This window comes from Herminiimonas sp. GW821-FHT09C12, from assembly GCF_059416385.1.
The window spans coordinates 978,072-1,093,414 of record NZ_JBWKPC010000002.1; the positions used below are offsets into that span (position 1 = coordinate 978,072).

At 51.2% G+C, this 115,343-nt stretch carries 101 protein-coding genes (2 of these 101 cut by a window edge); 46 read left to right on the forward strand and 55 right to left on the reverse strand.

The annotated features are described in order from the left end of the window. On the forward strand, positions 1-1,967 hold the 3' portion of the coding sequence (locus AC07N2_RS14475; protein WP_494778877.1) for a TonB-dependent siderophore receptor. The gene continues 145 nt to the left of window position 1, outside the view; 1,967 of the gene's 2,112 nt are visible here — the last part of the coding sequence; the start codon falls outside the window, past its left edge; the stop codon is at positions 1,965-1,967. Between the two features lie 263 nt (positions 1,968-2,230). Here the strand turns inward: AC07N2_RS14475 and AC07N2_RS14480 are convergent, their stop codons facing one another. Together AC07N2_RS14480 and AC07N2_RS14485 are read right to left on the reverse strand one after the other, a co-directional pair. After that, positions 2,231-3,541, reverse strand: coding sequence for an MFS transporter (locus tag AC07N2_RS14480; RefSeq protein ID WP_494778878.1), 1,311 nt, complete (start codon positions 3,539-3,541; stop codon positions 2,231-2,233). A gap of 326 nt (positions 3,542-3,867) precedes the next feature. Then, positions 3,868-4,770 (reverse strand): LysR family transcriptional regulator, encoded by a 903-nt coding sequence (locus AC07N2_RS14485; RefSeq protein ID WP_494778879.1) that lies wholly within the window; start codon positions 4,768-4,770, stop codon positions 3,868-3,870. Between the two features lie 103 nt (positions 4,771-4,873). On the opposite strand from AC07N2_RS14485, the gene AC07N2_RS14490 reads away from it, so the two are divergent. After that, positions 4,874-5,488, forward strand: a complete 615-nt coding sequence (locus tag AC07N2_RS14490) for an NAD(P)-dependent oxidoreductase (protein WP_494778880.1) — start codon at positions 4,874-4,876, stop codon at positions 5,486-5,488. 99 nt (positions 5,489-5,587) lie between these two features. On the opposite strand, the gene AC07N2_RS14495 is transcribed toward AC07N2_RS14490, so the two are convergent. Continuing rightward, on the reverse strand, positions 5,588-6,085 hold the full coding sequence (locus tag AC07N2_RS14495) for a hypothetical protein (RefSeq protein WP_494778881.1): 498 nt from the start codon (positions 6,083-6,085) through the stop codon (positions 5,588-5,590). A 152-nt stretch (positions 6,086-6,237) separates the two neighbouring features. Beyond that, complete coding sequence (locus AC07N2_RS14500) at positions 6,238-6,738, reverse strand: DUF1269 domain-containing protein (RefSeq protein ID WP_494778882.1); 501 nt, start codon at positions 6,736-6,738, stop codon at positions 6,238-6,240. Between the two features lie 288 nt (positions 6,739-7,026). On the opposite strand from AC07N2_RS14500, the gene folE reads away from it, so the two are divergent. Both folE and AC07N2_RS14510 read left to right on the forward strand, forming a co-directional pair. Further along, the gene (folE, locus tag AC07N2_RS14505; RefSeq protein ID WP_494778883.1) at positions 7,027-7,665 is read left to right on the forward strand and encodes a GTP cyclohydrolase I FolE; all 639 of its coding nucleotides are present in this window, start codon (positions 7,027-7,029) and stop codon (positions 7,663-7,665) included. 262 nt (positions 7,666-7,927) lie between these two features. Then, on the forward strand, positions 7,928-10,036 hold the full coding sequence (locus tag AC07N2_RS14510) for a TonB-dependent siderophore receptor (protein ID WP_494778884.1): 2,109 nt from the start codon (positions 7,928-7,930) through the stop codon (positions 10,034-10,036). 46 nt (positions 10,037-10,082) lie between these two features. Here AC07N2_RS14510 and AC07N2_RS14515 read toward each other — a convergent pair whose 3' ends face one another. Next, positions 10,083-10,838: a 3-oxoacyl-ACP reductase family protein gene (locus AC07N2_RS14515; RefSeq protein WP_494778885.1), complete on the reverse strand. Its 756-nt coding sequence runs from the start codon at positions 10,836-10,838 to the stop codon at positions 10,083-10,085. A gap of 122 nt (positions 10,839-10,960) precedes the next feature. Between AC07N2_RS14515 and AC07N2_RS14520 the strand changes: the two genes are divergently transcribed. The 4 genes from AC07N2_RS14520 to AC07N2_RS14535 all read left to right on the forward strand — a co-directional run bounded on the left by AC07N2_RS14520 (position 10,961) and on the right by AC07N2_RS14535 (position 13,617). Beyond that, on the forward strand, positions 10,961-11,884 hold the full coding sequence (locus tag AC07N2_RS14520) for a LysR family transcriptional regulator (protein ID WP_494778886.1): 924 nt from the start codon (positions 10,961-10,963) through the stop codon (positions 11,882-11,884). A gap of 1 nt (position 11,885) precedes the next feature. Continuing rightward, on the forward strand, positions 11,886-12,551 hold the full coding sequence (locus tag AC07N2_RS14525; protein ID WP_494778887.1) for a tRNA-uridine aminocarboxypropyltransferase: 666 nt from the start codon (positions 11,886-11,888) through the stop codon (positions 12,549-12,551). 57 nt (positions 12,552-12,608) lie between these two features. After that, positions 12,609-13,118: a DUF1993 domain-containing protein gene (locus tag AC07N2_RS14530; protein WP_494778888.1), complete on the forward strand. Its 510-nt coding sequence runs from the start codon at positions 12,609-12,611 to the stop codon at positions 13,116-13,118. Positions 13,119-13,371: 253 nt separating this feature from the next. After that, positions 13,372-13,617, forward strand: coding sequence for a hypothetical protein (locus AC07N2_RS14535; protein WP_494778889.1), 246 nt, complete (start codon positions 13,372-13,374; stop codon positions 13,615-13,617). A 20-nt stretch (positions 13,618-13,637) separates the two neighbouring features. On the opposite strand, the gene AC07N2_RS14540 is transcribed toward AC07N2_RS14535, so the two are convergent. Then, complete coding sequence (locus AC07N2_RS14540; RefSeq protein WP_494779260.1) at positions 13,638-14,195, reverse strand: flavin reductase family protein; 558 nt, start codon at positions 14,193-14,195, stop codon at positions 13,638-13,640. Positions 14,196-14,410: 215 nt separating this feature from the next. Between AC07N2_RS14540 and AC07N2_RS14545 the strand changes: the two genes are divergently transcribed. The 4 genes from AC07N2_RS14545 to AC07N2_RS14560 all read left to right on the forward strand — a co-directional run bounded on the left by AC07N2_RS14545 (position 14,411) and on the right by AC07N2_RS14560 (position 18,058). After that, entirely contained in the window at positions 14,411-15,310 is a 900-nt protein-coding gene (locus AC07N2_RS14545; protein WP_494778890.1) for an RNA polymerase sigma-70 factor, read from the forward strand. Between the two features lie 119 nt (positions 15,311-15,429). After that, complete coding sequence (locus AC07N2_RS14550) at positions 15,430-15,879, forward strand: carboxymuconolactone decarboxylase family protein (RefSeq protein ID WP_494778891.1); 450 nt, start codon at positions 15,430-15,432, stop codon at positions 15,877-15,879. A gap of 261 nt (positions 15,880-16,140) precedes the next feature. Beyond that, positions 16,141-16,734, forward strand: a complete 594-nt coding sequence (locus AC07N2_RS14555; RefSeq protein ID WP_494778892.1) for a TetR/AcrR family transcriptional regulator — start codon at positions 16,141-16,143, stop codon at positions 16,732-16,734. 46 nt (positions 16,735-16,780) lie between these two features. Then, positions 16,781-18,058 (forward strand): MFS transporter, encoded by a 1,278-nt coding sequence (locus AC07N2_RS14560; RefSeq protein WP_494778893.1) that lies wholly within the window; start codon positions 16,781-16,783, stop codon positions 18,056-18,058. Positions 18,059-18,069: 11 nt separating this feature from the next. On the opposite strand, the gene AC07N2_RS14565 is transcribed toward AC07N2_RS14560, so the two are convergent. The 3 genes from AC07N2_RS14565 to smpB form a co-directional block, all read right to left on the reverse strand. Continuing rightward, a complete protein-coding gene (locus AC07N2_RS14565) occupies positions 18,070-18,702 on the reverse strand; it encodes a class I SAM-dependent methyltransferase (protein ID WP_494779261.1) in 633 nt (210 codons plus the stop codon). 56 nt (positions 18,703-18,758) lie between these two features. After that, on the reverse strand, positions 18,759-19,313 hold the full coding sequence (locus AC07N2_RS14570; RefSeq protein ID WP_494778894.1) for a YdeI/OmpD-associated family protein: 555 nt from the start codon (positions 19,311-19,313) through the stop codon (positions 18,759-18,761). Between the two features lie 79 nt (positions 19,314-19,392). Further along, positions 19,393-19,842, reverse strand: a complete 450-nt coding sequence (smpB, locus tag AC07N2_RS14575) for an SsrA-binding protein SmpB (protein WP_494778895.1) — start codon at positions 19,840-19,842, stop codon at positions 19,393-19,395. 150 nt (positions 19,843-19,992) lie between these two features. Between smpB and AC07N2_RS14580 the strand changes: the two genes are divergently transcribed. The 3 genes from AC07N2_RS14580 (at position 19,993) to AC07N2_RS14590 (ending at position 21,753) form a co-directional block, all read left to right on the forward strand. Then, positions 19,993-20,718 (forward strand): sulfite exporter TauE/SafE family protein, encoded by a 726-nt coding sequence (locus AC07N2_RS14580; protein WP_494778896.1) that lies wholly within the window; start codon positions 19,993-19,995, stop codon positions 20,716-20,718. 475 nt (positions 20,719-21,193) lie between these two features. After that, positions 21,194-21,616: a GreA/GreB family elongation factor gene (locus AC07N2_RS14585; protein ID WP_494778897.1), complete on the forward strand. Its 423-nt coding sequence runs from the start codon at positions 21,194-21,196 to the stop codon at positions 21,614-21,616. Then, positions 21,613-21,753, forward strand: coding sequence for a hypothetical protein (locus AC07N2_RS14590; RefSeq protein ID WP_494778898.1), 141 nt, complete (start codon positions 21,613-21,615; stop codon positions 21,751-21,753). The genes AC07N2_RS14585 and AC07N2_RS14590 overlap by 4 nt, the downstream gene beginning before the upstream one ends. An 83-nt stretch (positions 21,754-21,836) precedes the next feature. On the opposite strand, the gene AC07N2_RS14595 is transcribed toward AC07N2_RS14590, so the two are convergent. Together AC07N2_RS14595 and AC07N2_RS14600 are read right to left on the reverse strand one after the other, a co-directional pair. Continuing rightward, positions 21,837-22,784, reverse strand: coding sequence for a response regulator (locus AC07N2_RS14595; RefSeq protein ID WP_494778899.1), 948 nt, complete (start codon positions 22,782-22,784; stop codon positions 21,837-21,839). After that, positions 22,759-26,133: a hybrid sensor histidine kinase/response regulator gene (locus AC07N2_RS14600; RefSeq protein ID WP_494778900.1), complete on the reverse strand. Its 3,375-nt coding sequence runs from the start codon at positions 26,131-26,133 to the stop codon at positions 22,759-22,761. The genes AC07N2_RS14595 and AC07N2_RS14600 overlap by 26 nt, the downstream gene beginning before the upstream one ends. A gap of 357 nt (positions 26,134-26,490) precedes the next feature. On the opposite strand from AC07N2_RS14600, the gene fmdA reads away from it, so the two are divergent. The 5 genes from fmdA to AC07N2_RS14625 all read left to right on the forward strand — a co-directional run bounded on the left by fmdA (position 26,491) and on the right by AC07N2_RS14625 (position 29,782). Further along, a complete protein-coding gene (gene fmdA / locus AC07N2_RS14605) occupies positions 26,491-27,723 on the forward strand; it encodes a formamidase (protein ID WP_494778901.1) in 1,233 nt (410 codons plus the stop codon). A 12-nt stretch (positions 27,724-27,735) separates the two neighbouring features. Beyond that, positions 27,736-28,083, forward strand: a complete 348-nt coding sequence (locus AC07N2_RS14610; protein WP_494778902.1) for an FmdB family zinc ribbon protein — start codon at positions 27,736-27,738, stop codon at positions 28,081-28,083. A 166-nt stretch (positions 28,084-28,249) separates the two neighbouring features. Further along, entirely contained in the window at positions 28,250-28,765 is a 516-nt protein-coding gene (locus tag AC07N2_RS14615; RefSeq protein ID WP_494778903.1) for an AmiS/UreI family transporter, read from the forward strand. A 136-nt stretch (positions 28,766-28,901) separates the two neighbouring features. Beyond that, entirely contained in the window at positions 28,902-29,246 is a 345-nt protein-coding gene (locus AC07N2_RS14620; protein WP_494778904.1) for an ArsR/SmtB family transcription factor, read from the forward strand. After that, positions 29,246-29,782 (forward strand): SRPBCC family protein, encoded by a 537-nt coding sequence (locus AC07N2_RS14625; protein ID WP_494778905.1) that lies wholly within the window; start codon positions 29,246-29,248, stop codon positions 29,780-29,782. The genes AC07N2_RS14620 and AC07N2_RS14625 overlap by 1 nt, the downstream gene beginning before the upstream one ends. A gap of 68 nt (positions 29,783-29,850) precedes the next feature. Here AC07N2_RS14625 and AC07N2_RS14630 read toward each other — a convergent pair whose 3' ends face one another. Together AC07N2_RS14630 and AC07N2_RS14635 are read right to left on the reverse strand one after the other, a co-directional pair. After that, positions 29,851-30,531, reverse strand: a complete 681-nt coding sequence (locus tag AC07N2_RS14630; protein WP_494778906.1) for a MarC family protein — start codon at positions 30,529-30,531, stop codon at positions 29,851-29,853. 20 nt (positions 30,532-30,551) lie between these two features. Next, positions 30,552-31,484, reverse strand: coding sequence for a DedA family protein/thiosulfate sulfurtransferase GlpE (locus tag AC07N2_RS14635; RefSeq protein WP_494778907.1), 933 nt, complete (start codon positions 31,482-31,484; stop codon positions 30,552-30,554). A 148-nt stretch (positions 31,485-31,632) separates the two neighbouring features. Here AC07N2_RS14635 and AC07N2_RS14640 point away from each other — a divergent pair, with 148 nt between their 5' ends. Continuing rightward, the gene (locus AC07N2_RS14640; RefSeq protein ID WP_494778908.1) at positions 31,633-31,830 is read left to right on the forward strand and encodes a hypothetical protein; all 198 of its coding nucleotides are present in this window, start codon (positions 31,633-31,635) and stop codon (positions 31,828-31,830) included. 31 nt (positions 31,831-31,861) lie between these two features. On the opposite strand, the gene asd is transcribed toward AC07N2_RS14640, so the two are convergent. The 4 genes from asd to AC07N2_RS14660 all read right to left on the reverse strand — a co-directional run bounded on the left by asd (position 31,862) and on the right by AC07N2_RS14660 (position 36,333). Next, positions 31,862-32,713 carry an archaetidylserine decarboxylase gene (gene asd / locus AC07N2_RS14645; protein WP_494778909.1) on the reverse strand — a complete coding sequence of 284 codons (852 nt, stop codon included), beginning with the start codon at positions 32,711-32,713 and terminating at the stop codon, positions 31,862-31,864. 50 nt (positions 32,714-32,763) lie between these two features. Then, a complete protein-coding gene (locus AC07N2_RS14650; RefSeq protein WP_494778910.1) occupies positions 32,764-33,057 on the reverse strand; it encodes a hypothetical protein in 294 nt (97 codons plus the stop codon). A gap of 44 nt (positions 33,058-33,101) precedes the next feature. After that, complete coding sequence (locus tag AC07N2_RS14655) at positions 33,102-35,030, reverse strand: AsmA family protein (RefSeq protein WP_494778911.1); 1,929 nt, start codon at positions 35,028-35,030, stop codon at positions 33,102-33,104. Positions 35,031-35,166: 136 nt separating this feature from the next. Continuing rightward, entirely contained in the window at positions 35,167-36,333 is a 1,167-nt protein-coding gene (locus AC07N2_RS14660; protein ID WP_494778912.1) for an NAD(P)H-dependent flavin oxidoreductase, read from the reverse strand. Positions 36,334-36,528: 195 nt separating this feature from the next. Here AC07N2_RS14660 and AC07N2_RS14665 point away from each other — a divergent pair, with 195 nt between their 5' ends. From AC07N2_RS14665 to AC07N2_RS14675, 3 genes are read left to right on the forward strand one after another with little or no spacing between them, the layout of a single operon-like run. Then, on the forward strand, positions 36,529-37,224 hold the full coding sequence (locus AC07N2_RS14665; RefSeq protein ID WP_494778913.1) for a VIT1/CCC1 transporter family protein: 696 nt from the start codon (positions 36,529-36,531) through the stop codon (positions 37,222-37,224). Positions 37,225-37,267: 43 nt separating this feature from the next. Beyond that, positions 37,268-38,212: a DnaJ C-terminal domain-containing protein gene (locus tag AC07N2_RS14670; RefSeq protein WP_494778914.1), complete on the forward strand. Its 945-nt coding sequence runs from the start codon at positions 37,268-37,270 to the stop codon at positions 38,210-38,212. A gap of 12 nt (positions 38,213-38,224) precedes the next feature. Then, complete coding sequence (locus tag AC07N2_RS14675) at positions 38,225-38,533, forward strand: chaperone modulator CbpM (RefSeq protein ID WP_494778915.1); 309 nt, start codon at positions 38,225-38,227, stop codon at positions 38,531-38,533. A 147-nt stretch (positions 38,534-38,680) separates the two neighbouring features. Here the strand turns inward: AC07N2_RS14675 and AC07N2_RS14680 are convergent, their stop codons facing one another. Beyond that, positions 38,681-39,577, reverse strand: coding sequence for an AraC family transcriptional regulator (locus tag AC07N2_RS14680; protein WP_494778916.1), 897 nt, complete (start codon positions 39,575-39,577; stop codon positions 38,681-38,683). 100 nt (positions 39,578-39,677) lie between these two features. Between AC07N2_RS14680 and AC07N2_RS14685 the strand changes: the two genes are divergently transcribed. Next, positions 39,678-40,427: an SDR family oxidoreductase gene (locus AC07N2_RS14685; RefSeq protein ID WP_494778917.1), complete on the forward strand. Its 750-nt coding sequence runs from the start codon at positions 39,678-39,680 to the stop codon at positions 40,425-40,427. Between the two features lie 401 nt (positions 40,428-40,828). On the opposite strand, the gene AC07N2_RS14690 is transcribed toward AC07N2_RS14685, so the two are convergent. Then, on the reverse strand, positions 40,829-41,782 hold the full coding sequence (locus AC07N2_RS14690) for a TAXI family TRAP transporter solute-binding subunit (RefSeq protein ID WP_494778918.1): 954 nt from the start codon (positions 41,780-41,782) through the stop codon (positions 40,829-40,831). Positions 41,783-41,938: 156 nt separating this feature from the next. Here AC07N2_RS14690 and AC07N2_RS14695 point away from each other — a divergent pair, with 156 nt between their 5' ends. Beyond that, positions 41,939-42,559: a TetR/AcrR family transcriptional regulator gene (locus AC07N2_RS14695; RefSeq protein WP_494778919.1), complete on the forward strand. Its 621-nt coding sequence runs from the start codon at positions 41,939-41,941 to the stop codon at positions 42,557-42,559. Positions 42,560-42,775: 216 nt separating this feature from the next. Further along, complete coding sequence (locus AC07N2_RS14700; RefSeq protein ID WP_494778920.1) at positions 42,776-43,837, forward strand: glycosyltransferase; 1,062 nt, start codon at positions 42,776-42,778, stop codon at positions 43,835-43,837. Positions 43,838-43,889: 52 nt separating this feature from the next. Here AC07N2_RS14700 and AC07N2_RS14705 read toward each other — a convergent pair whose 3' ends face one another. After that, complete coding sequence (locus AC07N2_RS14705; protein ID WP_494778921.1) at positions 43,890-44,876, reverse strand: formylglycine-generating enzyme family protein; 987 nt, start codon at positions 44,874-44,876, stop codon at positions 43,890-43,892. Between the two features lie 292 nt (positions 44,877-45,168). On the opposite strand from AC07N2_RS14705, the gene AC07N2_RS14710 reads away from it, so the two are divergent. Continuing rightward, entirely contained in the window at positions 45,169-45,915 is a 747-nt protein-coding gene (locus AC07N2_RS14710) for a sulfite exporter TauE/SafE family protein (RefSeq protein ID WP_494778922.1), read from the forward strand. Positions 45,916-45,920: 5 nt separating this feature from the next. On the opposite strand, the gene AC07N2_RS14715 is transcribed toward AC07N2_RS14710, so the two are convergent. Both AC07N2_RS14715 and soxR read right to left on the reverse strand, forming a co-directional pair. After that, positions 45,921-46,520 carry a GNAT family N-acetyltransferase gene (locus tag AC07N2_RS14715; protein WP_494778923.1) on the reverse strand — a complete coding sequence of 200 codons (600 nt, stop codon included), beginning with the start codon at positions 46,518-46,520 and terminating at the stop codon, positions 45,921-45,923. 370 nt (positions 46,521-46,890) lie between these two features. Further along, on the reverse strand, positions 46,891-47,352 hold the full coding sequence (gene soxR / locus AC07N2_RS14720; protein WP_076591174.1) for a redox-sensitive transcriptional activator SoxR: 462 nt from the start codon (positions 47,350-47,352) through the stop codon (positions 46,891-46,893). A 189-nt stretch (positions 47,353-47,541) separates the two neighbouring features. Here soxR and AC07N2_RS14725 point away from each other — a divergent pair, with 189 nt between their 5' ends. Then, positions 47,542-48,165, forward strand: coding sequence for an NADPH-dependent FMN reductase (locus AC07N2_RS14725; protein WP_494778924.1), 624 nt, complete (start codon positions 47,542-47,544; stop codon positions 48,163-48,165). Positions 48,166-48,208: 43 nt separating this feature from the next. Here AC07N2_RS14725 and AC07N2_RS14730 read toward each other — a convergent pair whose 3' ends face one another. The 6 genes from AC07N2_RS14730 to AC07N2_RS14755 form a co-directional block, all read right to left on the reverse strand. Next, positions 48,209-49,078: an efflux RND transporter periplasmic adaptor subunit gene (locus AC07N2_RS14730; RefSeq protein WP_494778925.1), complete on the reverse strand. Its 870-nt coding sequence runs from the start codon at positions 49,076-49,078 to the stop codon at positions 48,209-48,211. Positions 49,079-49,095: 17 nt separating this feature from the next. After that, on the reverse strand, positions 49,096-49,293 hold the full coding sequence (locus tag AC07N2_RS14735) for a DUF1656 domain-containing protein (protein ID WP_494778926.1): 198 nt from the start codon (positions 49,291-49,293) through the stop codon (positions 49,096-49,098). Next, complete coding sequence (locus tag AC07N2_RS14740) at positions 49,283-51,505, reverse strand: FUSC family protein (protein WP_494778927.1); 2,223 nt, start codon at positions 51,503-51,505, stop codon at positions 49,283-49,285. The genes AC07N2_RS14735 and AC07N2_RS14740 overlap by 11 nt, the downstream gene beginning before the upstream one ends. Beyond that, positions 51,502-52,005, reverse strand: coding sequence for a MarR family winged helix-turn-helix transcriptional regulator (locus AC07N2_RS14745; RefSeq protein WP_494778928.1), 504 nt, complete (start codon positions 52,003-52,005; stop codon positions 51,502-51,504). Before AC07N2_RS14745 ends, AC07N2_RS14740 begins: the two co-directional genes overlap by 4 nt. Beyond that, positions 52,002-53,495 carry an efflux transporter outer membrane subunit gene (locus tag AC07N2_RS14750; protein ID WP_494778929.1) on the reverse strand — a complete coding sequence of 498 codons (1,494 nt, stop codon included), beginning with the start codon at positions 53,493-53,495 and terminating at the stop codon, positions 52,002-52,004. Before AC07N2_RS14750 ends, AC07N2_RS14745 begins: the two co-directional genes overlap by 4 nt. Positions 53,496-53,762: 267 nt before the next feature. Beyond that, the gene (locus AC07N2_RS14755; RefSeq protein WP_494778930.1) at positions 53,763-55,166 is read right to left on the reverse strand and encodes an MFS transporter; all 1,404 of its coding nucleotides are present in this window, start codon (positions 55,164-55,166) and stop codon (positions 53,763-53,765) included. Positions 55,167-55,287: 121 nt separating this feature from the next. Here AC07N2_RS14755 and AC07N2_RS14760 point away from each other — a divergent pair, with 121 nt between their 5' ends. After that, the gene (locus AC07N2_RS14760) at positions 55,288-56,154 is read left to right on the forward strand and encodes a LysR family transcriptional regulator (RefSeq protein ID WP_494778931.1); all 867 of its coding nucleotides are present in this window, start codon (positions 55,288-55,290) and stop codon (positions 56,152-56,154) included. 9 nt (positions 56,155-56,163) lie between these two features. Here the strand turns inward: AC07N2_RS14760 and AC07N2_RS14765 are convergent, their stop codons facing one another. From AC07N2_RS14765 to AC07N2_RS14780, 4 genes are all read right to left on the reverse strand, one after another. Next, positions 56,164-57,069, reverse strand: coding sequence for a DMT family transporter (locus tag AC07N2_RS14765; RefSeq protein ID WP_494778932.1), 906 nt, complete (start codon positions 57,067-57,069; stop codon positions 56,164-56,166). Between the two features lie 200 nt (positions 57,070-57,269). Then, entirely contained in the window at positions 57,270-57,656 is a 387-nt protein-coding gene (locus tag AC07N2_RS14770) for a VOC family protein (RefSeq protein WP_494778933.1), read from the reverse strand. A gap of 106 nt (positions 57,657-57,762) precedes the next feature. After that, complete coding sequence (locus AC07N2_RS14775) at positions 57,763-58,152, reverse strand: tautomerase family protein (protein ID WP_494778934.1); 390 nt, start codon at positions 58,150-58,152, stop codon at positions 57,763-57,765. A gap of 47 nt (positions 58,153-58,199) precedes the next feature. Next, positions 58,200-58,616, reverse strand: a complete 417-nt coding sequence (locus AC07N2_RS14780; RefSeq protein ID WP_494778935.1) for a MarR family winged helix-turn-helix transcriptional regulator — start codon at positions 58,614-58,616, stop codon at positions 58,200-58,202. Between the two features lie 157 nt (positions 58,617-58,773). Between AC07N2_RS14780 and AC07N2_RS14785 the strand changes: the two genes are divergently transcribed. Continuing rightward, entirely contained in the window at positions 58,774-59,706 is a 933-nt protein-coding gene (locus tag AC07N2_RS14785; RefSeq protein WP_494778936.1) for a chromate resistance protein ChrB domain-containing protein, read from the forward strand. Next, positions 59,703-61,073 carry a chromate efflux transporter gene (gene chrA, locus AC07N2_RS14790; protein ID WP_494778937.1) on the forward strand — a complete coding sequence of 457 codons (1,371 nt, stop codon included), beginning with the start codon at positions 59,703-59,705 and terminating at the stop codon, positions 61,071-61,073. Before AC07N2_RS14785 ends, chrA begins: the two co-directional genes overlap by 4 nt. A 91-nt stretch (positions 61,074-61,164) precedes the next feature. Here chrA and aceB read toward each other — a convergent pair whose 3' ends face one another. Both aceB and aceA read right to left on the reverse strand, forming a co-directional pair. After that, positions 61,165-62,763: a malate synthase A gene (gene aceB / locus AC07N2_RS14795; RefSeq protein ID WP_494778938.1), complete on the reverse strand. Its 1,599-nt coding sequence runs from the start codon at positions 62,761-62,763 to the stop codon at positions 61,165-61,167. A gap of 96 nt (positions 62,764-62,859) precedes the next feature. Next, entirely contained in the window at positions 62,860-64,188 is a 1,329-nt protein-coding gene (aceA, locus tag AC07N2_RS14800) for an isocitrate lyase (RefSeq protein WP_494778939.1), read from the reverse strand. Positions 64,189-64,693: 505 nt separating this feature from the next. On the opposite strand from aceA, the gene dbpA reads away from it, so the two are divergent. Continuing rightward, the gene (gene dbpA / locus AC07N2_RS14805) at positions 64,694-66,088 is read left to right on the forward strand and encodes an ATP-dependent RNA helicase DbpA (RefSeq protein WP_494778940.1); all 1,395 of its coding nucleotides are present in this window, start codon (positions 64,694-64,696) and stop codon (positions 66,086-66,088) included. A 24-nt stretch (positions 66,089-66,112) separates the two neighbouring features. On the opposite strand, the gene AC07N2_RS14810 is transcribed toward dbpA, so the two are convergent. The 3 genes from AC07N2_RS14810 to AC07N2_RS14820 form a co-directional block, all read right to left on the reverse strand. Continuing rightward, positions 66,113-66,331, reverse strand: a complete 219-nt coding sequence (locus AC07N2_RS14810) for a hypothetical protein (RefSeq protein WP_041296516.1) — start codon at positions 66,329-66,331, stop codon at positions 66,113-66,115. Positions 66,332-66,392: 61 nt separating this feature from the next. Further along, complete coding sequence (locus tag AC07N2_RS14815; RefSeq protein ID WP_494778941.1) at positions 66,393-67,517, reverse strand: methyltransferase; 1,125 nt, start codon at positions 67,515-67,517, stop codon at positions 66,393-66,395. A 165-nt stretch (positions 67,518-67,682) separates the two neighbouring features. Beyond that, entirely contained in the window at positions 67,683-67,907 is a 225-nt protein-coding gene (locus AC07N2_RS14820) for a hypothetical protein (protein WP_076591160.1), read from the reverse strand. 308 nt (positions 67,908-68,215) lie between these two features. Between AC07N2_RS14820 and AC07N2_RS14825 the strand changes: the two genes are divergently transcribed. Next, positions 68,216-69,166 carry a DnaJ C-terminal domain-containing protein gene (locus AC07N2_RS14825; RefSeq protein ID WP_494778942.1) on the forward strand — a complete coding sequence of 317 codons (951 nt, stop codon included), beginning with the start codon at positions 68,216-68,218 and terminating at the stop codon, positions 69,164-69,166. Positions 69,167-69,225: 59 nt separating this feature from the next. On the opposite strand, the gene AC07N2_RS14830 is transcribed toward AC07N2_RS14825, so the two are convergent. Then, a complete protein-coding gene (locus tag AC07N2_RS14830; RefSeq protein WP_494778943.1) occupies positions 69,226-70,749 on the reverse strand; it encodes an ArnT family glycosyltransferase in 1,524 nt (507 codons plus the stop codon). Positions 70,750-71,033: 284 nt separating this feature from the next. Here AC07N2_RS14830 and ppnN point away from each other — a divergent pair, with 284 nt between their 5' ends. Further along, on the forward strand, positions 71,034-72,404 hold the full coding sequence (gene ppnN, locus AC07N2_RS14835; protein ID WP_494778944.1) for a nucleotide 5'-monophosphate nucleosidase PpnN: 1,371 nt from the start codon (positions 71,034-71,036) through the stop codon (positions 72,402-72,404). An 8-nt stretch (positions 72,405-72,412) separates the two neighbouring features. On the opposite strand, the gene AC07N2_RS14840 is transcribed toward ppnN, so the two are convergent. Together AC07N2_RS14840 and AC07N2_RS14845 are read right to left on the reverse strand one after the other, a co-directional pair. Next, the gene (locus AC07N2_RS14840) at positions 72,413-74,785 is read right to left on the reverse strand and encodes a DUF1631 family protein (RefSeq protein ID WP_494778945.1); all 2,373 of its coding nucleotides are present in this window, start codon (positions 74,783-74,785) and stop codon (positions 72,413-72,415) included. Between the two features lie 363 nt (positions 74,786-75,148). Then, positions 75,149-75,868, reverse strand: a complete 720-nt coding sequence (locus tag AC07N2_RS14845) for a pseudouridine synthase (RefSeq protein ID WP_494778946.1) — start codon at positions 75,866-75,868, stop codon at positions 75,149-75,151. A 189-nt stretch (positions 75,869-76,057) separates the two neighbouring features. Between AC07N2_RS14845 and hisC the strand changes: the two genes are divergently transcribed. From hisC to AC07N2_RS14865, 4 genes are all read left to right on the forward strand, one after another. After that, positions 76,058-77,125, forward strand: a complete 1,068-nt coding sequence (gene hisC / locus AC07N2_RS14850; protein ID WP_494778947.1) for a histidinol-phosphate transaminase — start codon at positions 76,058-76,060, stop codon at positions 77,123-77,125. Positions 77,126-77,236: 111 nt separating this feature from the next. Next, on the forward strand, positions 77,237-77,449 hold the full coding sequence (locus AC07N2_RS14855) for a DUF2970 domain-containing protein (protein WP_494778948.1): 213 nt from the start codon (positions 77,237-77,239) through the stop codon (positions 77,447-77,449). Positions 77,450-77,790: 341 nt separating this feature from the next. Beyond that, positions 77,791-80,787 (forward strand): autotransporter outer membrane beta-barrel domain-containing protein, encoded by a 2,997-nt coding sequence (locus AC07N2_RS14860; RefSeq protein WP_494778949.1) that lies wholly within the window; start codon positions 77,791-77,793, stop codon positions 80,785-80,787. Between the two features lie 317 nt (positions 80,788-81,104). Beyond that, on the forward strand, positions 81,105-83,492 hold the full coding sequence (locus AC07N2_RS14865) for an autotransporter outer membrane beta-barrel domain-containing protein (RefSeq protein WP_494778950.1): 2,388 nt from the start codon (positions 81,105-81,107) through the stop codon (positions 83,490-83,492). Positions 83,493-83,555: 63 nt separating this feature from the next. Here AC07N2_RS14865 and AC07N2_RS14870 read toward each other — a convergent pair whose 3' ends face one another. Beyond that, positions 83,556-86,582, reverse strand: coding sequence for an ATP-binding protein (locus AC07N2_RS14870; RefSeq protein ID WP_494778951.1), 3,027 nt, complete (start codon positions 86,580-86,582; stop codon positions 83,556-83,558). Positions 86,583-86,844: 262 nt separating this feature from the next. Here AC07N2_RS14870 and AC07N2_RS14875 point away from each other — a divergent pair, with 262 nt between their 5' ends. Next, positions 86,845-87,525, forward strand: a complete 681-nt coding sequence (locus tag AC07N2_RS14875) for a response regulator (protein ID WP_494778952.1) — start codon at positions 86,845-86,847, stop codon at positions 87,523-87,525. A gap of 72 nt (positions 87,526-87,597) precedes the next feature. Here the strand turns inward: AC07N2_RS14875 and AC07N2_RS14880 are convergent, their stop codons facing one another. From AC07N2_RS14880 to AC07N2_RS14890, 3 genes are all read right to left on the reverse strand, one after another. Then, a complete protein-coding gene (locus tag AC07N2_RS14880) occupies positions 87,598-88,530 on the reverse strand; it encodes a class I SAM-dependent methyltransferase (RefSeq protein WP_494778953.1) in 933 nt (310 codons plus the stop codon). 219 nt (positions 88,531-88,749) lie between these two features. Continuing rightward, positions 88,750-97,533, reverse strand: a complete 8,784-nt coding sequence (locus tag AC07N2_RS14885; protein ID WP_494778954.1) for a GH36-type glycosyl hydrolase domain-containing protein — start codon at positions 97,531-97,533, stop codon at positions 88,750-88,752. Positions 97,534-98,027: 494 nt separating this feature from the next. Then, positions 98,028-98,786 carry a spermine/spermidine synthase domain-containing protein gene (locus AC07N2_RS14890; RefSeq protein WP_494778955.1) on the reverse strand — a complete coding sequence of 253 codons (759 nt, stop codon included), beginning with the start codon at positions 98,784-98,786 and terminating at the stop codon, positions 98,028-98,030. 193 nt (positions 98,787-98,979) lie between these two features. On the opposite strand from AC07N2_RS14890, the gene AC07N2_RS14895 reads away from it, so the two are divergent. The 6 genes from AC07N2_RS14895 to AC07N2_RS14920 all read left to right on the forward strand — a co-directional run bounded on the left by AC07N2_RS14895 (position 98,980) and on the right by AC07N2_RS14920 (position 104,767). Further along, complete coding sequence (locus AC07N2_RS14895) at positions 98,980-99,795, forward strand: MlaE family ABC transporter permease (protein WP_494778956.1); 816 nt, start codon at positions 98,980-98,982, stop codon at positions 99,793-99,795. Between the two features lie 27 nt (positions 99,796-99,822). Beyond that, positions 99,823-100,803, forward strand: coding sequence for an MlaD family protein (locus AC07N2_RS14900; protein ID WP_076591148.1), 981 nt, complete (start codon positions 99,823-99,825; stop codon positions 100,801-100,803). Further along, a complete protein-coding gene (locus tag AC07N2_RS14905; protein WP_494778957.1) occupies positions 100,800-101,471 on the forward strand; it encodes a hypothetical protein in 672 nt (223 codons plus the stop codon). Before AC07N2_RS14900 ends, AC07N2_RS14905 begins: the two co-directional genes overlap by 4 nt. A 131-nt stretch (positions 101,472-101,602) precedes the next feature. Further along, complete coding sequence (gene imuA, locus AC07N2_RS14910) at positions 101,603-102,382, forward strand: translesion DNA synthesis-associated protein ImuA (protein ID WP_494778958.1); 780 nt, start codon at positions 101,603-101,605, stop codon at positions 102,380-102,382. 148 nt (positions 102,383-102,530) lie between these two features. Further along, entirely contained in the window at positions 102,531-104,159 is a 1,629-nt protein-coding gene (locus AC07N2_RS14915) for a tetratricopeptide repeat protein (protein ID WP_494778959.1), read from the forward strand. A 2-nt stretch (positions 104,160-104,161) separates the two neighbouring features. Further along, positions 104,162-104,767 (forward strand): sensor histidine kinase, encoded by a 606-nt coding sequence (locus tag AC07N2_RS14920; protein ID WP_494778960.1) that lies wholly within the window; start codon positions 104,162-104,164, stop codon positions 104,765-104,767. Positions 104,768-104,793: 26 nt separating this feature from the next. Here AC07N2_RS14920 and AC07N2_RS14925 read toward each other — a convergent pair whose 3' ends face one another. The 11 genes from AC07N2_RS14925 to AC07N2_RS14975 all read right to left on the reverse strand — a co-directional run. Continuing rightward, entirely contained in the window at positions 104,794-105,468 is a 675-nt protein-coding gene (locus AC07N2_RS14925) for an energy-coupling factor ABC transporter ATP-binding protein (protein ID WP_494778961.1), read from the reverse strand. After that, complete coding sequence (locus AC07N2_RS14930) at positions 105,468-106,172, reverse strand: ABC transporter permease (RefSeq protein WP_076591142.1); 705 nt, start codon at positions 106,170-106,172, stop codon at positions 105,468-105,470. Before AC07N2_RS14930 ends, AC07N2_RS14925 begins: the two co-directional genes overlap by 1 nt. 109 nt (positions 106,173-106,281) lie before the next feature. Beyond that, positions 106,282-107,127 (reverse strand): formate dehydrogenase accessory sulfurtransferase FdhD, encoded by an 846-nt coding sequence (locus AC07N2_RS14935; protein WP_494779262.1) that lies wholly within the window; start codon positions 107,125-107,127, stop codon positions 106,282-106,284. 240 nt (positions 107,128-107,367) lie between these two features. Beyond that, a complete protein-coding gene (locus AC07N2_RS14940) occupies positions 107,368-107,694 on the reverse strand; it encodes a hypothetical protein (protein WP_494778962.1) in 327 nt (108 codons plus the stop codon). A 12-nt stretch (positions 107,695-107,706) separates the two neighbouring features. Then, a complete protein-coding gene (locus AC07N2_RS14945) occupies positions 107,707-108,858 on the reverse strand; it encodes a formate dehydrogenase subunit gamma (RefSeq protein ID WP_494778963.1) in 1,152 nt (383 codons plus the stop codon). Between the two features lie 22 nt (positions 108,859-108,880). Beyond that, positions 108,881-109,108 (reverse strand): hypothetical protein, encoded by a 228-nt coding sequence (locus tag AC07N2_RS14950; RefSeq protein WP_494778964.1) that lies wholly within the window; start codon positions 109,106-109,108, stop codon positions 108,881-108,883. Further along, positions 109,105-109,734, reverse strand: coding sequence for a formate dehydrogenase FDH3 subunit beta (fdh3B, locus tag AC07N2_RS14955; RefSeq protein ID WP_076591137.1), 630 nt, complete (start codon positions 109,732-109,734; stop codon positions 109,105-109,107). Before fdh3B ends, AC07N2_RS14950 begins: the two co-directional genes overlap by 4 nt. A 65-nt stretch (positions 109,735-109,799) precedes the next feature. Then, positions 109,800-112,763 (reverse strand): formate dehydrogenase subunit alpha, encoded by a 2,964-nt coding sequence (locus AC07N2_RS14960; RefSeq protein WP_494778965.1) that lies wholly within the window; start codon positions 112,761-112,763, stop codon positions 109,800-109,802. 15 nt (positions 112,764-112,778) lie between these two features. Then, positions 112,779-112,979 carry a hypothetical protein gene (locus AC07N2_RS14965; RefSeq protein WP_494778966.1) on the reverse strand — a complete coding sequence of 67 codons (201 nt, stop codon included), beginning with the start codon at positions 112,977-112,979 and terminating at the stop codon, positions 112,779-112,781. A gap of 197 nt (positions 112,980-113,176) precedes the next feature. Continuing rightward, positions 113,177-113,791, reverse strand: coding sequence for a TorD/DmsD family molecular chaperone (locus tag AC07N2_RS14970; RefSeq protein WP_494778967.1), 615 nt, complete (start codon positions 113,789-113,791; stop codon positions 113,177-113,179). 56 nt (positions 113,792-113,847) lie between these two features. After that, on the reverse strand, positions 113,848-115,343 hold the 3' portion of the coding sequence (locus AC07N2_RS14975) for a 4Fe-4S binding protein (protein ID WP_494778968.1). It continues 604 nt past the right edge of the window; the window shows 1,496 of its 2,100 coding nt (coding positions 605-2,100); the start codon falls outside the window, past its right edge; it ends in the stop codon at positions 113,848-113,850.

A 115,343-nucleotide genomic window follows, 5' to 3' on the forward strand; every position in this document is an offset into this window, starting at 1 on the left:
CCGCTGATGCACATCATCCAGCAACCGGTGGTGAAGCAGCAGACTCTGGTTCATTACCGATGACCAAGAGCGTGGTGTCCAGCCAAGATATGGAGGATACGCAAGAAGGTTATGCAGAAGCAGTCAAAAACGTGGCTGGTGTCACCAGCAACAATGCCCGCGGCACTGCCAATGACAGCATCAGGATACGCGGCATTCAGTTAAATCTGTTTACCAGCTATCGCCTTAATGGTGGTTTGCCTACGGCTGGCGTGATTTCGTCACCGACTGAAAACAAAGAACGTATCGAAGCACTGAAAGGTGCAAATGCACTGATGTTCGGGATCGCCAGTCCGGGCGGCATCATCAATCTGATCACCAAGCGTGCCGGCGAAAAGGATGTTACTGCCGCCACGCTATCCGGCAACTCGTTCGGCCAGATCGGTACCTCGGTGGATGTCGGACGACGTTTCGGCGATGAAAAGCAATTCGGCATGCGCGCCAATGCATCGGTCACACATTATGAAAACGGCGTGCATGGCGCATCCGGGCGTGGACAGTTCGCCAGTCTAGCCGCCGACTGGCGTGTCAATCGTGATCTGACACTGAAAATCGATTATGAAAACTATACTCGCGACGTTGTCGAACAAGCTCTGATTGCAGTATTGAAACCAGTTAACGGTGTAATTCAGGTCCCAGCAGTCCCAGATCCGACTCGTTTATTGTCTGGACCATGGGCACTGTATACACCTCGAACCGAGAACATCCAGGTCCGTGCTGATTACAAACTCAATAGAAACTGGAACTTGATGCTGGAGGCCTCGCAATCATCATCATCACGTTCACGCTTTACTACCCGTATCCGTGATTACAGTGTGACTACCGGCGATGGCCGTGTCGATACCACAATCATTCGTGACCAACGTTACGTCAATAAATTTGCCCGTGCGGAAGTGGATGGTCGTTTCTCTACCGGCAGCTTCAAACATGATTTGACGATAGGCGTGGCGTCCAGTGAGCGCAATGCTAACCAACCTAGTGTGGTGACCGTCACGGGTTTTCAGAATATTTTCAATCCCGTCAGACTGCCGGCGCCGACCATGCCGACTCAAAGCCCGACTTACCTGCCGCAGAATAGCAAGGATCTTGGTGTTTACGCTTACGATGCAATTCAGTTGAATCGTCAGTGGAAATTGCTAGCCGGTTTGCGCGAAACATTTTACGAAGCTAAAAACGCCACTGCCGGAGGTTTTGTGACAAGCAAAAGTCGGGTTCTGTCACCGGCACTGGGTATGCTGTATGACGTCTTTACGCACACCACCTTGTACGCCAGCTACATGAAGGGACTGGAAGAAACCGGCAGTGCGCCAGTTGGTGCTGCCAATCAGTTCCAGATCTTGCCACCAGCCTCTGCCCAACAAATCGAAATCGGCATTCGAAATAACTTTGGCAACATCAATACCAGTGTGGCCTATTTCGATATTTCACGGGCTAATGCAGTCACTGATCCTGTCTCGAATGTATTTCTGATCGATGGTACCAATAAGTTTCAAGGTATCGAAGCTACGGCCGGGATCGACTTTAATCGTCACTGGTCGCTGAATGCTGCCGGTCAATATCTGAAGGCGGAACAAAACCCGAATCTCAATCAGGCACTGCGCGGCCTAGTACCGGAAAACACACCCAAACTAACTGGCAACATCACGCTCACGCACAAACCTGCTTCGATTGTCGGATTAAGTCTGAATACCGGCGTTAGCTACATCAGCTCGCGTTTTGTGAATGTGCTGAATCAGGCAGAAATTCCGGCCGTAGCTTTGTTTAATGCAGGCGCCAGCTACGCAACATCAATTGCAGGTCGCAAAACTTCATTCCAGTTCAGCATCGATAACCTGACCAACAAGCGCTACTGGAATTCTGTATCTAGTGGCACCTACGGCGCCGGCATGGAACGCAGCCTGCGTTTCAATTCCAAAGTCGAGTTTTGATTCGATGAACTGCGCATCGTCACCATGTTGCGAAAAAGGATGCTGGATGTGATTGTCGGCAGTCTGATTTTCTGTAACTAATTACCGTGTGTACCCCATAGGTCGTTTAATTTTCGACGGCCTTTTCGGCTACTTGTTGGCAACAACAAGTAGCTTTTTTTATATCGACGTTAAAAATCCAATCGTCCTCTTAGAAAAATCTCAGACAATAAAAAAGCCCGCATAAGCGGGCTTTTTTTTCAACTAGTAACAAGCAGCGATGCTTACTTGTTCACCAGCGAACGTGGTTGCAACAGAGCCAGGCATGCGCCCAGTATCAAAGCGCCAGCCACGAAGTACATACCAGCGTTGGTGCTGCCAGTGACGTCTTTCAACCAGCCAACGATAGTTGGGCTGACGAAACCTGCCAGGTTACCGACCGAGTTGATCAAGCCGATACCAGCTGCAGCAGCTGCACCACCCAGGATTGCACTTGGATAGGTCCAGAACACTGGCATGGTCGACAGCATACCGGCAGTACCCAAGGACAATGCCATCAACGCCAACACTACGTTGTCGCCATAGATCGTGCTCAGGAACAAGCCGATACCACCCAATGCACTTGCAATCGCAAAGTGCCAACGACGCTCACGCATACGGTCAGCGCTGCGTGCAACCAGCAAGGTAGCGATCACGCCGCAGGTGTATGGAATCGCGGTCAAGAGGCCGACGTCCAATGCATCTTTAACGCCTGAAGCTTTTACCAAAGTTGGCAAGTAGAAGCTGATGCCATACAGACCCATCATGCAGCAGAAGTAGATTGCAGCCATCAACCAGACTTTTGGATTGGTGAAGACGCTCGCTACCGAGTGCGATTTGCTACCGACAGCATTGTCTTTGGCGATGTTTTCTTCGAGGATTGCTTTTTCGCTGTCCGACAACCAGGAAGACAAACGGATGCTGTTAGGCAGGTAGAACAAAGTCATGATGCCGAGTGCCAGCGAAGGAATCGCTTCCAGCAGGAACAGCCATTGCCAGCCGTGCCAGCCATTAACACCAGCGAAGGCATTCATGATCCAGCCCGACAAAGGACCGCCGACCACACCAGCGATAGGAATACCAATCATGAACAAAGCGTTCATGCGGCCGCGACGCGAAGTCGGGAACCAGTAGGTCAGGTACAGCACGATGCCTGGGAAGAAACCGGCTTCTGCTACACCCAGCAGGAAGCGGATCACATAGAACATGGTCGGCGTAGTGACGAACATGGTCGCAGCAGACAGGATGGACCAGGTGATCATGATGCGGGCGATCCAGCGGCGCGCACCAACCTTATGCATGATGATGTTACTTGGTACTTCAAACAGGAAGTAACCGATGAAGAAGATACCAGCGCCGAGGCCGTAAATTGTTTCGCTGAACTGCAAGTCGTTCAACATACTGAGCTTGGCAAAGCCCACGTTGACGCGATCGAGATAAGCCGCAACGTAACAAAGGAACAAGAAAGGCAGCAACCGCAAGGTTACTTTGGCATAAATACTATCTTCCAGCTTTTCGCGCGCGCTGGAGGTACTGCTAAGAGGAATGGAGCTCATATTTAATGTGTTAATTCAGAATTGTCAGGCCGAAAGCACAGAAAGCGAAATTTCGCCTTCTGCTCATGCCGGATGGTGCAGTGCCTCCAAAGGAGACAATACTCATACTAAATTGCTACATGTGCTGGATTGGCAGACGTTTGCGACAGCCGGTGCAGGATAAATACCGGTCAAATAAGAGCCAGTTTTGCTGGCTCCGGGATCATAGCATTCGACATTTAGCACCACACATGCAAAAAATTCATCCTTAGATGAAAATAATGCTGCGAAGCAGCAATGTCAAATCTTACCGCTTTCGGCATAAAAATGCCCCATTATTTCGCAGCTCAGATCGCCCGGTCCCATAACGGCTCGTCGGTAAAACGTTCTGCCAGGAAATCCAGCATCGTGCGCAAAGTCGCCGGCATGTGCTTGCGCGACGCATACACGCCGAATATGCCAAATTCTTGCGGGTGATAGTCCGGCAATAGCGCAATCAACTGGCCGGATTGAATGAAAGGTGCGGCAAGAAAGGTCGGCAGCATGGTGATGCCCGCTCCGGCCAGCGTGGCTTGCACCAAAGACGTTGCATCATTGGCACTAATATTGCCTTTTACCGCTATATTTACCGGAAGATTGTCGCACTCCAGCAGCCACACGTTGCCGTAATAGGAATGCGTCAGGCAGTTATGCAAAACTAATTGCTCCGCCAATGTTGGTGTACCGTGCTCATGCAAATACTCAGGTGCAGCACACACCACAGAGCGACAAACTGTGAATCTGCGCGCAATCAGATTGGGATCCAACTCCTTGCTGATGCGTATCGCCAGATCGATGCGTTCCTCCACCAGATTGACTACGCGATCCTGCAAGAGCATATCGACCGTCACGCCCGGATAACGCTTTACATAAGCAGCCACGGCTTCTGCCAGATGCGCCTGCCCGAAAGAATTGCTGACCGTGATTCTGAGCAAACCCTGTGGCGCATCTTCCGGCAACGCCACGACTGTTTTCATGTCCGTTGCCAATTCCAGTATCTGGCGACAGCGCGGCAACATTTCTGCCCCGGCGGCAGTCAAACTAAGCTTGCGCGTCGTTCTATGCAGCAAGCGCGCTCCGGCCCACTCTTCCAGCTCGGCCAGATAGCGCGAAACGACGGGGCGTGACATATCGAGTTGATCCGCTGCAGCCGACTGGCTACCGCTATCAACGACCGTGACAAACACTTGCATTGCGGTGATGCGATCCATGATTTGACCGTTTTTAGAAACAAACTATGTCAAATAATACGCTTTTTATATCCAATTTAAGCAACTAAGCTACGAGTGTCATTCAACCTTTTAGGAGAAACACATGAGCAACATCGCAATCATCGGCGCAACCGGTCGTGCCGGCAGCCAATTACTGGAAGAAGCACTGCGTCGTGGCCATACCGTTACTGCCATCGCACGTGATACATCCAAGCTCGCAGCACGCCCTGGCCTCACTACAAAAAATGTAGACGTACTTGATGCAGCAGCGTTGGAAAAAGCCGTGGCCGGACATGATGCGGTGTTCAGCGCAGCGCACTTCTCCACCATCCCGGCCGATGCCATCATCAATCCGGTCAAGAAAGCTGGCGTGAAACGCTTGCTGGTGGTCGGTGGTGCCGGCAGCTTGTTTGTCGCACCTGGCGTAAGAGTGATCGAGACACCTGACTTCCCAGAAGCTTACAAGGCAGAAGCCACCGCAGGCGGCGTTTTCCTCAATGCACTGTTGAAGGAAAAAGAATTGAACTGGACCTTCCTGTCGCCATCCGCAGAATTCGTCGAAGAAGCACGCACCGGAAAATTCCGTTTGGGCAAAGACGACTTGCTGATCGATGCCAAAGGCAGAAGCTGGATTTCGTTCAAGGATTTTGCCATCGCCTTTATCGATGAATTGGAAAAACCTGCACATTCGCGTCAGCGCTTTACCATCGGCTATTGAAGCAAGTGAACATAAAAAAACGGTGACAGACCGCGATTGGTCTGCCACCGTTTTTTACAAGCGCGACATGATCAACTGATCATGCAATATCGAAACGCATTACTTTTGTGCTTGCTCCAATTTCCAGTACATCGCAGCCGCAACCACACCGAAAATGACATGAGCCAGCATAGTGGTGAAGCCACGCATCTCGGCAAACCACGAGAAGAAATGCACCATACCGAAAAAATTAAACAGATAAACCGCTATACCGAATACCGCACCAGTCAGCATTACCATACCTATGCTTGAATCCAAATGAAATGGCACGATAATCGCAGCCAGAATCAAGGTCAGGACGATACCCAACACATAGTGGGTAACCAATGCTGCCACCACGACGCTCACGCTGAAATCAGTGGATTGCAGCACATCTTGTCCCATGACGATTGCGGCAACCATGTGTGATGTAACCCAAGGGCTATCACCCATAATAATTGTCGCCCACAGTAATTCCAGCACCATCAACACCGCGCCTGCGGCAAATCCAGAAACCGCTGCCACAGTCCAATCTGGCATGCGTTGCTCCCACCGATGCGAATGCATGTGAAGTTCCATAGCAACCTCCGTAAAGAAAACAGTCACCGATCGTCATACTTGCGGACTCGGTAACTACCGCACAAGCGACCAGCCGTCTTAACGTCCGCGCCACCAACGGCCAGATATTTCCATCACATACTTATTGCAAATAACCTGTTCGTAAAACCTCATCAAGGGAAAACCGGAATATGCGGCTCCTCACCTCTAAAGTGCATTTCTGGATGACGCTCTGCGAGCATTTTTTCAATCTCGGTAACACGACGAGAAGGAACATCGGCAATCATCAATATCTTGCCTTTTTCCAGTTCTGGATAAAACTTTCTTAGCTGAGAATTAGGCATAGCCGCTGCGGCCATACTCGATGCCCAACCACCAAACAAGACGCCCATAATCGTCGTCACCAGCACCGTTGCCGGTCCCAGATCGTAATAGCCTATCAATAAGCCACCAAATGCCATACCAAGCAAAGCGCCGATAATCATGCCGGCAGCAGCACCGTGCAAGACATCTGTTTTAAGCAGAAAATTGGCTTCCGGCATATCGTGTGGAAGGGATGCACCGCCAGAAATAAAACTGATATGTCTTATCTCAATACGATTGAGCAACATGTCATCAAGCGCACGATGCGCGCTGTTTACGTCTGGAAGGAAGTAATAAAGTCTATGTCTCATGATGTCTCCTTTACTGACCTGCTCCGCTTTCAGTATAGGCAGTTTGTCTAGACTTACAATGTATAAACCCGTCACTTTCTTACCGCATCGCAATGTATGCGGTCGCTGTTTTCCGCAACCATTTCCTCACTGAAATTCAGCGCCTTATCTAATGCAAGAACCGTTACGGCATTCTGCGCGACAATACGGGGGACGATGCGATTTGCCAATTTCAACTAGTATGTGAAAAAAGCGCCGCAATATGATTACCTATCCGATACTGGCGAACACATCGCCTGAATGCATAAAATGAAAAAAACACCTTTCCCCGACGAACACCCATCGAATGAAGCACCACTGGTGCACAGCACAACGGATAGCGAACACGAGAATTTTTCAACGCACGATTGGCGTCGACTGTTAAGTCATCTGGGCGAAAATCCTGATCGCCAAGGCTTGCTCGAAACGCCTAAACGCGTAGAGAAAGCGTGGAAGCACTGGACTTCAGGCTACGATCAAGACCCGGCAGAAATCCTCAAGGTCTTTGAAGATGGTGCCGAGCAGTACAACGAATTGATCGTTGTGCGCGGCATTCCTGTGTACAGTCATTGCGAACATCACCTTGCGCCCTTCTTCGGCACCGCAACTATCGGCTATACACCGAATGGCAAAATTGTCGGCCTCTCCAAGCTGACACGACTGGTCGATTGCTTTGCCAAGCGCTTGCAAGTACAGGAACGTCTGACCATACAGATTGCCGATACGCTGATGGAACACGTACAGCCCTTGTCCGTCGGCGTCGTCATCCGCTGCCGCCACATGTGCATGGAAAGCCGCGGCATCCGCACACCGGGTGAAGAAACCATCACATCGGCATTGCTGGGTGAGATGCGTACCAACCTTGGTCTCAGAAATGAATTCCTGATGCTGGCGAGAGAAAAAGATTGATTCTGTAGCGCAAGGATTTGATCAATTTCCACCTCAAAAACGACACCTTGCAGTCTCAAGTCAGAAATGATTTGCATAAGTTAATAAGAATAATTATCATTACGATCAAATGATAAGCGGGCACCCAGATGCCCGTTTTTTGACCTGACTTGCACTTTCCGACGGTCAGCAAATGTCACTCCACATATAGCCAGCCAGTTCTTCTCGATCGCCAGCCAATACGATTTATCAGCGGCTTGCCGCATCGATTTTTGAGGCTATCTTGAAGCAACAACTCATTGCCGCCGCTGTAGCGGCATTATTTTTCCCTTTCCATACACAGCTCGCTTCCGCACAAAGTAAGGTCGAGCCAGATCAGGCAACTGTCACCCTACCGGAAGTCACTGTGCAAAGCGGCGACACAGGCTTTATCGCCAAGAAAGCTTCTGGTAGCACCAAATCCGATGCCACACTAATGGAGACTCCGCTATCGATCTCTGTCTTGACGCGCGAGCTGCTCGATTCGCAGCAAGCTGTCACCCTTACCGATGCTTTACGCAATGTGGCTGGCGTCAATTCCGCCAGCCTAGGTCGGCGCGGCTGGGATGATTTTTTCATTCGCGGTCAACGTGCTACTGAATCGGTGTTTCTCGATGGCTTGTCGGTGTCGCAAAACGCATGGGTTGCACAAGAACCATTCGGCATGGAACGTATAGAAGTATTGAAAGGACCGGCTTCCATTTTGTTCGGCAAAGTACAGCCTGGCGGCATGGTCAATATGGTCAGCAAGAGACCACGCAGCGATGCCTTCAACGAAGCTGGAATTACTGTGGGGAGCGACGACTTCAAACAAGCGACCTTCGATCTGGGACGACCGATTTCAGAGAACGGCAAAACCGCATTCCGCATCAATGGTCTGGTACTGGACCGCGGTGACCCTACCGATTTCGTTTATCAAAAACATCGTTGGCTGGCACCTTCGCTGTCACTCGACTTGGGGCCGGACACCGATTTCACTCTGCTCACCAGTTACAACTACAACGAATACATACGTCAGCAAGGTTTGTCGCCTTATGGAACAGTGCTTCCCAACGTCAATGGACAAATCCCTACCAATCGTTTTATCGGCGAACCGGCTTTCGGCCCTTACACATCGGAACAGTATCGTGTCGGTTATGCACTGGAACATCGCTTCGCACCTGATTTGAAGTTGCGACAGAATTTTCGCTGGCAGGAACAATCGATGCAAGGACGAGCTGTTTTCAATGGGGCGCTTGATCAGAGTGATCAACGTACGCAAAGTCGCACGGTCACTTTGCAAGACTCCAGAAGTCGCGTTCTCGGACTAGATACCAATCTTGAAAAGAAACTTGATCTGCTGGGTATGAAACACACCGTCATGGTCGGTCTTGATCTCGCTCAGGATAGAGATCGTTTCAAATCCAGTTCTTGCGCAATTGGTACCATCGACTTGTTCCAACCAGTGTATGGTTCACCCATTACATGTCCTGCTAGCTGGGAAAAAGACGCCACTACAACGATTTCATCCGCCGCCATCTATCTGCGTGACCAAATTCAACTCAATGATCGTCTTAGTCTGCAACTGGCAGTGCGCCGCGAAGATGGCAAAACTGAAACGGTGAATAACAAAACCGGCACTACGCAAACACAAAAGAATCTGGCAACTACATCCAGCGCAGGCTTGATGTACACCATCGCACCAGGTGTTGCGACCTACATCAGCCATGCGGACTCCTTCCTCCCTGTCAGCGGCACCACTTTCGGTGGCGCGCAATTCAAACCGGAGACAGGACGACAAAGTGAAATCGGCATGAAGTTTGAAGCCGATGGCGGACGCATTATTTCGGGCATCGCTTTATACGACCTGAAACGGCAAAACGTTTCGACAACTGATACTGCCCACCCGACCTTCAGCGTACAAACCGGCGAACAACACACTCGCGGCTTCGAGGCTGAAACCGCAATGGATTTGCGTAACGGCTGGAATCTGAGCGGCGCCTATACCTATACGGAAAGTGAAGTCACCAAAGACAACACCATCGCAAACGTAGGCAAACCACTAAACAACGTGCCTCGCCACAGTGCTTCCGTGTGGAGCACCTATCGTTTCAAACACGCGGCATTGCAAGGCTGGAGTATCGGTGGCGGGCTGCGTTATGTCGGCACTGTACGTGGCTACTCATTTAACTATGTGATTCCGAGTTACACCGTGGCTGATGCCGCCGTCAGTTATCTCGGCAACGGCTATAAATTGGCCTTGAACGTCAAGAACCTGTTCGATAAAACCTACTATGCAGGCGGCTTGAGCAATAACGTCGTCGCCATGGGCGATCCACGTCAGGTATTACTGAATCTCACCTTCTTCTTTTAAAATTCAACATACAAACGGGCTTGCTGATGCAAGCCCGTTTAAACATTTACGCTGAAAAACCACCATCTATCGTCAGGTTCGCACCTGTTATATAAGCCGCTTCAGGACCCGCTAGATAAGCAACAAAACTGGCAATTTCTTCATCCTTGCCGTAACGACTGATCGCCATCATGCCTTTCAAGGTTTCTGCTAAGTCGCCGCTATCAGGATTCATCTCGGTATCAACTGGACCAGGTTGTACGTTATTGACCGTAATGCCGCGCGGCCCAAGATCGCGCGCCAAGCCTTTGGTCAAACCGACAATCGCAGATTTGCTCATCGCATAGACAGCACCACCAGCAAACGGCATGCGCTCAGCATTGGTGCTACCGATAGTAATGATGCGACCACCCTCACCCATGTGACGCGCAGCCTCTTGCGTAGCAACAAAAACACTGCGTACATTAACTGCAACCGTACGATCAAAGTCTTCCAGTTTGAAATCTTCCAGCGGTGCCATGGCAAACACGCCTGCATTGTTGACGAGGATATCGATACCGCCAAATGTCGTGGCAGCAGTTTGAATCGCTTTCTTCACCGCATGAGCATCTGCACTATCTGCATGAATAGCCAATGCACGACCGCCTGCAGCTTCTATCGATTTCACGACTTCCTGCGCTTTATCGGCTGAACTGACATAAGTCAACGCAACCGCAGCGCCTTCACGTGCAAGGCGTTTGGCGATGGCCGCGCCGATACCGCGAGAGCCACCTTGAATGAAAGCAACTTTGCCAGCCAAGGTTTTTAGTATTGTGTTCGACATGATTATTTCTCCGTAAGTTTGTTTAAGTAGCGAGACCACGGAAATCAGTATCGAATAAGGATTATGTTGTGACTAGCTAGCAATCTCTATAATCTATTGAAACCAATGGTTTAAGGTGGCTTATGGAAACGATGAGCAGTATCGAGTGTTTTGTCCGTAGCGCAGAAGCCGGAAGCTTCTCGGAAGCCGCACGGCGCTTGGGTTTAACCTCTGCAGCAGTAGGAAAAAATGTCGCCAAGCTGGAATCCAATCTTGGCGTTCGCCTATTCCAGCGCAGTACACGCAGCCTCACGCTGACGGAAGCTGGCGAACGCTTTTTGGCAGAAGTCAGTGGCGGCCTCGCGACTATCCAGTCCGCCGTCGCCAATCTGGCCAGCGCCGATGGTCAACCTGCCGGCACCTTGAAAATCAGCATGGGAACCGGATTCGGCCGCACCTACATCGTGCCCTTGCTGAGTGAATTCCTCGAGCGCTACCCAGCGATCACACCAGACTGGCATTTCGACAACCGTCGCGTCGATATGATTGCAGAAGGCTTCGATGCAGCGATTGGCGGCGGCTTCGAACTGCCACCCGGCGTTGTTGCGCGTACCTTGGGGCCGGGCCATAGCGTGCTGGTTGCCGCACCTGATTATTTTGCAGATAAAGCACCGCTGACTTCGCCCGCCGAGTTGAGTTTATTCGATGGCATCTTCATCCGTTCGCCACAAACCGGTCGCATCCGTCCATGGTCGCTACGCAATCGCGTTAATGAGCAGGCTCCTATTTCTTTACGAGTACGCATGACCATGAGCGATCCGGATGCTGCATGTGAAGCAGCGCAAGCCGGTTTAGGCATAGCCTTGATTTCCATGCCGAATGCGCTCTCTTATCTGGAAAGCGGAAAGCTGATACGCGTCTTGCCCGATTGGTATGTTGATATTGGCACGCTCTCGCTATACTTCCCGGCACAGAAATTATTACCGGCAAAAACACGCGCCTTTGTCGACTTTGTTCTGGAGCGTTTCCGCGCCCAAAAGCTCGCTCAGCGTTTTTCCGCCTTTTAGCATGACATCTACTACCAAACGCCTTAGCTGCATACGTTGCCTGCGTCCACAAAGCACCTGCATTTGTCATTGGATTACACCAATAGCACATGAGGTGGAAGTACTTTTCCTTCAGCATCCACTGGAAGTCAGCAATGCCAAAGGCAGCGCACGCCTGTTGCATCTGAGTTTGCCGCACAGTCGCTTGATCGTTGGCGAAACGTTTGGCAAGGAAGAATTGCATGCCTGGTTGTATGATGCTTTTCCCAACACCGATTCTGTTGCTCCAGCCAACAAGCAGATCTACCCGATTCTTCTGTATCCAGACACATCCGAAGACCAAAACATCTCAGCACCGCCACCATTCGAATATCCAAAACAAGATGAAGCCGTTCAGTATCGCCTGGTCGTGCTGGATGGCACATGGCGTAAAAGTCGCAAGATGCTCTATTTGAATCCATTGCTGCAGCAACTGCCGCGCCTGCCTTTGGCCGATCCACCTGCATCGCACTACACGATACGCAAAGCGCACAAGCCGGATCAACTCTCTTCCTTTGAAGCAAGTTGTTATGCTTTGATGCAGCTGGAGCAAAACGCGGAAAGATACTTGCCTCTACTCGCCGCATTCGATGGATTTGTTGTGCAACAGCAGGCCTATAGCGACGCGCCAGACAAGTTAAAGCGGTAGCCGACGCTACTTCGCATTCCTGCCTATAATCACGTCACATTCACCCAAGGAAGTCACATGACCATTTCTCTTTACGCCGCCTCTGTTCCTGTTTTCAAGCAAATGCTCAATAGCGTCAGCGATATCCTCAAGAAAACTGAAGAATATGCAACAGCGAAAAGCATTTCTCCTGATGCTTATCTGCAAGCACGTTTGTTCCCGGACATGTTCCCTTTGATTCGTCAGGTACAAGTTGCTTGCGATTTTTCACGCGGCATCTCCTCGCGTTTGGCTGGCGTAGAAGTGCCAAAATTCGACGATAGCGAAAAAAGCTTCGCTGACCTGCAAGTGCTGATCACTAAAACCTTGGCGGTTCTCGATGCTCTGACACCAGCGCAGATCGATGGCCAGGAAGAACGCGAAATCGTGCTCCGCCCAGGCACACCGAAAGAGAAAAAATTCAATGCTCAGGCTTATCTACTGACTTTTGGCCTGCCGCAGTTCTTCTTCCACATCACGACAAGCTATGCCATTTTGCGCCACAACGGCATCGAAATCGGCAAACGTGACTACATGGGTGCGTATTGATTCATAGGGTAATCAGCAACATAGACGAGGTTTGATGAAATCCTTGTCAACATTCTGATGATTCATCGTCAAAAAGAGCAAACATTCGTGTTTGCTCTTTTTTTGTCCGTAATGAATATTTCAAATATTTGTATTCCGATTTAGCCTTATCCGCGTTTAGATAAAAGAATGGGTAAAACAGCCTTTCATTTTTCGTAAGCCGCATATAATGAATTGGCGTAACCATCCGATCATCTCTATGTGAGGTATTGATATGAGTGACAGAAAAATGTTTGTCGACATGGATGCGGAAACGCGGCGCTTTTACTCAAAAATCGTGAATACCGCGATATTCAATATCTACGCTGTCGAAAACAAACTATTCAGCGCGATTTTCTGCGAATCCGATGACCCCTTGATCATGGAAAAATGGCTGGCAGCCGAACCGTTGATCATGGAAGCGATTCAGCGTAGAAGTGATGCTGATGCCGGCGACGATTGCACATGGACTGATTTTTGATCGGTTCTACGTAATATCAATTAAAGGTTTTGCGGCAGAAATTTGGCGCGACGGCTTATCGTTTTGTCTGACACTTTGAACACACCGTCACCGGTGTAATGCACCGTCGCCGGATACTTGGGTGTGACGGCCACATGCGCCTTCACTACTTCAAAGATAAAGAAGTTATATTTCCCTATCAGGCTTTTATCGAAGAGCTTGCATTCGATATTGGCAAAGCATTCCTGTATTAACGGTGCTTGGACCTTCTTTGCTTCTGCCTGCGTCAGTTTGAATTTTTCAAACTTGTCGATCTCTGCACCTGAGCAATTACCAATACCCACAATTTCATCGATCAGTTCCATCGTCGGAATGTTGATCACACATTCCCCACTCTTGCGTATCAATTCAAAGCTGTGATTGCCGCCGGCAATAATGCAGCCGACCAATGAGGGCGTAAATTCCATCACCGTATGCCAGCCCATAGTCATGATGTTGGTTTGCTGCTTCCAGCGTGAGGTGAGCAGCACAATAGGCCCAGGCTCCAGATGGCGGCGTATTTCTGCGACGGGTAAATCTTTCTTTTTGTATATTTTCATCATTGCACCAAGTTCGTTGATCAATGCTCTCGTGAGATAGACGTCCATCGCATGCTAAAGTTGCCTTACCCTTGCTACATACAATCGGCACTTTAAGCGTATCTGTACTTTACTCCCGACAAGCCTGTCACAAATCGAATAAGTCGCCCGTCTGATACATATACGGCGTTACAAGCCACATTGTTCAGACAGCTTTCTTGATGATCCACGCACCTATGACCGATAACCTACAACTCTTCCAGGCACATCGCCCTCGCCTGTTTTCCATCGCTTACCGTATGCTTGGCATTCGCGCCGATGCAGAAGACGTCGTACAAGACGTTTATCTACGTTGGCAAAATGAAGATGTAGCTGGATTGAATAGCGTAGAAGCGTGGCTGGTAACGGTCACTACACGTCTTGCGATTGATCGCCTGCGTGCAGCAAAAACGGAGCGCGAAGCCTACGTCGGCATCTGGTTGCCGGAACCTATGGTGGCACCTATTTCAGAAACACCAGAAGCCTCGATAGAACGATCTGAGGATATAGCTTATGCGCTACTGGTCGTACTGGAACGTCTCGCTCCGGAGGAAAGAGCTGCCTTTCTTCTCAAGCAAGTCTTCGATCACGATTATCTTGATATCGCCCGCATTCTGGGCAAAACGGAAGCGGCTTGCCGTCAGCTCGTGCATAGAGCAAAACAACGCGTGCAGCTGGAAGAGCCACGTTTCACCATCACCGCTGAGACACATAAAGCGCAGCTAGAGAAGTTCATCGAGGCGGCACAGTCGGGACAACACGATCGCATCATGGCCTTGTTCTCCGACGATGCGATTGTCATGGGTGATGGCGGCGGCAAGATGCCATCCACGTTCCAACCTTTGCATGGTGCCGATCGCGTCGCCCGCCTTTTCTTTGCCATTGCACGACGCCATGGAGCGCATATCAGCTATCGCTTTGTGCACATCAATGGCGAGATCGGATTGCTGCGATATTTCTATGGCAAGCTGGAATCTGCACTCTCCTTTGTCATCAATGAAAACGGCATTGCGGCGATCTATACAGTACGCAACCCAGACAAGCTGAAATACATTACGCAGCAACAATCTGAATCACATCAAGCTAATCAACTGTAATACGAACACCGTATGCTCTGAATAATTATTGATCCATCCTGTCACAAAACTTAGCAAGCAAACGTCTTGTATATAGGTAGTCACAAGACGCCTTCCATTAACGTTTCCAGGAGTTTTCAATGTCCGCTCTACGCCTTGCTTATCCCTCCCTCGCACCTAAATCCTATCAAGCCATGCTCGCGCTGACAGCGTCATTGACTGATTCAACACTGGGAAAACCTTTAATCGATTTAGTTTTTCAGCGCGTATCACAGATCAACGGCTGTGCTTACTGCGTAGACCTGCATTGGCGTGATCTGTTGGCTGAGGGAGAGGATGCGCAAAAAATTAACAGCCTGTCGACCTGGCGTGAAGTTTCGTTCTTTAGCGAACGCGAATGTGCCGCATTGGCATGGGCAGAAAGCGTCACCAACTTGCAGCACAATCACGCCGATGACGAAGATTTTAATCCTCTGAAAGTCCATTTCACCGATGCAGAAATCGCCGACCTGACTTTTGCGATTGTCACAATGAATGCGTGGAATCGTCTTGCCATCGGATTTCGTCAACCTGTCGTGCGCCGCGCCTGACAGCATGATTTAACGATGTAATAGACATCAACTGGCGACATCGGCAGCACATCATCGAAGTGCTGCCGATGTCGTGATGCGCTCATATTCTTGCTCGTATAGCAATGCATCGCCACCGATCAAATCGGTGTACAGAGACATCCTGACTACCAATCCCTGTCGCAAAAAATCCACTATTTTTTAGATGATAACCAACATCTATTGAATTTATGATGATCATCATCTATTATCCAATTCAATCAATTCCTTCAAGGTTGAATCATGCCTCGCGTCTCCAAAGAACAAACTGATCTCAATCGTACCGCCATCGAACAAGCGTCTTCCAAGCTGTTCCGTGAAAAGGGTTTTAACGGCGTCAGCGTCGCGGATTTGATGGCTGCTGCCGGGCTGACGCATGGTGGCTTTTACGGTCACTTTGCATCCAAGGATGAATTGGCGGCCGTGGCCTGCGCCACCGCTTTCAGCGAAGCATCTGCGCGCTGGGAAGAACGCATGAAGCCCACGACGAACGAACAGGAAGCGCTCTACGCCATCATCGATGGCTACCTGTCTTCGCAAAAAGTGCGCGATGTCGGCAGTGGTTGCCCTGGCGCTGCGCTCACCACCGATGTGGCGCGCGAACCACTCGACAAACCAGTGCGTGCTGCTTATGTCGCAGGTACGGAAGAATTGATCGAGATCCTCGCATCCTTGTGTACCTCGCCCGATGCCGCTGTGCGACGCAAGACTGCGCTGGCGCAATGGAGCATGTTGGTCGGCGCAATGGCCGTCGCACGCGCCACTGAAGGTTATCCGATTTCCAATGAACTCCTGGCTGTCGCACGTGAGCAATTGATCGGCAATACCGCGCCCTGAACGTTTCCCTGACTTTCTTTTTTACTGATCCGACTATAGGATTTTTATGCTTGCTCAATCGCTGTCAACCTGGCTGGATCGCAAAGGTATACATTTTTCCTGGGTAATCGTTGCGATTACCTTTTTGACGATGTTGATATCGTCCGCCGCGCTGGGCTTGCCCGGCGTGCTGCTGCAACCACTGAGCAAGGAATTCGGCTGGAGCAACGATCAGATTTCATCCGCAGTCGCAGTGCGCTATGTACTCTTCGGCTTCATCGGCCCGTTCGCAGCGATCTTCATGGAACGCTTCGGCTTGCGCAAAGTCATTTCAACGGCATTGATACTGGTAGCCGCCTGTCTGCTCTTGTCTACGCAGATGACAGAACTCTGGCAAATGTTTTTTCTGTGGGGCTTGGTGCTGGGTACTGGCACAGGTCTGACAGCACTGGTGTTGGGTGCTGTGGTTGCCAATCGCTGGTTTGAAAAACGGCGTGGTTTGATCTTGGGATTGTTGACGGCCAGTTCCGCTACCGGGCAGTTGGTATTTCTGCCTCTCGGTGCATGGTTGATTCAACACTACGGTTGGCGCATGGCGGTGTTGCCAGTGTTTTTCTGCTGCGCCATCGTTGCCGTTCTTGCTTTCATGTTCGTGCGCAATCGACCTTACGATGTAGGTATTGCTCCTTACGGTGCTGATCCTGCCATCGTATTGCCGCCACCGTCACAAGCGCACATGACGATGATGGAACCTTTCCGTGTATTGCGTAGTGCTTCACGCAATCGCACTTTTTGGGTACTTGCCGGTACATTCTTCATTTGTGGCTTGAGCACCAGTGGTCTGATACAGACGCACTTCGTTTCCTTGTGCGGCGATTATGGAATGGCGGCGGTTCCAGCTGCGAGCGTGCTGGCGATCATCGGTGCATTCGATTTTATCGGCACCATCGTCTCTGGCTGGTTATCCGATCGTTATGACAATCGCAAACTGCTGTTCTGGTATTACGGCTTGCGTGGCTTGTCCTTGCTGTGGTTGCCGTATTCCGAGTTCACACTCTATGGCTTGTCGATGTTTGCCATGTTCTACGGTTTGGACTGGTTTGCCACTGTGCCGGTCACCGTCAAGATGGCAGGTGCCGAATTTGGCAAAGAACGCGCAGGTATGATCTTCGGCTGGATTTTTACCGCACATCAAATCGGCGGTGCAATCGCAGCCTATGGTGCAGGTTTGTCACGTACTATTTTGATGACTTACACACCAGCCTTGTATGCTGCCGGTATCGCTTGTCTGTTTGCAGCAGCAATTGTCTTCCTGATACGAAAACCGACGCCAACGACTAGTTAGCGACTCACTTACTACTTGCGCCAAATTGTTGCCAACCAGGGTTGCTGCTCAAGCGGCAATCCTGCTGGACGATAATAATGATCAAGTTCAGTAAAACCAGCATCCGTCATGAATTGACGCCAGGCACTTAACTCGTGATAGCTGCCATAACGACCACCACTCCAACCTTCCTGATTTTCGCCACGCGGATTGGATGTGAAGAGTACACCGCCCTGCTTCAACGTTGCATATAGCTGCTGCAATACGCGTGGTAATTCCTGGGCCGGCACATGGAATAAGGATGCATTCGCAAATACGCCATCGAAATATTGCTCAGGCAAATCAAGCTGCAAAAAATCCTGTTGCCATACTTCGCATTTGGCATAGTCGCGCGCCATCTGCGCAAACTCAGCAGAACCATCGAGGCCAATGGCGACATGACCAAGATCGCTGAAGGTTTTCAGATCGCGGCCCGGACCACAGCCCAGATCCAATATCTTGAATGGCGCCGCAACTTCAATGTGTTTTAACAAGGATTGAATGTTCTGGCTGACATCGTGCGTGCGCGTGCCTTCCCAGAACGCTTCTGCACGCTGGTTGTAATGATCCAGCGTGGTATCGCTGATACGTGCCAGTTCTTCGGCGCTTAATTTATGGTCTGAAATTTTATTTTCCTTGAAGTGAAAACATTGCCTTTGGCTACACTTCTAAATATGACCATCTATTCATCTGAAGTTTGCGGTGCGCTGAAAGCCTTGCTGTAGTAACCCGACTGATCAAAACAGCAAACTCTCTTCTCTCCTGACGCAAGCATGTCACATGCATCGCTGATCCGCTTCTTGCGCGTCTTTTCCTGCTTGGCGGTAGTAATCCAATGTATCCAGTCTAGACGAGCAATAGTCGTTGTGGCATCCCAGGTAGTTCGCGCCTCGGGATTGGCCTCTAGCGCTTCAACTAAGTCAGAAGGAACGTCCGGTTCAGGCTCTAGTGCCACAGACATGATTTCAAATTGCGCGATGTCACCACAAGCGGCGCCTGAAGCTTCCAGCAACTCAGAATCAATCCGCAGCCAATGACTTTTTTGACCGTCCGGCTCAAGCAAAGCCCTGAAACCTTGACCGTTGATTGTCCCATCTACTGTTGTTCGACCACGCCTCGGCAGCTTTGCGCTGACCTCTTGGGGCAGAATGACGAAAGCCCATGAGTTACCCTGCCCCAATTCTTTAGGCCGAAGCAATCGTGCACTGAACTGCGATTTTGTGTCCTCTTGACTCATTCAATCATCACTCCAATATTTGACACGGTGCTAGTCAATGTCGGCTTATGGCCGATAGCGGACATACACAAATGCAGTTTTAGCGACGGTGTATCTTCATGATCTTTTGATGCTCACGCATCCAGTCGCGGTCTTTTTCAGTGTTGCGTTTGTCGTATTCTTTCTTGCCCTTTGCCAAAGCAATATCGCACTTCACCCGACCGCGTACCCAGTGCAGATTAAGCGGTACCATCGTAAAGCCGGATTGATCGACTTTGCTTAACAGTTTCTTGATTTCTGCTGCATGTAGCAAAAGCTTACGCGTACGCACCGCTTCTGGATGCACATGCGATGAAGCACTGTTCAAGGCGCTGACGTGTGCGCCGAACAGAAAAATCTCGTTGCCACGTGCGATGACGTACGCTTCCTTCAATTGCACACGGCCATCGCGTATCGCCTTGACCTCCCAGCCCTCCAGCATGACGCCGGCCTCGTAGCGGTCTTCGATGAAGTAATCGTGAAATGCTTTTCTGTTATCTACTATGCTCATAACTATCTCGGTAATGTAGCGAGAGTTTAACCTTCTGTACCGTGTTTTGCATTTACAACACCTTCAAGCCAGGAATTCTGGCTTGCATTACTATAGCGAACACATTCGACAAGAAGCGCGCAGCGACAGCGAATGTCACCCACATAAAACATGACTTCCTACATATTCGTCCTGATGGTTGGACTGCTTGCCGGTGCCATTAGCGGCGTTATCGGTACCGGCTCATCCATCATGCTGCTGCCGGTATTGGTATTCACCTTTGGCCCTAAACAGGCTGTACCTATCATGGCTGTCGCTGCTGTCATGGCAAATCTGGCACGCGTCATGGCTTGGTGGAAGCTGGTCGATTGGCGTGCGTTTGCGGCCTACTCAATTACCGGCGTGCCGGCTGCCGCAATCGGCGCGCGCACCTTGCTGGTCTTGCCTTCCCATTTGATCGAAATCTGCCTCGGCATTTTTTTCATTATCATGGTGCCGACCAGACATTGGCTAATGGCGCGCAACTTCCGCATCAAACTGTGGCAGTTGTCCATCATCGGCGCCATCATCGGTTTTCTTACCGGGATCGTGTTATCGACTGGTCCGCTCAGTGTTCCCGCTTTCACATCCTACGGTTTGGTCAAAGGCGCATTTCTCTCGACAGAAGCTGCCAGTTCGCTGGTGCTGTATGTCGCCAAGGTCATTACCTTCAGAGAATTCGGTGCGATGCCGCTGGAAATTTTCGTCAAAGGCTTGCTGGTTGGCGCATCGCTGATGGCAGGAACCTTCGTTGGAAAAATCGTGGTACTGAAATTGAGTAATCAGGCCTTCCAGCACATACTCGATGCACTGCTGTTTTGCTCCGGCTTGTCTCTGCTGTGGGCTGCATTTTCCTGATACACAGGCAACCTTCTTGAAGAGGGCATAAATCCCCCAACTGCTCTGCTTGTAGCCGAGCGGGCAATAGCGCAATTGGCAAAATAATTCAGCAATAAGCATTAACAAAAGCGCATCGGGTTGACGGAATATTCTAAATGGCTATACTCACCCTATCCCCACTTGCATAAACAACTTGCAATGAACTCGCCACTCTTCCTGTCGAAACGCATCAGTTCTGCGCCGAACAAGGGAGAGTTGCGTGCGCCTGTTTCGTTTGCCATCTCGGAGATGTACTCGCAGTCATCTTTCGTAAGAGACCTCGCCTGCCTCCCTTAGGCTCGGTGAGTGTCCACAGGAACGAAACTTCGTTCCTTCCTTATCACTCCCGAGCCACCCAACTGTAAATCCTCACGATGTGTTGATGCTTTTTGCATCTGCACTGTATTGCCATTTCTTGGTCGATCTACATGCTCGACCGTGGAGACTCTTTATCATGAAAAACGAACGTTACCTTACACAAAACGACGCAGCAGCCTTGAGCCACTTGGCCGAACATTTAATGCGCCTGGGCGAAGTAGAAATCAACGCTGGCGAACAATTGGTCGACATCATTGCCACGTCCACCATCTTGTCCAGCAATGTCCAGCGCAAAGGCCATATCTCTCTGCATGCCAGCGTTTCGTATGCGCCGGTCAATAACGAAGAAGACAAACGTACTGTGAGCATTGTCTGTCCACGCGATGCAGATCCGCAATTGGCACGCATTTCAGTATTGACGCCTATCGGCCTGGCGCTGATCGGAAGAAAAGTATTGAACACGATTGAAGTTGCCTTGCCATCCAACCGTGTCGAAAAGATCAAGATTCTTGACGTCACACTTTCTGACTCGACTTCGGACGAGCCTGTATTGTCATGAAGCGTACGAAATCACCTATGGCGAAACGCATGCGCGCCATACGATTGATAGAAAGAGGTGAACGTTTGAAGAAGCGGCTGTGCGCCTGTATCGCTGTTGGCATGGCATTGTTGACGCTTGCCATCACGATTGATTAGTCTGGATGCCATCCCCTTGGGCGTGGCATCCAAAACTTTTCGTATTTGAAATTACATTCTGAAAAACATACTACGGTCTTGCTTCAATGCGACCATTTTCCTGAAGTCAGGCGTGGATCTACATTCTCTTGAGCGCTCGCCATGGCTGCTGCTGCCGAGCGCGTCTCTACTCCAAGTTTTTCGAAAATGTGTTCCAGATGCTTGCTCACCGTACGCGGGCTTAATTGCAGGATATCGCCGATATCACGATTAGTTTTCCCCTTGGCCAGCCAGGAAAGTACTTCCGTTTCACGCGGTGTCAATGCAGCGCTGGCAAGACGCCCCGCTGGCAACATGTGATTACTGCTCAACTCTAGCAACAACATGATTTCATCCATACCGGCCGCGCCCATATTGCGTACCAATAAGCTGGCACTGGCTGGTTCAGTAATGGAAGCAACCAGTTCCATATTGCTGCCACCATCCCACCAGGATTTAGGCAAGGTGACCGAATCCGACTTGATACCGAACTGCGTCAGCAATTGCGTCGCACATGGCGAACACCATGAAATCGCACCTTGCTGATCCAGCATGACGACACCCAGGCCCGATACATCAATCGCATCAAGCGCGAATCGTGCAACGCGTGCATTACCCAAATGTGTGTGCAAACGCGCCAGTACTTCCGGCGCGCGCACCGGCTTCACCACATAGTCCACACCACCACAGGCAAAGCCTTCCAGCACGTGCGAAGTATCAGATAAACCAGTCATGAAAATCACGGGTATATGTTTGGTTGCAATATCGGACTTGATGCGACGGCAAGCATCGAAGCCTGAAATACCCGGCATCACCGCATCCATCAGAATGATGTCCGGCGTGACCAAGGCCAAACGACGCAAAGCCGTATCGCCATCGCAAGCAACCAGCACGGTATAGCCAGAGCTCTCCAGCGTTTCGCACAGTACGCCCAAACTACTAGGCGCGTCATCGACAACCAGCACGACAGGACGATCGTCCGGATTATCAATCAAGGGATGTGGCACGTTCATTCTCCATTAATGCGTTCTCCAATGCGCCCAGCTCGAAGCGATCAAGCAATGATCTTACTACTATGCAGGAACCAGCGAGAGAAGGATCTGCCAAGCTCAAGCGATCCAGTGCTCGACGCAAGCCAGCGACATGTCCCATGCGCGTCAATTGCAGCAATTGGTTTATCACAGCTTGTGGAAACTGTAATTGCTCAGGCAAGGTCTCGATAGCTGCGTGCTGCTCAGGAATGCTGGCATATACCCACTCCAATCCTAGTTGACGTTGCAATGCCAGCATCAGTTCCGATTCCAGCACTGGTTTGCCGACAAAATCCTGACATCCAGCCAAACGTAATTTTTCCGGATCGTTTTCAAACAAATCGGCAGAAACAAAAATAATAGGCACGTTAGCCTGGCCACTGGTGCGCACACGTCTGGCTGTTTCCCAACCATCCATTCCATCCATGCCGATATCGAGCAGAATCGCATCGGGAGCAAAATCCTGCAGCAAATCCAAACATTCATGTCCGCTAGCCGCTTCACGCACATTGAAGCCTAAGGGAATCAACATGCCGGTTAGCATGTGTCGTTGCACAGGTTGATCATCCACTACGAGCAAGGTACGTACAGCACCTGCATGACCGATCACGTCGCGTTGCGGCAAAGCCTCGAATGCATTGATTTCCGTCAGCGGTAAACGTACAACGAAGGTACTGCCCTTCCCTTGTGTACTCACCAGATTCAAACTGCCATTCATCAGCAGTATCAATTTCTCGGTAATGGCCAAACCCAAACCTGCACCTGGTTCGCCACGCAAACGCCCTGCTGCCCCACGCTCAAATGGCTGGAATATGCGCTGTCTATCCTGTACCGCAATGCCGATGCCGGTATCAATCACATCAAAACGAATGGTGGCCTGATTAAATTCCACATGCAAAGTAACCGAACCAGCATCGGTAAAACGCACGGCATTCGTCAACAAATTGATCAGAATTTGACGCAATCGCTTACCGTCCGCCAATACGTAATGCGGTATCGCGCCACTGTGCGTGTACAGTAACTTCAGGCCTTTCGCTTCAGCTTGCGGACGCACCATGCTCAGCAAGTCATCCAGAAAAGCGCTCAGCAGAATCGGCGCTGGTTCAAGTCGCATACGATCCGCTTCAATGCGCGCCAAATCGAGCAGCTCATCCACCAAGCCCAATAAATGTTCGCCACTGCGATGTATGGTTTGTATCGCTGTACGCGGTGTTGCATCAAGCTGTTCATTCTTGAGCAGGATTTGCGAGTAACCCAGTATGCTATTGAGCGGCGAGCGCAACTCGTGCGAGATACCCGCCACGTAACGCGTCTTCGCCTGATTCGCGGACTCTGCAGCTTCCTTCGCGCTTTGCAATGCCACGTCAGTACGTTGATGCGCATCGATTTCCTGCGTCAACAATTCATTCTGTCGATTCAAATCATCTTGTGCCAGATGTCGCCCTTCACTACCCAGCACTACCCACCAGCTCGATACCGCAACGATGATCAAGAGCACTGCCGATATCTTGATGAAGACACCGTCAATCAGAACCCGATGATCCAGTGAGGTAATGGCAGAAATTTCTTGCGCATAAACCAAACCAAGCGCGGCTGCGCCCACGGCACACAAGGACAAGACCACGACCATGTAATTGCCCACGCGCCGACTGACTAAATGCGAAAAGGCACTCGGCAATAATGCTGACAACAACTGCTGCGCTTGTTCTGCGGTGCGCGATTCCTTTTTACACAAATCATGACAACGCGATTCCAGCGTGCAGCACAAGGAGCAGATAGGCGCACCATACGCCGGACAATGCGCCATATCCTCGGATTCAAAGCTGTTGTCGCACACACCGCACTTCACTACTTGCCCAGGCAAACCAACTGCTGTTGGCTGACGCGCTAGGTAATAACGTCCACCCGTCGCCCATGCCAAAAATGGCGAGACGATAAAGGCCGTGGCCAAAGTAATAAATGGCGAGAACGCCGCGACCTGATGTCCCCATACGCCAGAGAAAGCAGCAATCCCCACACTTGCCGCCAACACCATGGTTCCCAGCCCTACCGGATTGATGTCATACAAATGCGCACGTTTGAATTCAATCCCTTTCGGGCTCCATCCCATAGGCTTGTTGATGACAAGATCAGCAACTAATGCGCCCACCCATGCAACGGCAACATTGCTATACAGACCGAGTACGTTTTCCAACGCAGCAAACACGCCCAGATTCATCAACAACAAAGCAAGCAGGCAATTGAAAACCAGCCAGACCACACGACCCGGATGACTGTGCGTCAAGCGCGCAAAGAAATTCGACCACGCCAGCGATCCTGCATACGCATTGGTCAGATTGATTTTGACTTGAGAGACAACAACGAACAACAGCGTAATCGCCAGCACCCAGGCTGGATCATTAAAGAGATGTGAGAAGCCAAGCAGATACATCCGCGTCGGCTCCATCGCATTGGCAGCCGGTACGCCAGTCTGGAAAACAAGATAAGCGAGGAACGCTCCGCCCAGCATCTTGAGCGCACCCGGCACTATCCAACCGGCACCGGCAACCACGACTGCAGTCCACCAGCGCTTGCGATTGGCTGCAGTTTTTTCAGGTAAAAATCGCAAAAAATCTACCTGCTCACCGATCTGCGCTACCAAGGAAAACGCCACCGTCGCAGCCACGCTAAACATGACCGGATCGAAGTCACTACTTTTAGAAATCCCACCGACGAACTGCGTGAACTCGGTATACGCCTCCGGCTTTTTCCAGAAGATCGCGACATAAGGAGTAATCAGCAGCAGCAACCAGAGCGGCTGCGTCCAGAGTTGCAAGCGCGAGATGAGAGTAATGCCGCGTGCCACGAAAGGGATGATGAATAGCGCACTAATCGCATACCAAATCCACAGCGGCCACGGTATCCACATCTGCAAGGCGACCGCAAGAATCGCCGCTTCTAGTGCAAAAAAGATGATGGTAAAGCTGGCATAGATCAACGAGCTGATCGTCGACCCCATGTAGCCAAAACCGGCACCGCGCGTCAGCAAATCCATATCGATGCCGTAACGTGCCGCGTAATAACTGATAGGCAAACCGGTCAGGAAGGTAATGATCGCCACCGCCAAGATGGCCCAGACTGCGTTCGAGAAACCATAGTTCAAGGCAATCGCGCCACCAATTGCTTCCAGCGCCAAAAATGAGGCCGCACCAAAAGCTGCGTTACCCAAGCGCCATTCCGACCATTTACGGAAACCGTGCGGCGTATAGCGCAACGCATAATCTTCGATCGATTCATTGGCGACCCAACGATTGTATTCACGTCGAATGCGGAAGATTTTTTGTTGAGCCATAGATGCGTATGGAATATGGATGGATTCTATTGACCGTTAGGTAATGGAATCTGATTTTCAAGGCTCATGGCGATCATTCGTTTTATTGGAATCTGTATGACCAGCCATTCAAACGAATGCTGCTTATTTAAATTACATGAGTTGAAAATATTTAACAAGACGAGTTTCCCACAAGACAAGAAGTGTGATCAATTTTGCATGTACGCCAATTGACGTATTGGGTGTTCCGCGTTGTCCATACATTATCGAGTCCGGAATGCTCGGTGTCGCAATCTCCAGACCTGCAATTGCAGCGCTCATCAGTAACGGGGATCTCCGAGTTCCATCCATATAAACATAAATCGAGAGGTAGACACCATGGCTGAAACTCTGATCAAAGTAGATCTGAATCAATCCCCCTACGAAAACGAAAACATACACAATCGCTGGCACTCTGACATTCCGATGGCAACCTGGGTCAATCCCGGCGAAGACTTCATACTCGAAACCTATGACTGGACCGGTGGCTACATCAAGAACAATGACAGCGCCGATGACGTGCGCGACGTTGATCTGAGCACCGTCCATTTCCTGACAGGACCAGTCGGCGTGCATGGCGCAGAGCCTGGCGATTTGTTGGTAGTCGAACTACTCGACATCGGCGCCAAACAAGAATCCATGTGGGGCTTCAACGGTTTCTTCTCGAAGAAGAACGGCGGCGGCTTCCTGACCGATCACTTCCCTGAAGCGCAAAAATCGATCTGGGACATCAAAGGTATGTTCACATCATCACGCCATGTACCAGGTGTGAATTACGCTGGCCTGATCCATCCAGGCTTGATCGGCTGTCTGCCAGATCCAAAATTGCTGGCTGAATGGAACAGACGCGAAACTGGCCTGATCGCAACCGAACCTGATCGCGTACCGCCATTGGCTAATGCACCGTTTGCGCCTACTGCGCACATGGGCAAAATGAAAGGTGCAGCACGCGACAAGGCAGCAGCCGAAGGCGCACGTACAGTGCCACCACGCGAACACGGCGGCAACTGCGACATCAAGGATTTGTCACGCGGCTCGAAAATCTTCTTCCCGGTCTACGTCAAAGGCGCAGGCTTGTCGGTCGGCGATTTGCACTTCAGCCAAGGCGATGGCGAAATCACCTTCTGCGGCGCGATTGAAATGGCTGGCTGGGTACACATGAAGGTATCGGTGCTCAAAGGCGGCATGGCCACCTACGGCGTCAAGAATCCTATCTTCAAACCTAGCCCTATCACACCGCATTACAACGACTATCTGATCTTCGAAGGCATCTCTGTCGATGAACACGGCAAGCAACATTACCTCGACGTCAACGTCGCTTATCGCCAAGCCTGTCTGAATGCGATCGAATACATGACCAAGTTCGGCTACAGCCGTGCACAGGCGTATTCCATCCTTGGTACTGCGCCGGTACAAGGTCACATCAGCGGTGTGGTGGATATCCCGAACTCCTGCGCCACGCTGTGGTTGCCGACGCAGATCTTCGACTTTGACATCAATCCAAATGCTGCCGGCCCTGTGGTGCAGAAATTCAAAAGCATGGGCATGCCTTTGTCTAAAGATCTCAAGTAAAGGGAGCTTGTCATGCCCACATACGATTACGTCTGCAAGGACTGCGGTTTCTTCGAGGCGGTGCGCAGTATCTCGGCGCGCAACGATCCCATCAGTTGTCCGCATTGCGCGGCAGCGGCAGACCGCACCTGGGCTTCCGCACCGAGCCTGGCACTGATGCCGGAAGCACGTCGACATGCGATGAGTACCAATGAAAAAGCATCGCATGAACCGATGAGCTCCAAAAACTACGCATCGAAAGCACATCCTTCAGGATGCAGTTGCTGCTCCTCATCCGGCAAGAAGAGCAAATCCACCATCGTCGCACCCAACGGAAATAAAACTTTCGTTGGCAAACGACCGTGGATGATCAGCCACTGAAGTCATATCTGGCGTGAACGGAACGCCGGCGAGCTCGCAAGGATCTCGCCGGCTAAATCCTTGCTGTCCCGCATGCTTCAAACGATATGAGGCATATAGGGATTTCCTGATGTCTTTTTGAACGTCAAATAACTACAATCGCTGCCTCGTTCAGCAAGGAGATGTCATGCTATTAGGTTTTTCACTACTCTATGTAGGCGCAGTTCTATGCCTCAACGGCCTATGGCTGCTCGGTCGCATCGGTGACAAAGAGATATGGGTCATCAATGTTTTTTCAGGCACCGTCACCTTCTTGATTTCTATGCAACTGGCTTTCGGTGCCAATGCGGATGCGGGTTCCATCAAAGCTGCCGCCCTCACCCTGCTATTTTCATTCACCTACTTTTGGGTTGCCTTCAATCGCTATAACGGTGCTGATGGTCGCGGCCTCGGCTGGTTCAGTCTGTTCGTCGCCATTACCGCCATTCCTGTCGCAATCGAAACCCTGCAAACCGCTACCAGCACCTGGGGTGTTTGGTTCGGCCTGAACTGGGTAGCGTGGGCGATATTGTGGTTTATGTTTTTCCTGTTGCTCACAGCACAGAAAGAAATCGCCAAGATCACCGGCGTGGTCGCCTTGCTCTGCGGTATTTTCACCGGCTGGTTGCCAGGCTATCTGCTGCTCAGTGGCGTACTGAAGTAAATCAACAACTGCTTGCGTGTGCCATGCACGCAAGCAGGCTTTCCGCTCTCTCTCCCAACTTTTCCCTTCAAGTCATCCACAAAAATAATTCAACCAAATGGTTGACTTTAATTTTTACGATGCTATATTCAACCACATGGTTGAATTAAATACAGAAAAACTCGATGCCGTCTTCAATGCGCTTGGCGATCCTACGCGACGTCAAATGCTGCGACTACTTGCCGATGGAGAACGCACGATAGGCGAGCTTGCTGCGCCCTTCGACATGTCATTTGCAGGTGCCTCCAAGCACGTCAAGACACTGGAGAACGCCGGTCTGATCTCTCGCATCGTGCAAGGCCGCACGCATCTATGCACATTGGAAGCAGCACCGCTGGCCGCGGCTGAAGATTGGCTGCGCTTTTATCAAGGTTTCTGGACCGAGCGTCTGGATGCATTGGAACGTGAACTGGAATCTGTAAACAAGAAAAGGAGAAAGTAATGAGCGAATACGGCGTAATGCAGGACACAACAACTGTGCGCATGGAGCGCGTACTACCCGGCACCATCGACGATGTGTGGGAATATCTGACAGACTCCGACAAGCGCAGCACCTGGCTGGCTTCCGGGGCTATGGACTTGAAAGTCGGTGGCAAAGCCGATCTCACTTTCAACTTCAAGCGACTCACCAGCGAAACAACGCCGGATCGCTTCTTGCCTTATGAATCAGGTCATCAACAAAGCGGCCACATTACAGAATGCAATCCACCGCATCTGTTGAGCTTTACCTGGAACGAAAAGAATGGGCGTTCATCGGAGGTGCGTTTTGAACTCAAATCGCAAGGTGCGAAAACGCTATTGATAGTGACGCATAGCCGCTTGCCGAACCGTACGGAAATGATCAGCGTCTCCGGAGGATGGCATACGCATTTGGGCATACTGGAAGATCGTCTCAACCAACAGACACCGCGATTATTCTGGGCTAGCTTCCTTAAACTGGAATCGGAATATCAAAAACGCATTCCTGATTTCTCTTGATCAATGATCAATACGAAATACTGAGATCAATGCAATTCCGGCGCTGTATCAACAGCGCCGGAATATTTTCAATGAATATCGATACCAGATTCAGATAACAAGCCAACCACGCCATTCCAGAAAATTTCCACGCCGATGCATAGCAGGATGAATGCAGAGAGTCGCAACAAAACCATCGTGCCCAAGCGGCCAAACAGATTCACGATCTTGTTCGCATAGCGATAACAGATAAGAATCACCAAAGCCGTCATCGCAGCACCTAAAGCAGCACTACCCAGCGAAAACACTTGATCCAGCAATCGTGGCGGCGTACTCGCACCCAAGGTAATGGATGCCGCAATCGCACCGGGACCAACCGTAAGAGGAAAGCTGATTGGGTAAAAACTGCGCACCTTGAATTCTTCATCCGACCAGGCATCTGCCGAATTAGTCGCCACTTGCGTACGTATCGCATCCTGACCGTTATCATTCAACAGCTTCCAACCGGTGACGGCTACCAGAATGCCACCGCTGATGCGCACTATCGGCAACGAGATGCCAAAGAACATCAGCACATGCGAGCCGATGAACATCGCACCCAACAACAGGAAGAAGCAATTGAGCGCCACCTGACGCGCGAGCTTCTTCTCCACATCGCGACTGACATTACCCAGCAAGCTGGCAAATACCGGCGCATTACCAAATGGATTGAGTATCGGTATCAAAGTAACCGGTACCAGAATCGCAGCTTTGAGGAAGAGGATGAGCATAGAGATATTCCTATCGTGAATCAGACTATATCGTCATCAATCGAATGGCCGGCCGCTACCCACGCATCGATACCGCCGGTCAATGGCCGCACACGACGGTAACCGCGCGCCATCAACTTCTTGGCAACGCGAGCAGCAGACGCCTCATTGGGACAGGCACAATACACAATCACTTCTGAATCAAGTTCGGTGTTAATCACAAGTGCACTGATGTCGTCATCCGACAATATCATTGCACCGGGAATTTTTCCGCCTTGCTGCGCAAGTGCAGATCGTACATCGATGATAGTCGGTGGATTGCCCTCTTTCAGCAACTGATCAAGTTCATCGACCGTAATGCGCGCCATGCGCAAATCTTTCAAGAAACTGTGCCGCTGCCACCACTTCTTCGCAAGATACACGCCGAATACCAGCGCCACCAATACGATGCCCCACTTACCCAGATTCGCCAGGATATCGAGCAAGTCTGCAACCGCAGAGCTAAATAGAGAGCCAAGGAAGATAGCCGAGCCTGCCCATATCGCTGCGCCCAAGGCATCAAAGAAAATGAACTTGGCAGGACGCGTACCTATCGCACCGGCCAAAGCGCTGGCAACCGATGCGAAGCCAGGAATGAATTTCGCCACCAGCAAGGATGCAGGACCATAGCGCACATACATGGCTTCGGTTTGCCGTACGCAGGAATCAGGCGACAGGGAAATTTTGCACAAACGAGCCATTACACGTCCGCCGTAACGCCGCCCGGCCATATACCAGGCAAAGTCAGCAATCAAAGCGGCCACCACGGCAATCAGTAACAACATCGGTGCCGAATACTCACCTCGCCCCAGCAAAGCACCAGTGATCACCAAAGTTGGGTAAGCCGGTATCGGCGCGCCTAATTGCTCCAGCAACACATTGCCGAAAACAAAGATCAAGCCGTATTGTTCAATCAGATTAAGCAGGAAGCTCATGTCGTTTCAGCACGGTTAATTGTTGTATCCATCGTCATCGAAGCATAGCAGGCCATGACGCTCATCATGCAAGATTTCAGAAGAGCAACATGGCGAATCTTTCTCTATGCCGGCGGTCAAAAGAACTCAACCCGGCAAGGAGAACCTTATGCCACAGCCCAAACACATGATGGATGAAGCCGATATCGGTAGCGGAGAAAAGCATTCCAGCGACCACGATACGGAAGAAGAAATAAGGAAGATCAAGCGTCTTGATAAAGATCGCGTGTTGGTCGATATCAAGGAGGAAGAGAAGCTAAAGGGCTTGGTCGATGAAGATCACCCATTCCCATCGAAAGGCAATTGAGCCAGATACCGCGTACGAGAGCTGAACCGGCCTATTCTTGTACGCGATTGCCCATTACCTCACCCAACTGCACTGCACCGACAGGCTGCCATTTTTGGTTGAAGGCTAACGCACCTTTGGGGAACAACATTACTACGGTGGAGCCGAGCAGAAAGCGTCCCATCTCTTCGCCTTTTTTCAGCACCAGATGCTGTTGGTCGTAACGCCATTCACGCATTTCGCCCAAGCGCGGCGGATTGACCACACCATGCCATACCGTTTGCATGCTGCCGACGATGGTTGCACCAACCAGCGTCAATACAAACGGCCCAGTCTCACCTTCAAAGACACAGACAACACGCTCATTGCGGGCAAACAAACCCGGCACGCCGCGAGCCGTCGTCGGATTGACCGAGAATAAATCGCCCGGCACATAAATCATGCGCAGCAAGCGGCCATCGCAAGGCATGTGGATGCGGTGATAATCGCGCGGACTTAAATACAGTGTAGCGAAACTGCCGTTTTCAAATTGCGCAGCCAAATCGTGATCACCACCGACCAGCGCAGTGGTGGAATAGTTATGACCTTTGGCCTGAAAAATCTGATCTTTCTCGATTGCGCCGAACTGACTGATCGCACCATCGACCGGACAAATGTAAGCAGCATCCGCAATTGGCCGTGCGCCTGCGCGCAAGGCACGCGTGAAGAATTCATTAAAGCTGGCATAGCTGGCGATATTCGGATTCGCCGCTTCCGTCATATTGACGTTGTACTTGCCGACAAACCAGCGGATCAAGGAGGTCGTTAAAGGCCCTGCCTTGGCACCGGCGATTTTGCCTCCGAATGCGGTAAGCGCCTTTTTCGGGAGTAGATATTGCAGCAGAACAGACAGGCGATTGGACACGATGGATGGCTGGAAAAAGTGAGTGGCGTGATTGTAGCGGGTGTTCCGCTCTATGTATCTGAAGATGCCGTTTTGACGACCTTGATCCAGTCGATGAAAAACTCGCCATCCCTGCAGCAGCGGTGCGGCACACCGGCAAGTTGAAAACCGGGATAGCCGTCTTCCATCCAAACGTGTACCAAGGTATCGAACTCTTCAGGCTCCAGGCGCAACATTTGTGCAGAGACAACGAACTGCGCGCCGTCCTTCTGCTTTTTGACAATATCTTCTATCGTGGCCATCGCCATCCTCATTACGAAACAAAAACTGCCGTCATCATAGCTTTTGTTGCGCTGCAATTCCATTAATTGCGTCCCATATCCACTGTTTTCCTTAAAACAGCATCTGGCTACTTGCGCTTGCCTTTACTCTGCGCAGCCTTCATTTTTGGCGAAAACACCACCTGACAAGGGTCAGATTTAGGATTTGCACCATCCCAAATCGAGGTAGCAACAATGCTGACACCCCCAGTAACTATCGCGGCACCGATTCTTGCGATGGCTCCGACAACCCCGGATTCATCCAGATTCAATTGCGGCTTACTGATGGCACCGGTAATTCTCACTTCATCGGAGAAAGTGGTAATCCCCAGATTAATGCCTGATCGTGCTCGTACGCGACCATGCAAATCCAGCGTCTGCGTGTGTAAATCGATCTTGCCGCTGGTCAGCAACTGACTCGCATCACTACGCGCGCCAACTATCCCGCTGCCTTGCGCCACGCCAGATTGAAATGGCAAACGTGCACTCATACAAGAGAGATCGATACGGTTTGAACTTTTCGTGGAGAAAAGGCCAGTCAGCCAGAACTCTGCCTGACCAGCTTTGGGTGACATGATTTTTGCATCGCCAATACGAATATTGACTGGACCGCTTAAAGCAGCAGCCAACTCCTTCATCGATGCGCCAGTGGTAGATATCTGTGCATCGACCTTCATCGCACCGCCCGTAATGGCAATATTTTTGCCCGTCTCTTTAAACCACGAACCGAGAGATGTATCGTTCAATTGCAGATTCAGGCGCACCGCCTTCTTCTTTCCCTCCAACACCGCATCACCGGATGCGGAGCCACCCAACAACTTTCCTGCGAAGGTATTGATTGTCAGCTTATCGTCATTGAATGTCATTGCAGCAGCGGCATTTGTCACTTCGATACCTGAACGTAATTTCAAGGAAGCGATTGTTGCGTCAAACTTTCCATCGATACCATTCAAGGCGACAAGTAAGGGCCATGCGAGCGGCCCTTTGCTAAACAACTCGCCCTCTGATTTTGATGGCGCAGGTGGCTGACCAAGATCGAGCAAAGTCTGCACCATATCAATATGATCGGCTTGTACGCGCGCATTGATAACTGGCTTGCTACCTGCTCTGTTCCACTGCCCTTCTCCGGCAAGATTGAGCTTGCCTAGTTGTAGCTTGAGGTCTTTGACATCGATTTTCTTATCCGACATTTGTATGGCAACACTACCCTTTAACGCAGCTGGTGTAGCGCGATCGATGCTCAGAAAACCGAATATTTCCTGCATGGAGGCTGCATCTATCGTTGCAGTAATATCGAGATGTTGAAACGTACTATCTAGTGGAATTTTGCCCTTGATCGTGGCGAGCGCCTGACCGGACTTGGCTGTGATAGCGCCATTGGTGACTGCATTCGATACACCGATTGCAGACAAGTCATCCAGTTTTCCATCTAGCTGTAAGGCGTATTTGTCGCGCATAACACGCGTGCTAAAGACTATATTGCGCAAACCTGTATCAGCACTGGCTTGCAGGTTTTCCACTTGCCATATTTTTGCGTCGGTGTCGGGCTTGCGCAAACTGATCGTGCTGTTATCTGCCCGTAATCCTGTCAAAGCGAGCTGTGATAACGATGACTGCTGTGTTTGCGGCAAGTCCCAACTGCGTTGGCCGTCTTTTGCCACTTCGAGATTGATCTTCAAGCCATTAACGCGCACGCCCTTGAGGACAATATTTCCCGTCAATAGAGGAAATAGATCGAGCCGCACCTTGATGTCGGCGGCTTCGAGTAAAGACTTGTCTTGTGCCCACGCAGGATTCGAAATGGTGACGTCGGTCGCATGCAAACGCGGATAAGGAAAAACATCCAATGTCAGACCGCCGACAGTCAGATCGCGTGACCAGGTTTGTTTGACAGTATCGCGTGCAAGATCTTTCAAATGCGCGCTATCGGTCAGGCGATTCAAGGTGAATGCAGCGATTACCAGCACAAGCGCCAAACCAGCGACGCCCCACAGCACTCCTTTTTGCCACTTGCGCATGCGATATATCCTTGTATCGAACCGACGTTTCGCTACGGATTACTGCGATAGCCTGTGATCGAGGATATATCAGATGTGCAAAGGCGTCACTCAAACTTGGACGCGCCCTTGCATACATTATGAATTACACGTGGATTTATGCAGGCTTCAGCAACGCAGGCTGCACGCCATTCAACAGATAGTCGATTAATTCACGTACTGGACGAATTGCCGCACCAAATGGCAAACGCTCCGAGCCACGGAAGAACAAGCCGCGCTTCACATCACCTTCCAGCGCAAAGCCAAGTTGTGTATCGATGCAGAACTGTCCTGCCTTGCTTATGCCATCACGCAAACCGCATTGATGCAGGCAATCGAAACCAACCGTGCATTCTTTCGGCCCTGCTTTGCGCTGCAGCTTTTCTTCTTTATCCAAATAATTGGCCAGCCATTGCGTTTTCACCGCTCGCGCAGGCAAGCCGGCGCAGCTCATGAAGGTGACGATATCTTCCGGTTTGGCTTGTGTCAGCACGTGCTTGAAGTTGATATGCGCATCGCCTTCTTCCGTAACGGCGAAAGGCGTACCAAGTTGTACTGCGCTGGCACCAAGTGCAAACAATTCACGTATCTGTTCTGGGCTATGAATGCCGCCGGCCGTGATCAAAGGGATGTTCTCTCGTTCAATGCCCAATTGTTTGAATAGCTCCAGCGTTCCTTCCAGCACGACTGAGTATGAGAAATGTGGATCGTTCACACTATCCAGACCTGCTGCACCGAGATGACCGGCTGCGTATTGCGGATTCTCGATCACGATGGCATCTGGCAAGCGATTCTTGCGCATCCATTTTTTCAATATCAATGCAATGCCACGGACATCGGACAAAATCGGCATCAATGCAACGTTTGGATAGTCGCTCGTCAGTTCCGGCAAATCCATAGGCAAGCCTGCGCCCACCACGATGGCATCGGCACCGCTTTCGCAGGATTGCTGAACATAAGCGGCGTATTCCGCTACTGCGCGCATCACATTGACGGCGATCATGCCGTTACCTGCTGCAATCTCTTTCGCAGCACGTATCTCGCGGTCTAGTGCAATCAGATTGACTTTATTGATCAATGCCTTGTCGCGCGACTTATCTGTCTGTGTCATCAAGTCGGCATGATGCCTGCGCAAATCAACGCTGGAAATTGTGCCCACTGCACCCAGTTTGGCAACATTGCCAGCCAGACGATGCGCAGAAACACCTACACCCATACCGCCCTGCACGATGGGCAATAACAATTTATTTTTCAGTTTCAATTTAGGAAACGCAGTATCTGACACTATTACCCTTCAGTTGCCATAGAGATGACTGACTGTAGCAAAGGGAAATGAGAACGAATTGATGTGGATCAAAAATGATGCAAACTGAGCTGCAATGCGGGTCTTGAAGCAGCGACAAGTCGTCACCATCATTTCCCTTGTAGATTGCTGTCGTGCCCATTACCATTCAGAGACATCTCATCAGGGAGCATGCTTATGCCGCATCACCGTTCCGAGAAACACTTTAACGGCCGTATAGGCTGGTTACGTGCAGCAGTACTCGGCGCAAATGACGGCATTATCTCCACCGCTTGTCTGTTGCTCGGCGTGGCGTCTGCCAATGTCGCACGTCATGAACTACTGATTACCGGCGTTGCTGCACTGGTTGCAGGTGCCATGTCGATGGCTGCCGGCGAATATGTCTCCGTCAGTTCGCAATCGGATACCGAAAAAGCCGAACTGGATCGCGAACGCAAAGAACTGGAAGAACAACCCGATGCCGAACATCGCGAATTGGCATCCATCTATGTCGCGCGCGGTGTAACGCCTGATGTAGCCAAGCAAGTTGCACAACAGTTGATGGCACATGATGCCCTGAGCGCACATGCGCGCGATGAACTTGGCATCCATGAAGCATCGGCAGCGCGCCCGGTGGAAGCCGCGATCACTTCAGCCATTACATTCTCGGTTGGTGCTGCACTTCCATTACTGACAGCATTGATTACACCAACAACCTTCCTGGTACCGGCGCTGGGCTTGACCTCCATGTTTTTCCTGGTGGGTCTGGGCATACTGGCAGCCAAGGCTGGCGGTGCGCCTTTGCTACCGGCCGCCTTGCGCGTTGGATTCTGGGGTGCGTTGGCCATGATTGTCACCTCCGTCATAGGAAAGATATTCGGTACCTTTGTTTAAGCACTCATAGAGTTTCCCCTGATTCATTTACGAGGTCGTAACCATGAAATTCAAGGACTATTACGAAACGCTAGGCGTCAAACGCGATGCAACACAGGATGAAATCAAAAGCGCATATCGCAAACTGGCGCGCAAATATCACCCCGATGTCAGCAAGGAAACAGACGCCGAAGCACGCTTCAAGGAAATGGGCGAAGCCTACAAGGTATTGAAAGATCCCGAGAAGCGCGCATCCTACGATCAGCTCGGTGCCAACTGGCAAAACGGACAGGATTTCCAACCGCCGCCAAATGGCGATGCCGGATTCGAATTCAGCGGCCGCGGCGGACATGCTGGTTTCGGCGAAGGAACAGACTTCGGCGATTATTTCGAACAAATATTTGGTCAACAAACCGGTCGTGGACGCGGCCATCGACGCTCCGTACATGCACAAGGCGAAGATCATCACGCCAAGGTGCAAATCGATCTGGAAGATGCCTACCGCGGTGCCGAGCGCACCATTTCATTGCGCATGCCGGTAGTCGATGAAAACGGCCACGTCGTCACCAAGGATCGCACGCTCAACGTCACCATTCCAAAAGGTATACGCGCAGGTCAAACCTTGCGTCTGGCGGGACAAGGCGGTCCCGGTATAGGTGAAGGAAAAGCCGGCGACCTCTATCTGGAAATCGCCTTCCGTCCGCACCCACGCTATCGGGTTGATGGACGCGATGTGTATTTCGATTTGCCATTGGCACCGTGGGAAGCCGCTTTGGGTGCCAGCGTCAAAGTACCAACACCTGAAGGTTCAGTCGAACTGACGATTCCGCCTAACTCTGCTTCGGGACGCAAACTGAGACTCAGAGGAAAAGGCATACCCGGCAAAGAAGCTGGCGATCTGTACGTCGTGCTGACGATCGCATTACCGCCAGCAGATACAGACAAGGCAAAAGAGGCTTATCGCACGCTGCAGGAAGCCTTCGATTTCAACCCACGCGCATCTCTGTAAGGAGTCATCACCATGAGCCAGACAACAATTCATTGCCAGGTGGTTGAAGAGGAAATGCATCTCACGCTGATCGAACTGTCGCAGGCATCCAATGCCTCGGAAGAATTGATTACGGCGTGGGTCTTCGAAGGTGTGCTGCAACCTGCCGGACAACAAGCGCAAGAATGGCAATTTAGCGGAGCTTCATTGCAGCGTGCTCGCATAGCGCAGCACTTAACGCAGGATCTGGAAGTCAACACACCCGGTGTTGCGCTGGCACTTGATCTGCTGGATCAGATTGAATCGCTGAAAGCACAGCTCAAACGAAAGAGCCACTACTAGATGGCACAGCATAGGCGGCTGATGCTTAAAGGACATCTTCCAATGTCCTCACATCAGCCTATTAAACACATGATTCAAGCACAACTAGAAACTACCTCTCTACTTTCGAGCCAAACGAGCATTCAGACTACTCGGCACCTGTAAATCTTAGTGTTCGCGTGCGTAACGGCCTGGAGGTTGACCCACGTGCCGACTGAATGCAGTACTGAAAGTACTGGCAGAACCATAGCCGACTCGTTCTGCAACCTCGATAAGCGGAATGTCCTGATTGCGGAGCAAATCCTTCGCGACGGCCATACGCCAGGCTAGCAAGTACTCCATCGGTGCCAAACCAACAGTGCGCGTGAAGCGATCAAAGAAGGCTGAACGTGACAGCGCAACCTTCTTCGCAAGCTGTGCGACAGTCCAACTTTGGGCGAGATCACTATGCATCTGCTGCATCGCCATAGCAATACGAGCGTCAGCCAAACCACGCAGCAATCCGGGAGAAGAATGTTGCTCCGAAGTTGAGCGCAGTGCTTCGACCAGCAACACGTCCACCAGTCGCGTGAGCACTAGTTCACGACCAGATCTTTGATCATTTGCCTCATCAGCAACGAGCTTTACCAATATGGAAAGGCGCTCGGCACCGCGTATATGCACTAGAGCAGGCAACAGCGATACCAATAATGCGGCATCGGGCGAGTCGAAGACAAAATAACCACCCAACAAACGTACGTCTGGATGTCCATCTTGTCTGCCGTGGCGAATGTCCTCCGTTGGCGCAGGTGCATCCTTCGGATTGATGACTTGGGACTCTACTGGATCGAAACCCGACATGGTAAATCCAGGTGTTGCGGGCAAGAGTACGAAGTCGCCCGCCTCAAGTGTCAGCGTATCTTGACCATCGACGGCAAGAAGACAACTCCCCTCAAGCACTGCACAGAAACTTGGTTGGCCAAAATCGGAGTAACGCACACCCCAGGCACCAGCTCCACTAATGCCCTTGGAAAACACAGTGCGCGGCCTGAGCAAGGTGATGACATCTGATAGCGGATCGCTCATTTTGGACTACTGGAGAATAAATTAGGACTTTTGATTATAGATCGTCTTGATTTCCATCGCTATAGTTGCTGTTATCAAAACCACCTTGGAAATACACATCATGAAGACTGTTCTCATTACGGGTTGCTCTTCCGGCTACGGCCTCGAAACTGCTCGATACTTTCATTCGCAAGGCTGGAATGTCATTGCGACCATGCGAACACCGCGCGCGAACCTCTTGCCCGTATCGGATCGCTTGTGCATATTGGCACTCGATGTGACGAAACCAGAAAGCATTGCGGCTGCACTGCACGCAACTGGTCCGATCGATATACTGATAAATAACGCTGGTATCGGTCTGTTCGGTGCGTTCGAAGTAACGCCTATGAGTACGACACGCGAGATATTCGAAACTAACACCTTTGGTGTAATGGCAATGACGCAGGCAATTCTGCCGCAATTCCGCACGCGTAAGTCTGGCATGATCATCAACGTGACATCCAGCGCAACATTAGCGCCGTTTCCACTGGTAGCGGTCTACACAGCAAGCAAAACAGCGATCGAGGGTTTCACCGCTTCGCTGGCGCTCGAACTGGAAGCGTTTAATGTGCAAGTCAAATTGGTCGAACCTGGCTACGGACCAAGTACAAGCTTTACAAGTAATGCAGGATCACGCATGGATGGTTTGATCCCTGAAGCATATGCATCTTTCGCGCAAAGTATTTTTACATCGTTCGCCCAACCGTCTGCAGTCACCACGGAATCCGACGTTGCTAAGGAGGTATGGCGTGCTGCAAATGATGTGTCAATGCAGCTTCGGTTTGCAGCTGGAGCAGATGCGGTGGCGCTCGTTAATCAATCACCGCTCTAATTTGGTAATGACTACGTGTGCTGATTTTTGTCAAGGTAGAACTACTCCGGCTTGCGCGACACTTTGACTTGAAGAAAATTTCAACCTCTCAGTGACATATGCTCATTGGGAGGAACTGCCTTCCGAGTTGAATTACTAGAACGTTAACGCACATCAGAGGATGTGCTGCCGCAAGATGACATTTCTCCTTCGCGTATTGCTTGGGTATACTGTCGGATCAAATACTCACGGCAATGCGGCACGCCACAATACTTATGGAGAATGTATGAACACGAAGTGGAGAATAATAATTACGATATTTGTAATTGGTGTAAGCGCAATTTCTTTGTATATGAATCCGTAACAAGAACAACGGCCCATCTATCTTGAAGCAACCGATACAGGCTTGGTCGGTTGCTTACTTACTTCAAACCAATTTCACGCAAGTACTTCAGCGTTCCGGGATGCAACATTTGCGTCTCCGGCACAGCTGATGCCGTATTCGACGCTGTCGTTTCCCGCGCCTGTCGCCATAATTTTGCAATCACCGGCTCTCCTTTGTGCAGCGCACGTGTCAATCGATACGCTGTGTCATCAGGTAACGTCGGACGAGCCATGATGAAGCTCCATGACCCCAAGGAAGACAACGCTGTCGTTTGGCCGTTGAAACTATTTGGCGGTACGACCAAAGGTTTGAGGAATGCGTGTCGTCCACGTATTGCTGCGATCTCTTTTTCACTAGGCACAATGAAGCGTCCGCCAGCAGGCGCGTTCGTCACCGCAGTAAAGCCGGGCCAACCACTACCCCCGCCCCACAAAGCAGCCACTCGACCGTCAGCAACCATCGCAGGCCCATCGCTCGCTCGTTCCAGGTACACCGCCTGAAAATCCTTATCCATGTTGAGTCCCAAACCATTCAGCATGTAACGAGCAAGGATCACTAGCCCGGAGCCACTCGCACCGAAGGCCACCGGTTTGCCTCGCAAGTCATCGATGCTGCGATAAGGAGTATCTGCACGCACTACAAACATGCCTGGAGTGGAATACATTGCCGAGATGATTTTGAGATTGGACGGCAGCCGCCCTATTCCTTCCAAAGCTTCGTACGCAGCCTCGCCTTGCACTAGCGCAATGTCGAGCGTGCCAGCCTCCAGTGATGGAATATTCTCGGCGCTGCCTTTGGTATTCCGCGCTTCTATCACCAGATTCGGATCGGTTTGTGCCACAGCACGAACGACTGCATCGCCATAGAGAGGAAAACCCCCACCAGGTGTGGCTGTTCCCATCACTAAGTGAATAGTGTCTGCTGCCGTGGCTGGTGCACAGACCATGATTAATACACTGATGAGTAAGGCCGATCGAACGTATCCAAGCATTGCCATCTCCTTGACGTTGATTTTTAAGCAATGTGTCTATTTAGGCAATCATAGCTCAATGCATACCTTGCATAAGGATTTAGATTAATTGACTAATTAAAGCTCAAACCTTATAGTGAACATGTTCACTCAAGGATAATGTTTCATTATAAAAACATGCCCACACCCGATCAGCAAGCGCGCACACATAGAGATCGTCAGAAGGCTGAAACACGTCGACTCATACTCGAATCCGCCTACACCCTCTTTCAGCAGCAAGGTTACGATGCCACAACCATGCGCCAGTTAGCCACGCATTGCGGCGTGGGGCTTGGTACCTTGTTCAAACACTTCCCAGACAAGCCTGCCATTCTGGTGACAGCCTTTGAAGAAGATATTGGGCGTGTGCTATCCGAGGCATTTTCAACACTACCGAAGAATGGGCTGCACAAACAACTAAGGCATGTCCTCACCTGCGTGTACACCTATTACGCGAATCATCCTGCCTTCTCCAGAGTGCTGGTGCAGGAGTCGCTGTTTCTATCCGGAGCTGCAGGCCAGACTATTCATGCGCAGACCATGTCATTTCTCGAGAACATCAGTGCGCTCTTCGCCAAATCTGTAGAGAAGAAGGAAATTGCACCCTACGCCAATGCGATGGATGTCGTGCTTAGTTTTTGGTCTTTTTATTTAATGGGACTAACGGTCGGCCTGCGTGAAGAAGAGTTCAACGTGGAGGCACAAGTATCGCTCGTCAGCTCCTTGCTGCAAACACACTACCCCGTTTTAGCAAAATAATTCAACATTGAGTGAGTGCCGCAAATGAAAATAGGTATACAGACTTGGGGCAGTGACGGCGACATTCTCCCATTCATGGCGCTGGCGACGGGCTTGCAGGTGGCAGGACATCAAGTCACCGTCGCGTACACCAGCGTTGATAACAAGAATTACGATGCATACGCCACGCTTGACGACTTCAAATGCGTCAAAGCTTTTGATGAATTCACCGTCGGCATGCACGACGTGCTGGCACCCATCGTCCTGACGAAAGATCCGTTGAAACAGTTCATTATGGTCATGGAGAAATTTTATGACCCGGCAGTCGAGGCGATGTACGACGCTTCCCGACAACTGTGCTTGGAAAACGACATAGTCGTTGGTCACATGATGAATCACACCTTATTGACGGCGGCAGAAAAATTTAACCGGCCACGCGTATCGGTAGCTTTGGCACCTTTGGCCATACGCACGAAATACATTCCCTTGTTCGGCCCAAACTTAGGCTCGATTCTTAATCGCATTACCTGGATGTTGGGTGACTATGTAGGACGCAAAAAACTGTTTACGCGCGCAGAAGCTATCCGACAACGAGAAGGCCTGCCGCCACTGCAGAGCTTGCAGCAGCAACTATATGTTTCCAAGGATCTGACTTTAGTCGCATCGAGTCCAACGCTCACCGTGAGGCGACCTGACTGGGCACCTCATATTCAAATTTGCGGAGACTTCAGATTTGAAGAATCAGATCGATATATCCCCATGCCGGATGGCCTGGATGATTTTATCAATGCAGGTGCGCCACCGGTTTATGTCACCTTTGGATCGCTTGGGCCTTTTGAAAGCGAAATCATCGACAACTTGATTTTCGATGCCATCGAAAAAGTCGGATGCAGAGCTGTGATCCAATCAGCGTGGAATGGAAAAACAGGATCCAATATTTTTCGCTGCAACAGTGCGCCGCATGCGCAAGTTTTCCCACGCTGTGCCGCAGTTGTTCATCATGGCGGAGCCGGCACGACGCACTCTGCGCTCAGAGCAGGTTGCACATCCATTGTTGTCGAACACGCTTTTGATCAGCAATTCTGGGGAAGCGAATTGCAAAAGCTGGGCGCTGGCGGCGAAGTGTTACACCGAAATACTTTGACCGTAGAAGGACTTGCAAAGGCTATTCAAAAAACCATCAATGACGACGGCATGCAAAGTACGGCAAAGTCACTAGGCCGAACAATGCGGTTTGAGAATGGTGTGCAGCGAGCTATAGAGTTAATAGAAGAAAAGTTTCTTACTCAAATCACCTGACTACGCTCAAACCAAACGTTCAAGTTTTACAACTGGTATTTGCAAGCGCTTTTCAATCAGCCTCACGCAATAAGCGCATGCCTACCAGTGTGTAACGCGTATCTTGTGAATTCCAGTTGCGATAGGACGAGCGTGCGTAGAACGACCACGTGTGCCATGAACCACCACGGCGCACGCGTACCGTACCTTCTGCCGGTCCTTTAGGATCATCCAGCGGTGAGTTGGCATAATATTTATCGTCGTGCCAATCTGCAGTCCACTCCCATGCATTGCCGTGTATATCGTAAAGACCAAAGGCATTCGGTGCGAAGCTGCCAACTGGAGCCGTAAAAGGGAAGCCATCGCGCCCAGCTAGTGCAAACTTTGCCCACTGCTGCCAATTTTTTGCCGTGTCGGCATCGAATACATTGCCTGCACTTAGCAAAGACTGTGGATCGTCGCCGGTGTAATAGTGTGTTTTCGTGCCGGCACGTCCCGCGTATTCCCACTCTGCTTCAGATGGCAAACGGTAAGTACGCCCTTCTGTTTTGCTCAGCCATTTGCACATGGCCACCGCATCGTTCCAGGTAATGTTCACTACCGGATGATCATCACCTTGCGGAAAGCCTGGATTACGCCACGAATATTTTGGATTGCGTCCGTCAAAAGCATCGCCACGCGCAGATTTGGCTGGGTCGTAATCCGGGTTGTAACCATAGCCGCCGGTGCCATCTGCTTCCGATTCCGGCTTGTAACCCGATGCATCGAGAAAGCGTCGAAACTCGCCAACCGTCACCTCATATTGACCGAAATAAAAAGCACGCGTAATACGCACCTTATGTGCCGGCGCTTCATCGATCAATTCCATGAAGCGTTTGTGGTCATATTGCGGATAAGATTTGGCGAGGGAATCCGGCGACTCATCGCTGCCCATGACAAACTCTCCTGCCGGGATCAGCACAAACTTCATGCCCAAGGAATTCTGAATACTAGGCTCCGACGACCACGCGCATGAAGCTGTCAGAGTAAGGCCAAGAAAAAGTATCGTCCGTATGTGCATAGCAACTTAAGGGTAAGAAAAAATGCCAAACCCTCGGACTCCACTATGAGGGAACATCGCTTCATGCTGACACGAAAAAATCGGCAGTGCAATATCGTGCATGCATAAGATTTGAACGTGTTTCAATCACAGACAAAAGTCTCATCTCAAGACGTATACCGCAGGTTGATAGCAGCTATCTCTGGCATAATTCGACAGATGAGAATCGCCCCATCCAGTCCTACTATCACAGCCTTATTTTCGCTTCAGGCAAACGTGTTCGGCATCCAGGCAGAATGAAAGTCGTCACCTCATGCTGACGATGGCAAGCGCAGCCATCATGCTGCCTGCAATACTACTGACCGGTGCCTTGATAGGTGCTTGCGGTATCGGCGGCGTACTGCTGGTTCCGATACTCACGCATCTGGGTGGCATCCCCTTACCTCAAGCAATTGCCGCTGCATCCCTCAGTTTTGCCTTGCCCGCACTGGTCGCCTTGCGCCCTATGCGGCACCAACCCGAACTGCTGACACGTTGCCTACCGCTGTTAGCGGGAGCATTGCTGGGTGCTGCAGGTGGAGCGCTGACGGTGCATTTGCTATCGGCCAAAAGTCTGATGTTGGGCGTCATGTTGCTGGTTTTGTTCGCGGGCTGGCGCGGCTTGCGATCAGCGCATATCGCAGTAACTCCGGCAGATATACTCGGCAGAAATATATTGTTTGTATTGGGCGCCATGGTGGGTTTTGGTTCGGCACTGACCGGCACTGGTGGTCCAGTCCTGATCCTGCCGCTCTTGATGCTGATGCGGCAACCTCTGCTCTTCGCAGTCATCGCGTCGCAAGCGATACAGTTTCCAATCGCGCTTGCCAGCAGTACAGTGCACGCACTGGAAGGACGACTGGATATCAAGCTTGCCGCCATCTGTGGCGTGCTCATGTTGATAGGATCGTTTGCCGGGCAACGTGTTGCCGCAGGTTGGAATGTCACTCAGTTGCAGCGCATAGTGGCAGTTCTGCTACTGGCAGTTGGCACCTGGTTTGCCTGGCTCTTGCTGCATTGATTGCTTTAGCGCGCCATCTTCTGCTCTAGCAAGGCTTTCACATCGCTCCATTCGGAATCGATGATGCTGAAACGTACCGAGTTGCGCTTGCGCCCATCCGGCATAATCCGCTCGTGCCTGACGATGCCTTCCTGTTTTGCCCCTATACGTAAAATCGCAACACGTGATTTTTCATTCAATTCATCTGTCGTGAATTGCACGCGTATCGCTTGCATAGCTTCGAAGGCATGCGTTAGCAGCAGATATTTAGCTTCTGTATTGATGCCCGAACGTTGGGTTGAACTGCCCAACCAGGTATGGCCGATTTCCATTTTCCGGTTCGCCAAATCGATCTTCCAGAAACGTGTGCTGCCGACAATCTGTCCAGTATCACGTCTGATGATGACAAAGGGCATCACCGTTCCTGCCTGACGTCCCTCCAATGCGGCAGCAATGTACTTACCTACAGTGTCAGGACCAGGAATAATCGTAACCTTCATATTCCACAATTCGCCGTCTGCCGCCGCAGCGACAAGACTGGCCGCATCTTCTGCTTGTAAAGGTCGGAGTTCAACCGTTGGCCCTATCAAGGTCGGCTGGATTAATGGCGTGGCGTTAGCGTTCATTTGCGATCAATGTGCGTCAAAGGACTTTCATCATAAAGCGTCACAGAATATTTTTCCCAGCGATTTTCGAATAAACATTTGAATACAACAAGGGGCATATCTACAGAAATAACGTCAAGCCAACAACTTCCTCCATTGCTCGCTTCTTCATATTTATCCCCAAAAGTTATCCCCATATTTTGTGCACAGGCTTGTGCATAACTCCGGCACAACTGACTTATGTCATTGATCAATAAGGGAAATTAGATTGCGCTCAAATTCGGGCGTATCAGTGCAAAACACCTGTTTATTCAGATGCTCCGCATTTTTTACTGAACACTGAGTATTTTTAAATCCCGCTAGAAAATAAATTGATCGATGGACAGTTAACTCAATCCGGATCCAGCAAACGCGGCCCCGCTCCTTGCTCCGAAAGCACATCCTGCGGATTACGTAACTTGCAATGGTCAAGCGAGAGGCAGCCGCAACCTATGCATAGGTTGAGCTGATCGCGCAGTTGCACCATCTTTGCAATGCGTTCATCCAGCTCTGCCTTCCAGCGCACTGACAACTTTTCCCAATCCTTGGCCGTTGGCGTTCGACCTTCCGGCAATGTCGCCAGCGCTTCACCTATAGATGCGAGTGGAATACCAACACGTTGTGCCACCTTGATGATCGCAACGCGACGCAGTACATCGCGCGTATAGCGGCGTTGATTACCAGGATTGCGCCTGCTCGTAATCAAGCCCTTGGCCTCATAAAAATGTATGGCCGAGACAGCGATACCACTGCGCTCGGCCACCTCGCCAACCGTCAATTCCTTGTGAAGCTGATCGGCATTGATTTTTCCCATGGCTTTCTCTTGACCTTAAGTTAAGTTGAGGTTTTACACTGACTTTCGTTTATACGCAACACACGGGAACTGACGTAATAAAAGCCTCACCAAGCTTAATTAATTCTTTTTAACTGTATGCATATACAGCATATTATTGGCACGCTGATTCAGCAGCGTTTTGTCTCAAAACAGTATTTTGGAGATTCCATGAGCGCACAACTACCCGCCCTTTCCATACGGGAAATGACGAAGATGAATGAAAAGATCAATGTCGCCTTGATCTACGGCAGCATACGTGAAGGACGCTATTGCGACATCGTGGCGAAATGGGCTTGCTCGCAGATACGTTCACGAGATGGGTTCGCGCTTGATATCGTCGATCCGGCAACACTGTCTTTATCGCCACCACTGGAACGCGGCGTCAATCCGGATCTGGAAGATTTGAGAGAACGTCTGGAGCAAGCCGATGCATTTATCATCGTCACGCCTGAATACAACCACGGCTACCCTGCTCCGTTAAAGCATTTGATCGATTCCGTTAACAAGGAATGGCAAGCCAAACCGGTTGCGTTTGTGTCTTACGGCGGAGTGTCTGGCGGCTTGCGTGCAGTAGAACAACTGCGTCAGGTATTCGTGGAAGTGCATGCAACGACTATGCGCAATAGCGTCAGTTTCGCCAATGCATGGGAACAGTTCGATGAGCGCGGCAATTTGTACGCACCTGTACGTGCCGAGAAATCGATGGAAATGATGCTGGCGCAATTGAGCTGGTGGGCAAGCGCGCTGAAGGATGCGCGTAGTAGCATCCCGTACAGCATAGTTGCAACCTGAGATCAGATCTCTCCAGCAAGGGAGGGTCTGATCTTCGGTCTACTTACTTCTTCTCAGGTTTGACTATCACCGTACATGTCATTCCTGCGACCAGATTGTGTGCTTTATCCAAGTCATCAATCTTGATCCGCACCGGAATGCGTTGTGCCAAGCGCACCCAGTTAAAAGTTGGATTAACGTCAGCCAGTAATTCTCTACCGGTCGCAGCATCGCGATCGGTAATACCGCGCGAAATACTTTCGATGTGACCTTGCAAGGTTGGGCCACCGCTCATCAAATGGATTTCAACCTTGTCGTTCACCTTCAGATACTGCAATTTGGTTTCTTCAAAATAGCCACTCACATAGTATGAGTTGCTATCGATCACAGCCAATTGCGCCACACCTGCAGTGGCAAAATCGCCGGCATACACATGCAGATTAGTCACATAGCCATCGACTGGTGAACGCACTTCAGTACGTTCCAGATTGAGTTGTGCGATATCGCGTGCAGCTGCGGCTACCTCATATTTTGCGCCAGCGATGGATGACAACGAATCCGCTGCCTCACGACTCTCACTCGTCACGATAGAGGCATCCAGTCCGGCGCGTCGTGCCGCTTCCTTGCTGCGTACCCGTTTCTCTGCTTGTTGTGCTGCCAGCGCTGCTTCAGCTTGTATCAGTGTCTGGCTATAGCGGCTCTTGTCTATGCTGAACAACACATCGCCTTTATGCACGAATTGGTTATCGTGCACAGCAACGCTAGTCACGATACCCGAGACGTCCGGTGCAATATGAATGATGTTGGCCTTGACGCGGCCATCGCGCGTCCATGGCGAATCCATATTGTCGTCCCACAGGTATTTGCCAAACAAGATGGCAACCAGCAGCAAGACAGCGGTAATGATGTAACGCAAATAAACGGACGTACGCATGAGAGTGATCCCTCTTTTTAGTAAAGTAGTAGTGCCAGCGCACCGAATATACAAACCAGCAGACACAGCCGGAACAGTGAGCGATGCCAGACATATTTATAAATGCCGAAATGGCCGCACAGCCAGTCAACGCCTATATGTATCAGCACACTCAACAAAAAAACCAATAGCAACGATGGCGCCAATATGCCAAAGATGGAAATTTCACGCGGCATGAGTGCTTGCTCCGTTCGGCGATGTTGATTCGATGGAAAAATCGCTCAATGATGAATCGAGCAGCGATGCATTGATCATGTGCAAGTCGGTCAAGGCACGCTGCAATTGTGCGGCCTCGCCAGTCTTCAGATTTTCTTTATCCAACAGCAAGGTGCGCAGCATTTTCCCAGCATCTTGCGTTGCTATGAGCGCTTGCGCATGCTGTTCCATTTCAGGACGTCGGAAATAATCAGCCAGGCTGGCGATGCATTTTTCTTTTGCAATACGCGCAAGATGGTCGGCGCGCAAACGCGCACTCAATTCACGCAAATCAAGAATCGCGTGCCCCAGCTCCAGCAACACTATCGCCTGATTCAAGATACGACGTGTCGCCGCATCCGGCGTACCACGCACACCCATACTCAATTGATTGAGCAAATCGCGCACGCGGCTTTCGAAGTGATGACGCAGGTGTACCGCATCGCTGAGACAAAGACGCAAAGCTTCGCCCCACAAAGATTCTGCGATATGACGACGCGAGCCTTGCTTGTGTTCAGGCAGGATCAACGCAAACATCAACGCGGCAAGAACCAGACCTATGATTTGCGCCATGCTGTCATTGATAAAGTTGGAGACATTGAAGCGCATCATGTTCTCCGGCGCGATCATCTGCGCAAACATCAGATTGAAACCAATACCGATACCAGCCACCTTGCGCCAGGTACTAAGATATGTCGCCACGATCAAGAACGGCAGCATTGCCAATACCAGCATGCCATAGCCTTCTACGTGATTGAGCATGAAGAAGGCACAGAAGAATGCAAACGGTGTCGCAATCGCAAAGCCCAATGTCGTTTGACGAATCAGACTGCTAGGATCGGGCGAAGATGCAGCCAAGCCGCAAAAAACAACCATGATGATGACCGCACCACCTGCGCTAGGCCAATTCAGACCGTACCAGGCTAATGACAGCAACAACAATGCAGCAGCACTACGCAAACCAGCAGCCATTGCAATCACGGGCGGCGTTTTGGCGCTGTATGCGAGGATCTTTTCCTGACTCTTCACCGGCATATCGGACAAACGCTTAGGCAAATCGTGATAAATCGCAACCAGCCTATACAGATCATCGCTAAAGCGCTGCAGCAATTCCAAGCCTGTATCAAGATTCAAGCGTTGCTTGTCGTTGTGCGGATGTTGCAAAAAGTTGCGACGCGCATCGGTAATCATTTGCGGCAAGGCCTGGCGCAGCTCAATCAGTTTGTCATGTGTAATACCTGCCTCAACACCGGTTCGCGCCGGAATATTGCTTACCAACAAAGCTTCAGAAAAAGCGGTGTAAAGCGGCATCATCAAATCAGGGACCAGCATATCTCCCCGATCACGCAAACGTTGCATCAGCTGATGTAGCGTATGAAATGTCGTCAGGCTAACCATCGCCGCTGCATTGAATGCGTGCAATTGCTGATTGCGCACACGCACATCACCAGCCTCAAAGAAAGCAGCCGCACGACCTGACTCCAGCGCTGCGACTTCCGTTGCGAACTGCAGATGCAAGCGTTCCATTTGCTCTGGACTTAAACGCCCTTGCATTGCATCGATACAAAGCTGCGCAAAATTGCGATACAACTTGCGCACGGCTTGTACCAATTGCTCGCTCTGATGTTTAGGGAACAAGGCGTCATTCACCAAGGCCGCACACAAGATGCCTAATGAGATTTCCGTCACACGCGAGACGGCCAGATTGAATACGGTCAAAGGTGCATCAATCGCCGGCACTGCAATCATGCAAGCCGTATAACCTGCCAACACAAAGCCGTAGGAACGCGCATTGCGCATCAAGGCAGAACCGGCGGTACACAAACCCACCCATGCTGCGAGTGCGATAAACAAGGGCACACTCTGTTGCGGAAACAAGGCTATGAGCGTTAGTGCGGCAGCACAACCGACTAGGGTGCCGAACAAGCGGTAGATACTTTTTTCCAGCGCCATACCACTGCTAGGCAAAGCGACAATGAAAACCGTCATCATGGCGCTGCGTGGTGAATCAAATCCCAGACGAAAAGCGATCCACAACGCGAGGAAAGCTGCCAACAAGGTTTTAAGAACAAATATCCAGCGCTGCCCTTCCGTATCTATCCAATCCTGCGCAACCACGCGTGCACGGCGATACCACGCGGCAGGCGGTGCTGGCGTCGCAGGTGTCGATTCGGATTCGGCCGCGATGTTCATACTTCTTGCACTTCTTCCAGATTAGCGAGTTGCTGTCTGAGCATGATCTCTTGCAAGGCCAGGCTCTTGTCGTTGATGCCTTCATACGTTTTGTTCAGAATCGCCCAGTAATCCGGCGATACATGTTCGACGCGCTTTCTGCCGGCAGTGGTCAGCGATATATCGACGCTGCGTCTATCCTCCAGACTGAAGCGACGCTTGATCAAGCCCTGTTTTTCCAGGTCGTTACAGATGCGCGTCAGATTGGCTGGTTTTTCCGAACAAGCATCGCCCAGATCGGATGCGCGTTGTGTCTCATCATCCGAACCATAAAGCACCATTAATGCGGTGTAGCCGACGTTGGTCAGGCCGTGTTTTTTCATCACGGCATTGAGTTGATCCTGTGTACGTTTTTGGATGTGATACGCCAATCGGCTCAACGTCACCAACTGCTGCGGATGTTCCGGCATGCGTTCACCGCAACGAGCGATACGGCGTACCGTACTGTCAAAGTTACTCATGGCTTGTCCTTGCTGCTGATCGCATTCTGTTTCACATCGCTGGCTTTGCCATCGACTTGTTCAGGTACATAACCGCCACCCAATGCCAGCATCAAGGCAGCATGACTCTCCAGCATGCGTGCATTGATTTGCACACGCTGTTGTTGTTGCGCCAGCAAAGTCACTTCGCTATTAAGCAGAACCAGGAAGTCCGTCATGCCAGCTGCAAATCCCTTGCTAGCCAGGACGCGCGCCTTGGTTGCCGTTGCCAGTGCACCGTCATTGAGATTTTTTTGCTGCTGCAATGATTGTGCTTCGACCAAGCTATTGGCTACGCTTTCCAGCGCATGAATGAGCGTGCCGTTATAGGTTTCTACCGCAATGTCATACGCTGCTGTATGCGCGCCAAGGTTGCTGCGCAAACGACCGCCATCGAAAATCGGCAATGAAATAGCCGGGCCAATTCCGCGTATCGCCGACGAACCAGTGAGGAAGTTGCTAAAGCCTATGCCCTGAAAACCGGCGAATGCCATCAAATTGATATTTGGATAGAACGCAGCTTTGGCCACGTCTATCTCTTTGGCAGCAGCTTCCACTTCCCAGCGTCGTGCAGCCACGTCCGGACGACGGCCGACCAGATCGGCAGGCAAGGCAGACGGCAATTGCAGCCAGGCACTATTATCAAGAGACAAGGTCGGACGCGTAATTTTTTCACCAGCGGCTGGACCTTTACCACTGAAGGCCGCGAGTTGATTGCGTAACAGCGTAATGGACTCTTCGTATTGCTCAATTTGTATGTGCAGCGGTGGCACGGCAGCTTCCAGTTGCGTGACATCCATTTCAGTTGCCAGTCCGGCAGCCAATCGCTGACGCATTACATGCAAGGCTTTCTCGCGATGTGCCAACGTATCTTCGGCGATATCTTTCAAGGCAAACTGCAATGACAGTTGCACATAGCTGCGTACGATATTGTTTTCCAGCGCAAGTTGTGCGATCTGTGATTCGGCAGCAGCAACTTTGACTTCATCTACTGCTGCAGCCAGTGCCTGACGCTGCTTGCCCCACAAATCCAGATCGTAAGTCATCTCTACGGCAGCACGGTTGTACCAAGCGTAGTTACCCGCTTCTGGAGGTGGAATGAAATCGTGTGCGGAAAATAACTGGCGCGTCATGGAAGTTGATGCTTCCACATTCGGCAAGGTCGCCGACTTCGCCAAGCCGGCATAGGCCTGCGCTTGACGTACCCGCGCTTCTGCAATATGCATGTTTGGATTGTCGCTCAGGGCAGCAGCTATCAAGCTATTTAGTTGTGTATCGCCGTAAGCATGCCACCACTGAACTTGTGGCCATTGCGCAGCGGCATTTTTTGCTGAAAGAGTAATATTGGAACCACCATCCAGACTATTCGCATCCATCTGTTTTGCCTGCGGCTTGATATTGCCCATGTCGGCGCAAGCGCCAAGCAACGCCGTCAAGCAGACCAGACTCAGATAAGTAATTTTTTTCATCATGATGCAAAAGCCAATCAAGATAGTGATGGATGTTTTATTTTACTCCAATATATTTTACTAATGAAGTATATTTTTACGAAATATCGCAAACAAGCGTATTTCGAAAAATATGACCTACCTTGTCAATATAGATAAAGCATCAAGAAGTTGTCGGGAAATAATTCGGCCAGAGCGGCCATGCCGATACGCTTGATTAATAGAGTTATCTATTCATCAAGCGTATGAAATACCTACAGATTCACAAGAGGAATCCAGCTACCAATATGATCAATGCTTCCTTACCGGCGCATTCAAACGTATAAAACGCAGCACCAGTAACCAGGCACCGCTATACGCCACACCAACCGCAGAAAGGGCAAATATCACGCGCCAGTGCCAATCCGGCGCCATATGCAATATCGTCCCCATGATCGCCACGCCGACCAAAGCACCGATCTGACGATTTGCATTCAACGCCGCGGCAGCACTATTCGCATGTAGACGCCCTGCCATTTGCAACACGGCCGTCGTCATCGCAGGAATCGCAATACTCACACCGAAGTTGCAAGTACCCACCGCTAACGCAAACAACCAGTACGACGTTTGCGGCGTCAAACCAGTCAACAATCCTGCCAGCACAGCCGCCAAGCCCAGACCAAGCAACATCGGCAAACGTGGTCCCCACTGCGCCGTGATACGACCTGACATAAAGTTACCGATAAAAATAACCGCCATCGTCGGTAGCAACTGCAAACCTGTTTGCAAAGCATCCGCACCTCGTGCCTGCTGCAAGAACAGACTCAGGAAAAACAGTAGTCCATACACGCCAAAATTAATCAGAAAGCCTATCCCGTTGGCCGCGGCAAAATGCGAATTCGCAAACAATTCGCGTGGAATCAAGGGTGCGGCTCCGCGACGCTCATGTCGCACCAGGAAGAAAGCAGCTATCAAGGTGATAACGATCCCAGCCATAATCGGAGATGAGCCCCAGCCAAAAACCGGACCTTCAATCAGCACAAAGCTCAATGCCGCCAGCATCACAACACCGGTTAAATGACTAAGGATAGTCAAAGGACGCCAATGACGCGCAACGTTGGGAATCACTCTGTTCGCCAACATCAAACCCAGCAAGCCCACCGGCACATTGATCAGAAAAATACTGCGCCAGCCAAACCAGTGGATCAACACACCGCCAACCAAAGGACCGATCGCGCCTGCTGCGCCGACCGCTGCCGACCAGATGCCCAGCATCTTGGCGCGTGTATGGTCATCCTCATACACATGCGTCATCAAGCTTAAAGAACTAGGCATAAAGAACGCGGCACCCACGCCCTGCAACAAACGCGCAGCTACCAGCGTGACGCCATTGGGCGCAATACCGCACAGCAACGAAGCCACGACAAAAATCGTCAAGCCAAACATATAGATTTTCTTGGCGCCATAACGATCTGCCAAGGCACCGCCCACCATCAACATCGCAGCAAAGGTCAGCGTATAACCATCGACGATCCAGACCAGCATGGACAGTGGAGCTGACAAGCTCTCTTCTATCGAAGACAAACCAACGTTGACCACCGTGACATCCAGCATCGCCATCACAAATCCGATCGCCAGCGCGACCAGCGGCAAATAACCAGCGTGCGATGGCGCAGCCAGCGTGGAAGGGCTTAGTTTTGGGGCTTGCATCGTCATGATGTGCTTTCTGTACTGCGTGATCAGAGCAGCATTTTAGACCTCTTGTGCGATGCAATAAATAAGCATAATCTCATTACTATGATGCAAATTTGCATCATCAAACAAACAGGAAATGATCATGGATTGGGATAACGCCAGAATTTTTCTTGCCATTCAACGCGTAGGTACACTGCGCGGAGCGGCCGAACAATTGCAGATCGATCAAGCCACCGTCGGGCGCCGTCTGACAGCCATGGAAAAATCGTTGGGCACGCGCCTTTTCTTGCGTACACCGGCCGGTTATGTCGCCACGCCAGCTGGCGAGCTAGCAGTCACCGCGATAGAAAAAATGGAACAAGCCGCAGATCAGCTGCAGCGGCAAATGCAAGGTACAGATGAGCGCCTGTGCGGCGTCGTGCGCGTGGCAGCAACAGATACGATGGCCAAGCATGTTTTAATGCCCGCCATGCAGAAGCTTCATGTAAAGCATCCTGACATCCGCGTCGTCCTGACTACGTCCAATCAGGTTTCCAACATCACACGACGCGAAGCTGATCTTGCCGTGCGTACCGTACGACCAACCAGCCCGGATCTGATTTCTCGTCATTTGAAACGCTTGGCCGTTGGCTTGTACGCATCCAAGGCTTATCTGAAAAAACACGGAATGCCGCAGCCAGGCACCGCGCTCGCTGGACATGATGTCGTCATCTATCAACGAGCGATTTACCCCAGCCAAAGCGAAGCACTATGTGGCGAATCTATCGCCAATGCACGCGTCACGATGGAGATCAGCTCCGGCATGATGCTGTTCGAAGCCGTCAGTGCCGGTTTGGGAATTGGAGAATTGCCTACGCATATCGGCGATGCAGGTGCACAGCTCGTGCGCTTATGGCCGGAACGCTTCGAGCCTTACGATCTTTGGTTGGTGCTGCATAGCGACTTGAACCGCACCGCACGCGTACGTGCGGTAGCCGATGCCATAGTAGAAACCTACGAAGAATCCTGAAGAAACGTCTTATTTGGAGTGGCGAGACGAGACGACAATCCCGCCCACAATCAATATGAATGCAATGCCGTGATAAAAATGCGGCATTTCACCCAAAAACGCTGAAGACATCACCGCCGCAAAAAGCGGTGTCAAATTACTGAAGAATCCCGCTATCGTCGGTCCTACCCGCTGCACGCCCACACCCCAGCAACGCAGCGCAATAATCGCGGGGCCGATCGCCACGAACATCAATGCTGCAAGCAAAGGCCAGCCCCAAGTGATCTGCAGATCACTTACTGCCCATTCACCAGCGACAAACAAGCCTGACCAGGCGACACCGAACGCAACTTGTGCCAACAGAAAAGCCGCCCAGTTACTGCGAATTTCTTGCGGATCTTTCGGCAAAGTCAGTAACCAGCTATAAAAAGACCAGACAATCGCCGCGATAATCATGAAGATATCGCCAGCCACCAAACGCAGAGCCAGCAATTGACGTAACTCACCGCGACTCAAGACTATCAACACACCAACGATAGACATCACCGCACCCAGTGTTTGCTTGTGCGACACCTTGACACCAAAGAACAGTGTACCGATCAGCAGCATCCAGACCGGCATGCTGGCAGCAACCAAGGTCACATTAATCGGCGAAGAAGTTTGCAGCGCCAGATATTGCAAAGTGTTGTAGAGACCAACGCCCAACAAGCCCAATAAGGAAAAGCGCTTCCAATGCTGCCAGAATCCACTGTCACGACGAAATATCCAGCTCGCCAACGGCAGCAGAATCAGCATCGCGATAGACCAGCGGAAAAAATTCAGCGTAACCGGCGGCACCAAACCATTGACTGAGCGACCAACAATTGCATTCCCCGCCCACATCAAGGGAGCGATCGTAAGCAGCAATGCAGTTGATGGCGTTATTTTCTGAGTCATGAGCAAACAAATGAATTAAGCGATTGCAAACCGGAAGCATGCAATCGTGAAAAATGGGTAAGGCGATCCGAGAGGATACTTGATATGTCTGACATTCGTCTGACTATGCGCACAAACGTCATACGCGCAGTCAAACAAATGAACGACGCGCTAATGATTTTTTCTACACCATCTAGCGATCGTTCGATTGAAATACCTAGTCAGTTTTCGATGCGGTTTGATACTTCAATCAAATTGAAATCCGGATCGCGCAGATATAGAGACAAGATCGGGCCAGTTGCGCCGGTGCGTCGAATCGGCCCTTCCAGCACCGTGACGCCGCAGGCATTGAAATGCTCCAGCACTTCATCCAAGGGCACGGAAGTGATGAAGCAAAGATCAGCCGAACCAGGAATCGGATGCTCGGCTTTCGGTTCGAACTCTTTGCCATGTTCATGCAAATTGATTTTCTGGAAGCCGAACGAAAGTGCTTTCCGCCCTGCTCCGAAAATCACAACTTCCATGCCCAGCACACGCTGATAAAAGGCAGAGGTCAGTTCGATGTCTTTTACCGTCAGGACAAGATGATCAAGGTGATCCAGTTTCATAGCGATGTCGAACTATGGTTGATGGATCTCCATTATGTGCCAAAACAGCATGATGGAAAAATTGAACATCTTGCCTGAGATCGCGTTCCTGCATCACTGAATTCAATCAATGATGATAGCGATACTCTTGCGTATAACCACCATAACCATACGAAGCGGCTCTGACATCCTGCACGTAGATATAACTTTCCTCATGCAGATTACCCAAGATGCGTTCAAATCCGGCAAAGGCTTCCTTGATGTAAAGCGCCTTCTCATCCTTGGTATTGGTTTCGTCAGTAATCTTGATATCGAAGTAGAAGCTATTCTTCTTTTGCTCGCTCAAGAGATGACCACCAACGACCCAACTATCGTGCGCAACGTAGTCGATGGCAATGGCAGTGACTTCGCGTTTCTTTTTCAGTATGCGCGTCGTTAAGTCCAGTAGAAGCTCGGCAATCTGCTTCGTCAGTTCAGGTGATTTTTCTGCGCTTACTTTCACGTTCAGGATAGGCATTTGAAACTCCTTTTTAGTTTGCTATACAACTACTTTATTAAAAAAACTCAGGCAATGACTGAGCGAACTTTTTTTACTTTAGTGACGGTTTCATCAAACTGCGTAGCACCCAACTCCTTCTTCAGACGTTTCGTTACTTCTCCGCTAGCAGCATCTAGCTGCTCCTTCATTGCGATAGCCAATTCGGTTGGCGCTATCGCTGATTCTCGACCATCACGCTCAGTCGCCGTGCGCACCAGCAATTGCATCTGCTGCAAACCATCCAAGGTGCGTGTCGCTGTAGAACGAGAGATAGCCAATGTCGCAGCTAACTCACTCTGCAACATGCCAGGATTAGCCAACACCGCGCGAAGCATGAACGCCTGCGATGGCGTCATCCCGAACGGTTTGAATGCCTTGGTCCATTCACGCTCGAGAACGCGCGCCAAAGCAGTCGTGTTGAAGTAAAGGCAATGATCAAACATGGGTGAAGCATAGGTCAAACTAATTCGCTATGCAACTAAAATCTACATAAGCAGAAGTACGTCTCGGCAATTCCTCTAAACAATCTTGCACCTATACCAGACAATTTAAATTAATATAGTAGAGTTAATTACATAAAAGTAGATTAAGCTACAAATTATGAAATGGATCCTACTCATACTGACCTTGCCCACAGAAAACGCCACAGCGCGTATGAGGGCATGGCGGGCACTTAAAGCCTCCGGCGCGGCTGTCTTGCGCGATGGTGTTTATCTATTGCCAGAGCAAAGTGGCTGTAAAGCAACCCTATCCGAGATTGCCGACGATATCGACAAGAATGGCGGCACGACACACTTACTCCACACGAGTACAGCTAACGATGCATTTCTTACCTTGTTCGATCGCTCGACAGAGTTCACCGCATTGTCCGATGACATTGCGCAATGCCGCGCCAAGCTTAGTGACGATACGGCCACGGAAAATCTCAAACAAGTACGCAAACTACGTAAAACCTTCGATCAGTTAGCGGCCATCGATTTCTTTTCCAGCGAATCACAAAAACAAACCGCGGCCTCATTACTAGAATTGGAAACAGCCGCAATCCGCACCATATCGCCGGATGAGCCACATTCCATCACGGGAGAAATCCAGCGCTTATCGCTTGCCGATTATCGTGGCCGTACGTGGGCAACGCGTGCTCGTCCCTGGATGGACCGGCTGGCCAGTGCATGGCTGATTCGGCGCTTTATCGATCAGAAAGCGAACATTCTCTGGCTGGCATCCCCGGTAGATTGCCCGGCTAATGCATTGGGATTCGACTTTGATGGTGCGACGTTTTCTCATGTCGGCGCCAAGGTGACGTTTGAAACCTTGCTGGCCAGCTTTGGTCTTGATTCTCCTGCACTCGCACGCTTGGGCGGCATCGTTCACTTTATTGATGCTGGTGGCATACAGCCGCCGGAAGCCAGCGGTATTGAGCGCGCGCTGGCTGGCATACGTGCAACCGTTACCGATGACGATCAACTTTTAGCTATCGCTTCAGGCATCTTCGATGGCCTGCTAACTACCTTTGAGCAGGACATTTCAGTATGAGCAACGCCACTTCCACTACAACTTCCAATGCTGATGAACAAGCTCGACCGGATCCAGTCCCTTTCTGGCAGGCGCTTAAGTTGTGGTTCAAGCTAGGCTTTATCGGCTTCGGCGGTCCTGCTGCCCAAATTTCGCTGATGCACAGAGAACTCGTTGAACAAAGACGCTGGATTAGCGAGCGGCGATTTTTGCATGCGCTGAACTATTGCATGCTATTGCCTGGCCCTGAGGCGCAACAACTCGCGACTTATATGGGCTGGTTGATGCACCGAACCAAAGGCGGGATTGCCGCCGGCGTGCTGTTCGTACTGCCGTCCTTATTTTTCCTGATTGCATTGTCCTGGCTCTATATCGCCTACGGCCATGTGCCGCTGATCGCCGGTTTGTTTTACGGTATCAAGCCTGCAATTACAGCCGTGGTCGTGCATGCGGTTCATCGCATAGGTTCGCGTGCATTGAAGAACAATTTGATGTGGGCAATTGCCGCTGCATCCTTTGTCGCAATCTTTGCGATGAATGTGCCCTTCCCTATCATCGTCGCAACGGCAGGAGTAATCGGTTATCTCGGTGGTCGTTATATCCCGCATAAATTTACTGTCGGAGGAAGTCATGGGCAAGCCGATAAATCGTACGGTCCGGCATTGATTGATGACGATACGCCGACACCAGAGCATGCTCAGTTTCGCGGGTCTGGATTGACGAAAATTCTGGTTGTAGGTGCTGTGTTGTGGTGCGTACCTATGGCGGTCTTGACGATGCGATTTGGTTGGGACCACACCCTGACGCAAATGGGATGGTTCTTTACCAAGGCTGCTTTGCTTACTTTTGGTGGTGCGTATGCGGTCTTGCCTTATATCTATCAAGGTGCGATCGGGCACTACAACTGGCTTACACCTACACAAATGATCGATGGTTTGGCCTTGGGCGAAGCCAATCCAGGCCCGCTCATTATGGTGGTCGCTTTTGTAGGCTTTGTCGGTGCTTATGTACAAGCGGTATTCGGTCCTGATTTACAGTTTCTTGCTGGTGCTACCGCAGCTGTACTCGTGACATGGTTCACCTTCTTGCCATCATTCATCTTCATTCTGGCTGGTGGCCCTTTGGTTGAATCTACACATGGCAATCTGAAGTTCACTGCGCCATTAAGTGGAATTACTGCCGCTGTAGTTGGCGTCATTTTGAATCTTGCGGTGTTCTTCGCTTATCACGTCTTATGGCCAACAGGGTTCTCTGGTGCATTCGACTGGATTGCAGCGTTGATGGCCATCGTTGCGGCTGTTGCATTGGTGCGCTACAAACGTAATGTCATGCACGTCATTGCGGCTAGCGCTGTCATCGGTTTGATTTTAAAAACCGTAATTCTCTAAAAAAAAAGCGGATGCAATAAACAATATTGCATCCGCTTCATTCTTGATCAGAGAAAATAGAGAAGCGCCGTATGGCACTTCTCTTTCAACATCAAATTTCTTCGTATAACGGCAAGGTCAAAAATTCCGCAAACGTTGCTGCCGTCGACATTTCCTCAAAAATTTTCGCCGCACGTATATAGCTAGGGCTGCTGCCGTTGGGAGCGTCTTGCTTCACTTTCAGCAATTCTTCCTGAATCATGGGACGCACCATCGCCGCCGTAATCTTGCGACCATCGTCCAATACGCCTTTGCTCGAGCGTATCCATTGCCACACTTGCGAGCGGCTGATCTCGGCGGTAGCTGCGTCTTCCATCAAGTTGTGGATGGGCACACAACCATTGCCGTCCAGCCAGCTACCCAGATAATGAATGCCGACATTGATGTTGTAGCGCAAACCGGCTTCCGTGATCGGCGTCTCTGGCTGGAAGTTCAGCAGATCAGCAGCCGTCGCTTGTACATCGTCGCGCAGCTTGCCTATCTGGTTAGGCTTGTCGCCCAGCACCTTCTTGAACTCTGTCATCGCCAGATCAACCAATCCTGGATGCGCGACCCAACCGCCGTCGTAACCGTCGATCGCATCGCGCTCTTTGTCGATACGTACTGCATTCATCGCCAACTCATTCTTGACTGGATCGTTCTTGATAGGAATCAAGGCTGCCATGCCACCCATCGCATGCGCACCGCGATGATGACAAGTTTTCAGCAACAACAAGGCATAGGAGCGCATGAAAGGCACCGTCATCGTTACCTTGGCGCGATCAGCCAGACAGAAATCCTTGTCCAGCTTGAACTTCTTGATGCAAGAGAAAATGTAATCCCAGCGTCCTGCATTCAAGCCTGCGCTATGGTCTTTCAGTTCGTACAGGATTTCATCCATCTCGAATGCAGCGAGTATGGTTTCGATCAAAACTGTTGCCTTGATCGTGCCTTGCGGTAGCCCAAGTTCGCGTTGCGTCATGACGAAGATATCGTTCCACAAGCGTGCTTCCAGATGCGACTCCAGCTTCGGCAAATAGAAATACGGGCCTGAACCGCGCTTCAGCAATTCATGCGCGTTATGGAACATGAATAACGCAAAGTCGAAGATACCGCCCGACACGCGCTTGCCATCCACCAGCATGTGCTTCTCATCCAGATGCCAGCCGCGTGGGCGTACCAACAGCGTAGCGAGCTTGTCGTTCAGTTTGTAGCTCTTGGCCGTCGTCTCGAAGGAAATGGTTTTGCGTATTGCATCAATCAAATTGATCTGGCCGCTGATCTGGTTATCCCAGTTAGGCGTATTCGCATCCTCAAAGTCAGCCATGTAAATATCGGCACCTGAATTGAGCGCATTGATCACCATCTTGCGATCGACTGGACCGGTAATTTCAACACGACGACATTGCAGATCTGCCGGAATCGGCGCAATGCGCCAGTCGGCAGCGCGTATTGCTGCAGTCTCCGGCAAAAAATCCGGGCGTTCGCCGGCATCAATACGTTGGGCACGTTGAACCCGAATCGCCAGCAATTCTTGACGGCGCGCCTCAAAGCTGCGGCTTAACTTGGCGACCAAGGCCAACGCCTCTGGCGTCAATATCTGCTCGTAATCTGCTTTGAATTCGCCTTCAATTTCAATGCCTGCCGGGAACTCTATCGTGCTCGTTGTCATGCTTGTCTCCATATAAGTAAATCAGTATGTAAATTACTACTCTCCTGTTTTAAACCGCACCCTGAACGGGTGCGGTCTCCTCCTACAAGACGCTTTTTATGCAGCGTTCTTGTGTCCTGCAATACAAACTTTTGCTACCTTGCTGTCAAAGAATTGCTCATCCTCAGTCGAGCCATGCAGCGCTGTAGTGGACGACTTTCCTTGTTGAATAACTTGTGTGATGGCATCGAAATAACCGGTACCAACTTCGCGCTGATGCTTGACCGCGGTGAAGCCTTTATCCGCAGCAGCGAATTCGGCTTCCTGCAGCTCGACAAAGGCCGACATCTGGTTACGTGCGTAACCGTGCGCCAGGTTGAACATCGAATAGTTCAGCGAGTGGAAGCCAGCCAGCGTGATGAACTGGAATTTGTAGCCCATCGCGCCCAACTCTTTCTGAAACTTGGCGATGGTTGCATCGTCCAGATTCTTTCTCCAGTTGAAGGATGGCGAGCAGTTATAGGACAGCATCTTGCCGGGGAATTTGGCGTGGATCGCTTCGGCGAATTGTTTGGCGAATTGCAGATCCGGTTTGCCGGTTTCGCACCACAACATATCGACATACGGCGCATACGCCAGACCACGCGATACCGCCTGATCGAAACCGGAACGGGTTTTATAGAAACCCTCGACCGTGCGTTCGCCAGTCAGGAAAGGTTGATCGTTTTCATCAACATCGGAAGTCAGCAAGTCAGCAGCTTCTGCATCGGTGCGTGCAATGACCAAAGTCGTTGTGCCGGATACATCGGCTGCCAGACGTGCGGCGTTCAGCTTCTCGACTGCTTCGCGCGTTGGGACCAATACCTTGCCGCCCATGTGGCCGCATTTCTTGACCGATGCCAGTTGATCTTCGAAGTGCACGCCGGCAGCGCCAGCTTCGATCATCGACTTCATCAGTTCATAGGCATTCAAGACGCCGCCAAAACCGGCTTCTGCATCAGCCACGATAGGCGCGAAGAAATCGATATCGCCCGAGCCTTCCGACCATTGAATCTGATCAGCACGCTGGAAGGTGTTGTTGATACGCTTGACCACCAGCGGCACCGAATTGGCTGGATACAACGATTGATCCGGATACATTTCACCGGCCACATTGGCATCACCGGCAACCTGCCAACCCGACAGATAGATCGCCTTCAAACCAGCCTTGACCTGCTGCATCGCCTGATTACCGGTCAACGCACCGAGTGCATTCACGAAAGGCTCGTTATTACACATCTCCCACAACTTCTCGGCGCCACGCTGAGCCAGCGTGTGCTCTATCTGCACGGAGCCGCGTAGACGAACAACATCTTCCGCAGAGTAGTTACGCTTGATACCTGTCCAGCGCGGATTGTCAGTCCAATCCTTGTTTAGTGCCTGAATTTGTTGTTCGCGAGTTGCCATGATGAATCTCCTTAGTTAAGTGCTTATAAAAACCGAAACTGGAAAAAACATTGGATTAATCATAGGCGATATTGCGCACAGCAACAATGTCTTATATAAGATATTTTAATTATTTTTTTACCTTATTTATCAATAAGTTATATTATATTTTTCTGTATGTGAAACGATATTCTACCCTTTGGAATTTTTTATTGATGCAGTGCGATATTAATATTCCGTATTATGAAACGATATATTTGGTCGTGAAAAATGTGTTCTTTTCAGCCTTTTTTTGTTGCTTTGATGCAATCAAGGCTTGTGGCAGCGACCGGCCTGTTAGCGCATCGAAAATACAAATCACGGAACAAGCATGGTTGTGACGGCGCATGTCCAAGCCAATCTGACAATTTATGAACAAGACTTACATGTAAGAGCGAATTATTTATGCTTTGCAGGGCCGGATTTTTCATCTATCTGCCCATGCCTGTTAGACTGCGAGTCCTTTTCCGCATCACGCAAGCCGCTCATGACCACAAGTTCCTTCTCCAATCTCGCCCTCTCTCCTGCCATGCTGAGCAATCTTGACTCGCTCGGATACAAGGAGATGACACCGATACAGGCACAAAGCCTGCCGGTGATACTGGAACAGCGTGATTTGATTGCGCAGGCGAAGACTGGCAGCGGCAAAACGGCTGCTTTCGGTATCGGCTTGCTGCAGAAATTGAATCCAACCTGGTTTGCAGTGCAAGCATTGGTGATCTGCCCTACCCGTGAGCTGGCCGATCAGGTATCGAATGAGTTACGCCGTCTGGCGCGCTTTACCGACAACATCAAGGTGTTAACCTTGTGCGGCGGTGCACCTATGCGTCCGCAAATCGCATCACTGGAGCATGGCGCGCATATCGTCGTAGGCACACCCGGCCGCATCCGCGATCACATCTCGCGTGAAACCATCAATCTGTCCAAAGTACAAACGCTGGTACTGGACGAAGCTGATCGCATGGTCGACATGGGCTTTTATGAAGAGATCGCCGGCATCGTCAGCGCTTGCCCGACACGTCGCCAGACTTTATTGTTTTCTGCGACTTACCCGGACGATATCCGCAAGGCCAGCAATGAATTCCTGCGCGATCCGGTCGAGGTCAAAGTTGAAGCGCAACACGACGATAGTCAGATCGAACAGCGTTTTTACGAAGTCGGTTACGACGAACGCAATGCAGCAGTCGCTACGCTACTGAAACATTACCGACCAGTTTCTACACTGGCATTCTGCAATACAAAAATCCATTGCCGCGAACTGGCCGCAGAATTGCGCGCACAAGGCTTCAGCGCACTGGCCTTATACGGCGAACTGGAACAACGCGAACGCGATGAAATCCTGGTGCTGTTTGCCAATCAAAGCTGCTCAGTACTGGTCGCGACCGATGTAGCGGCACGTGGATTGGATATTCAATCCTTGGGCGCCGTGATTAACGTCGATGTGTCGAAAGACACCGAAGTGCATATCCACCGCATCGGCCGTACCGGCCGCGGTCAGGAAAAAGGCCTGGCGTTGAGTTTGTGCGCACCGAATGAAAAGAAATGGGTCAAGCTGATTGAGGAATACCAGCACAAGCCTGTGCAGTGGTTCAACTTGAACGAACTGGAAGTAGCTGAAGGCGGCGACTTGCACGCACCGATGGTGACGCTGTGCATCATGGGCGGCAAGAGAGATAAATTACGCCCAGGCGATTTGCTGGGCGCATTGACTGGCGATGCTGGCTTGACCAAGGATCAGGTCGGCAAGATCAATGTCTTTGAATTCATGACCTATGTCGCATTGGATCACAAGGTTGCGGACAAGGCTTATGCGCGTTTAAGCGAAGGCAATATCAAGGGACGCAACTTCAAGATGCGCTTTATCAATACCGACAGCAACTAAGACTGCAGTATTGATACTGGTATATCAGTGATGATGGTGTGACCAGTTGCCATCTTCCGAATTCATAAACGACTCCACGGCATCTTTCTGGCCGGTCGCGTAACGCGTGATTTCGCCACAGGTGCAAATGCCCTGATACGGCTGAATGTGCGAACAGGCAGAGACTTTCTGCAAAAACACCTGAACTGATTTTGTGCATTTTTTGCACTTGAAGGTCAGTATGCGGGCTGGTTTGTTAGCCATGTTTATTCCTGAATAAATTGAATGCGGGTCTGCATGAAAGCAAACCCGTGATTATAAAAGATCAGCGTGCGGCGAGGCGCCACAGCGATGTGGTTTCCGCCGAACGTGCCTTGTGCAAAGGATCGGTTTCATCCGCTGCGCGTGGATGAGTAGGCTTGGTATCCATGCGCGCGATCACCTTCAAACCTGCCGCCTCTATCATCTGCAGCAATTCTTCACGCGTACGCAAACCCAGATGCTCTGCCAGATCCGACAAGATCAGCCAACCCTCGCCCTTGGCTTCCAGATGTTCCACCAAACCATTCAAGAAGCCACGCAACATACGGCTGTCCGGATCGTAGATCGCATATTCAATCGCCGAACTTGGACGTGCAGGAATCCACGGTGGATTACAAACGATTAAAGGAGCCTTGCCTTCTGGGAATAAGTCCGCTTCCAGCACTTTCACTTTATCGCTCACATCCAATCGAGCCAGATTCTCTTTGGCGCAAGCCAAAGCACGCGCATCCTGATCGGTCGCTACTATCTTCGCTACGCCGCGCTGTGCCAGCAAGGCTGCAATGACGCCGGTACCAGTACCGATATCGAAAGCCAGCTTTTTGGATGGCAAAGGTGCTTCGGCGATCAGGTTCAGATATTCACCACGTACTGGTGAAAACACGCCGTAGTAAGGATGAATGCGCGCACCACCCAACGCCGCGATCTCCACGCCATTCTTGCGCCATTCATGCGCACCGATCAAACCCAGTATTTCCCGCAGAGAAACGACAAACGGACCTGCACTTGCACCATAAGCCTCATTACAGGCGAGCTTGATATCGGGCGCGCGACGCAGTGGAATCGTGTAATCGGCGTCCACTGCGATCAGCACCATGCCTAGCGTACGTGCACGCTGTGATTGCGCCTGTCTATGGAAATTGAAAGCATCGATCGGCGTGGTCGCCGCTTTACGTGGCTTGCGTTCGATACGACGTGCCAAAGCCTGCAACAACTGACGTGCATTCTGGTAATCGCCGCGCCACAGTAAAGCCGTCCCTTCGCTCGCCAGACGAAATGCCGAATCAGCCGTCATCTTGTCATCGGCGACGACGACACGCTTGGGCGCAGTAACACCGCTCTCCGACTGCCAGCGCGCAGAGCGATCTTCGCCCGCTTCATTCCATGTGATGACTGGATGGTCGCTCACGACAATTGCACTGCTAGCTGCGAAAACATGATGGGCATAGGTAAAACGGCCGGTATGGCGAGGACATTCAAAGGCATGCTGATTCCGATTTTTCAAAGACGGAATTGTGCGTCAACTCGCCTTTGCATGGTTGTAAAAGATGGCCGCAGCCGGTGATAGCGTAAATTACTTCTTGTATAACTCAGGCTTGGACTTGTTACGCTGCTCGAAAATCGTTTTCGCATCCTTCTCGGCACGCTCCTGCGTACGCATGGCAGGATCATCATCGTGCAAGGTAAAAAAATCACTCGCTTGCGCACGCATCACATACTTGATCGCGGCAGCTTCGGTTACATCAAATCTTTCCGTCATGAGCGTCGTCACTTCGTCTAGATACTCTTCGTAGGTCATGCTTTTCATCTTAAAAATACTGTTTATTGAACGAAGTAGAGAGTATGCCCTTCAAACGGCTCTCTACATAGCTGAATCGACTTTCATTCGTTTCAATTTAGGCAACACAAATGGCAAATAGTGACTATATTGAAAGAATTGGAGGCTTTTATACCGTTATGGCAAATTGACAAACAATAATCGCCCTATTCATCCATTAAGCTGACGGGCGATCATGTCAGAATGACTCTGTAAAAAACCGCCTTTATACGTAACAGCTAAATTTTCGGCAAAATTGAAGCACACGATTACGAGCAACGAAACTGACAATGAAATTCAAGGATTATTACGAGACGCTAGGCGTACCGCGCAATGCCACGCAAGAAGCGATTAAAAATGCGTATCGCAAGCTCGCGCGTAAATATCACCCCGATGTGAGCAGGGAGATGTACGCCGAAATCCGCTTCAAGGAAGTCGGTGAGGCTTACGCCATCTTGAAAGATTCTTCAAAACGTCAGGCTTACGATCACGAATATCGCCCTCCGTTCACCCGTCGCGAAGCACCATCGCCACCGCAGACGAATCGTGATTACGGCTTCGATTCCAGGGAAGTACCACCGGCGGCCAAACGCACGGAAGAGCATTTCAGCAATATTCTCGATGAAATGATGGGCCGCCCCAACGCTGCGCCTCCTAAAAATCGCGGCATCCATATTCATGGCAGCGATCAGCATGCCAAGGTACAAATTGATCTGGAAGACACGTATCACGGCACCGCGTGCAATGTATCGATGCCTACCTACACAACCGACGAATACGGCATGCCTATCGTCTCCAAACGCACACTCAAGGTCAGCATTCCTAAAGGCATGCGCGCAGGCCAGACTTTGCGTTTGGCAGGACAAGGTTTCCCCGGCACGGGCGAAGGCAAGGCTGGCGATCTCTATCTGGAAGTCGTTATCCGTCCACATCGCCGCTATCGGGTCGATGGCCGCGACATCTATTTCGATGTTCCTTTAACCGCGAACTTGGCAGAGCACGGTACTGTCGTCAATGTCCCAACACCGGATGGCTCTATTCAGCTGGCCATTCCGGCAGGATCAACTGCGGGACGTAAATTGCGTCTGAAAGGACGTGGCATTCCTGGTGATCCAGCAGGCGATCTGTATGCCGTCATCACCAAAGTCGCACCACCAGTACATACCGTAGTTGCGCAAAAAGCATATCGCGCACTGAAGGCTGCTTTCGACTTTTCCCCGCGCGTTAATTCTGATCGATAAATTATCTTAAAACGATGAACAACAGCCTCGTTCAAGGCGCTGCCATCGATTTATTTTAATTAGACGATTCTCAGCAAGGTATGACGCGTACCGGCAAATAACACTTCATTCTTCGGTGCCAGCGCAAGCTCATGCGCGACACTGTCATTCGCAACCACGATGTAACGCACTCCACCATCTGTAGCCAATGCAGTTTGAGGATCGTAGTGCAATCTTTCATGCGCATAAAAACTGGTTGAGAACGACGGCTTGATCGCATAAAGCAAGACCGCATTGCTATCTGCTGTTTTATCAAAAACAGCGACCAAATCGCGATCCGAATTACCATTAACATTGGAATAAATCACGGGCGCAATGCAGGCAGTCACACATGCAACACATGCGAAAGCGATACTGATTCGGCGTTGGAATATTGTCGATTTACTCTCTATCCAGCGTGCCACCAATACAGAAAATGGAATCACTGCAGTCAGGCCGTACGTCCAGATGATATTTCTGCTGAACGTAAAAAACACCAATGGCACCAACGTTGCACACCACAAGAACGATTCCAGCGGTGCAACTTGTCCACGCGGCTTGCGCAGATAGCGCAGTCCCTCTACGACAAACACACCTATCCACGGCAGCACTGCCGCCATCCAGTACGCCCAGATCATCCCGATTACCTCGCGATGCGCATTACCGTATCTATCCCCGGTCCAACCCGGCACCAGGAAGCGCGAAAAGTGTTCGCCCACAATGAAGTAATTAATAAAGCCCGGATAGTAGTGTTCCGCCGCCAAATACCAAGGTAGGAAGATCAGCACACACAACACAACGCCTACACCATCCCACAGTTGCATCAAGGCTTGCACAGGACGACGCTGTACAACGCCATAAACAAGCAAAGGCATGCCTACCAACGCCCAGGTCGCCAAGCCTTTACTGAGCGCACCGATACCTATCAGTACCCAGAAGGCAATGCGCCAGCGACGTGCTGATTGTCCCTGTGCGATCGCGTCCCATGTCTTCCAGGCTGCGAATTGCGCAGCCAGCACAACCGTCATCTGCACCGCATCCGTCATGACTGCACCGGCACTGATAAAGAAAAGTGGACATACCGCAGCAACGGCAATCGGCAGCAATTTATTCCGCACGCCCAAGGCCTGGGCAAATTGCGCGCCTATCGCCAACGAAGCAATAGATACCAACAATGCAGGCAAACGAGCAGTAAATTCACTAATGCCGAATAGCGTCATCGATACGGCGCTGACCCAAGTCGATAATGGTGGCTTGGCAAAGAAAGGCGTGGCCGGATCCATGTGATCCATCAGCCATAAACCGTTGGTCACCATCTGCCGGGCAATTTCTCCATAACGCGCTTCCGTCGTATCCGCCAGCGGCAGATACATCATCAAACCGACTCGAAATGCAAACAAGACCGCGAGGCCAACTACCAGCCAAAATGTCGTCGACTGAATATATTCACGTGCCGATGACCTAGCGTTAGAGTCCAGTCCCAGCACGGCTTCAGCAGTAAGCATTGCCCTGCCATCAGCCGCCATTTTGGCTTGTAAACCGTCATTCGATAGTGATCTCTGCATGTCGCACCTTATCAAGCTGAACGGGGTTTACATGCCCGTCCGTTTTCAATGGTGCCGACTATGCCAAGTGGTTCTTAAGAAATACTTAAAATGTGATTAAGTTTGATATACAAGCTTGAATGATCGATATACCTGACAGCCATCACAGCACATGATCAATATGAATACATACTGTATGTATATGTCAGACATACAATCTTTCTCCATCCAGACGCGCGCGTTATACTGGCCAATAAATTAAAGAACTCGTTAGCCCACCCTCACCACTCGGAAGTTAAGTACTTATGACATACGAAGTAGTCGATACACAGCTCTCCCCAGAAGGTCGCCTGGATATCTTATCCAAAGCCGAAGTACACAGACTGCTCGATACCCGCAATGGCGGCTTGTACCAACTATTCCGTAATTGCGCCCTTGCGGTACTCAATTGCGGCAACGACACCGACGATGCCAAGGAATTACTGGATCGCTATCGCGATTTCGAGATCAGCATCATCCAGCGCGAACGCGGCATCAAACTCGACATCAAGAGCGCACCAGCCAGCGCCTTCGTCGATGGCAAGATGATCAAGGGCATACACGAGCATTTGTTTTCCGTCTTGCGCGATATTCTGTTCACCCACGATGAAGTGATCTCGAATCCGACCTTCGATCTGGAATCGTCAAGCGGCATCACCGACTCCGTCTTCCATATTCTGCGCAATGCCAATGTACTGCACCCGCTACTCAATCCAAAGATGGTGGTGTGCTGGGGTGGTCACTCGATCTCGCGCGACGAATACGATTACACCAAGAAGGTAGGCTACGAAATCGGCCTGCGCGACATGGATATCTGCACCGGCTGCGGCCCGGGCGCAATGAAGGGGCCGATGAAAGGCGCAACCATCGGTCACGCCAAGCAACGCATCGCGACTGGACGTTATCTCGGCATTTCCGAACCTGGCATCATCGCAGCAGAAGCACCTAATCCTATCGTCAACGATCTGGTCATCCTGCCGGATATCGAAAAACGTCTGGAAGCATTCGTGCGTACCGGTCACGGCATCATTGTGTTCCCTGGCGGCGCAGGGACCGCGGAAGAGATTCTGTACATCCTCGGAATCTTGTTACATCCAGATAATGCTGGTCTGCCCTTCCCGCTGATTTTCACTGGCCCGGCCAACTCTGCCGACTACTTCAAGCAGATCGATCACTTCATCGAAGTGACACTCGGAGCGGAAGCACAGAAACTGTATAAAATCATCGTCGACAATCCGGCATTGGTCGCACAGGAAATGCAGGAAGGCATCAAGGAAGTACGCGAATTCCGCAAGAGCAAAGGTGACGCGTATTACTTCAACTGGGGCTTGAAGATCGATCACGCCTTCCAGCAACCGTTTGCTCCTACGCATGAAAACATGCGCAATCTGTCACTGCATCAGAATCAGGAGCGTCATTTGCTGGCGGCCAATCTGCGTCGTGCGTTTTCCGGCGTAGTCGCCGGCAACGTCAAGGACACTGGGATACGTGCGATTGAACAATATGGTCACTTTGAAATCAGCGGTGACCTCAGCATCATGGAACCGATGGATGCCTTGCTCGCTGCCTTCGTTGCGCAAGGCCGGATGAAGTTACCGGGCAAAGCCTATACGCCTTGCTATCGCGTCATCAAGTAAGGCTGAGTTTAAGTCGCAAGCTGCTGGACGTCATTGGCGTTCAGCAGCGACTCCATCGCTCTATCGAATATCGGTGCAAACTCCATCATACCAACCGATCCTTCGCGTAAAGCCTTGATCAATGCGATGGATGAATAGATCAACAAGCGAGGCGTTTCTTCACCCTCGTTCAATTTGAATAGATAGAACGATTGCTGCGCATCTACCCACATCAAGGTCGCTGGCAGATAAGTCCCATTCGTCCAATATTCCACCGCCGTTCCCACTTGCATCCCGCCCAGCCATTTGACATCGGAACTAAGCAAGGTGCCCAGATCACTATCCAGATGCAAATGTGCCGATACGCCAAATTGCAGCAAGGCCGCTTTCAAACGTTCATCTGGTACGGTCGGTGCATGAATTTCCATCGCCACCACCGGCACACTACCGATATGCAAGCTGGAAAAATGCTGCTGCAAGCTGGCCAGTCCGATTGATCTTTTCATCGGATTGGTCTGTATCGTGCGTAGCACCTCGGCGTGCATCGCGACCAGCTCATCCATCACCTGCTTGGCCTCGCCCTCCGACATCAGCAACAATTGCAAACCGGTCTTGACCCTTTGCACCAGCTTAGGCAGCAATCGCATCAAGGTACTACGTTCGCTTGCATCCAGCTCTGCCTGCACGCTCCAGATCAGATCTGGAATGACATCGCGATACGGCTGGATATCGATCGCATCATTCTCACTGACGCAAACCAGCACGCGACTCCATACCTTGATGAGAAAATCGACTGCGCGCTGATCCGTCTCTATCGTGCTCAGACGTTCGCGCAAGGCATTGACGGTTTGCACCACGAGGACATCGTGCTGCTGTGGATTCTTTTGCGCATTCTCCAGCGCGTCGATTGCGTGTGAGACATCTGCATCTGACGCAGACAAAACATCTTCCACTACAGCATTGAATTGCGCCAGAGCTTCATCGAAGACTTTTGTATTTTCTTTAAAATCCTTGAGTACTCGCTCTACAGCCAGCGCCATTCCTGCATGAATTTCTTTGCCCGGCGTAGCCTCTGCATTCAATCCGCTCGCCATCGACGTAGTCCGGTTCAAGAATCGTCGAGCAGGATGATCCGGTTGCTGCAATACATCCGGATCCAGCATCGTCGCCTTCAGGAAAGGAATATGCAGTTGCGCCATGACACTACGGAAGGCAGGAGCAATCACCTCTTCGCTCGCAACGTAGTCGAATAACATGGCAACGACATCCATCGCCATCTTGTCCATGTCACTGACTTGTTCCAAATCCAGAACATCATTCAAATCAGCTTCTGCCTCTACAGCAACATCACCCTCGGCACCACCAACTGCCGCTTCCTGTTGCAGCTGCTGTAATTGACCGACCAATGGATGCGAACTTGCCTTCAATTCATCTTCAATATTTTTTCTATGGCGCGTATTCGCAGCGCCATCCGGATAACGCGGATTCGGTGGAATTCTGCCGGGCGCAGATTGATTGAATATTTTCCAGACAAAATCCTGCAAGATCGTTTGTCCATCCGGCGCTGTCGGCATGACATTGCCAACATTGATATCTCCATCCTTCTTCTGCAACTGCGCCAACACACGTTCCAATGCAGGCGATGCGTGCACTCTGTCTGATAACTGAGCAATGTTCTGGGAATTAGCCGCCGCTTGCGTCGTGCGATATTGACTTTGATTCGATGCCGCCAACATTTCACGATCGCGCTTCGTCAATGCGCTCGGCCGTGCCAGCAAACGTGCATTCACGCCATTCGACTCGAACACATCGCGTATCGCAGCAAAGTAGTCCGGCAATTGTTCCGCCAACGCACCTGACATGTGATCGAACAACATCGCGCAAACATTACTGTTGGTCGTCATTTCGCACAGCACATCGTGCAGAGCACGCGCCATCAAATAGGGACGAAACGGATTCTCACGTTCACGCACATCATGTTCGTCGTGCAACTGCGCAATCATCAGATTCAAGCGCCCTAAACTTTGCTGATCCGCATCGCGCAGGCGCAAGACGCGGCGCTCCACTTCAATCTGACGCGTAATCGTATCGTCATCCACCAGCGACAAAGTATCGGCAGAAACACCGTGCAAGCCCTGGCGCAAATCGCGATACATCGTCTGCATCGCACGCTCGACATAACCAAAGTAACTGACGTTCAGACGTTTAAGAAATTCCTGCCCATGTATCAGCAGAAATTCTTTCGACAAGGAGATCGTTTTTTGCTCGGATGCCGAGCTGGCGGTGGGAATCAGTTGTGTAATGCTGCTATTGGCGTCTTGCAGCATGCGCGCAGCAAGAGCAGAGAAGCGGAATAAGGCACGTTCCTTGGCCAACTGAATTACAGGTTTAATTGCATGCATTACAGTGGCCGTCTCCGACGATGATTTTCTAGCAACAAGAATTTTTCGATCATAACGCAAGGCTTGTTAGATGACGAGATTACAGTAGGTCGCACGCTCTAAATGCATGATTTAACACGACATTTGTCTCTCTTCGCACACATTTAACTCAAATTAACAAATCAAACGAACAAAGTAACAAACTCACTTGGTTCAGCAAATTCCATTCCCGCCGCAACAACATGCAGCTTGCCTGGAACGATGGGAAATAATTCGAGATGCGACGAGAAGAGAACAAGGCACAACCATTTCGATTGCACCTTGTTTCAGATATGCAGATAGTGCGGCGAAAACCGCTAGCGATTCAAACGCAGGATAGAACTATCAGCTCGTTGGCTGCAACAAAGCCAATTGCGCTTCAGACAGATACGCCCACTCGCCCTCTTCCAAGTCCAGCGAGTCCAGCGTCAATGAACCTATCGCGACACGACGCAAAGCCGAGCAGTGATTGCCGGCGGCAGCCAGCATGCGTTTGACTTGATGGTATTTGCCTTGCTCCAGCACGATCTCGATCTCGTTAGCGCTCAGCATCCGGCAAGTTTGCGCAGCCAGCGGTGCAGGTTCGTCATGCAATTGCACGCCACCCAGCAACTGCTCTATCAATTCCGGTGTCACCGGATCGTGCGTCGTGGCGACATACACTTTAGGGATATGACGTTTCGGCGAGGATTGCGCATGGATGAATGGACCGTCGTCCGACATCAACAACATGCCAGTCGTATCGTGATCAAGTCGTCCAACCGGCTGCAAGTCGCGCCAGGTGAACTGCTCCGGCAACAAGGTCAGCACGCCAGGATGATGGCTGGGCTTTCTTGAACATTCAAAATTGGCGGGCTTGTTCAACACGATATAAACGTGCTCGCGGTAGCGCCACACTTCTTCAAAGATCGTGAATTCCAGATCGGTAGTATCAAAAGCAGCGCGGTAATCGTCCACGACTTCGCCGTTGATGCTGACTTCGCCGTCTTCAATCAAGCCGCGGCAGTATTTTCTGGTGCCGTATCCCTGCGATTGCAGGATGCGGTCTAGGGTCAATTTACTCATGGCGGCACTGTACCAGAACAGGCGAAAATTATCAGCCGCGAGGCGAGAAAATACGTAAAACACAGGCAACTTGCAAGCCACCTTGTCAGAACAATAAGCGACTTTCAGTTTGCTTAGACATGCAGCGATTTTCTATTCACAGGCTGCTCACGATAAAATGCGGGTATCTATTCAAAAAGGAAAGCAGTCATGAGCCAGTTCTGGAGCCCTATTGTGCAAACACTCACGCCATACGTACCGGGTGAGCAACCGAAGTTGCCGGGCTTGATCAAGCTGAACACCAACGAAAACCCTTATCCGCCGTCACCAGCCGTCGCAGCTGCATTGCACGCAGTCCCTGCGGATACGCTGCGTCTGTATCCAGATCCTGACTCCAGCGCTCTAAAAGAAGCATTGTCGACTTATCACGATGTACAGCCGAATCAGATTTTCGTCGGCAACGGTTCGGATGAAGTGCTGGCTTTCGTCTTCATGGCTTTGCTCAAACACGAAGCACCGCTGCTGTTCCCTGATATCACTTACAGCTTCTATCCGGTTTACTCCAAGCTGTTCGGCATCGACTATCAAGAAGTCCCACTGACGCCAGCAATGGAGATAGACACTGCCGACTACGTCAACCAGACTTGTGGCGGCATCATCTTCCCGAATCCGAATGCACCAACCGGCATCGCATTGTCTTTATCCAAGATTGAAGAATTACTGATCAAGCAACCAAACGCAGTCGTTGCCGTCGATGAAGCCTACATCGACTTCGGTGGCGAAAGCGCAATGCCGCTGGTACATAAATATCCGAACCTGCTGGTGATCCGTACATTCTCCAAGTCGCGCTCACTGGCTGGCTTGCGTGTTGGCTTTGCCGTCGGTCATCCAAAGTTGATCGAAGCATTGGAACGTGTGAAGAACAGTTTCAACTCCTATCCTATGGATCGCATGGCGTTGGCAGGTGCAGTCGCCAGTTACGGTGATGAAGCTTACTTCCAGCAAACCCGAACTGCGATCATCGATAGCCGCGAGCAAATGACGCAAGCATTGGAAAAACTCGGCTTCTCCGTCTTGCCATCCAGCGCCAACTTCATCTTTGCACGACATGAATCGTATGCAGCCAGCCAGCTTGCTGCCGGTTTGCGTGAACGAGCGATCATCGTGCGTCACTTCAACCATCCGCGCATCAATCAGTATCTGCGCATCAGCATCGGCAATCCTGACGAATGCAAAACGCTGATCCAGACCTTGACCTTGTTGACATCAAATCATTAAGTCTTAAATTTTCCCGTACCGGCACATCTGGTACGGGAAATATCCCCGCATCTGATGCTGTAAGCAATCGTGTGCAAGGTGTATGCTTGGACAGACCCTGAAGGAGAACTCATGTCAGAACCGATCAAGCAAGAACCCGAAAAAATGTCTTTTTTCGCAACCATGGGCGCTATTTTCTGGTCCTTCATCGGATTGCGTCGCCGCTCTGATTATGAAAAAGACGTGACCGGCCTCAATCCTTTCTACGTCATCATTGCCGCTCTCATCGGCGTCGCCATTTTTATTGCGATCTTGTTGACGGTTGTGTCGCTTGTCTTGAAGTAACCAACCAGCAATCTAAAAACAGTGTGCGCACAGATATTCCGCATCAAGCGCGGAATATCATCAATTTATTCCCGCCCCAATGTACGTATGGCCTGCAGCGCCATCGAAGATATTTCCCCACAGACTTATCCACAGAAAATGTGGATAAAAATATATCGCACTCCATCACAATCTTGACGAATCTTCCACAAGAAGATCGTCGAATCAGGCTCTTCTTTCGGATTTAGTACTAGTACTACCTTCACGCGTCGGGATTTAGTACTGCTCCTATATTCTGCATACGCCAACTTTGAAATCATGTTGCCACTAGCCAATGGCCCATCACTTCAAGGAGGTGAATCATGCATCCCATTCAAAAGAAATCTCTGACGCTTGCTGTCCTATCTACATTGCCTGCGTCCTGGCACATCCGTCCGATGACCTTGTCTGCATTGCTCATGCTGGCGGCAGCTGCCGCACAAGCTGGAAGTATTGATTTCCCAAGCAATGGGACCATCGATATTGGCAATACGACTGAAACGATCGACAGTTTGACTGTCGGCAACAATGTCACTGGCACGCTTAATGGCGCCGGCGGCACATTGATATATACAGGCGCAACCAGTGGCTTCATTCTGGGCAGCACAGGCAACGGTGTCGCGCAGAATTTGAATATGTCCGGCTTGTCGAATTTTGTGTTCGATAACGCTGCGCAATCGTTTGAGGTGGGCGGCCGCTATGGCGGTTCCAACAATGCCAGCACTACCAGTGCCACACTGACCCTGGCCGAGAACAGCGTCATTACCACGTCCTCATTCAATGTCGGTAGCGTCGCCAATGGTGCTGCTAACGGTGTCGTCAATAGTGGCACCGTCAATCTGGGCGCAAACACGACGATTAATGCAGATGCCATTAACGTCGGAACCAGCGCAAAGTCCAGAGGTACGATTATCCTTGCACCAGGCGGAACCTTGGTCGTGCGCGGCACGGATGGCAGCAGCGCGGTTGCCAACTGGAATATCGGTACCGGCGGCAACAGCTCTCTGCAACCTACTGTAGGTAACGTCGATCTCAGCGGTGGCTCGGTCGATGCGCTGGTCACCAATCTGCTGATTGGGCAAAGCGGTCCCAGTGGCAACCAAGGGACGACAGGCACCTTAATAATGGGAAGCGGCACACTCGACGCGACATCGATCATTGTTGGGAAAAGCTCCACCGGCAGCCCTGCCAACGCCACAGGAACGCTGACAGTCAACAACGGCGGCACAATCACGGCACAAACCATCATGCTGGGCGACCGCTCCGCTGGCACTAACGGCACAGCCTCTGGCACATTAAACTTGAATGGTGGTACGGCCAGTGTACAAACCATCACACTCGGCAATGGCACCTCAGGCTCCGGCATAGTCAATTTGAATGCTGGCTCTATTCTTCGCGCGCAAGAAATTCAAGCTGGCGCAGGCACTGCCACGCGCGTTATCAACTGGAACGACGGAACCATGGGCAACTATGCTGATGGCGAAGACATGACCATATCCGGCGTCGACATCAGACTGGCTGGCACCGGCACGCATGCATTTCAAGTCGATGGCATGAATGCAGTCGCCACAGTCAATGCCGTCATCAGTAACGCTAATGGCGCAGGGGTAGCGGGAACGCTAACCAAGGAAGGCAACGGCACACTCGTACTCGCAGCCAATAATTCCTATAGCGGCGCAACCACTGTCAATAACGGCACGCTTGCGGTCAGTGGCTCCATCACCAATTCTGCAGTCACTGTCAACAATGGCGGCATCCTTGGTGGTAGCGGCATGGTCGGTAGTGTGGCAGTTGCCAATGGCGGCGTGCTGTCCAACTCACTCGGTAATTTGGCGGTCGCTGGCAATCTCGATTTCAATGCCGGTTCCATCTATCGCGTGCATACCGATGAAAACGGCAATGCGAATCGCGTCAACGTAAATGGCAACCTCACGTTGGATGGCACCGTAGATGTACGCGCTGCTGCCGGCAACTACGAGACAGACAGAAGCGTCGTCATACTCACCAATAACGGCACCCAGACTGGCACCTTCGCTGGCGTCACCAGCAACCTCGCCTTCCTGACGCCAACACTGGATTACAGCGCCAATGAAGTTGTACTTAATCTTGCGCGCAACGCCACCAGCTATAGCGACGTTGCCGGTACTTACAACCAGATTTCAGCCGCGACGATGTTGCAGGACGTGGCAGTTGGTGCGACTGGCGATACCGCTACGGTCATCAATGCTGTCACTGCCTTGTCAGCGGAACAGGCGCGCGCTGCCTACGATGCCATCGGTGGTGCAGGCCTGGTCGCGATGCGACGTGCCAGCCCTGCCTTTGCTGCCAACTTCAATAATCAATTGCGTGCACGCATAGCTACCGTTGGTGCTTGCTCCAATAAGCAAGCTGCACTCAATACACCAGTCATGCTGGGAGCCAACGATCAACTGTCGGATTTGCTGCCTGCACTGGCACCACATAAATTCTCGTCGGATGACTGCACTCCCGCTGCTGCTTCCTCAAATGGTCGCGGCTTCTGGATGCGTGCCTATGGCAATGATCAAGCAACCGACAGCGATGGCAATGCCGCGAGTACGCACAGCAAGGATGCCGGCATGAGCGTCGGCTTTGATGCGCAGGTTACGGAAGGTCTGGTGTTGGGCGGTGCAGTAACGCATGGTCGCTCCGACATCACGACACTGAACAATGAAAGCGGCAAGTCGAACGGCAATGCAATCGCAGTCTATGCAAACTATGCAAATGGTCCGTGGAATGTGACCGGCTCTGCCGTCCTCGCATATAACAACAACAGCATGCGTCGTCATATCAACTTCGGCAGTATCGACCGTACGGCACAGTCGCATTTCGACAGCCGCACTGCTTCGCTATATGGCGAAGTCAGCTACGACATGCCGATGACAAACTGGACCTTGCAACCGCTGGCAGGATTCTCGGCCAGCAATAACAAGACCGATGGATTTACCGAAACCGGTGCCGATGCATTGAATCTGCAAGTCGCCGGTGAAACTGTCAACTCCTTCAAGTCTCTGCTCGGTGCCAAGGCGACGATAGATACAGGCAAGGTTCAATGGCAACCACGCCTGATCTGGGCGCATGAATACGGCAATGCCAACGTGCCACTAACAGCACAAATGCAAGGGGCATCTACTGTATTCAATGTGCGCGGCGTTGATCTGCCGCGCGACTCTCTGGTGACCGGTTTGACGGTTTCTGGAAAAGCCAGCAAACGTTTGTCACTGTTCGCTGATGTGCAAGGTGAATTCAATTCACGCCAAACCAATCTCGGTTTGTTGATCGGCTTGCGTGCAAGCTGGTAACACACACCACATAGAGCATTCGCACTCTAACAAGCTGTAAAAAAACCGCCTTGATGGCGGTTTTTTTTACGACTGCGTTTTAATTTTAAATTTTGAATCAACATGACTCGATCAATTCACTTCCGATATGTGTCGCTACAAAGGGAAGTGGCCAAACATATTGCAAGCAAGTAATAAATATCAAGCTATTCCTCTGAATTTAATACCAGTCCGACCTTTCCGCATCGGCAATTAGTACTGGTCCCATATTTTTCAAATATGAATTTTGGAATGATGTGCCACTAGCCGAATTGGCTGTCACTTCACGATGGTGAATCATGAATACTTTTCAAAAAAACTTGCTTACAGTCGCAGTTCTGTCCACCTTTGGCGGTTTGCCGGCCATGGCTACGGCTGCACTCCTGGATGCCGATACCGAAGAACAACTGAGCGGCAATGTCGACACGAAAAACAATCGCAAACGTGCGTCTACCGCCACACCTGACAGCAGCGTGATGTCAGCAAACGGCGCCCTCGGCAATCAAGCCTTGAACGGTACCGTGACAGATCTGACCGATGTCACCATCGTCACCACCGCCAATGGCGCACACGGCATCGACGCCAAGAATGGCGACATCGTCAACGCCACCCGTGTCAACGTCAGCACTTCCGGCTTCAGTGCAACCGGTGTTTATACACAAGGTGGTAGCAGCAATGCGACTCTGGTCGATAGTCATGTTTCCACATCAGGTGCCTATGCTGCAGGTGTTCAGGCAGATAGCGACAGCAGCATACATATTCAAAACAGTCTGATCGAGACCAGTGGCGCCTCCAGTACTGGTGTTGTTATTGCCACCAACAGAGGAAATATCACGGTGGACCATTCGGATCTCCGCAGCAGCGGCGATAGAAGCTATGGCGTGGCATCCATGTACGGCAGCACTATCGGCCTCAGCAACAGTACGGTACTAACTACCGGCGCGAACAGCCATGGTGCTTATCTCTTTAGCGGCAAGGTTGATCTGCAGAACACGCATGTGCGTACCGAAGGCGCGAATGCCAGTGGAGCATATTTGAATGGTGCCAGCACACTCAACGTCGATGGCGGCTCGCTGGTCAGTGCACAAGGCAATGCGATTGAAGTATATGGCTTGGCAGGCACAGCAGGTGCAGACATCAACTTGACGAATGGCGCACAAGTCATCGGCGGCAACGGCACTTTGCTGCTGGTCGGCAATGACACAGCTCCCATCAATCTGAGCATGGATGGTGGTGTATATGCGGAAGGCGATATCGTTGCCAAATCGGCTGGTCTGTCTGCAGTGACCGATGTGTTTCTGAGCAACGGCTCGCATTGGCAAGGCGCGACCGATGGCGCGGTGAAGGAATTGTCGATGTCCAGCGGCAGTCTATGGACGATGACCAAGGATTCAACCGTAGGCGCGCTGGACATCAGCGACAGCACGGTCAGCTTCAAATCAGATGGCGGCTTCAAGACGCTGACGGTAAGTGGCGATCTGAGCGGCAACGGTTACTTTGAAATGAATAGCGATGTCGCTGCGCTGCAAGGCGATCTACTCAAAGTCGAAGGCAACGTCACCGGCTCACATCAAATTCTGATGCACAACAGCGGCAGCGAACCCACCGTTTCAGGCCAGCACTTGATGGTGGTACAGACTGAAGGCGGCGATGGCAAGTTCAGTCTGGCAAATACCGGCGGCGTAGTCGATGTCGGTACCTATCAGTATTCGCTGGAAAGCGGCAGTCAGGTCGGTGGGCGCGATACCGATCAATATCTGGTCAATACCGGACGCATCTCCACCGGCGCCGATGCAGGGATCAATACTGCCGCAGCAGGCCAATTAAGCTGGCTGACGGAAATGAACTCGCTGAGCAAACGTCTGGGTGAACTGCGTCTGGGCAAGGATGAAGGCGGCGCATGGGCGCGTACTTTTGCCAAGCAGCAGAATGTCGATAACAAGGTTGGTAGCACTTTCAATCAGCGTCTGTACGGTACACAGTTCGGTGCAGATACCAGCTTCAAAAAAGATGATGGTCGCTGGTACGTCGGTGGCATGGGTGGTTACTCCACCGGTAACCGCCGCTTCTCCAATAACGGCAGTGGCGAGACTGATAGCTACCATGTCGGTGCGTATGCAACCTGGGTCGGCAAGGATGGCGTTTATCTGGATGTGTTGAGCAAACTTAACTTCTTCAAAAACAGCTTCGACACCATCAGTACAGATGGCAGCCACGTTACCGGTAACTACAGCACGCCTGGTATCGGTATGTCGGTTGAAATCGGCAAACACATTCAGCTCGCCAATGACTGGTTCGTGGAACCGCAAGCGCAGTTGACCACCTTGTGGATCAAGGGGAAAAACTTCTCAGCCAGTAACGGCCTGCAATTCGAAGGTGAAGATTCGCAATCGATACAAACACGATTCGGCGGCATGGTAGGCAAGAAGATACAAACCGGCAACGGCAAATTCCTTCAGCCGTATGCCAAGTTGTCCGCCGTGTATGAATTCGACGGCGTCAATGAAGTGCGAGCGAATGGTATTGCCTTCGATTCCAATCTACGCGGTTCACGTGTTGAAGGCGGCTTTGGCGTCGCCGCAGATCTGGGCAATAACAATCGCCTGTATCTCGATCTGGAAACAGCCAAAGGACCTAAAGTCTCCGAGCCTTGGGGTATCAACATTGGTTATCGCTACACCTGGTAGTTCTCGATCTCTCCTTTTGCAGCCGTCCTCAGGACGGCTTTTTTATGCCTACACGTAACAGGCTCAGGATATGTTTTGCAAAGCTTGCCAGATCATCTTTTCCAAAGATGGCAACGCTGTGCGTATGGAGGAAAAATCATCTGCTTTAGCCATGGCTTCCAGCGCTGCACAAGCATCGACAATTTGCTGTTGCCGCTGCATCGCAAACGCGCCCTTGATTGAATGTAATTGTGCCAACACGATGGAGCCATCCTGACTGGCAATCGCGCTGGCTATCATTGCCAGCGATTGCTGACTGCTGTATTGCAAGGCTAGACGCAATTCTTCCGGCAACGGCTTGACGTCAGAGGTACGCGGTACATTTGTTGACGGTCGCAGAAACAGATACTTGCGTACCGTGCGTTCTATCTCATCCAGCGACATCGGCTTCAGCAAAATGTCATTAATGCCGGCATCCTTGCAACGCTGATGTTCATCGCGTGAAGCATGCGCCGTGATGGCAATAATGGGCAAGGTAGCACCCTGGCTGCGCAGTATCGTCGCAAAGGTATAGCCATCGATTTCTGCCATGCTCAGGTCGGTCAATACGATGTCGTAAGTATTTTCTCTGAAGAGCGCCAAACCATCGATCGCCCGCTGCGCCAGACTGATGCTGTAACCGAGCATTTCCAACTGGTCGCGAATCAAAGCCAGGTTGACGGGATGATCTTCCACCACCAGCACGCGTACGTTTTCAGCCGCTTTGTTTTTCGGGGCAGATAGCGCGGCCCGCTCTTCAAGTGTGAGTACCTTTTCTGGCATGAGCAGAGATTCAAGCGCTTTTCTTAAACTGTCCAAGGCATAACAAGAGACTATCGTGCGATGCTTTTCAATCACTGGGGAACGAGGACCATCCTCCAATGCATCGATCACCCAGGATGCCTGTTTGCATATCCTGTTTTCATCTGCAACACTCCAGAGACGCATGCTACCGAATAGAATCAATGGCAATTGGACGGCAGGAAACTCCTTCGGATCGGCAATCACGATGACCTTGAGACCGCATGCCTTCAGATAGGGAACAACCAATGCCTGCCACTCCTGCATCGGACACAGCAGCACTACCTCAGACTCAGGTAATTCCATCACACCCGGTGCGACATCCTGATTAACGGCCAATGGCAAGTTGACGATAAAGCTGCTGCCCTGGCCTTGGCGACTTTCGATGACAATCGTCCCCTGCATCAAATCCGTCAAACGCTTGCACAAGGCCAGACCAAGGCCGGTGCCACCGAACAGACGTGTCGTCGATGCTTCTGCCTGCGTGAATGGCTGGAATAATTCGCTCTGCCTTGCGGCGGAAATTCCTATACCGGTATCGCTGACACGAATATTCAACATGCGGCCCTTGGCACTTTCTACCGCGCCGACTTCAATCTTGATCTGGCCTTTTTCCGTAAACTTGATCGCATTGCTGAGCAGGTTGACCAGTATCTGCCGTATGCGTGTCGGGTCGCCGTCGTAATAGCGCGGCAGTGTCGGAGGAATGTTGTAAAACAGATGCAGACCTTTGGCATCGGCCAGAGGAATAAAGATAGCAATGGTTTGCTCGACCAGATCCAGAAGATCAAAACGTATCGTCTCCAGCGCCATCTGCCCTGCTTCTACCTTGGAGAAATCGAGGATGTCGTTAATGATATCCAGCAAGGTATGTGAAGAACTATTGACGATATTCAGACGGTCTTGCTGACGTTCAGTCAAGGAAGTACGCGCAAGCAATTCCAGATTACCGAGTATGCCGTTGAGCGGCGTACGAATTTCATGACTCATCACTGCCAGGAATGCAGACTTGGCATGATTGGCGGCATCCGCCGCCGCACGTGCTGCCTTTTCACTTTCAAACACACGCTCCGAACGCTGCAGAATGGGCGTAAAAATCTTCCTGTCGAAGAAGAAGATAAAGAACCACAAGAGCGCCAACAACAGCAAGGTGCCCCCTGCATAAGCCATGATAAAAGGCCCTTGCGCTGCCAGAATCGTACGCCATGAATAGGCATACGCCAGTATCCAACCAGTATCAGACAATGGCTCACTGATGGTAAAAGCACCATCGCGATAGATATAGTCAGCCGAATCCAGATTGCCCTCCCACGCTTTGCTCTCTAAAACTTTTTGCGTGAGGCCGGGATCAGTCGGCTTCTTGTACCAGGTATTCAAGATCAGATTGCCTTGACGATCGATGATCATGAAATTACCGTCGTATGGGTCTTCATGGAGCCGCTTCAACAAGATACGGGATGGGAAATTACTGACAAAGATAACGAACGGCTGCTCGCCATCGAAAGCCGGCTGTACCAGCTTGAATACCTCTTCACCTGTAAATGGATCACGTGCGGGCGGTAACCATGTGATGGAACGTGTAGCGTGCAGGGAATTGGCAAACGCTGGATCTTGCAGATTGCCGATATTCGGTGCGATCTTGTCGATCAGATCGCGAGTATCGCGTGCGCCCATCGTAAGCAAGGGATCACCGGTCTTCGGTGGCGGCATAATGGACAAGAAGTTATGCCCTGCATCGATGAAGTAACCGGAAAATGGCTGGCCGCGCTGTTGCGCACTGGCCGTCACGGTATAGGCCTGTGCCTCGGTAAATGACAGCATTTCCGTAAAGGACTGCGCTGGGTGACTGGGCGAAATAGCGCCAAACACCAACTGCGGGTTGACCTTGCTATCGGCTTGTACAACGAGGTGACCGTGATTTCTTTCAAACTCATCCGTCAGCTTGCTGACAGGCATGAAGGGCGTACGCCAGATCATCTCGGCGTTGATGATGCCACGTCGCATCGCAGCCTGTTTTGTTTCAATTTCCAGCAATAGCAGCGTCTTGTTGGTCAGGTAGACAGACCGTCCATCGGCAATATAGTTTTGGATATTGGTCCAGACCGCCAATGCACTGGCAGCCAACAAGGCCAGCGTCAGTACGATACCGCCACCCCACAGCACACTGCGTTGGTAACGTCCCAATAGCGTGATTTCACTGAATTTCTTCAGTGTGGCGACGACTTTGCTTTTTCTTGTTAGCGAGGCTGATCTATTGTCGGCAGGTGTCATACGCTATGCTCTAGGCAAAATATTAACGTTGCGAACGGCGATAGGAAAAACCGGCATCTCCATCTAAATCGACAGGATACAAAGAAGAATGCCCTCCAATTCGTACTAGTACCATAGTATCTTGATCATTTTCGTACTTGTATTATTACCCGTCAGATGAACAAACGATATAGTTGAGAGCATACCGTCAGACGATAAAACAAAGCGAGCGCCAGAAAAATTCGCTGATCAGCTTGGTGATGGAAACATAACGGAGGTAAGCATGAAAGAATTTTCAATACGTCTGATCATCGCTGATGACCATCCTGCGGTATTGGTCGGCACCAAACATGTGCTCGATACCGTCAGCACAGTGTCCATCCTCGGCTCGGTCAGAAACTCTACCGAATTGATCCGCTTGCTGGATAGCCAGCCTTGCGATGTACTGGTGACTGACTACGCAATGCCGGGCGGCGAATATGGCGATGGGATTACCTTGTTTGAATTCATCAAGCGACGTTACCCAACCCTGAAAATCATCGTCATGACGATGATGGATAATCCTGCCCTGCTACGCACACTGATATCAAATGGTGTCAGCTGCATCATCAGCAAATCCGACGATGCCTCACACCTGATTCCAGCTGTGCATGTCGCATACTCAGGCGGGACTTATTTTTCTCCCAGCATTGTAGAGATCATGCCTGCGCTAGGCGCAGAGGAACCTGGCTCTACCGTAGGGCAAGAACTGTCGACACGCGAACTGGAAGTCGTACGCCTGTATGTCTCAGGTTTGACGGTCAATGAAATTGCAGAACGACTGCATCGCAGCAAACAAACTGTGAGCACGCAAAAAAACAGCGCAATGAGAAAACTCAATCTGGAACGCGATGCAGATTTAATCAAGTACGCGATGGAAACCGGTCTGCTGTCTGCATCAATACCGCCTGTCCAAGCGCAATAAAAAATAGCGAGACGCATGGCGCTCGCTATTTAATTATCCATTCATCCACAGGGATGACACCCCTGACAAGTTCTACGCATAAGCTGCGGCATGCTGCGTCTGCATAGCCCACTCAGCTTCCACCACATGCAGGTGATTCGCACGGATCGATGCCTGCAAGGATGGAAGCGATCCACCTGCGTTATATGCAAAGCTCACATACAACTGGTCGCCAGCCTTGACTGCGACTGGCTCAGCCAATGGCAAGACCAGATAATGATTCAACCAATCGACAGTCGTCGACTGCTGCATAACAACGGCTAAAATGTTTTTGGTCACGAAGCGCAAGGCATTCACGGTACCTGCATGTTCAATTGCGAGCACGCCTTCCCATGCAATCTGTGCATTCACGGGCTGCGTAAAATCCAGAACTGAATAAACAGACGGTTGACCTAATTCAACGCTGTTTTGTTGGATGAAGGTTGGCTCCTGAAACTGCACGATAGGCGCGTTGTAGCCTTCAAAGCAGTAATCCTGTTGCAGTGGCTGTACCGCCATGATCATCGCTTCAGGGATGAAGATCGGCAACGGACCGCCGAATTTTTCCAGATAACGTTGTTTGAAGGATTCAACCACCTGTACCTGCTTCTCGCGCAGCATCGCGACGTGAATCATTTCGCAGATCACGACATCGACCGGCTCAGGCGGCAGGTATTCAAATGCATCGCCTTGGATGACTTCGACTTTGTCGCCGTTCACATTGTGCGCAAGGAAACGTTTTGCTTCTGCGACCAGATCCGGGTTGTATTCAACGCACCAGACTTTTTCTGCCTTGGCAGCGGCAAACCATGACAACACGCCCGTACCGCCACCCAGTTCCAGCACCTTGGCATCCGGCGCAACCAGATGATTGATCGCAGCCTTGAAGCCCGACATGCGACGGTTATCCATCAGCATATTGTGGTGGTAGTGCACAGGGATAAATTGGCCCAGATAACAGCTTTCAAGTTCGCGTTCGGTCAGCATGTGTTCATCCTTGTGGAGTGTCGATGGCGCACCATTTTCATCATGAAACTGGTAACGCGATACACCATTATGGTGACCGACGGGATAAAGCAAAGCCTAGATATGCTGATGTTTTACGCGACTGTTCGCTGATTGAGAAATCAGTTGTGCCTAAAGAATTTCTGGAGGAATACGGATGAAATGCGATATGGTCGGTCGCCCAACGCATATCGCATGGAGTCATTCCGTCGGAGTAACGTTGCCCATCACAACAGTCACCGTATGCGTGGCACCATCATCCAGCATCACTATGACCTGCTCCGAGACAGCAATACCATCAAGTTCTACTCGTACCACGCCTTTGCAGACACCCTGCGGATTCTGGATCGTAATGTTATAAACGGCACCACCATAGCGATAATGCAACTTGGTGCTACGCCATTCTGCCGGCAGACATGGATCGAAGCTGAGACGATCGGCCTGTATGCGCAAGCCCAGTATTGATTCCACGCCAGCGCGATACAGCCAGCCAGCCGCACCGGTGTACCAGGTCCAGCCGCCACGCCGCACATGGGGTGATTCAGCATAGATATCGGCGGCCACCGCGTACGGCTCTACTTTGTACGCGGCCATGCCGGTGCGTGAACTGGTGCGATTGGCCGGATTGATCATCTTGAACAGATCGTGCGCCTGCCCGCCCTTACCCATCATCGAGTAAGCAATCAGACACCACACCGCTGCATGCGTATATTGCCCACCGTTTTCACGCACGCCGGGCAGATATCCCTTGATGTAACCCGGATCGAGTGGCGTCTTGTCGAACGGTGGCGTGAACAGCAAAATCAAATCATCGCCCGGGCGTATCAAGTATTGATCGACCGAGTCCATCGCACGTTGTGAACGTTCCGGCTCACCCGCGCCAGAAATAACCGACCAGCTTTGTGCGATCGAATCAATACGACATTCCGCATTGCTGGCAGAACCGAGTGGCGTGCCATCGTCAAAGTAAGCACGGCGATACCATGCGCCATCCCAGGCATGCTGTTCGGTCGCTTTCTTCAGCTTCTCCGCATGTTTGCGCCAACGCATGGCACGCGCCTTGTCCTTGCGTGCTTCTGCCACCGGTGCAAAGCGCAATAGAGTCGCATACAGGAACCAGGCCAGCCAAACGCTTTCGCCCTTGCCTTCATGACCGACTCGATTCATGCCGTCGTTCCAATCACCACCACCCATCAACGGCAAGCCGTGTGGTCCTGCAGTCATGCTGTGATCCAGCGCACGCGCGCAATGCTCGTAGACGCTGACATGCTCGTCAGAGATATGCGCTTCAAAATAAGAGTCTTCTTTTTCCAGCGGTAGCGGATCGCCTTCGAGGAAAGGCACCATCTCATCGTAAATCTGCGCGTCGCCGCTGACTTCCACATAATGCGCAGCGCAATACGGCAACCAGATCAGATCATCCGAAATATGCGTACGCACACCGCGCCCGCTTGGTGGATGCCACCAATGTTGCACATCGCCTTCCTTGAATTGACGCGATGATGCGCGCAATATTTGCTCACGCGCCAAGGCCGGTGCCGCCATGACCAAGGCTTGCGTATCCTGCAATTGATCGCGGAAGCCGTAAGCACCACCCGCCTGATAAAACGCTGTACGCGCCCAGAAACGGCAGCTCAGCGTTTGATACAAGAGCCAACCATTGAGCAGGTAATCCATCGAACGATCTGGCGTCTCGACCTGTATCTTGTGCAGGATGTTGTGCCAGTTACGCTGACTCGCATCGAATACGGCTGTGATATCCGAGGCGCGGTAACGCTGGACCAACTCGCGCGCGGCTTCGGCACTGTCTGCCTGTCCCATCAGAAACACGATTTCCACTTCTGTATCAGCAGGGATTTCCACTACCGTCTGCAACACACCACAAGGATCGAAGCCTGCGCCAACACGATTAGACAAAATATTGCCTGCAGCCAGACCAGACGGTTTTTGGAAATTGCCATTACGACCGATGAATTCCTTGCGATCACCTGTCCATGCAGTTTGCTTGCCGCATAAATCGATGAATGCAACGCGATAGCCGAATTCGATATTCCACGGATTACGGGCAAAGAGTGCACCGCTTTCGGCATCTCTTTCCGTCGCGATGAATGGCACATTGTCTGCGCGCGTTGCACCCAACACCCATTCCACGTAGGAAGTAAGCGATAAGCGACGCGTACTGCGTGTAATGTTTTTCAGACGCAAATGACAAATCTTGACGGGGTCGTCCCAACTCACAAACTGCAGCAAGTCACTGACGATGCCACTGCAATTCAATTCGAAGCGACTGTATCCCTGCCCATGTCGCGTCATGTAAGTTGCATCCGGCACGCGTATAGGCGAGATGGTCGGACTCCACAATGTGCCACTTTCTTCATCACGAATATAGAAAGCTTCACCGGAAGGATCAGATACCGGATCGTTCGACCACGGCGTCAATTTATTCTCGCGGCTATTCAAACTCCAGGAATAACCAGCTCCGCGTTCAGATACGGTAAAACCGAAAACCGGATTGGCGATGACATTGATCCACGGTGCCTGTGGAATTTGATCCGGACCCAGCACGATCACATATTCGCGACCATCCTTGTCGAACCCGCCAAGGCCGTTAAACAAAGCCAGTTGCGGTGGCACGCCCGGTGGCGCACCGATAGGCGCATGTGTCTCGCGTTTCAACCACGAGAATGGTGCACTCTCTTCCACATCAGGACGCGCCTGCATCTGCTCGGCCAAACTACCTTGCCCGCCTTCCAGCACAACACGAGCCGAGGCCAGCAGCAAGGTACGTTCATCATCCGTAATCAAATCGGCACGTACGATAAAGGCACCACCACGCTCCGCCTGTTCCTGCTGCGCAGAGAATGCCTGCGCAGCACGTACCATGCCTTCCATCGAAGCCTGCAACTCTTGCGCATACGACGCGCCTTTTTCATTCAGGATCACCAGATCGACCGGCAACTGCTTCATGCGCCAGTATTCATGCGCACGCAGGAGTTGCGACACCAAGCGCAAATCTTCCTGCTTGGCCATACGTAACAACAGTATCGGCCTGTCGCCGGAAATTCCCTGCCCCCACAATCCGGCATGACTTAAACGCATGGCACGTATCACGCGCCCACTGGCGCGCGATGACAAATCAGAGAACAGAATGCGGCTCGCCAGATGCTGGAACAGCTCCGCCTCGTAATGTTCTATACGCAAATAATGTAATTGCACTTGTGCATGCGTCCACACCAATGCGGAAATCCGCGAGAACGCCGAACCATCATGATATTTATCCGCCAGACTGATGATCTCTTCGCGAGAATTAGCCGCCATCGTGGTAAACACCAAATGCACGACTTCATCCGGCTCTATCCGTACACGTACGCGGAGGCTGAAAATCGGATCAAGCACCGCTCCCACCGTATTCGACAAAGGACGACCATCGCTGATGGAGATCGGGTTACGTACTCCCTGACCGCGTCCGATAAAGCGTGCACGGTCGGTTTCATATTCAATACCAATGGCACTATCGCTACCCTCGCCGCGCGCCACTACATGCGCAGCCCATGGACGTGTTTCGCCATCCTTGCGTGGACGGCGTGATGCCAGCAATCCCCGTACATCATGTAGATATTCGGTTTCGACAAACAGATTGGAGAAAGCCGGGTGCGCAATATCGGCATTGACTGGTGCCAGCAACACCTCCATATAGGAAGTCACTTCAATATAACGTGCGCGTGAACCAGTATTGGTCAATGTCAGACGACGCAATTCAGCATCATCTTCCGGCGAAACTATCACTTCCAGCATGCTGGAGATCGAACCGTCAGCGCGTGAGATACGTACGCGATCCTCGGCGAATTTGACCTGATAAGAATCCGGTTCAACTGCAGTCGGCTGGAAACCGGCCGACCAGTAAGCACCGCTTTCCGAATCGCGCAGATAGATGTGACTGCCCCAATGGTCACGCGTCGCATCTTCACGCCAACGCGTAATACCCAATTTATTCCACAGGCTGTAACCGGAACCTGCCGCCGTCATCATGACGGCGTAATGTCCGTTGGAAAGCAATTGCGTTTCCGGTGTCGCTGTCATCGCACTATTAAATTCCCGCGCAACTCCCGACTCAGGCATGACGACGGTTGGCCGCTCTCGCTCTTCGCGTAGCGTCAACGATGCCGGCTGTACCCAACGTGGCTGCGATTCATGCAAGAGCAATTCGGCAGAACGAATAATCGGTTCATGATGGAAGCGATGCCGCATCACATTACGATTAATCACGTTGCCAAGTGAGACCAGCAACATGCCCTGGTGATGCGCCATATACGCACGCACGATGGCCATGGTCTGATTTTCCGTGCGACGACCAGGCGTGAAATCCAACGCTTCATAAAAACCGTAACGCCCAAGCGCGCCCATTTCTGCCAAGCGCCGGAAATTGGCAACCGCACTCTTAGGCATATACATCGCAGCCAGACCGGTTGCATACGGTGCGATGACTATGTCTTTTTCCAAGCCACGCTTCAACCCCAGTCCGGGGACTCCGAAGGCTGAATACTGATAAGTGAAGGCACGATCACGCAAATTAAGCGCCGATTCGGATATGCCCCACGGCACCTTGCGTTCCTTGCCATATTCAATCTGGCGCGCCACGATATTGCGACAGGTTTGATCCAGCATGCTGCCACGCGGCATTGATATCACCAGCGACGGCATCAAGTATTCAAACATCGAGCCAGACCATGAAGCCAATACTGGGCCATGCAGACCTGGCAACATGCGACGACCAAGACGGAACCAATGCGATGGCGGTGCCTGCCGCTCGGCAATCGCCACCATACTGGCGAGACGTGCTTCGGATGCAAGCAAGTCGTAATAGCTATCATCAAGACGAGCTTCATCGACGTTATAGCCAATGGAAAACAGTTTTCGCTCTGGTGACATCAGGAAGCGGAAATCCATATCAATCGCCATCTGACGTGCAGCTTTTTCTATCGCTTCCAGGCGTTCCAGCCATTGAACAGCAAGCATCGCAGCCTGCATCAATGCACCATCCAGCATATCGAATAGCGGCTGCGGGATGACATTCGGGTCAAGTCTATTCTGTGAAGCAAACAAACGTGCAATATCACGTCGCGCCGACAGATAGCATTGCGGCAAATCCTCCAGCGCGACATTCATGCTCACCTGATCATTGACGAGCTGCCACAACTCGGCATTCTGTTTATTTGCCGCATCCTCTGCTTCCAGATGTGCCCACGGGATAATCACGATGAAATCGTTGCAATGCATATGTACAGCTTCCCGCAGCTCATTCGCCCAGGTCAGCACTTCATTATCTGGCATCTTGATTTCAGCTGAAAACGCTTGTGCCAGATCAAACAGATCCTCCGAACGTTCGGCCATTTTTTTCCAGAATGCATAGGCTGGCGGTGCTGTACTTGTTCCCAGCAAGAGATCACTGAACTGTTCGGCACACTTGCGCAATTCATTAATGGTTACTGTTTGCGTACGCAGCTCGCGTCCGATACCGTCTATCGCTAAACGCAATAGCAAGACTGAATCGCGCATCCCGGCTACAGTCGTCGGTCGCAACACATTCTGTTCGCGCGCATCTTTGCACGCCTGTGCCAAGGCAAACAAATGACCGGCGAGATTGCCGCTATCAACAGTCGAGATATAACGCGGCGATAGTATTTCCAGTCGCTCGGTTTCATACCAGTTGTAGAAGTGACCGTGATAACGCGGCAGCTTTTGCAACGTCTCCATCGTCGCTTCCAACCTGCGCATCATCTCGCTCAAACCGATCCAGCCAAAATCGCGCGCCGTCACAATCGACAACAGATACAAGCCGAAATTGGTTGGTGAAGTACGATGCGCAATCACCGGTTGCGGATCTTCCTGGAAATTATCCGGCGGCAAGTGATGGTCTTGCGCCACCACAAAGGTTGTGAAGAAACGCCAGGTGCGACGTGCAATCAGTCGCAGCTCTGTTTCTTCATCAACATCCAATTCTTCAACATTGGTTTCTGCCGGCGGCAAGCTAATCGCACGTGCGATGAACGGACCGGCCAGCCATATCAAGCAAAACGGCAACGCCAGCCACCAACCGCTTGGATTGAATAGAAAGACCATCACGGCAGTCGCCACGGCGATCAACATGCCGATGCGACCACGCCATATAAAGCTGGAGATAGAATATTTTTTTGCGCGCCGGACTTGTGCTGAAGTCACCCATTCCAGCAATTTCTTGCGAGTAAATACCAGACGAACCAGCGTCCGTACTATCGCATCCAGCATCAACCACGAATACTGCGCCAACATCGCCAGTGAAATGAACACCACCGCAATCGTATCCGGCAGAACTGCCAGACCGCGACGCCAATGCGCACGGAAAGTAAGATCATCACGATGCGGTAACAAGTCTGAAAGAAAGCGAAACACGGCTGGAGGCGCCAAACCGACCAGCGCCAAGACTACCCACGGCCAAGCCTGTGTATGCCCCACACAGAAAGCTGTTATCAGCGTGAGTAAAATCGCCGGTGCAGTCAGTGAACGGCGCATGTTATCGGCGATTTTCATGCGATCTATCATCGACATCGATACGCGACCGCTATGTAATAGCCACGGCAGCAATTGCCAATCACCACGCGTCCAGCGATGCTGACGTGCTGCAGCCTCCTCAACATGTGAGGGAAAATCCTCAAACAATTCGACGTCATTCACCAGTGCACAACGTGCCAGCGCACCTTCGAACAAATCGTGGCTGAGCATGGTGTTTTCCGGCACCTTGCCGGAGAGCGCCAACTCGAATGCATCAACGTCGTATAAACCCTTGCCGGAATAACTGCCCCAGCCAAACACATCCTGATATATGTCCGATACGGCCCCACCGTAGGGATCGATACCGCCACGTGCAGAGAAGAAACGTCTATATAAAGTACGTTCCTGCTGCATAGGCAAAGTCGGTGTAATGCGCGGCTGCAAAATGCCGTAGCCTTCAACCACTTGTAACGTCTCGGGATCGTGGCGCGGTTGATTCAATGGATGCGCCGCCACACCAACCAGCGCACGCAAAGCACCTATCGGCAAACGAGTATCAGCATCCAGCGTAATCACATAACGCACGTTATGCGGCACAGGAATCTCATCCAGCAAGAACGAGGTATCGAGCGCATTGCGTAGCAAACGATTGAATTCATGCAGCTTGCCGCGCTTGCGTTCCCAGCCCATCCACTTACCTTCTGCCTCATTCCATAAACGGCGACGATGCAGGATATAGAAACGTACTTGATCAGTCTTGCTCGGACCATAACGCGCATTCAGTTCTGCAATACCACGTCGCGCCTTTTCCAGCAAAGGCAAATCTTGCGGCATGTGTTCATGCTTGGCATCAGCCCAGTCAGACAGCAAGGTGAAATAAACTTCGCCATCAGGATTGGCAAGGTAATGTGTTTCCAGTTGCTGCAGTTCTTCCTCTATGCCTTCCTCGTTGGTCAGCATCACAGGCACAGCAACAAAGGTGCGTACATTCTCCGAGATATCGACCAACTCCAGTCGCGGCAAATGGCGCGGCCAGAATAAACGCATCAATATTTTATTGACGAGCGTGATTGCAATATCAATCGCTGGAAAAAGACCCGCAATAATCAATATCGTCAATGCAACTGCAGGTATCCCTTTGCCATACGCCGTCCATAAAGGGAATGCCAGAATAATCAGCGCAACCGGAAAAATTGTCAGTGGGTAATACAAGCTGGCATGCGCGATGTAGTGCCGTCTGAGTTTTTGCGAAAGATGCGGCTGATAACCCAACTCTGCTTCCAGATCGGTTCTGCCACCACCGAGCAAATAATGCCCAGGATCAAGCGCACGTTCATCAGCGACGATGTCATCGTGTGACATCTGACTACGGTGAAATTCTATTTTTCGCACCAGCGCATCAGCGATCTGCTGTTCTGAATAGCGCGCATTCAATGCAATTTGCTGAATGATCTTGCGATAACGATCGCGTGTTAAAAAATCCAGTTCGGCATAATTTGGCAAGGTCAGCAACTTCTGCTCGACCAGACTCACCGACTCAAAGAAAACGCGCCAATCGTAGGCGGAGATCGTACGCATGCTGGTGATGATGTTGCGTATCGTCTGATTGGATGCGACTTGCGTTGTATGTTCACTCAACACAATATCGTCTATCGTCGGACCCTGATCAACCAGACGCGCACCAAGTGCATCAAGCAGCGGTGTAAAGCCCGGTTGCTGATAACGCAAGCGTTGTACTAGCTGCACGACAAACGGCTGCAACAAGCGTCCGGGTGGCAAGACGATTCCCGGTTGTTCGTTCTCCGGCATCTTCTGCGCCATCGCAATCAATTCATTTGCAAAGTCATCCGCAGCCTGACGCGCAGCCTGTGCCTTGACGACACGTACTGCAACGCGACGCAAATGTTCCAGCAAGACAGCGCGCATGATAATGGGCAAGGCCCATAGCTCCGCCATCGTTAACTTTTGCGCACTTTGATATGCACGCACAAAACGCAAGAACACATCAACGTCGAAATGATTATCCGTATGTGCAGCGAACTCCCAGCACAAACCATAAATTCTTGGATGACCGGCATGATCACCACTGGATAATTTTGGCAAGGATTTGTACAGACGACGCGGTAAATTTTCCTCCACACCGACTACGCTCTCCTCCACCACGTGCAAGTTATCGAGTAACCATTCCGCCGCAGAAGTAATCGCTCTACGTTCAGCGGTAGCCTGCTCTATTGCCGCGTGCGCAGCAACCAGCACCTTGCCATTTTCACGTGCAGCGGTAGAGAGATTGACGCGACTCGGCGCCGGACCTACTTTTTGAATTGAAGCGAGATGCGCTGCATGTGCCTCTAAACGTTCCGCGCTGAATATTTCCACACGCACTGGCTCATCAGAGGAGTTAGATGCATCTTCTGTAAATGAAAAATGCTGATCTTGACGGAAAAATTTCTTAAACAAGATCGGCCTCACTTTGCTCACGGGAAAAATTCTCCGAGATAACAGACTGATTCACGCTATGGTCGCGTGTTCTGTCCTGAGCAAACTGGACTTTATTGATAAAGGAAAAACGCATCCCGCATGGGAAATCTGCATGCGCATAAGTAGTACTGACCATATTTCTTCCTCCCCGCTAATGCGGTTTTTAGATTGACATGGTGGTCCATATTTTGCTCAGTTGGAGATGCAGAACGAACAAGAGTTCCCAACTTTGTGACGTGCAGCAAGATTGAAGAGGCAAACGAGTACTACAGCACGCCTCGCTATATGTTGATCCTCTCACCGCAGGAAAACAATAGACTTAATGAAAGACTATGAAGAATATCTTGTAGAAGAGATTACCACGCACAACGAACTAATCAGTGTTGCACCATTAAAAGCCATGAAATACCTGGCATTGTGCGTGGCATGTAAAAAATGCCGGCATTATTTGCAATCGATGCCAGTCTTATTCTTTATTCGATACTTTTTGGATAAACCAGATCGAGTGCAAATTTCTCGCACATGCTGACAGCCTGCTCTCGCAGTACTGCATCATTAGAGTTGTCTTCGCCCATTTTGACGGCTACTGCAATATGACTATTACCGTCTTTGGTCTTGAACCACCATATATGACGACCACCAAACAATATCTGCCCTTGCGTCAACATGGAGGTGATCGTGTCACCGTCATCAGCCATATTCATCACCAACGCACCCTCATTGTGCAAAACGCGTAGGCAGTCTTGAAGAAAGGTGAAAGAACACAATTCTGTCGATGCACCATTGGCATCAAAGCCATCCAGCAAAATCACATCGACTGAATCTGTCACCATCTCCTTCACATACAAAGACGCATCCTTGTGCAGCACTTGCAAGCGCGCATCGTCTGCTGGAATCATGAAGTGATCGCGCAAGGCAATCACATCTGCGTTCGACTCCAACACAGTCATACGTGCCGAAGGTAAATGTCGGTAGCAATATTTGAGCAATGATCCACCGCCCAAGCCGATGACCAGAATATGTAAAGGCGCAGGATTGAACAGCAAGAATCCAGTCATCGCTTGTGTATAGGGAATTACCAATTCATCCGGTGCCGACAAGCGCATGGCGCTTTGCACGACGCGCTCATCAAAATGCAAAGTGCGGATATCGCCATCATCAAAGATGAAAGGCTGGTCTCCATTGACAAGCGCCTTGATTTTTTCCAGTCGATCCGGCGTAAAAAAATTCATAAGTGATGAAGTAAAGTACAAGGGCTCCAGTGTGGGACGATCCCGCAATGAAGTCAAAGCACGTGATGCTGTGCGAACAGCATGATTCCAATTAGTTCGCCCCACTTCATACCTGCAATATCATCTACATTCAGGCTCCAACTTTCCATCAGGACAATGAAATGACAAGCCAATTCACTGCTACCATGCTCCCATGACTGCAAAAGTATCCCTTCCAGATACACTGCTACAGATGGGCGGTGCCACTTTGCGCTGGCTGCTGGGTGGCTGGCGCATAGTGCTGTTTGGCGTCGTCGTGCTGTCTCTGGCCTTGTCCCCTACCACGTACAAACGTGAGAATCGTCATGCCATCGCTTATCAGATAGTGCTGGGTACTACGGCGAATCTGATCTGGTTTTCCGTCTTGTCTGCGCTGGCTAGCGTCATCCTGATACGCATTGTGGTCGTTACCGCGCTGAGTTATGGCCTGTCCAAATACGCGTTGGAGATGGTCGTCCGCGTATTAGTGCTGGAACTCATTCCACTGTCAGCAGCCTTATTTGTCGCACTGCGACGCACACTCCCCGATGGCGTAGAGTTGGCAGAAATGCGCGCACGCGGTGATTTGCACGCACTGCAACGCCAAGGTATCGATCCGATACGCAGGGAATTCTTTCCTCGTGCAGTGGCAGGCATATTTTCCGTCTGGATGCTGGCAGCAGTGAGCTGTGTGTTGACCTTGATCCTGGCTTATCTTTCCGTTTATGGCTTCACGCAATGGGCACTGGCCGGTTATACACGTGTCGTTGGCCAGATTTTCAATCCTGCGGTGTCGATGATTTTCATGCTCAAGACTTTGTTCTTCAGTCTTGCCGTGTCCTTGATCCCGATGGCTTCGTCGCTTTACGATACATCCCAGACATCGCTCCACAGTCGCTCGAAGGCTGCCAATGAACTGGCTGCCATGGTTCGTCTTTTCTTCGTCATTTTGCTGATTGAGATTGCTTCCCTGATGGGCAATTATTATTAACTCTTATAACGACTGCGCCTGATTGCCATGCAAGAACAACCAGACTCATCCATTCCACCACCGCCAAAAACGCAGTTGCCCGGCCTCGCGCCCAGCAATCTGGAGTTCAAGGCAGCGATCCTGCTCATCTTTTTGATTGTGTTGATTTGCAGCTCAGCGGCTTACTTGATGTATGCCAGAGGCGCATTCGAAGCCACGCAAGAACTGGTACTGCTGGCGGATGATTCGGAAGGCGTGTCGGTGGGCATGGACCTTACGTTCTCCGGCTTCCCAGTAGGACGTGTCAGCCGTATTGAATTAGGCAAGGATGGCAAGGCGCGCATGATAGTCGCCGTCGCCAAGAAAGACGCACATTGGTTACGCACATCCAGCGTCTTTACGATGGAACGTGCCATCGTCGGCAGCACACGCATACGTGCCTACACCGGTGTCCCAACCGATCCACCGCTGGAAGCCGGCGCTGAACGCACCTTGCTGGTCGGCGATGTTTCGGCAGAAATTCCGATCCTGGTTTCCTCTGCCAAGCAATTGATTGAAAACATCAACAATCTCACTTCAGCCGACTCTGCACTCAATGCCAGCCTCACGAATCTGCAAGGCATGACAGCAAAACTCAACGGCCCGAACGGTGCCTTGGGCGCATTGTTTGGCAACGAAAAAGATGCGCAAAAAATGGTAGCGACGCTGGATCGCGCCAATGCTGTTTTGGCCAAAGTCGATGGCTTGCTGCTCAAGACCGACAATCAGGTATTCGGCAAAGACGGTAACAGCCAGGCCACCATCGTCCAACTCAATGCCATGTTGGGCGAAGCCAGAGCTAGCTTGAAGAAAGTTGATGCGGTACTAAACGACGCACAAGTCATTAGTGGCAACGCCAAATCGGCGACCAATGACCTCGGCTCGCTGCGCGCAGAAGTTGATCGCAGCTTGCGCAAGGTAGAACAACTGGTCAACGAAATCAATCGCAAATGGCCATTTGCACGCGACACGGAGTTGACCCTGCCATGACATCACGACTCTTAAATACGCTGCTAGTCACCAGTCTCGCAGGACTTCTGGCTGCTTGCGCCGGAACACCAGCGCCCGACTGGCAAATGAATGCCAAAAGTGCGACAGATCTGGCTACCAACGCCTATCTGACAGGCAATACGCGCGCGGAAGAGCAGGAATTCGCTTTTGCCCGCAATGAAGTAGCACGCACCGGCCGCATCGATCTGCTTGCGCGCGTAGAACTCACTCGTTGCGCCAGTCGCGTAGCCAGTCTGGTGCTTGAAGAATGTAGCGGTTTCGAAAAATTGCGGCAGGACGCCCCAACATCGGAACGGGCTTATGCCGATTATCTGGCTGGACGCATACAGCCTCAGGATGTCGCATCACTGCCGTCCCAGCATCGCACAGTAGCTGGTGCAACATCGGATACCGCCGCTGCAGCTGCTTTGCAAAGCATAGACGATCCACTTTCCCGGCTGGTCGCGGCTGGCGTATTGTTCCGCACCAACCGTGCCACGCCTGCTGTACTGACGCTGGCGGTAGACACTGCATCCGCTCAGGGATGGCGTCGTCCTTTACTGGCTTGGCTAGGTGTACAAGCCATGCGCGCGCAACAAGCCGGGGATAGTATTGAAGCGGAGCGTCTGCGTAGACGTATGGCACTTGTTGAAGGAACAGACAAATAATCCCAGCCAGTTTCAATCTGGCTACAAATAGCTGAATTCTCAAAAAAACCTTTTATACTGTATGCATATACAGTATATTGGTAATGCGTCGACTCGCTGACGCCTTATCCCAATCAGTATTTGGAGGTTTTATGGCCGCACTAGCATCCGCTCTTCCCGCTTCAGCACAGTCCATTTTCGCTTCATTGCCCGAGGCTGTCTGGTACAACGACCACAGTGAAACACGTCGTGCCAAAGCTATCCCATCCGGCTACCGCGCACTGGATCAGGAATTGCCGAATGGCAGCTGGCCTTCCTCCGTTTTGATTGAGTTACTGATGCCACGCCCGGATGTCGGTGAATTGCTTTTGCTGGCCCCTGTCTTGAGACAGCTCACGCAAGCTGGAAAAACCGTGATTCTGCTGGCGCCACCACATATTCCCTCCGCAGCATCGCTGGCTGATCTGGGCATCGATCTCTCGAATGTCATCATGATCAAAGCAGACAAACCCATGGATAGAATCTGGGCCGTCGAACAAGCTATGCAAAGCGTGGATTTCGGCGCTCTGCTGTGCTGGTTGCCGGAAGCGAGACCGGATCACTTACGTCGCCTGCAACTGCTAGCAGCTGGCAATGACGGTTTGACTTTTGTGTTCCGACCTTTATCTGACCAAAGCCAGTCATCTCCGGCCCCATTACGCATGCTGTGTCAGCCTGCGACTGACGGCCGCATGTCTGTCGAAATCATCAAGCGTCGTGGGCCGGTTCACAGCAAGCCTATGATGTTGCCACTTGCAGCATCATCCAAAGTAAGCGCACCACCTGTAGCACGATCACTAAGCCCACCTGTTTTCTCGATGCCATCCTATACCGTAGCGCATTCTGCTCTTGCCGCTACGGCTGCCCGACACCGCGCAACACTGCCGGTATAAGCGTACAACTCGCCTCCCACCACGGGAGGCGAGTCAGCACATTCGCGCTATCGCGCAATGCAATCAGATACTTGCAAGAAAAGCATTCTCTTGTAGCAACTCTAGAAACATAGCCGTATGATGAGGAATCCTTATTTTCCGCACCATAATGGCCACTATTCTCAATAGCCGTCTTGCCAAATTGCGCGCACTAGTCGTAGACGACATGTCGACGATGCGACAAAACATTCGCACCCAATTAGGACAATTAGGTATTGAGCAAGTCGATCAGGCCGCCACGCCAAATGATGCGATCAAATACATCCGCTCTACCAACTACGATGTAATCATTTGCGATTACAACCTCAATAAAGAAACCAACGGCCAGCAGATGCTGGAATTCTTGCGTTCGCAAAAACTGCTATCGCCGACTGCCATGTTCTTCATGATCACGGCTGAAAGCAGTTACGACAGCGTGGCTAGCGCAGCAGAATTTCAGCCGGATGCCTACATGGTCAAACCACTGACCGGTGGCAAGATTGCGGATCGCATCGAACGTTTGCTCGATAGGCAAAATGCCTTGAAGCCAATCACTGATCGCTTGCAGATGAAAGACCTGACTGGCGCTATCGCTGAATGCGACAAGGTTTTAAAAGTCGAGCCGAAGTGGATAGTCGACATCCTGAAAATCCAGGCCAGCTCTGCACTCGAATTAGGCAATATCAACGATGCCCGAACAAGCTATCTCAAGGCACTCGGTTTGCGTAGTGATCTGGTGTGGGCCAAGCTCGGCCTGGCACGCTGTGATCAAGCAGCGGGCAAACTCGATGAAGCCAAGAAAATCGTGCAGGACGTCTTGGACGTCAATGCCAAATTCATCGACGCCTACGATCTGCTTGCACAAATCGCTGAAGCACAAGGCAACGAAGAAGCTGTTCTAGATGCGTTCAACAAATCGTATGACGTGATTCCATCAGCACGACGCAGCCGCCTGATGGGTGATGCCGCATATCGTGTCGGCAATCTGGAGCAGGCCCGTACCGCATTCGACAAAGCCTTGACACACACACGCGGCTCGCTCACGGCACAAGCATCCGATGCATTGTCGCTGGCACAAGTGCACGTTGATATCGGTGAAGCAGCCCATGCGCTCACTGTATTAAGCAACGCGGCTAAAGATCACCAGGACGACGCACATTTTTCAGCTCGACAAGCGACGATCGCTGCACAGGCATTCGCTCGCCTTGGCGATATCGATTCTGCCAAGGCAGCATTTGAATCAGCCAAAGAAATGGCCGATGGCATACGTCCGGATACGAATACATTGGCACTGGCAAAAGCTGCCTTCAGCATAGGTCTCAATGAAGAAGGCGCGCGCATCATGGCCAAAGCCATCAAGGCCGATCATGAAAACACACGTCTGGTCGCCTACGCACGTCGCGTTCTGCAAGATACCGGCAACGAAGCCCTGATTGAAAAAATCGTTGATGAAGTCATCAGCGAAGGTGCCTTGATCGTTGATCAGGCAACGCAATTAATGCGTGCCGGCCAATTCGACGAATCGCTGACCAAGCTAGAAGAAGCCTTGATCGCGACACCGGACAATACCGGCGTACTGCTCGCCGCAGCACAATTGCATCTGCTGTGGATGAGTCAAAAAGGTCTGGATCGCAACTATGTAGAACGCGTGAATGCCTATCTGGCACAACTGGATGTATTGATGCCGAATAGCGAACGCGTCGCCAAGATGTATCGCTTTCTGCGCGAAACACTGGTTAAAGCCAGCGTCGAGGCATAAGCATGGATCAACAGCTCACCGCCATCGTTGTACATGATTTGAAAAATGCTTTGGGCGCATTGGAAGGTGAATTATCGACGCTGGTTGATGATCTCGACCAAGACAAAGCCAGGCAAGCACACGCAAGCTGCGTCGCATTGCGCGAAAAAATGATTGGTTTTCTCACCTTGTACAAAGCTTCCACACAAGGTTTGACGACACGCATAGAAGCAGTCAGTCCGGACGATTTTCTCAACGGCTTGCTACGCGACCGCATAGCAGCACCGTCCGAACTCAGCATCACCATCAATGCCGATGACATGCCAGCCATCGCTTTCTTTGACGAGCATCTGGTTGGGTTGGCGCTGGATGCAGCGCTACAAAATGCCACACGCTTCGCCAGCGCCAACATCGTCGTTGGATGCAGGAAAATAGATGAAGAGATCGTCTTCACAGTACAGGACGATGGTGCTGGATTGGGGACTATGGAAGGAAAGCCATCAACCGGACTCGGCATGGCATTGTGTTCAGCGATTGCCAAGGCACATCGCAATGAAAATCGCCAAGGCAGTGTGCAGTTGAGTACGTCTTTAAATGGCGGTGCACTTTTTACCTTGCGGCTACCGTAAGCACGCGAATATCGTCGAGAAAAATCTTACTCGTCGTGCAAATGCGCTTGTCGTAATTCAAGCTTGCCATCACGTATTTTCAAACGCTGTACTCCAGGCAAGGCAATCAGATCACGATCATGACAAGCCATGATCACGCTACTGCCCTCGCTCACCAGTGTTGGAATCAGAGCAATCACCTGTTCACGCGCAGATCCATCCAGATTCGCAGTCGGCTCGTCCAGCAACAATAATTTCGGTGACAGAACGCGGGCGCGGGCCAATGCAACGCGCTGTTTTTCACCACCGGACAAGAAGTTAGGTACGTTCTTGCGCAAATGCGTAATGCCAGCCCAGACGATGGCTTCTTCCACTTTTTCGGCAATGATGTTTTTCGGCACGCCGCGCACGAACAAACCGTAACCGATATTTTCAGCAACGCTGGTGGAAAACATGACCGGATGTTGATGTACATAAACGATGGCATCGCGCATCACGCGCGGATAAGGCGACAGACTGGCTGTCACTCCCTGGAATCGCACATCAGCAGTATCCGCCGATTCCAATCCAGCCAATATGCGCATCAGGGTACTTTTGCCGGAACCATTGGAACCGGTCAGCACATACGCTTGTGATTGTGCAATCGACAGATTCTCGATATCCAGCAAACGACGCTGATGGAAATTTTTTTGCAAACGTTGTATCGATAAAAGCGCATCCATCACATATTCCTCGCTGGACGGGCATCACCTTGCAACAACATCATCGCAGCATTGATCAACAAGGCAAATGCAATCAGAACGATGCCCAGTGCAATTCCTTGTGCAAATTCACCCTTGCTGGTTTCCAGAGCAATCGCTGTAGTAATCGTGCGCGTCTCGCCGGCGATATTCCCGCCGACCATCATCGCGCAACCGACTTCCGAAATCACACGACCGAAACCATTGATCACTGCAGCCATTACGCCGAATCGCACTTCGTGCAACACCGTCAGCATGACTCGCCATTTAGATGCTCCATGGACGATCGCCGTCTCTGCCAGACGCGGATCGGCCGCTTGCACGGCCGACAAGGTAAAGGCGATCAAGACCGGCAAGACTATCAGGACTTGCCCAAAGATAATGCTGGTTTGAGTGAATAACCATTGCAGCGAACCAAGCGGGCCTTGTCGCGAGAGCATCAGATACAGCAATAAGCCGATCAACACCGTCGGCAGTGACAAGGCTGCTTGTGCAATCCAGATCACGATACGACGGCCTATGAATTCACGCGTTGCGATTAGATAACCAAGCAGCACCGCAATCGGTGTCGCGATCAACAGACCGACGATAGATGTTTTGAGCGATATCCAGATGATGCGCCACAGCACGGCATCGCCCGAAAAGAGCAAACCGAATGCATCGCGAGTAGCGTCAAGTAAAGACATGAGGAAGTAGATTGCGGCTGAAACGCCGGCTATTCATTTTTGTAGCCGCAATTTTAACGTACTCAGGAAGCTGCGCCGAAAGAATACGCCGTGTGACTAATGAGGATATTTATGCAACGCGCAGCGAGGAGTCGAGCAACTCCGGCTCATAAACCATGCGTTCCTTGCCGGTCACGAGCAAAAAGTGTTTGCCGGTACAACGCGCCAGCAAGGTCATATTGACCTTTTCCGCTACAAGATGGCCCATCTGCGTGGTACCAGAGCGTGAAATCAGGAACGGCATGCCCATCTGCGCACCTTTGATCACCATCTCGGAAGTCAGACGGCCCGTGGTGTAAAACACTTTGTCGGCACCGCTGATATTTTCCAGCCACATGATGCCGGCAATGGAATCGACTGCATTGTGACGACCCACGTCTTCGATGAAATATTGCAAATCGCCTTCCGACGAGAACAGTCCACAACCATGCACTGATCCCGCCTTGGCATAGACCGAGTCCTGTGTACGTATCGTGTTGACGATTTTATAAAGTGTCGATTGTTTCAATCTAGCATCGGTCGGCAAGACGATGGTATCGACCTCATCCATCAAACCGCCGAACATCGTGCCTTGCCCACAACCAGTGGTGACTACCCGTTTTGCTGTGCGTTCCTCGATATTGGCAATGCCATCACGTGTCGTGACAGACACTGCATGCTGATCCCAATCCACATGCACGGAGACGATTTCTTCAATCGACTCCACCAAACGTTGGTTGCGTAGATAACCGAGCGTCAACATTTCCGGTGCGGCACCCAGGGTCATCAAGGTAATCAGTTCACGTCCATCGACATACACCGTCAGCGGACGCTCAGCCGGAATCGCTACAGCCGAAGTCTGTGCGGTTTCATCGACGGCATTAACGTCATACGTCAGTTTGACTGGCGTGCTGGTAAATTCAGGGCGATACGACATGGGCAACGGACAATTCATTTTGAACAGGGCTGGCAAATGCCACTGTTCATTATCGGACTCAGTTATCAGAATCATGCTGGGCATGATGCGTGGTAGCGCACAAAACATCGAATAATGCCTTAGCGATATTCAATATTTCGATAGTACACGCGAGATTATAGCGGCATGCGCGTTACCAGGTTCATAGACCTGATAACGCTTGCCTAGTTTGAGGTGCTGATTTGGCAGGAAATGTGAGGATTACTTTTTTGCACCGGCAGCAGGTACCGGTTTCGCATCGGCTACGCCCACTGTCGTCGTTGCCACCACCAAGGCGACATACGGTCCAGGATTAGTACATGGCGGAACGGCAATAGTCGGCTTCGGTTTGCCCGTTCTTTTTAGATAAGCTGCAGCCACACGATCTTGTGATTCGCACAACTGATACGCAGCGACCTTGTCGCTCCAGGCAGTCTTGGCTTTGGCTTCGGCAGCCTTCGCTTTGGCCTCATCGCTCAGGGGTGGCAATTTGGCTGAAGCGGCACCCATGACCATGATGCCGAGCAATGCCATCAGTATCTTTTTCATCTGCATATCTCCTTAGACAGCCTTGATCGGTGTGCCGGTTTTTTCTGCGCCTTCTTGCGTACGCACTCTTGGCACTTTGCCTTTTTCAATATCGTCATACCAGAGGTCGTGATGCTCCTTGGCCCAGGCATCATCAACATAGCCGGTGGCCATAGCTTCATACGCACCTTCCATACCCAAGGTACCGATATAGATATGCGCCAGCGATGCACTGAAGATCAGCACGGCAGCAACCAAGTGGATCACGTTTGCGATCTGCATATTGCCGCGCGTGTAGAGTATGCCCGGCACCAACATATCCAGCACAAAGCCGGATGCGCTCACGATCAAGCCTAGGAAAACCACACCACCCCAGAACCACAGTTTTTCACCAGCGTTAAAACGACCTGCGCTGGCATGCCCTCTCGCACCACCGAGCTTGATCAGCCATTTCCAATCTGCTTTGGCTGGGAAATTATCTTTAACGAAGATGGCGAACATCAAAATCAGCGACACAGTGAAAACCGGTCCTATGAAATTGTGTACGTTCTTGCAGATGTAGGCGAGCCAGCCGAATACGTTATGCCCAAATACCGGCAGCACCACATATTTCCCGAACAGCATGACCAAGCCTGTCAATGCCAGCGTCAGAAAACTGATCGCTACAGTCCAGTGCGTCAGGCGCTCAATCGATGTAAAGCGTTCGATCAAACGGCCTGTGCGCTTTTCTTTCAGCTTGATCGTACCGATCGAGAAATAAAAAGCCACGATCCCTAGCACTGCGACGATGATGAGCCAACCACCGTACGTTGTTAAAGGACCATTGCGATATAGACGCCATGCCTCACCCGCTGTCGTGGCGCGTGCCTGACCGGGGAATTTCATTTGTGGCTGGATCAGAACGCCCGCTTCCAATGCAGGCAAGCTGGAATAATTTTCGCCGCCTTCTTTGATCTTGCGATACACCGGAGCCAGATTGCCGGGTTGAACTTGCGTACGCTCAGCCTGATTCTGTTTCATGTAAAGAATATCGTCTGACTCGATATTCGACATGCTTTGTGTCGCAGGCGGTGATGCCGCTGCCTTGCTTGCCGCGGCTGGCTCATTCGTCTGTGCCAATGCAACCCCGGCTGTCGCTGCAATGAGCGATAAGCCGACGGCGAGTTTGGCGAACCATGTATTCATGATAATTCCCCTCGCGGATGCATCAATTGATTTTCACGTACTCGTTCTGCGATTGAGCACGGGTTCGCATTTGCGTTTCCCACTCGGTTTTATTACCAGGCGTCCAGCCCTTGACGACAAATGGATCACCCTTCGCGCCATCCCACGGCGGCGTGTCGCCAGATACACGCGCATCCGCTTGCGATTGGCTTTTCTCGGCGCAACCGAACAAGGCCAATGCCATTAATGAGATAAACAGTGCGCGCATCATGATTTACCTCCAGTCGGTGCTTTTGCGTCCGGATTATGCGACTTGCCGTAGGCAGTGCCCCAACCCCAGACCTCACTTCCTTTTCCACGTCGCATGACACGTGCGCGGAAAATGTCTGCAATCACATCACCATCGCCGCCGAGCAAGGCTTTGGTCGAGCACATTTCTGCACATGCCGGCAACTTGCCTTCGGCCAAACGATTACGCCCGTACTTTTCAAACTCTGCCTTGGAGCCATTTGCTTCCGGGCCACCGGCGCAGAAAGTACATTTATCCATTTTCCCGCGCAGACCGAATGCGCCGTTGGATGGGAATTGCGGCGCACCGAATGGACAGGCATAGGAGCAGTAACCGCAACCGATGCAAATATCCTTGTCATGCAAGACCACACCTTCTTCTGTGCGATAGAAGCAATCGACCGGGCAAACCGCCATGCATGGCGCATCGGAGCAATGCATACATGCAACCGAAATCGATTTCTCTTGCCCGATCACACCGTCATTGATCGTGACCACGCGGCGGCGATTGACGCCCCACGGCACTTCGTTCTCGTTCTTGCACGCAGTCACGCAGCCATTACATTCAATACAACGTTCTGCATCGCAGATGAATTTCATTCGTGCCATTTTGATCTCTCCTTAGCGCTTGTATCCGTTACGTATGAACTTATCCGTTTTCGTCAGATACAACGCTATGCCGGTGCTTTTTCAATATTGCAAATGGTGGTTTTGGTTTCCTGCATCATCGTCACCGAGTCGTAGCCATACGTCGTCGCAGTGTTGACTGCCTCACCACGTACGATCGGATGTGCACCTTCCGGATAGGAATCGATCATGTCCTTGCCCTGCCACCAGCCGGAGAAATGGAATGGAATGAAAGCCGTGTCTTCCGCCACACGTACCGTTACCAAGGCCTTGACCTTGATGCGTGCACCAGTCGGCGTGGAGACGATCACATACTCGTTATTGCGTATGCCTCTATCGTCCGCCGCTTTCGGATTGATCTCGACAAAGTTCTCTTGCTGCAGCTCGGCCAACCAAGGATTGGAACGCGTCTCTTCGCCGCCGCCCTCGTACTCAACCAAACGTCCCGAGGTAAGAATGATCGGGAATTTTTCATAGAGCTTGGCTTCGATATTCTTGTCTTGCAGCGACTTGTACAAAGTCGGCATGCGCCAGAAGTTCTTTTTATCGTCATGCGTTGGATACTTGGCAACCAGGTCAGGCCGTGTGCCATAGATCGGTTCGCGATGCAGAGGTACAGCATCCGGGAAGTTCCATACGACGGCGCGTGCCTTCGCATTACCCCATGGATGCACGCCATGCACCTTCATCGTGACGCGCTGAATACCGCCAGAAAGATCTGTCTTCCAGTTCTTGCCTTCCGCTGCCTTTTTCTCTGCCTCGGTCAGATCGTCCCACCAGCCGAGTTTTTTCAACAGAATGTGATCGAACTCTGGATAACCTGTCGTGATATCTGCGCCCAAGGTATGCGAACCATCTTCCGCCAACAGGCTGACACCTTCTCGCTCCACACCAAAGTTGGCGCGGAAGTTACCGCCACCATCCATCATGGTTTTGGAAGTGTCATACAGATTCGGCGTGCCTGGGTGCTTCAATTCCGGCGTACCGTAGCAAGGCCACGGCAAACCGAAATAATCGCCCGTCATGTCGTAACCGGTTTCTGCATCCTTGCCGCCTTTGCAGCGCAAGGTTTTCACATCGAACAGATTCATGTTGCGCATGTGCGCTTTCAAACGCATAGGCGATTGGCCGGTATAACCGATGGTCCATGTGCCGCGGTTGATTTCTTCCAGCATTGATTCTGGCTCCGGCTCCATCATGCCGCCCTTGCCAGGGACCAGTTTGATCTTGGCAACCAGCTCTTTGCCAAAACCAAGTTTTTGCGCCAGTTGATACATGATCATGTGATCAGTGCGCGATTCGAACAATGGCTCAATGACTTTTTCACGCCATTGAAGTGAGCGGTTCGATGCAGTGACTGAACCTGAGGTTTCAAACTGCGTTGCTGCCGGCAGCAAATACACTGCGCGATTCGGATTCAGTTCCTGACCATCGACTTTCATCGCAGCCATGGCGGCTGTTGCTGATGGATAAGGATCAACAACGACCAATAGATCGAGTTTGTCGAATGCCTTCTTCATATCAAGGCCACGCGTCTGCGAGTTCGGTGCATGCCCCCAGAACAGCATGGCCTTGACCGTATTATCTTGATCGATGTTCTCGCTTTTCTCGAGAACCGCATCCACCCAGCGCGAAACTGTGGTGCCGGATTTTTCCATCATCTCCTGCGAGACGTATTGCTTCTTGACCCATTCGTAATCGACGCCCCAGACAGCACACCAGTGCTTCCATGAGCCGGTCGCCAAACCGTAGTAACCCGGCAGAGAATCCGGATTAGGACCAACGTCAGTGGCGCCTTGCACGTTATCGTGACCGCGGAAAATGTTAGTGCCGCCACCCGATTTGCCGACGTTGCCCAAGGCAAGTTGCAAAATACAGGATGCACGCACCATCGCATTACCGATGCTGTGTTGGGTCTGCCCCATGCACCAGACGATAGTCGACGGACGATTCATGGCCATGGTTTCAGCGGCTTTATAAATTTCCGCTTCAGGTACGCCGCAGGCCTCTTCGACCTTTTCTGGCGTCCACTTCATGACTTCTGCCCTGACCTTTTCCATGCCATAGACACGGTCATTGATGTACTGCTTGTCTTCCCAGCCGTTTTTGAAGATGTGATACAGCACGCCCCACAGGAACGGAATATCAGAACCGGAGCGTATGCGGATGTATTGGTCAGCTTTGGCAGCAGTGCGTGTATAGCGAGGATCAACCACGATCATCTTGGTGCCGGTTTCTTTGGCATGCAGCATGTGCAGCATCGATACCGGATGTGCTTCAGCAGCGTTTGACCCAATGTATAACGCCGCCTTGGAATTCTGCATATCGTTATAGCTGTTGGTCATCGCACCGTAACCCCAGGTGTTTGCAACGCCCGCGACAGTGGTCGAGTGGCAGATACGTGCCTGGTGATCAGTGTTATTGGTACCGAAGAAAGACACGAACTTGCGCAGCAGCGCAGCTTGTTCGTTGTTATGTTTGGATGAACCGACGAAGAAGACTGAATCAGGGCCGCTGACTTTTCTGATATCCAGCATCTTGGCGGAAATCTCATTCAGCGCCTGATCCCAGCTGATGCGCTGGTACTTGCCGTTGACCAGTTTCATCGGATACTTCAAGCGGTATTCGCCGTGACCGTGCTCGCGCAAGGCTGCACCTTTGGCACAATGTGCACCCAGATTGATCGGTGAATCAAACACCGGCTCCTGACGAACCCACACGCCGTTTTCTACAATCGCATCCGAGGCGCAACCGACTGAGCAGTGCGAACACACTGTACGCTTCACCTCAATCTTGCTGCCACCAGCAGCTGCGCCGCCTTCGGCAGCCTTGGCTTTTTGGATCAAGCCGAGCTGTGCGGCGGCGATCCCTGCGCCAATACCGATACCCGAACGCTTCAGGAATCCACGTCTGTCCATCGTGGGCAAAGCGCGCGACAAACTGTCGGCAAGGCTGGATGAGAAACGGGCAGGCGAACGCTCAACAGCGTTGCTTTTGCGAGTTAACAGCATGTTGTCACCTCGTATTTAGATTGTGGTCGTGCGGTAGTATTTTTTGACGTGCTCAGTCAGACGATAGCTATCACCGTCTGGATCTTGCGCGGAAAGGACATTGGAAATTGCAGAAGTAAGGGATTCGGGAGCCAGTTTGGCAGCAACACCACCTACGGCAACCACGCCTAGACCAGCAATGAAATTGCGGCGAGGACTTTTTGATTTCTCAGACATGATCGTCTCCTGTAATGTGGGTCAGGACGTAATATGCTTTTTAAATCTTATATTATCTTTCGACGTAAGTTAGCATACCTTTTAGCAACTTGCATCCTCTTTCATAACTAAAATTTCACAAACGCACCTTTATAGTGCAAATGAAGAGGCGCATCAAAATCTGTTTTCAATCTCGTAAATTGCCGATGCAGCATTATTTAAGTCATGTCGAACGCTTGTATCTCCACCTCGAAGAACTGCCGCGCCAAACGCGCCACCGGCTTATAAAATTTTGCGTTCGGACTTGCCTCTATTGCAGCGCAACAATCAAGCACCCACGCTTGCATGTGATCGTTGAAGAACTTCTTTTGTACGCTCAGATTGGCATGCACTACATCATCGGAAGCAATCAGATAACGCATCACTTCACACAAGGTCGCCAGATGATCCTCACTCTCAACCACATTGTCTGAACGTTGCAAGCCCAGTTGCGCCAAGTCTGTTCGCAATTCTGCCAATGGCTTTTCCATTAAAAAGCCGGACAAATAATACGAGCTATACAACATCACTTCGGGCTTGCCGACGCCCACAAAAAGTTGCTCGTATTCTTCGCGTGCTTCCTCCTGCTTAACGGTTTTGCAGGCGGCGACCACATCCGCCCACGCATGTTCCAGTGCACTGTCACCTTGCGCCGGTGCCGCAGCGATCGTATCGAGCAAGTCTTGCGGTGGCGGCGCATAAAGCAAAGTGGCAAGCAAGCCGTACACGTCGGCACGCGCCGTTTCTTCGCCTTGATCCGGGGATTCAAACTTGATTGATTGAGCAGTGGTCATCGTGATCCTGTGAGCATTTTTATTTGACTGAAGACAGCGCGGCGGAACGATATGAATCAATTCCGTTTTAAATCGGTCGCTACTGCTTCCTGTTTATTCGCCATCATGTCGACCACGCGGCAATCCGGGCACATCTTGAGCCTATTGATATTCCCGGCAAATGCTCCATGCAGAGACAATTTACCCACCATGGTTTCTATCATCTGCGCAGTGCCGAACGGTTTTTGGCAGCTAATACAATGAAACGGCTCAGCTTCATTCACCACTATCGGCTGCTTCGCTGCATCGGTCAGCAACAGACGCGGCGTCAATGCAATCGCATTTTCAGGACAGGTTTTTTCGCACAGGCCGCATTGCACGCAATTCTTTTCTATGAAACGTAGCTGCGGCATGTTCGCGTTATCCGTCAGCGCCGACTCCGGACACGCACCCACGCACGACATGCACAAGGTGCACGTATCCTTGTTCACCAACACCATGCCGTATAGCGCACCGGCAGGTAGAGCGATCTCATCTACTTTCAGCGGCGCATGCGTTTTCAAATGATCAATCGCCAATTCCAGCGTACTGCGTTTATCGACTGCCACATTAAATAGCGCACGCTGTGTTGGAACTTGCGCGGCCTGAATGGTCGATAGCCCGACATCCAGTTGCTCCGGCGTCTGCGCCTGTATTAGCGAAATATGCACACCGGTATAACCGAGGCCACTCAGAATAGTCTGGGCAATATCAATCTGCTGATTCAATGCGCTCACATACTCCGGCGCATCCTGCTTGGTCACCAGAATGGCAATATGCGTGGCACCGTATGCAATGGCCGTGAGCCAAAGATCGATGCCGGTCGATGCACTGTGATGCAACTCAACAGGTATCACGGCAGCAGGAACGCCTTTGAGCTTGCCTGCAGCTTTGCTCAAACGGCCCAATTGATTAATAAGTGCAGCGCCCTGCTCCTGGTTATGGAGCAGCAAGGCTGGCTGCGTGCCGCCAGCTTTCGCATATGTGGACAACATCGTTTTCAGACGTGTGCCGGTATCTGTTGCACGCGGATAAGCGTAAGCCAGCGCACCAGATGGACAAACCGTTGTGCAAGCACCGCAGCCTACGCACAGATTTGGATTGACCTTGATCTGATCGCCGTTATGGCTAACAGCTTCAGCCGAACATACGTCTATGCACGAAGTGCAGCCGACTTTACCGTTGCGGCCGTGTGCGCATAGCTTCTCTTTATAGAGAAAGAATTTTGGCTTGCTGAACTCGCCCACCATTTGTGTCAACTTCAGAGCGTCATCCATCTGCCGCTCCGCAATCGCACCAGGTGCAAAGTAGCCTTGCGGCGGTTGGTGCAAGCTCAGTAAAGGAACATCAGACAAATCGAAAATCAAATCGAAGTCGCTGCTGCGTTGTGTCACAGTGCGCATGAAATCAATAGCACCTATGGTGCCGCACGCTTTCACGCAATCGCGATGCGATTTGCATTTACTCAGATCGATCTGATAAGTCAGATCAATTGCATTTTCCGGGCACACATCAATACAGGCGTTGCAGCGTG

Coding starts and splice junctions, on each gene's coding strand:
- AC07N2_RS14830 (WP_494778943.1), bottom strand. CDS start 70,749: ATGCAGAGATCACTATCGAATGACGGTTTACAAGCCAAAATGGCGGCT.
- AC07N2_RS14500 (WP_494778882.1), bottom strand. CDS start 6,738: ATGAGACATAGACTTTATTACTTCCTTCCAGACGTAAACAGCGCGCAT.
- AC07N2_RS14925 (WP_494778961.1), bottom strand. CDS start 105,468: ATGGATGCGCTTTTATCGATACAACGTTTGCAAAAAAATTTCCATCAG.
- AC07N2_RS14920 (WP_494778960.1), top strand. CDS start 104,162: ATGGATCAACAGCTCACCGCCATCGTTGTACATGATTTGAAAAATGCT.
- AC07N2_RS14905 (WP_494778957.1), top strand. CDS start 100,800: ATGACATCACGACTCTTAAATACGCTGCTAGTCACCAGTCTCGCAGGA.
- AC07N2_RS14480 (WP_494778878.1), bottom strand. CDS start 3,541: ATGAGCTCCATTCCTCTTAGCAGTACCTCCAGCGCGCGCGAAAAGCTG.
- AC07N2_RS14785 (WP_494778936.1), top strand. CDS start 58,774: ATGAAATGGATCCTACTCATACTGACCTTGCCCACAGAAAACGCCACA.
- chrA (WP_494778937.1), top strand. CDS start 59,703: ATGAGCAACGCCACTTCCACTACAACTTCCAATGCTGATGAACAAGCT.
- AC07N2_RS14595 (WP_494778899.1), bottom strand. CDS start 22,784: ATGAACGTGCCACATCCCTTGATTGATAATCCGGACGATCGTCCTGTC.
- soxR (WP_076591174.1), bottom strand. CDS start 47,352: ATGGGAAAAATCAATGCCGATCAGCTTCACAAGGAATTGACGGTTGGC.
- AC07N2_RS14600 (WP_494778900.1), bottom strand. CDS start 26,133: ATGGCTCAACAAAAAATCTTCCGCATTCGACGTGAATACAATCGTTGG.
- AC07N2_RS14495 (WP_494778881.1), bottom strand. CDS start 6,085: ATGGAACTTCACATGCATTCGCATCGGTGGGAGCAACGCATGCCAGAT.
- AC07N2_RS14940 (WP_494778962.1), bottom strand. CDS start 107,694: ATGAAAAAGATACTGATGGCATTGCTCGGCATCATGGTCATGGGTGCC.
- AC07N2_RS14750 (WP_494778929.1), bottom strand. CDS start 53,495: ATGATGAAAAAAATTACTTATCTGAGTCTGGTCTGCTTGACGGCGTTG.
- AC07N2_RS14780 (WP_494778935.1), bottom strand. CDS start 58,616: ATGTTTGATCATTGCCTTTACTTCAACACGACTGCTTTGGCGCGCGTT.
- smpB (WP_494778895.1), bottom strand. CDS start 19,842: ATGAGCATAGTAGATAACAGAAAAGCATTTCACGATTACTTCATCGAA.
- AC07N2_RS14705 (WP_494778921.1), bottom strand. CDS start 44,876: ATGCACATACGGACGATACTTTTTCTTGGCCTTACTCTGACAGCTTCA.
- AC07N2_RS14640 (WP_494778908.1), top strand. CDS start 31,633: ATGCCACAGCCCAAACACATGATGGATGAAGCCGATATCGGTAGCGGA.
- AC07N2_RS14665 (WP_494778913.1), top strand. CDS start 36,529: ATGCCGCATCACCGTTCCGAGAAACACTTTAACGGCCGTATAGGCTGG.
- AC07N2_RS14540 (WP_494779260.1), bottom strand. CDS start 14,195: ATGAAAATATACAAAAAGAAAGATTTACCCGTCGCAGAAATACGCCGC.
- AC07N2_RS14840 (WP_494778945.1), bottom strand. CDS start 74,785: ATGCATGCAATTAAACCTGTAATTCAGTTGGCCAAGGAACGTGCCTTA.
- AC07N2_RS14950 (WP_494778964.1), bottom strand. CDS start 109,108: ATGATGCGCGCACTGTTTATCTCATTAATGGCATTGGCCTTGTTCGGT.
- AC07N2_RS14700 (WP_494778920.1), top strand. CDS start 42,776: ATGCACGACGTGCTGGCACCCATCGTCCTGACGAAAGATCCGTTGAAA.
- AC07N2_RS14930 (WP_076591142.1), bottom strand. CDS start 106,172: ATGTCTTTACTTGACGCTACTCGCGATGCATTCGGTTTGCTCTTTTCG.
- AC07N2_RS14825 (WP_494778942.1), top strand. CDS start 68,216: ATGAAATTCAAGGATTATTACGAGACGCTAGGCGTACCGCGCAATGCC.
- aceB (WP_494778938.1), bottom strand. CDS start 62,763: ATGACAACGAGCACGATAGAGTTCCCGGCAGGCATTGAAATTGAAGGC.
- AC07N2_RS14735 (WP_494778926.1), bottom strand. CDS start 49,293: ATGCCGCGTGAAATTTCCATCTTTGGCATATTGGCGCCATCGTTGCTA.
- AC07N2_RS14880 (WP_494778953.1), bottom strand. CDS start 88,530: ATGCTGACCGAACGCGAACTTGAAAGCTGTTATCTGGGCCAATTTATC.
- AC07N2_RS14945 (WP_494778963.1), bottom strand. CDS start 108,858: ATGAATACATGGTTCGCCAAACTCGCCGTCGGCTTATCGCTCATTGCA.
- AC07N2_RS14555 (WP_494778892.1), top strand. CDS start 16,141: ATGCCTCGCGTCTCCAAAGAACAAACTGATCTCAATCGTACCGCCATC.
- AC07N2_RS14655 (WP_494778911.1), bottom strand. CDS start 35,030: ATGCGCAAGTGGCAAAAAGGAGTGCTGTGGGGCGTCGCTGGTTTGGCG.
- AC07N2_RS14875 (WP_494778952.1), top strand. CDS start 86,845: ATGAAAGAATTTTCAATACGTCTGATCATCGCTGATGACCATCCTGCG.
- AC07N2_RS14865 (WP_494778950.1), top strand. CDS start 81,105: ATGAATACTTTTCAAAAAAACTTGCTTACAGTCGCAGTTCTGTCCACC.
- AC07N2_RS14915 (WP_494778959.1), top strand. CDS start 102,531: ATGGCCACTATTCTCAATAGCCGTCTTGCCAAATTGCGCGCACTAGTC.
- AC07N2_RS14545 (WP_494778890.1), top strand. CDS start 14,411: ATGACCGATAACCTACAACTCTTCCAGGCACATCGCCCTCGCCTGTTT.
- AC07N2_RS14900 (WP_076591148.1), top strand. CDS start 99,823: ATGCAAGAACAACCAGACTCATCCATTCCACCACCGCCAAAAACGCAG.
- AC07N2_RS14610 (WP_494778902.1), top strand. CDS start 27,736: ATGCCCACATACGATTACGTCTGCAAGGACTGCGGTTTCTTCGAGGCG.
- AC07N2_RS14855 (WP_494778948.1), top strand. CDS start 77,237: ATGTCAGAACCGATCAAGCAAGAACCCGAAAAAATGTCTTTTTTCGCA.
- AC07N2_RS14810 (WP_041296516.1), bottom strand. CDS start 66,331: ATGGCTAACAAACCAGCCCGCATACTGACCTTCAAGTGCAAAAAATGC.
- AC07N2_RS14695 (WP_494778919.1), top strand. CDS start 41,939: ATGCCCACACCCGATCAGCAAGCGCGCACACATAGAGATCGTCAGAAG.
- AC07N2_RS14615 (WP_494778903.1), top strand. CDS start 28,250: ATGCTATTAGGTTTTTCACTACTCTATGTAGGCGCAGTTCTATGCCTC.
- AC07N2_RS14685 (WP_494778917.1), top strand. CDS start 39,678: ATGAAGACTGTTCTCATTACGGGTTGCTCTTCCGGCTACGGCCTCGAA.
- AC07N2_RS14690 (WP_494778918.1), bottom strand. CDS start 41,782: ATGCTTGGATACGTTCGATCGGCCTTACTCATCAGTGTATTAATCATG.
- AC07N2_RS14970 (WP_494778967.1), bottom strand. CDS start 113,791: ATGACCACTGCTCAATCAATCAAGTTTGAATCCCCGGATCAAGGCGAA.
- AC07N2_RS14490 (WP_494778880.1), top strand. CDS start 4,874: ATGAGCAACATCGCAATCATCGGCGCAACCGGTCGTGCCGGCAGCCAA.
- AC07N2_RS14590 (WP_494778898.1), top strand. CDS start 21,613: ATGAAGCGTACGAAATCACCTATGGCGAAACGCATGCGCGCCATACGA.
- AC07N2_RS14770 (WP_494778933.1), bottom strand. CDS start 57,656: ATGAAACTGGATCACCTTGATCATCTTGTCCTGACGGTAAAAGACATC.
- AC07N2_RS14845 (WP_494778946.1), bottom strand. CDS start 75,868: ATGAGTAAATTGACCCTAGACCGCATCCTGCAATCGCAGGGATACGGC.
- AC07N2_RS14870 (WP_494778951.1), bottom strand. CDS start 86,582: ATGACACCTGCCGACAATAGATCAGCCTCGCTAACAAGAAAAAGCAAA.
- AC07N2_RS14895 (WP_494778956.1), top strand. CDS start 98,980: ATGACTGCAAAAGTATCCCTTCCAGATACACTGCTACAGATGGGCGGT.
- AC07N2_RS14580 (WP_494778896.1), top strand. CDS start 19,993: ATGACTTCCTACATATTCGTCCTGATGGTTGGACTGCTTGCCGGTGCC.
- AC07N2_RS14820 (WP_076591160.1), bottom strand. CDS start 67,907: ATGACCTACGAAGAGTATCTAGACGAAGTGACGACGCTCATGACGGAA.
- AC07N2_RS14525 (WP_494778887.1), top strand. CDS start 11,886: ATGACATCTACTACCAAACGCCTTAGCTGCATACGTTGCCTGCGTCCA.
- AC07N2_RS14740 (WP_494778927.1), bottom strand. CDS start 51,505: ATGAACATCGCGGCCGAATCCGAATCGACACCTGCGACGCCAGCACCG.
- AC07N2_RS14960 (WP_494778965.1), bottom strand. CDS start 112,763: ATGCTGTTAACTCGCAAAAGCAACGCTGTTGAGCGTTCGCCTGCCCGT.
- AC07N2_RS14725 (WP_494778924.1), top strand. CDS start 47,542: ATGAGCGCACAACTACCCGCCCTTTCCATACGGGAAATGACGAAGATG.
- AC07N2_RS14760 (WP_494778931.1), top strand. CDS start 55,288: ATGGATTGGGATAACGCCAGAATTTTTCTTGCCATTCAACGCGTAGGT.
- fmdA (WP_494778901.1), top strand. CDS start 26,491: ATGGCTGAAACTCTGATCAAAGTAGATCTGAATCAATCCCCCTACGAA.
- dbpA (WP_494778940.1), top strand. CDS start 64,694: ATGACCACAAGTTCCTTCTCCAATCTCGCCCTCTCTCCTGCCATGCTG.
- folE (WP_494778883.1), top strand. CDS start 7,027: ATGAAAAAAACACCTTTCCCCGACGAACACCCATCGAATGAAGCACCA.
- AC07N2_RS14620 (WP_494778904.1), top strand. CDS start 28,902: ATGGTTGAATTAAATACAGAAAAACTCGATGCCGTCTTCAATGCGCTT.
- AC07N2_RS14860 (WP_494778949.1), top strand. CDS start 77,791: ATGCATCCCATTCAAAAGAAATCTCTGACGCTTGCTGTCCTATCTACA.
- AC07N2_RS14520 (WP_494778886.1), top strand. CDS start 10,961: ATGGAAACGATGAGCAGTATCGAGTGTTTTGTCCGTAGCGCAGAAGCC.
- fdh3B (WP_076591137.1), bottom strand. CDS start 109,734: ATGGCACGAATGAAATTCATCTGCGATGCAGAACGTTGTATTGAATGT.
- AC07N2_RS14515 (WP_494778885.1), bottom strand. CDS start 10,838: ATGTCGAACACAATACTAAAAACCTTGGCTGGCAAAGTTGCTTTCATT.
- AC07N2_RS14710 (WP_494778922.1), top strand. CDS start 45,169: ATGCTGACGATGGCAAGCGCAGCCATCATGCTGCCTGCAATACTACTG.
- AC07N2_RS14650 (WP_494778910.1), bottom strand. CDS start 33,057: ATGGAATTGCAGCGCAACAAAAGCTATGATGACGGCAGTTTTTGTTTC.
- imuA (WP_494778958.1), top strand. CDS start 101,603: ATGGCCGCACTAGCATCCGCTCTTCCCGCTTCAGCACAGTCCATTTTC.
- AC07N2_RS14550 (WP_494778891.1), top strand. CDS start 15,430: ATGTCCGCTCTACGCCTTGCTTATCCCTCCCTCGCACCTAAATCCTAT.
- AC07N2_RS14935 (WP_494779262.1), bottom strand. CDS start 107,127: ATGTCGTATCGCCCTGAATTTACCAGCACGCCAGTCAAACTGACGTAT.
- AC07N2_RS14570 (WP_494778894.1), bottom strand. CDS start 19,313: ATGAGTCAAGAGGACACAAAATCGCAGTTCAGTGCACGATTGCTTCGG.
- AC07N2_RS14625 (WP_494778905.1), top strand. CDS start 29,246: ATGAGCGAATACGGCGTAATGCAGGACACAACAACTGTGCGCATGGAG.
- AC07N2_RS14670 (WP_494778914.1), top strand. CDS start 37,268: ATGAAATTCAAGGACTATTACGAAACGCTAGGCGTCAAACGCGATGCA.
- AC07N2_RS14485 (WP_494778879.1), bottom strand. CDS start 4,770: ATGGATCGCATCACCGCAATGCAAGTGTTTGTCACGGTCGTTGATAGC.
- AC07N2_RS14630 (WP_494778906.1), bottom strand. CDS start 30,531: ATGCTCATCCTCTTCCTCAAAGCTGCGATTCTGGTACCGGTTACTTTG.
- AC07N2_RS14675 (WP_494778915.1), top strand. CDS start 38,225: ATGAGCCAGACAACAATTCATTGCCAGGTGGTTGAAGAGGAAATGCAT.
- AC07N2_RS14635 (WP_494778907.1), bottom strand. CDS start 31,484: ATGAGCTTCCTGCTTAATCTGATTGAACAATACGGCTTGATCTTTGTT.
- AC07N2_RS14965 (WP_494778966.1), bottom strand. CDS start 112,979: ATGTCTGAGAAATCAAAAAGTCCTCGCCGCAATTTCATTGCTGGTCTA.
- ppnN (WP_494778944.1), top strand. CDS start 71,034: ATGACATACGAAGTAGTCGATACACAGCTCTCCCCAGAAGGTCGCCTG.
- AC07N2_RS14535 (WP_494778889.1), top strand. CDS start 13,372: ATGAGTGACAGAAAAATGTTTGTCGACATGGATGCGGAAACGCGGCGC.
- AC07N2_RS14585 (WP_494778897.1), top strand. CDS start 21,194: ATGAAAAACGAACGTTACCTTACACAAAACGACGCAGCAGCCTTGAGC.
- AC07N2_RS14715 (WP_494778923.1), bottom strand. CDS start 46,520: ATGAACGCTAACGCCACGCCATTAATCCAGCCGACCTTGATAGGGCCA.
- AC07N2_RS14730 (WP_494778925.1), bottom strand. CDS start 49,078: ATGCGTACGTCCGTTTATTTGCGTTACATCATTACCGCTGTCTTGCTG.
- AC07N2_RS14745 (WP_494778928.1), bottom strand. CDS start 52,005: ATGAGTAACTTTGACAGTACGGTACGCCGTATCGCTCGTTGCGGTGAA.
- aceA (WP_494778939.1), bottom strand. CDS start 64,188: ATGGCAACTCGCGAACAACAAATTCAGGCACTAAACAAGGATTGGACT.
- AC07N2_RS14560 (WP_494778893.1), top strand. CDS start 16,781: ATGCTTGCTCAATCGCTGTCAACCTGGCTGGATCGCAAAGGTATACAT.
- AC07N2_RS14775 (WP_494778934.1), bottom strand. CDS start 58,152: ATGCCTATCCTGAACGTGAAAGTAAGCGCAGAAAAATCACCTGAACTG.
- hisC (WP_494778947.1), top strand. CDS start 76,058: ATGAGCCAGTTCTGGAGCCCTATTGTGCAAACACTCACGCCATACGTA.
- AC07N2_RS14680 (WP_494778916.1), bottom strand. CDS start 39,577: ATGAGCGATCCGCTATCAGATGTCATCACCTTGCTCAGGCCGCGCACT.
- AC07N2_RS14890 (WP_494778955.1), bottom strand. CDS start 98,786: ATGAATTTTTTTACGCCGGATCGACTGGAAAAAATCAAGGCGCTTGTC.
- AC07N2_RS14755 (WP_494778930.1), bottom strand. CDS start 55,166: ATGACGATGCAAGCCCCAAAACTAAGCCCTTCCACGCTGGCTGCGCCA.
- AC07N2_RS14530 (WP_494778888.1), top strand. CDS start 12,609: ATGACCATTTCTCTTTACGCCGCCTCTGTTCCTGTTTTCAAGCAAATG.
- AC07N2_RS14765 (WP_494778932.1), bottom strand. CDS start 57,069: ATGACTCAGAAAATAACGCCATCAACTGCATTGCTGCTTACGATCGCT.